This is a genomic window from Peptoniphilus olsenii (assembly GCF_040545475.1).
Lineage (GTDB): Bacteria > Bacillota > Clostridia > Tissierellales > Peptoniphilaceae > Peptoniphilus_A > Peptoniphilus_A olsenii.
This window is the reverse complement of the sequence record NZ_JBEPMA010000001.1, coordinates 1-115,343: the sequence shown is the minus strand read 5'-3', so window position 1 is coordinate 115,343 and position 115,343 is coordinate 1. Positions and strand designations below refer to the sequence as shown.

Annotated in this window: 121 protein-coding genes (1 of these 121 running past the window's edge); 5 read left to right on the top strand and 116 right to left on the bottom strand. The window is 27.7% G+C overall.

Features of this window, described 5'->3' with window-relative positions:
- The 6 genes in view from fsa to ABID14_RS00580 are tightly spaced (at most 7 nt apart) and all read right to left on the bottom strand, a layout consistent with a single transcriptional unit that may run on beyond the window.
- Nucleotides 1–31, bottom strand: partial view of a fructose-6-phosphate aldolase gene (gene fsa, locus ABID14_RS00605; RefSeq protein WP_354366509.1) — the beginning only. The gene continues 629 nt to the left of window position 1, outside the view; only the first 31 of its 660 coding nucleotides appear in the window; the start codon lies at nt 29–31; its stop codon lies off the left edge, out of view.
- A complete protein-coding gene (ispF, locus tag ABID14_RS00600; RefSeq protein ID WP_354366508.1) occupies nt 32–508 on the bottom strand; it encodes a 2-C-methyl-D-erythritol 2,4-cyclodiphosphate synthase in 477 nt (158 codons plus the stop codon). It abuts the gene before it with no gap.
- Nucleotides 505–1,206, bottom strand: a complete 702-nt coding sequence (ispD, locus tag ABID14_RS00595; RefSeq protein WP_354366507.1) for a 2-C-methyl-D-erythritol 4-phosphate cytidylyltransferase — start codon at nt 1,204–1,206, stop codon at nt 505–507. Before ispD ends, ispF begins: the two co-directional genes overlap by 4 nt.
- Nucleotides 1,207–1,213: 7 nt before the next feature.
- Nucleotides 1,214–2,656 (bottom strand): peptidoglycan D,D-transpeptidase FtsI family protein, encoded by a 1,443-nt coding sequence (locus ABID14_RS00590; protein ID WP_354366506.1) that lies wholly within the window; start codon nt 2,654–2,656, stop codon nt 1,214–1,216.
- Nucleotides 2,649–3,914, bottom strand: coding sequence for an FtsW/RodA/SpoVE family cell cycle protein (locus ABID14_RS00585; protein ID WP_354366505.1), 1,266 nt, complete (start codon nt 3,912–3,914; stop codon nt 2,649–2,651). The genes ABID14_RS00590 and ABID14_RS00585 overlap by 8 nt, the downstream gene beginning before the upstream one ends.
- A 4-nt stretch (nt 3,915–3,918) precedes the next feature.
- Nucleotides 3,919–4,359 (bottom strand): FHA domain-containing protein, encoded by a 441-nt coding sequence (locus ABID14_RS00580; protein ID WP_354366504.1) that lies wholly within the window; start codon nt 4,357–4,359, stop codon nt 3,919–3,921.
- Between the two features lie 145 nt (nt 4,360–4,504).
- On the opposite strand from ABID14_RS00580, the gene ABID14_RS00575 reads away from it, so the two are divergent.
- Together ABID14_RS00575 and ABID14_RS00570 are read left to right on the top strand one after the other, a co-directional pair.
- Nucleotides 4,505–5,110: a regulatory protein RecX gene (locus ABID14_RS00575; RefSeq protein ID WP_354366503.1), complete on the top strand. Its 606-nt coding sequence runs from the start codon at nt 4,505–4,507 to the stop codon at nt 5,108–5,110.
- Nucleotides 5,100–5,399: a GIY-YIG nuclease family protein gene (locus ABID14_RS00570; protein WP_354366502.1), complete on the top strand. Its 300-nt coding sequence runs from the start codon at nt 5,100–5,102 to the stop codon at nt 5,397–5,399. Before ABID14_RS00575 ends, ABID14_RS00570 begins: the two co-directional genes overlap by 11 nt.
- Nucleotides 5,400–5,599: 200 nt before the next feature.
- Here the strand turns inward: ABID14_RS00570 and ABID14_RS00565 are convergent, their stop codons facing one another.
- The 56 genes from ABID14_RS00565 to der all read right to left on the bottom strand — a co-directional run bounded on the left by ABID14_RS00565 (nt 5,600) and on the right by der (nt 55,900).
- Nucleotides 5,600–5,932 carry a cytochrome C biosynthesis protein gene (locus ABID14_RS00565; protein WP_354366501.1) on the bottom strand — a complete coding sequence of 111 codons (333 nt, stop codon included), beginning with the start codon at nt 5,930–5,932 and terminating at the stop codon, nt 5,600–5,602.
- A 9-nt stretch (nt 5,933–5,941) separates the two neighbouring features.
- A complete protein-coding gene (locus tag ABID14_RS00560; protein WP_354366500.1) occupies nt 5,942–7,366 on the bottom strand; it encodes a hypothetical protein in 1,425 nt (474 codons plus the stop codon).
- 1 nt (nt 7,367) lies between these two features.
- Entirely contained in the window at nt 7,368–8,783 is a 1,416-nt protein-coding gene (locus ABID14_RS00555) for a sensor histidine kinase (RefSeq protein ID WP_354366499.1), read from the bottom strand.
- A 2-nt stretch (nt 8,784–8,785) separates the two neighbouring features.
- A complete protein-coding gene (locus ABID14_RS00550) occupies nt 8,786–9,478 on the bottom strand; it encodes a response regulator transcription factor (RefSeq protein WP_354366498.1) in 693 nt (230 codons plus the stop codon).
- Nucleotides 9,479–9,561: 83 nt separating this feature from the next.
- Nucleotides 9,562–11,007 carry an IMP dehydrogenase gene (gene guaB / locus ABID14_RS00545; RefSeq protein WP_354366497.1) on the bottom strand — a complete coding sequence of 482 codons (1,446 nt, stop codon included), beginning with the start codon at nt 11,005–11,007 and terminating at the stop codon, nt 9,562–9,564.
- Between the two features lie 28 nt (nt 11,008–11,035).
- Nucleotides 11,036–11,959 (bottom strand): CdaR family protein, encoded by a 924-nt coding sequence (locus ABID14_RS00540; protein WP_354366777.1) that lies wholly within the window; start codon nt 11,957–11,959, stop codon nt 11,036–11,038.
- A complete protein-coding gene (gene cdaA, locus ABID14_RS00535; protein WP_354366496.1) occupies nt 11,949–12,779 on the bottom strand; it encodes a diadenylate cyclase CdaA in 831 nt (276 codons plus the stop codon). Before cdaA ends, ABID14_RS00540 begins: the two co-directional genes overlap by 11 nt.
- Nucleotides 12,780–13,340 carry a DUF5317 domain-containing protein gene (locus ABID14_RS00530; protein WP_354366495.1) on the bottom strand — a complete coding sequence of 187 codons (561 nt, stop codon included), beginning with the start codon at nt 13,338–13,340 and terminating at the stop codon, nt 12,780–12,782. It lies immediately after the preceding gene.
- Between the two features lie 96 nt (nt 13,341–13,436).
- Nucleotides 13,437–15,542 carry a bifunctional 4-hydroxy-3-methylbut-2-enyl diphosphate reductase/30S ribosomal protein S1 gene (locus tag ABID14_RS00525; protein WP_354366494.1) on the bottom strand — a complete coding sequence of 702 codons (2,106 nt, stop codon included), beginning with the start codon at nt 15,540–15,542 and terminating at the stop codon, nt 13,437–13,439.
- Complete coding sequence (locus tag ABID14_RS00520; protein WP_354366493.1) at nt 15,527–16,117, bottom strand: lysophospholipid acyltransferase family protein; 591 nt, start codon at nt 16,115–16,117, stop codon at nt 15,527–15,529. The genes ABID14_RS00525 and ABID14_RS00520 overlap by 16 nt, the downstream gene beginning before the upstream one ends.
- 3 nt (nt 16,118–16,120) lie before the next feature.
- The gene (gene cmk, locus ABID14_RS00515; protein ID WP_354366492.1) at nt 16,121–16,747 is read right to left on the bottom strand and encodes a (d)CMP kinase; all 627 of its coding nucleotides are present in this window, start codon (nt 16,745–16,747) and stop codon (nt 16,121–16,123) included.
- 90 nt (nt 16,748–16,837) lie between these two features.
- Nucleotides 16,838–18,028 (bottom strand): BaiN/RdsA family NAD(P)/FAD-dependent oxidoreductase, encoded by a 1,191-nt coding sequence (locus ABID14_RS00510; RefSeq protein WP_354366491.1) that lies wholly within the window; start codon nt 18,026–18,028, stop codon nt 16,838–16,840.
- A complete protein-coding gene (gene mnmM / locus ABID14_RS00505) occupies nt 18,028–18,582 on the bottom strand; it encodes a tRNA 5-(aminomethyl)-2-thiouridylate-methyltransferase MnmM (protein ID WP_354366490.1) in 555 nt (184 codons plus the stop codon). Before mnmM ends, ABID14_RS00510 begins: the two co-directional genes overlap by 1 nt.
- Complete coding sequence (locus ABID14_RS00500; protein ID WP_354366489.1) at nt 18,579–19,286, bottom strand: pseudouridine synthase; 708 nt, start codon at nt 19,284–19,286, stop codon at nt 18,579–18,581. The genes mnmM and ABID14_RS00500 overlap by 4 nt, the downstream gene beginning before the upstream one ends.
- Complete coding sequence (scpB, locus tag ABID14_RS00495; protein ID WP_354366488.1) at nt 19,283–19,837, bottom strand: SMC-Scp complex subunit ScpB; 555 nt, start codon at nt 19,835–19,837, stop codon at nt 19,283–19,285. The genes ABID14_RS00500 and scpB overlap by 4 nt, the downstream gene beginning before the upstream one ends.
- Nucleotides 19,815–20,528: a segregation and condensation protein A gene (locus tag ABID14_RS00490; protein WP_354366487.1), complete on the bottom strand. Its 714-nt coding sequence runs from the start codon at nt 20,526–20,528 to the stop codon at nt 19,815–19,817. Before ABID14_RS00490 ends, scpB begins: the two co-directional genes overlap by 23 nt.
- Nucleotides 20,507–21,139, bottom strand: a complete 633-nt coding sequence (locus ABID14_RS00485) for a site-2 protease family protein (RefSeq protein WP_354366486.1) — start codon at nt 21,137–21,139, stop codon at nt 20,507–20,509. The genes ABID14_RS00490 and ABID14_RS00485 overlap by 22 nt, the downstream gene beginning before the upstream one ends.
- A 5-nt stretch (nt 21,140–21,144) precedes the next feature.
- A complete protein-coding gene (locus ABID14_RS00480) occupies nt 21,145–22,446 on the bottom strand; it encodes a pyrimidine-nucleoside phosphorylase (protein WP_354366485.1) in 1,302 nt (433 codons plus the stop codon).
- Nucleotides 22,446–23,246 (bottom strand): purine-nucleoside phosphorylase, encoded by an 801-nt coding sequence (locus ABID14_RS00475; RefSeq protein ID WP_354366484.1) that lies wholly within the window; start codon nt 23,244–23,246, stop codon nt 22,446–22,448. The genes ABID14_RS00480 and ABID14_RS00475 overlap by 1 nt, the downstream gene beginning before the upstream one ends.
- A complete protein-coding gene (locus ABID14_RS00470) occupies nt 23,243–23,782 on the bottom strand; it encodes an NUDIX hydrolase (RefSeq protein ID WP_354366776.1) in 540 nt (179 codons plus the stop codon). The genes ABID14_RS00475 and ABID14_RS00470 overlap by 4 nt, the downstream gene beginning before the upstream one ends.
- Nucleotides 23,769–25,448 (bottom strand): DNA repair protein RecN, encoded by a 1,680-nt coding sequence (gene recN, locus ABID14_RS00465; protein WP_354366483.1) that lies wholly within the window; start codon nt 25,446–25,448, stop codon nt 23,769–23,771. Before recN ends, ABID14_RS00470 begins: the two co-directional genes overlap by 14 nt.
- An 8-nt stretch (nt 25,449–25,456) precedes the next feature.
- Nucleotides 25,457–26,257 (bottom strand): TlyA family RNA methyltransferase, encoded by an 801-nt coding sequence (locus ABID14_RS00460; RefSeq protein ID WP_354366482.1) that lies wholly within the window; start codon nt 26,255–26,257, stop codon nt 25,457–25,459.
- On the bottom strand, nt 26,257–27,117 hold the full coding sequence (locus tag ABID14_RS00455; RefSeq protein WP_354366481.1) for a polyprenyl synthetase family protein: 861 nt from the start codon (nt 27,115–27,117) through the stop codon (nt 26,257–26,259). Before ABID14_RS00455 ends, ABID14_RS00460 begins: the two co-directional genes overlap by 1 nt.
- Complete coding sequence (xseB, locus tag ABID14_RS00450; protein WP_354366480.1) at nt 27,104–27,325, bottom strand: exodeoxyribonuclease VII small subunit; 222 nt, start codon at nt 27,323–27,325, stop codon at nt 27,104–27,106. The genes ABID14_RS00455 and xseB overlap by 14 nt, the downstream gene beginning before the upstream one ends.
- Nucleotides 27,326–28,996 carry an exodeoxyribonuclease VII large subunit gene (gene xseA / locus ABID14_RS00445; RefSeq protein WP_354366479.1) on the bottom strand — a complete coding sequence of 557 codons (1,671 nt, stop codon included), beginning with the start codon at nt 28,994–28,996 and terminating at the stop codon, nt 27,326–27,328.
- A gap of 2 nt (nt 28,997–28,998) precedes the next feature.
- The gene (gene nusB, locus ABID14_RS00440; RefSeq protein WP_354366478.1) at nt 28,999–29,397 is read right to left on the bottom strand and encodes a transcription antitermination factor NusB; all 399 of its coding nucleotides are present in this window, start codon (nt 29,395–29,397) and stop codon (nt 28,999–29,001) included.
- A gap of 1 nt (nt 29,398) precedes the next feature.
- A complete protein-coding gene (locus ABID14_RS00435) occupies nt 29,399–29,770 on the bottom strand; it encodes an Asp23/Gls24 family envelope stress response protein (protein WP_354366477.1) in 372 nt (123 codons plus the stop codon).
- Nucleotides 29,771–29,919: 149 nt separating this feature from the next.
- Complete coding sequence (locus ABID14_RS00430; protein ID WP_354366476.1) at nt 29,920–30,231, bottom strand: CD1247 N-terminal domain-containing protein; 312 nt, start codon at nt 30,229–30,231, stop codon at nt 29,920–29,922.
- Nucleotides 30,232–30,244: 13 nt separating this feature from the next.
- Nucleotides 30,245–30,802, bottom strand: coding sequence for an elongation factor P (gene efp / locus ABID14_RS00425; RefSeq protein WP_354366475.1), 558 nt, complete (start codon nt 30,800–30,802; stop codon nt 30,245–30,247).
- A 17-nt stretch (nt 30,803–30,819) separates the two neighbouring features.
- Nucleotides 30,820–31,764 (bottom strand): hypothetical protein, encoded by a 945-nt coding sequence (locus ABID14_RS00420; RefSeq protein ID WP_354366474.1) that lies wholly within the window; start codon nt 31,762–31,764, stop codon nt 30,820–30,822.
- On the bottom strand, nt 31,751–32,263 hold the full coding sequence (locus ABID14_RS00415) for a hypothetical protein (RefSeq protein ID WP_354366473.1): 513 nt from the start codon (nt 32,261–32,263) through the stop codon (nt 31,751–31,753). Before ABID14_RS00415 ends, ABID14_RS00420 begins: the two co-directional genes overlap by 14 nt.
- Entirely contained in the window at nt 32,205–32,540 is a 336-nt protein-coding gene (locus tag ABID14_RS00410) for a type II secretion system protein (protein ID WP_354366472.1), read from the bottom strand. Before ABID14_RS00410 ends, ABID14_RS00415 begins: the two co-directional genes overlap by 59 nt.
- 10 nt (nt 32,541–32,550) lie before the next feature.
- Nucleotides 32,551–33,009, bottom strand: a complete 459-nt coding sequence (locus ABID14_RS00405; protein ID WP_354366471.1) for a prepilin-type N-terminal cleavage/methylation domain-containing protein — start codon at nt 33,007–33,009, stop codon at nt 32,551–32,553.
- Nucleotides 33,002–34,180 carry a hypothetical protein gene (locus ABID14_RS00400; protein ID WP_354366470.1) on the bottom strand — a complete coding sequence of 393 codons (1,179 nt, stop codon included), beginning with the start codon at nt 34,178–34,180 and terminating at the stop codon, nt 33,002–33,004. The genes ABID14_RS00405 and ABID14_RS00400 overlap by 8 nt, the downstream gene beginning before the upstream one ends.
- Nucleotides 34,181–34,376: 196 nt before the next feature.
- Nucleotides 34,377–34,721, bottom strand: a complete 345-nt coding sequence (locus tag ABID14_RS00395; protein WP_354366469.1) for an SGNH/GDSL hydrolase family protein — start codon at nt 34,719–34,721, stop codon at nt 34,377–34,379.
- A 1-nt stretch (nt 34,722) separates the two neighbouring features.
- Nucleotides 34,723–35,850, bottom strand: a complete 1,128-nt coding sequence (locus ABID14_RS00390) for a ribonuclease E/G (protein WP_354366468.1) — start codon at nt 35,848–35,850, stop codon at nt 34,723–34,725.
- Nucleotides 35,810–36,541 (bottom strand): P-loop NTPase family protein, encoded by a 732-nt coding sequence (locus tag ABID14_RS00385; protein ID WP_354366467.1) that lies wholly within the window; start codon nt 36,539–36,541, stop codon nt 35,810–35,812. The genes ABID14_RS00390 and ABID14_RS00385 overlap by 41 nt, the downstream gene beginning before the upstream one ends.
- On the bottom strand, nt 36,541–37,260 hold the full coding sequence (radC, locus tag ABID14_RS00380; RefSeq protein ID WP_354366466.1) for a RadC family protein: 720 nt from the start codon (nt 37,258–37,260) through the stop codon (nt 36,541–36,543). Before radC ends, ABID14_RS00385 begins: the two co-directional genes overlap by 1 nt.
- The gene (locus ABID14_RS00375; protein WP_354366465.1) at nt 37,257–37,841 is read right to left on the bottom strand and encodes a Maf family protein; all 585 of its coding nucleotides are present in this window, start codon (nt 37,839–37,841) and stop codon (nt 37,257–37,259) included. Before ABID14_RS00375 ends, radC begins: the two co-directional genes overlap by 4 nt.
- Nucleotides 37,842–38,351: a Gx transporter family protein gene (locus ABID14_RS00370; RefSeq protein ID WP_354366464.1), complete on the bottom strand. Its 510-nt coding sequence runs from the start codon at nt 38,349–38,351 to the stop codon at nt 37,842–37,844.
- Nucleotides 38,348–38,728, bottom strand: a complete 381-nt coding sequence (locus tag ABID14_RS00365) for a NusG domain II-containing protein (RefSeq protein WP_354366775.1) — start codon at nt 38,726–38,728, stop codon at nt 38,348–38,350. The genes ABID14_RS00370 and ABID14_RS00365 overlap by 4 nt, the downstream gene beginning before the upstream one ends.
- Nucleotides 38,729–38,825: 97 nt before the next feature.
- Nucleotides 38,826–40,115 carry a methionine gamma-lyase family protein gene (locus tag ABID14_RS00360; protein WP_354366463.1) on the bottom strand — a complete coding sequence of 430 codons (1,290 nt, stop codon included), beginning with the start codon at nt 40,113–40,115 and terminating at the stop codon, nt 38,826–38,828.
- A complete protein-coding gene (gene miaA, locus ABID14_RS00355; RefSeq protein WP_354366462.1) occupies nt 40,102–41,019 on the bottom strand; it encodes a tRNA (adenosine(37)-N6)-dimethylallyltransferase MiaA in 918 nt (305 codons plus the stop codon). Before miaA ends, ABID14_RS00360 begins: the two co-directional genes overlap by 14 nt.
- 2 nt (nt 41,020–41,021) lie before the next feature.
- The gene (mutL, locus tag ABID14_RS00350) at nt 41,022–42,896 is read right to left on the bottom strand and encodes a DNA mismatch repair endonuclease MutL (RefSeq protein ID WP_354366461.1); all 1,875 of its coding nucleotides are present in this window, start codon (nt 42,894–42,896) and stop codon (nt 41,022–41,024) included.
- On the bottom strand, nt 42,896–45,517 hold the full coding sequence (gene mutS / locus ABID14_RS00345) for a DNA mismatch repair protein MutS (protein WP_354366460.1): 2,622 nt from the start codon (nt 45,515–45,517) through the stop codon (nt 42,896–42,898). The genes mutL and mutS overlap by 1 nt, the downstream gene beginning before the upstream one ends.
- Nucleotides 45,501–46,895, bottom strand: coding sequence for a tRNA (N6-isopentenyl adenosine(37)-C2)-methylthiotransferase MiaB (gene miaB, locus ABID14_RS00340; RefSeq protein ID WP_354366459.1), 1,395 nt, complete (start codon nt 46,893–46,895; stop codon nt 45,501–45,503). The genes mutS and miaB overlap by 17 nt, the downstream gene beginning before the upstream one ends.
- Before the next feature lie 76 nt (nt 46,896–46,971).
- Nucleotides 46,972–48,351 (bottom strand): NAD(P)/FAD-dependent oxidoreductase, encoded by a 1,380-nt coding sequence (locus tag ABID14_RS00335; RefSeq protein ID WP_354366458.1) that lies wholly within the window; start codon nt 48,349–48,351, stop codon nt 46,972–46,974.
- Nucleotides 48,352–48,364: 13 nt separating this feature from the next.
- Nucleotides 48,365–49,261, bottom strand: coding sequence for an RluA family pseudouridine synthase (locus tag ABID14_RS00330; protein ID WP_354366457.1), 897 nt, complete (start codon nt 49,259–49,261; stop codon nt 48,365–48,367).
- A complete protein-coding gene (lspA, locus tag ABID14_RS00325) occupies nt 49,254–49,736 on the bottom strand; it encodes a signal peptidase II (RefSeq protein WP_354366456.1) in 483 nt (160 codons plus the stop codon). Before lspA ends, ABID14_RS00330 begins: the two co-directional genes overlap by 8 nt.
- A gap of 11 nt (nt 49,737–49,747) precedes the next feature.
- Nucleotides 49,748–50,530 (bottom strand): YlmH family RNA-binding protein, encoded by a 783-nt coding sequence (locus ABID14_RS00320; protein ID WP_354366455.1) that lies wholly within the window; start codon nt 50,528–50,530, stop codon nt 49,748–49,750.
- Complete coding sequence (locus ABID14_RS00315) at nt 50,524–50,979, bottom strand: cell division protein SepF (protein ID WP_354366454.1); 456 nt, start codon at nt 50,977–50,979, stop codon at nt 50,524–50,526. The genes ABID14_RS00320 and ABID14_RS00315 overlap by 7 nt, the downstream gene beginning before the upstream one ends.
- A 9-nt stretch (nt 50,980–50,988) precedes the next feature.
- Nucleotides 50,989–51,675, bottom strand: a complete 687-nt coding sequence (locus ABID14_RS00310) for a YggS family pyridoxal phosphate-dependent enzyme (protein ID WP_354366453.1) — start codon at nt 51,673–51,675, stop codon at nt 50,989–50,991.
- A gap of 10 nt (nt 51,676–51,685) precedes the next feature.
- Entirely contained in the window at nt 51,686–52,939 is a 1,254-nt protein-coding gene (locus ABID14_RS00305) for a biotin/lipoyl attachment domain-containing protein (RefSeq protein WP_354366452.1), read from the bottom strand.
- Between the two features lie 50 nt (nt 52,940–52,989).
- Nucleotides 52,990–53,997, bottom strand: a complete 1,008-nt coding sequence (locus tag ABID14_RS00300) for an NAD(P)H-dependent glycerol-3-phosphate dehydrogenase (RefSeq protein ID WP_354366451.1) — start codon at nt 53,995–53,997, stop codon at nt 52,990–52,992.
- Nucleotides 53,994–54,584 (bottom strand): glycerol-3-phosphate 1-O-acyltransferase PlsY, encoded by a 591-nt coding sequence (gene plsY, locus ABID14_RS00295; RefSeq protein ID WP_354366450.1) that lies wholly within the window; start codon nt 54,582–54,584, stop codon nt 53,994–53,996. The genes ABID14_RS00300 and plsY overlap by 4 nt, the downstream gene beginning before the upstream one ends.
- Entirely contained in the window at nt 54,581–55,900 is a 1,320-nt protein-coding gene (gene der / locus ABID14_RS00290; RefSeq protein WP_354366449.1) for a ribosome biogenesis GTPase Der, read from the bottom strand. The genes plsY and der overlap by 4 nt, the downstream gene beginning before the upstream one ends.
- Before the next feature lie 187 nt (nt 55,901–56,087).
- Between der and ABID14_RS00285 the strand changes: the two genes are divergently transcribed.
- Entirely contained in the window at nt 56,088–56,867 is a 780-nt protein-coding gene (locus ABID14_RS00285) for a threonine/serine exporter family protein (RefSeq protein WP_354366448.1), read from the top strand.
- Entirely contained in the window at nt 56,864–57,313 is a 450-nt protein-coding gene (locus tag ABID14_RS00280; protein WP_354366447.1) for a threonine/serine exporter family protein, read from the top strand. Before ABID14_RS00285 ends, ABID14_RS00280 begins: the two co-directional genes overlap by 4 nt.
- A 141-nt stretch (nt 57,314–57,454) precedes the next feature.
- On the opposite strand, the gene ABID14_RS00275 is transcribed toward ABID14_RS00280, so the two are convergent.
- From ABID14_RS00275 to ylxM, 31 genes are all read right to left on the bottom strand, one after another.
- Nucleotides 57,455–58,606, bottom strand: coding sequence for a TraB/GumN family protein (locus tag ABID14_RS00275; protein WP_354366446.1), 1,152 nt, complete (start codon nt 58,604–58,606; stop codon nt 57,455–57,457).
- Nucleotides 58,607–58,632: 26 nt separating this feature from the next.
- Complete coding sequence (locus tag ABID14_RS00270) at nt 58,633–59,619, bottom strand: hypothetical protein (protein WP_354366445.1); 987 nt, start codon at nt 59,617–59,619, stop codon at nt 58,633–58,635.
- Nucleotides 59,603–60,337, bottom strand: coding sequence for a hypothetical protein (locus ABID14_RS00265; RefSeq protein WP_354366444.1), 735 nt, complete (start codon nt 60,335–60,337; stop codon nt 59,603–59,605). Before ABID14_RS00265 ends, ABID14_RS00270 begins: the two co-directional genes overlap by 17 nt.
- 100 nt (nt 60,338–60,437) lie before the next feature.
- Nucleotides 60,438–60,860 (bottom strand): SoxR reducing system RseC family protein, encoded by a 423-nt coding sequence (locus ABID14_RS00260; protein ID WP_354366443.1) that lies wholly within the window; start codon nt 60,858–60,860, stop codon nt 60,438–60,440.
- Between the two features lie 9 nt (nt 60,861–60,869).
- A complete protein-coding gene (gene aspS, locus ABID14_RS00255; RefSeq protein WP_354366442.1) occupies nt 60,870–62,648 on the bottom strand; it encodes an aspartate--tRNA ligase in 1,779 nt (592 codons plus the stop codon).
- Nucleotides 62,649–62,821: 173 nt separating this feature from the next.
- The gene (locus ABID14_RS00250; protein ID WP_354366441.1) at nt 62,822–64,363 is read right to left on the bottom strand and encodes a Mur ligase family protein; all 1,542 of its coding nucleotides are present in this window, start codon (nt 64,361–64,363) and stop codon (nt 62,822–62,824) included.
- Nucleotides 64,364–64,366: 3 nt separating this feature from the next.
- Complete coding sequence (hemZ, locus tag ABID14_RS00245; RefSeq protein WP_354366440.1) at nt 64,367–65,704, bottom strand: coproporphyrinogen dehydrogenase HemZ; 1,338 nt, start codon at nt 65,702–65,704, stop codon at nt 64,367–64,369.
- The gene (locus ABID14_RS00240; RefSeq protein WP_354366439.1) at nt 65,701–66,327 is read right to left on the bottom strand and encodes an MBL fold metallo-hydrolase; all 627 of its coding nucleotides are present in this window, start codon (nt 66,325–66,327) and stop codon (nt 65,701–65,703) included. Before ABID14_RS00240 ends, hemZ begins: the two co-directional genes overlap by 4 nt.
- Nucleotides 66,328–66,334: 7 nt before the next feature.
- A complete protein-coding gene (gene dtd / locus ABID14_RS00235; RefSeq protein ID WP_354366438.1) occupies nt 66,335–66,784 on the bottom strand; it encodes a D-aminoacyl-tRNA deacylase in 450 nt (149 codons plus the stop codon).
- A 4-nt stretch (nt 66,785–66,788) separates the two neighbouring features.
- A complete protein-coding gene (locus ABID14_RS00230) occupies nt 66,789–68,933 on the bottom strand; it encodes a RelA/SpoT family protein (protein ID WP_354366437.1) in 2,145 nt (714 codons plus the stop codon).
- A gap of 1 nt (nt 68,934) precedes the next feature.
- Nucleotides 68,935–70,707, bottom strand: coding sequence for a single-stranded-DNA-specific exonuclease RecJ (gene recJ / locus ABID14_RS00225; protein WP_354366435.1), 1,773 nt, complete (start codon nt 70,705–70,707; stop codon nt 68,935–68,937).
- 283 nt (nt 70,708–70,990) lie between these two features.
- The gene (scfB, locus tag ABID14_RS00220; RefSeq protein ID WP_354366433.1) at nt 70,991–72,337 is read right to left on the bottom strand and encodes a thioether cross-link-forming SCIFF peptide maturase; all 1,347 of its coding nucleotides are present in this window, start codon (nt 72,335–72,337) and stop codon (nt 70,991–70,993) included.
- Between the two features lie 52 nt (nt 72,338–72,389).
- A complete protein-coding gene (scfA, locus tag ABID14_RS00215; RefSeq protein WP_354366431.1) occupies nt 72,390–72,536 on the bottom strand; it encodes a six-cysteine ranthipeptide SCIFF in 147 nt (48 codons plus the stop codon).
- Nucleotides 72,537–72,548: 12 nt separating this feature from the next.
- Complete coding sequence (gene yajC, locus ABID14_RS00210; protein ID WP_354366429.1) at nt 72,549–72,845, bottom strand: preprotein translocase subunit YajC; 297 nt, start codon at nt 72,843–72,845, stop codon at nt 72,549–72,551.
- 57 nt (nt 72,846–72,902) lie between these two features.
- Nucleotides 72,903–74,015: a tRNA guanosine(34) transglycosylase Tgt gene (gene tgt, locus ABID14_RS00205; RefSeq protein ID WP_354366427.1), complete on the bottom strand. Its 1,113-nt coding sequence runs from the start codon at nt 74,013–74,015 to the stop codon at nt 72,903–72,905.
- Nucleotides 74,016–74,021: 6 nt separating this feature from the next.
- Nucleotides 74,022–75,041, bottom strand: coding sequence for a tRNA preQ1(34) S-adenosylmethionine ribosyltransferase-isomerase QueA (gene queA, locus ABID14_RS00200; protein ID WP_354366425.1), 1,020 nt, complete (start codon nt 75,039–75,041; stop codon nt 74,022–74,024).
- 16 nt (nt 75,042–75,057) lie between these two features.
- Complete coding sequence (locus ABID14_RS00195; RefSeq protein WP_354366423.1) at nt 75,058–76,179, bottom strand: SpoIID/LytB domain-containing protein; 1,122 nt, start codon at nt 76,177–76,179, stop codon at nt 75,058–75,060.
- A 2-nt stretch (nt 76,180–76,181) separates the two neighbouring features.
- Nucleotides 76,182–77,183 (bottom strand): Holliday junction branch migration DNA helicase RuvB, encoded by a 1,002-nt coding sequence (gene ruvB / locus ABID14_RS00190; RefSeq protein ID WP_354366421.1) that lies wholly within the window; start codon nt 77,181–77,183, stop codon nt 76,182–76,184.
- 4 nt (nt 77,184–77,187) lie between these two features.
- Complete coding sequence (gene ruvA / locus ABID14_RS00185; RefSeq protein ID WP_354366419.1) at nt 77,188–77,772, bottom strand: Holliday junction branch migration protein RuvA; 585 nt, start codon at nt 77,770–77,772, stop codon at nt 77,188–77,190.
- On the bottom strand, nt 77,772–78,266 hold the full coding sequence (gene ruvC / locus ABID14_RS00180) for a crossover junction endodeoxyribonuclease RuvC (RefSeq protein WP_354366417.1): 495 nt from the start codon (nt 78,264–78,266) through the stop codon (nt 77,772–77,774). The genes ruvA and ruvC overlap by 1 nt, the downstream gene beginning before the upstream one ends.
- 43 nt (nt 78,267–78,309) lie before the next feature.
- On the bottom strand, nt 78,310–79,071 hold the full coding sequence (locus ABID14_RS00175; RefSeq protein ID WP_354366415.1) for a hypothetical protein: 762 nt from the start codon (nt 79,069–79,071) through the stop codon (nt 78,310–78,312).
- 83 nt (nt 79,072–79,154) lie between these two features.
- Nucleotides 79,155–80,150, bottom strand: a complete 996-nt coding sequence (gene asnA / locus ABID14_RS00170; protein ID WP_354366414.1) for an aspartate--ammonia ligase — start codon at nt 80,148–80,150, stop codon at nt 79,155–79,157.
- Between the two features lie 62 nt (nt 80,151–80,212).
- Entirely contained in the window at nt 80,213–80,863 is a 651-nt protein-coding gene (locus tag ABID14_RS00165) for a zinc dependent phospholipase C family protein (RefSeq protein ID WP_354366412.1), read from the bottom strand.
- 61 nt (nt 80,864–80,924) lie between these two features.
- Entirely contained in the window at nt 80,925–82,565 is a 1,641-nt protein-coding gene (locus ABID14_RS00160; RefSeq protein ID WP_354366410.1) for a glycosyl hydrolase family 18 protein, read from the bottom strand.
- A gap of 70 nt (nt 82,566–82,635) precedes the next feature.
- Nucleotides 82,636–82,983 (bottom strand): 50S ribosomal protein L19, encoded by a 348-nt coding sequence (rplS, locus tag ABID14_RS00155; protein ID WP_354366408.1) that lies wholly within the window; start codon nt 82,981–82,983, stop codon nt 82,636–82,638.
- A complete protein-coding gene (gene trmD, locus ABID14_RS00150) occupies nt 82,970–83,713 on the bottom strand; it encodes a tRNA (guanosine(37)-N1)-methyltransferase TrmD (protein ID WP_354366406.1) in 744 nt (247 codons plus the stop codon). Before trmD ends, rplS begins: the two co-directional genes overlap by 14 nt.
- The gene (rimM, locus tag ABID14_RS00145) at nt 83,710–84,213 is read right to left on the bottom strand and encodes a ribosome maturation factor RimM (protein ID WP_354366404.1); all 504 of its coding nucleotides are present in this window, start codon (nt 84,211–84,213) and stop codon (nt 83,710–83,712) included. Before rimM ends, trmD begins: the two co-directional genes overlap by 4 nt.
- Nucleotides 84,197–84,433, bottom strand: a complete 237-nt coding sequence (locus ABID14_RS00140) for a KH domain-containing protein (RefSeq protein ID WP_354366402.1) — start codon at nt 84,431–84,433, stop codon at nt 84,197–84,199. Before ABID14_RS00140 ends, rimM begins: the two co-directional genes overlap by 17 nt.
- 26 nt (nt 84,434–84,459) lie before the next feature.
- The gene (rpsP, locus tag ABID14_RS00135) at nt 84,460–84,765 is read right to left on the bottom strand and encodes a 30S ribosomal protein S16 (RefSeq protein ID WP_354366400.1); all 306 of its coding nucleotides are present in this window, start codon (nt 84,763–84,765) and stop codon (nt 84,460–84,462) included.
- Nucleotides 84,766–84,830: 65 nt separating this feature from the next.
- Nucleotides 84,831–86,168: a signal recognition particle protein gene (gene ffh, locus ABID14_RS00130; protein ID WP_354366398.1), complete on the bottom strand. Its 1,338-nt coding sequence runs from the start codon at nt 86,166–86,168 to the stop codon at nt 84,831–84,833.
- A gap of 13 nt (nt 86,169–86,181) precedes the next feature.
- Nucleotides 86,182–86,535, bottom strand: coding sequence for a YlxM family DNA-binding protein (gene ylxM / locus ABID14_RS00125; protein WP_354366396.1), 354 nt, complete (start codon nt 86,533–86,535; stop codon nt 86,182–86,184).
- A gap of 152 nt (nt 86,536–86,687) precedes the next feature.
- On the opposite strand from ylxM, the gene thiT reads away from it, so the two are divergent.
- Complete coding sequence (gene thiT / locus ABID14_RS00120) at nt 86,688–87,209, top strand: energy-coupled thiamine transporter ThiT (protein WP_354366394.1); 522 nt, start codon at nt 86,688–86,690, stop codon at nt 87,207–87,209.
- 194 nt (nt 87,210–87,403) lie between these two features.
- Here the strand turns inward: thiT and ftsY are convergent, their stop codons facing one another.
- From ftsY to ABID14_RS00005, 23 genes are all read right to left on the bottom strand, one after another.
- The gene (gene ftsY / locus ABID14_RS00115; RefSeq protein WP_354366392.1) at nt 87,404–88,798 is read right to left on the bottom strand and encodes a signal recognition particle-docking protein FtsY; all 1,395 of its coding nucleotides are present in this window, start codon (nt 88,796–88,798) and stop codon (nt 87,404–87,406) included.
- Nucleotides 88,799–88,809: 11 nt separating this feature from the next.
- The gene (gene smc / locus ABID14_RS00110) at nt 88,810–92,331 is read right to left on the bottom strand and encodes a chromosome segregation protein SMC (RefSeq protein ID WP_354366390.1); all 3,522 of its coding nucleotides are present in this window, start codon (nt 92,329–92,331) and stop codon (nt 88,810–88,812) included.
- Complete coding sequence (locus ABID14_RS00105; RefSeq protein ID WP_354366388.1) at nt 92,322–93,389, bottom strand: elongator complex protein 3; 1,068 nt, start codon at nt 93,387–93,389, stop codon at nt 92,322–92,324. Before ABID14_RS00105 ends, smc begins: the two co-directional genes overlap by 10 nt.
- Nucleotides 93,382–94,083 (bottom strand): ribonuclease III, encoded by a 702-nt coding sequence (rnc, locus tag ABID14_RS00100; RefSeq protein WP_354366386.1) that lies wholly within the window; start codon nt 94,081–94,083, stop codon nt 93,382–93,384. Before rnc ends, ABID14_RS00105 begins: the two co-directional genes overlap by 8 nt.
- A 9-nt stretch (nt 94,084–94,092) precedes the next feature.
- Nucleotides 94,093–94,317, bottom strand: a complete 225-nt coding sequence (locus tag ABID14_RS00095; protein WP_354366384.1) for an acyl carrier protein — start codon at nt 94,315–94,317, stop codon at nt 94,093–94,095.
- A gap of 1 nt (nt 94,318) precedes the next feature.
- Nucleotides 94,319–95,305 (bottom strand): phosphate acyltransferase PlsX, encoded by a 987-nt coding sequence (gene plsX / locus ABID14_RS00090; RefSeq protein ID WP_354366382.1) that lies wholly within the window; start codon nt 95,303–95,305, stop codon nt 94,319–94,321.
- 122 nt (nt 95,306–95,427) lie between these two features.
- The gene (gene nifJ, locus ABID14_RS00085; protein WP_354366380.1) at nt 95,428–98,967 is read right to left on the bottom strand and encodes a pyruvate:ferredoxin (flavodoxin) oxidoreductase; all 3,540 of its coding nucleotides are present in this window, start codon (nt 98,965–98,967) and stop codon (nt 95,428–95,430) included.
- Between the two features lie 297 nt (nt 98,968–99,264).
- Nucleotides 99,265–100,185 carry an HPr(Ser) kinase/phosphatase gene (hprK, locus tag ABID14_RS00080; protein WP_354366378.1) on the bottom strand — a complete coding sequence of 307 codons (921 nt, stop codon included), beginning with the start codon at nt 100,183–100,185 and terminating at the stop codon, nt 99,265–99,267.
- A gap of 2 nt (nt 100,186–100,187) precedes the next feature.
- Nucleotides 100,188–102,038: an excinuclease ABC subunit UvrC gene (uvrC, locus tag ABID14_RS00075; RefSeq protein WP_354366376.1), complete on the bottom strand. Its 1,851-nt coding sequence runs from the start codon at nt 102,036–102,038 to the stop codon at nt 100,188–100,190.
- Nucleotides 102,039–102,040: 2 nt separating this feature from the next.
- Complete coding sequence (locus ABID14_RS00070; RefSeq protein WP_354366374.1) at nt 102,041–103,798, bottom strand: aminopeptidase P family protein; 1,758 nt, start codon at nt 103,796–103,798, stop codon at nt 102,041–102,043.
- A gap of 89 nt (nt 103,799–103,887) precedes the next feature.
- Nucleotides 103,888–105,948: a sensor histidine kinase gene (locus ABID14_RS00065; protein ID WP_354366372.1), complete on the bottom strand. Its 2,061-nt coding sequence runs from the start codon at nt 105,946–105,948 to the stop codon at nt 103,888–103,890.
- 1 nt (nt 105,949) lies between these two features.
- Nucleotides 105,950–106,648: a response regulator transcription factor gene (locus ABID14_RS00060; RefSeq protein WP_354366370.1), complete on the bottom strand. Its 699-nt coding sequence runs from the start codon at nt 106,646–106,648 to the stop codon at nt 105,950–105,952.
- Between the two features lie 242 nt (nt 106,649–106,890).
- A complete protein-coding gene (locus ABID14_RS00055; protein ID WP_354366368.1) occupies nt 106,891–107,757 on the bottom strand; it encodes a glycine betaine ABC transporter substrate-binding protein in 867 nt (288 codons plus the stop codon).
- A gap of 29 nt (nt 107,758–107,786) precedes the next feature.
- The gene (locus ABID14_RS00050; RefSeq protein WP_354366366.1) at nt 107,787–108,629 is read right to left on the bottom strand and encodes an ABC transporter permease; all 843 of its coding nucleotides are present in this window, start codon (nt 108,627–108,629) and stop codon (nt 107,787–107,789) included.
- Nucleotides 108,626–109,843, bottom strand: coding sequence for a quaternary amine ABC transporter ATP-binding protein (locus ABID14_RS00045; protein ID WP_354366364.1), 1,218 nt, complete (start codon nt 109,841–109,843; stop codon nt 108,626–108,628). Before ABID14_RS00045 ends, ABID14_RS00050 begins: the two co-directional genes overlap by 4 nt.
- Before the next feature lie 302 nt (nt 109,844–110,145).
- Complete coding sequence (locus ABID14_RS00040) at nt 110,146–110,823, bottom strand: DNA alkylation repair protein (protein ID WP_354366362.1); 678 nt, start codon at nt 110,821–110,823, stop codon at nt 110,146–110,148.
- Between the two features lie 11 nt (nt 110,824–110,834).
- Nucleotides 110,835–111,506 carry a DUF2815 domain-containing protein gene (locus tag ABID14_RS00035; RefSeq protein WP_354366360.1) on the bottom strand — a complete coding sequence of 224 codons (672 nt, stop codon included), beginning with the start codon at nt 111,504–111,506 and terminating at the stop codon, nt 110,835–110,837.
- 227 nt (nt 111,507–111,733) lie between these two features.
- Entirely contained in the window at nt 111,734–112,807 is a 1,074-nt protein-coding gene (locus tag ABID14_RS00030) for a DUF2871 domain-containing protein (RefSeq protein ID WP_354366774.1), read from the bottom strand.
- Nucleotides 112,794–113,390: a TetR/AcrR family transcriptional regulator gene (locus tag ABID14_RS00025; RefSeq protein WP_354366358.1), complete on the bottom strand. Its 597-nt coding sequence runs from the start codon at nt 113,388–113,390 to the stop codon at nt 112,794–112,796. The genes ABID14_RS00030 and ABID14_RS00025 overlap by 14 nt, the downstream gene beginning before the upstream one ends.
- On the bottom strand, nt 113,383–113,802 hold the full coding sequence (locus ABID14_RS00020) for a hypothetical protein (protein WP_354366356.1): 420 nt from the start codon (nt 113,800–113,802) through the stop codon (nt 113,383–113,385). The genes ABID14_RS00025 and ABID14_RS00020 overlap by 8 nt, the downstream gene beginning before the upstream one ends.
- 108 nt (nt 113,803–113,910) lie before the next feature.
- Nucleotides 113,911–114,387, bottom strand: a complete 477-nt coding sequence (locus tag ABID14_RS00015; RefSeq protein ID WP_354366354.1) for an AI-2E family transporter — start codon at nt 114,385–114,387, stop codon at nt 113,911–113,913.
- Nucleotides 114,388–114,404: 17 nt separating this feature from the next.
- The gene (locus ABID14_RS00010) at nt 114,405–114,902 is read right to left on the bottom strand and encodes a GNAT family N-acetyltransferase (RefSeq protein ID WP_354366352.1); all 498 of its coding nucleotides are present in this window, start codon (nt 114,900–114,902) and stop codon (nt 114,405–114,407) included.
- Between the two features lie 21 nt (nt 114,903–114,923).
- Entirely contained in the window at nt 114,924–115,163 is a 240-nt protein-coding gene (locus ABID14_RS00005) for a hypothetical protein (RefSeq protein ID WP_354366350.1), read from the bottom strand.
- Between the last annotated feature and the right edge of the window lie 180 nt (nt 115,164–115,343).

Here is a 115,343-nt window from a genome sequence, read left to right as displayed (position 1 = left end):
CAATATTCGCAGTATCAATAAAAAACTTCATCTAATCCTTCTTTCTTAAAATACAAACTGCTTGAGCAGAGATACCTTCTTTTCTACCCACAAACCCTAGTTTCTCAGTTGTTGTAGCTTTTATAGATATATTTTCTATATTAGTTTCTAAAATATTAGATATATTTTTTCTCATATTATCAATATAATCTTTTAATTTAGGCTCTTCGCATGCTACAACTGAATCTATATTGTTTACTTCATAACCACTAGAATCCATAATATTATAGACTTTTTTTAGTAATACTTTTGAGTCTATATCTTTATAAGCTTCATCTGTATCAGGGAAATGAAAACCAATATCTTTCATTGCTAAAGCGCCTAAAATAGAATCCATAATAGCATGAATTAGTACATCTGCATCAGAATGGCCTAAAAGTCCTTTCTCATAATCAATATTTTCGCCACCAATTGTTAGTTTTCTTCCTTCTACAAGACAATGAACATCGTATCCTATACCAATTCTCAATCTTTCACCTTCTTAATTAAAGTACTTGCAATTTGCAAATCTTCTTTTGTTGTTATTTTTATATTGTCATAAGAATTATTTATTAACTTAACTTTAACACCAGTTTTTTCCACTAAAGAACAATCATCTGTTCCATAATAATCTTCTGAATAAGCTTGATTATACGCTTTCAATAATATTTCAGCTTTAAATACTTGAGGAGTTTGAACTTGCCATAACATATCTCTATTTGGAGTATAATTTACTAATTTTCCATCTAGTGAAACTTTAATTGTATCTTTAACTCGATTCGCAAGTACACATGCTCCAGTTTCAAAAACTTCTTCAATTGCCTCATCTATTTTGTCGACTGATACAAAAGGTCTTGCTCCATCGTGAGTCAATACAATGTCAGTCTGATCAGGCATATTTATTAATCCATTATAAATAGAATCTTGACGTTCTTTACCCCCATAAACAATTTTATAGTCTATATTAATTTTAAATCTATTAATTATTTCACCAAGATAAGAAATATCTGTATTTTTGATGATAATAACCAAAAAATCGATGTACTTTGATTTTTCTAATTTTTTTATTGTGTGAGCTAAAATAGGAATGTCATTGATAGTTAAAAACTGTTTATTAATACCCATATTCATTCTCTTACCCATCCCTGCAGCAGCTATAAAAGCAGTTACAAAGTTAGAATTATACATATGCACCTCAATCTTCATCAAATTGTAAATTGTCTATAGCGTATTTTAAAAGTTCTCCCGCAATAGGAGCTGCAACTTCACCGCCTGAGTTCTTTATTCCCGGTATAACAACAGCTATTGCCACTTGAGGGTCATCAGCTGGGGCAAAACCTACAAACCATGCATTATTAGTTCCTCGGTCTAAATCGATTTGTGCAGTTCCAGTTTTTCCAGCTATTTTATAACCTCTTTGATAAGCTTCTGTTCCAGTTCCATTATTTACAACATTTTGCATCATCTTGGCAATTTTTTCAGCGTTTTCTTTAGGAAGTGCTTCACTTAAAACGGTTGGAGAATTTCTGAGTATATTTTTACCGTCTGACGAATCTATTCTAGATACAATATGTGGCTGCATCATAATACCATCATTTGCGATAGTAGAAGTTATTAGACACATTTCTAGGGGTGTAACTAACACAGAATCGTGACCGATACCAGCCGAACCTAAAGCAGTTCTATCAAAACCATCTCTAGTGTAATTCCATGTCGATATTTCCAAAGGTAATTCAAATTCAACTTTTTCATTTATCATAAATTTTTTCGCAACAGATGACATATTATCAAGGCCAACATCTATAGCTTTTCTTACAAAATATGTGTTAATAGATTTTGTAAATGCTTCATTTAAATTAACCCTACCATAAATGCCGCCGCCAGCATTTTTAAATTCTCTGCCTTCATCTATTTTTTCTGATCCACGGTCATTGTATCCTTGTGATATACCCGATTCAAGTATAGCCTCGGTGGTTATGATTTTAAAAACAGAACCTGGAGCAAATCTACCTTTGGTAGAACTATTGAATAAAGCACCATTATTTGCTGTATTTATTTCAGCCATGTCCTTGGCAATGTTTTGTGAGTTAAAATCAGGAAGTGAGACCATTGATAATACTTCGCCAGTTTTTGGATTCATCATTACTACTGATCCTCTATCAAAATTTTCAGCAAGAACTGACCTAGTTTTTCTCTGTAAATTTGTATCAGTTGTCAATGTGATTGAATCTCCTGTATATTGATCATAATCACTATTAAATGCAGATTTAAAAATTTTTAATATTTTTGAACCATTTTTGCCAATAAGATAATCATTCATTTCCTTTTCTAAGCCATATTTATCAACTATTTTATCTGAATATCCTATTATGTGAGAATAAATAACAGGATAGTTGTATATTCTATGGTAATTATATTTTTTTCCATTTGAATAAGCCAATACTTCTTGATTTCTATCAAAAATACTGCCTCTTTTTACAGAATTTTCTTTTAAATTCGCTCTTCTATTAGCAGGATGATCAACAATATTATTGGCCTCAAAGATTGTAAAATAAGTCAAATATACTATTGGTGACAATAGAAGTATAATCAAAAATACTAGTAGAAGTAGTATTCTTTTATTATCTTTATTATTCATAACTGTTACCCCTATCGTATTTATAAGATAAATCTTCGCTAGTAACTTGCAGTATACCTAGTGCAATAAAACTAGATATCATGGAACTACCTCCATATGAAATAAAAGGAAGTGTTAAACCTGTCATTGGGATTAATTTAATAACTCCACCTATATTTAAAAAGGCTTGTACAGTGAATAAAATTCCAATTGAGATAGCCAATATTCTATAAAATAAATATTCTTGTTTTAAAGCAATTTTTATAGATCTATATATTAATAGCATATATAGCATAATTATTCCAATACCCGTTAAAACGCCCATTTCTTCGCAGATAGCTGAAAAGATAACATCGGAATAAGCATATGTTATTTGTGAAGGATATCCAACGCCTATACCCTGTCCAAAAAAACTTCCATCTGCAATTGCAAATAAAGATTGTACAATTTGTTGAGCATTATTGACGACATTTTGTGGAGTCCATGGATTTAGCCATATATCAACTCTATTTCTAACATGAGAAAATAGGAAATAACCAGCAATGGCACCAAAAAGCATTAACCCTATATTTATTGCTAAAGCTTTTCTGTCTTCATCATAAATGAATTGAATGCCTGTATATATAGCCATAAATATAGCTACCGTACCCAAATCTCTTTGTAAAAATAAAAAAGCAACGAAAACATACATCACAGCCATTAAATAAAATGAAGTATGTGTATAGTTAAGCTTTTTTAATTTTTTGTTGAAAGTGGTATAAAAAGACGCGATTAAAAAAATAATTAAGATTTTTGTAAATTCAGAAGGTTGGACTGATATATTTTCTGAAATTTTGATCCAGTTAATAGCCCCTTTGGTTCTTTGACCAAAGATTAGAGTAATTAGAAATAAGAAAATTGAACCTCCAAGATAAACAGCAGTCATATATTCTAGCTTTCTTACTGCTCTTAAAGCAAAATAAGTAATATAAAAAACTAAAATACCAGCTAATACCCATATTAATTGTTTTAGACCTAGTGCTGGAGAAAGTCTATAAATTGTAATTATTCCTAAGCTTAATAACATGGAAACTAATAAGAATATATAATTATCCCCTGATGAAACCTTTCCTAGAACTAGATTTGAAACATAAACTATAAGAATTAGCCCCAAAAATAATATCACTATATATCTGTCTATATGATTATTATTAAATAAAAAAAGAAGTAATATACTTAAAATTTCAAAAATAAGTAGTAAATTTCGTGGTTTTCTGTTTTTTAGTACAAAATCAAACATTTAATCACCTATTTTCCACAAAAATAAATTGAATAAAACCAACACCAATCTTATCATTATCATAAAGCTTAATAGGATTATTTGGTTCTATCCTTACACCATTTACAAAGGTACCATTAGCAGAACCTAAATCTTCAATAAAGTATGAATCGTTGTCTTCTAAAAATATCAAGTGATTCTTACTAACAAATTTATCTTTGATTACAATATCATTTTTTGAACTTCTACCGAGTGTTATATTATCATTTAAAATATAATGTTCTTGCATTCTAAAATTTAATGAATCTAATCTATTTACTACTTTTAAATATGAATCATCTAATGCATCTCCTGCAGCAGCAATATTTTTAATATCAAGATACATAAGTCTTAAAATACTAAATATAAAAAGGTATATTATTATTATGAACACATATTTTAAAATCTGTGAAATTAATTCAAACATTCTTCACCTCATTAACTTAAACTATATATCATTATATACTTTTTAAAGAAATTTTTCCATTAAAAGCTTTAAAAATAATGACCTTGACTAGTTTACTGAATTTTAAAGAATTAAATTTTATGTTAAAATATATTCTGGTGATAATATGATAATTGAAAATATTACTTTTAACAAAAATAAATTTATTATTTCTTTTGATTTAGATATTGATATTACAATTACAGAAGATGTTTTAGTGAAATTTAATTTATATAAAGGCATGGAGGTAGAAGATAATTTTAGAGAAATACTTCACAAAGAAAATTCTAAAAATGAAGGATTACTATTATCTTATAAATATTTATCTAATTTAAAAACTACGCAGCAAGTAAAAAATTATTTGTATAGGAAAAAGATAAACCAGTATGTAATTGATGATATTATTATAGAATTAGAAAAAAAAGGATATTTGAATGACTATGACTACGCTTTAAGATTAATTCATGATTCCCAAAAAATAAATAGAGACGGAAAAAATAAAATCATTTATAAATTGAGATCTAAAGGAATTAAGTCAAATATTATAGACAAAGCTATTCGGGAAATAGATGTGAATTTAGAAGAAAAAAATATCCTATATTTATCAAAACGCAGATTTAAAAATAGAGGATATAATGAAAAAGAAATATATTCTTGCAAAAACTATTTACTTAATAAAGGTTTTGATTCTGAACTTATAAATAAAGTTATGGAGAATGTTAATGAAAAATGAATATGTTTATATTTTGAAATGTTCCGATGGCACACTTTACACAGGATATACTAATAATCTAAAAAGACGATTAATTGCACATAATAATGGTAATGGAGCAAAATATACTTGTGGTAGACTGCCTGTTAAATATGTTTTTACACAAAAATGTAGTGATAAATCTGATGCCCTGAAGAAGGAAATTTTTATAAAAGGTTTATCAAAAACAAATAAAGTAAAATTAATAAATGGAAAAATTGATTTAGACAAAAGCTTTCAAGCTTATACTAGAAAAAAGGATAGTAAATAATGTAGTCAACACACAATTACTATCCTTTTTTATTTATAAATATTTTTATATGAATTACTAATGTTAAAAGCATTATAAATTAAACTCCAAGTAAGAGTGTGTCAAAAACCTTTTTTAGAGCTGGACACTGTTAAATTAAAGTCAATTGTATAATTTTACTTTTATAAAGATATTAGCATAAAATTCATTAGAATTGAATCTTATCTTATTTTCTTTTTCTTATATCGATTTTTATCAGAGCTTGCAATTCCAATTATAAGGGCAAAAATTAAAGAAACCAAACCTGAAGATACGCCCATAACAAAGATAATTAAATTATTTAAGCTTTCAGGGTTAAAAAGTCTATTTATTACCATAAATAGAGATATTATACCAATAAAAACTAAAGTTAAACCTGGTAAATATTTAACAAATTTAAGGTCCCTAGCCGCAAAATTAACTATAAAAGTAATCACAATACCAATAACTATCGCACCCATTGTCAGCATAATATAGCTCGAATTATCAATGAGTAATTCATTAATCTTATCCATTTAAACACCTCATTTATGGGCAATTTCATCTTTCCATAACTTGGCATATTTTCCAGTTGCCCATTCAGTCATTACACAAGTAGTATCAGCACCAATGTCTTTTTCGAAAATATATTCTGGATCTATACCTGTTTCTAATATATTATATATCCTAAGTTTATCATTTTCAATTGTGATTAAAAACTTATTATCTGGAGATACAAAACCGTCTTTTATTGTTGATCTAAAATTTTTAATATCAGACATTGGAATATTCAGTTTATTATATTTATTTACATCATATGGAAGCACTAAATTCAAATCAAAATCTTCAAAATTTCCGTTTTCATAATTTTTACGACCTTTTAATTTCCAAAATCCCTTATCCCTATATATACCTATATTGAATGGATCTCTTTCTAAATTTTCTAATTTATCATTTGGTGTCAACTCTACATCTTCAGAAAGAAACTCATTATAATGTATAGGATCCTTATTAATAATATCGCTTAAATTATATATTCTCATTGTTCTCATATTGTTTTTAAGATTATATGATTCAATATTAATATAATTGTTGGTAACAAAATCTATAGATTTTAACTTGTTATCATCTATAATCTCTTTACGATTTTTAAGAATATCTGAGCTATTGTTATTGTTATTTTTGTAGTTATCATTTGGTTCTATAATTAATTTATCACTGATATTACCACCTTTTGTCTCTCTCTCTATACTAATTTCTGAGAAACCATTATCTCTTGGTACAATAAGATTATTAACTTCATAAACATTTTCTACCGCATTATTTAAAAATTTAATGTAAATAGTATTATAATTCCATGTTGGAATAGTGGATCCTGTCTGAGTTTTTAACCCTATTAGAAAGCCTTTTTCCCCTTTAATTCCTAAAAATTCTCCTTGTTTTAATATGTCATCTTTACGTGCACTTATCAAAGAATTTAATTTTTCGTTGTCAATATTTTGATCCATTAATTCGATTTCTAAGATGACTCCATTGTCAAATAGTAGAGCTTTATCTTTATTAATCCTGATAACTTCATGGTAAATATTATCCGAAGAACTTTCATCACTAACATAGGTTACGTAAACATTGTCATCATCTTCAAAACCTAATACTTTATAATTGATATTAAATTTATTATAAAGATATTCAGACAATCTTACATATTTAGATTGAAATTTAACGTTACTGATATAGTCATTAGCCAAGAGTGCTTCATTATTACTAAAAATTACTTCATTTCCGATTATATCTTTGAACATAAAATTATCAATATCTACATTCTCATTATAAATAAATTTAGATATTGTCCATTTTCCATATACGGGACTCTCATCTAATTTTGGAGTTTCTATACTAGTTTCTTGTGGATTGATTATATTACAACCACATAAAAAAATTAATAAAATTATAGCAAAACATTTTTTCATTTTAATTTTCACCTGCTTTTTCAGGATTTTCAATTGGTAAATTTACTTTTATTGTAGTACCAATATTTTCTTCTGAATATATGTTCAATTTGCCGTTATGGAGTTTGGTAATTTCATCACTAATGGAAAGACCTATACCACTATGACTTTTTGAATGTTTACCTTTATAAAATTTTTCTTTAACATGTACTAAATCTTCCTTACTCATACCAACACCATTGTCAGAAACCAACATTATTATAGAGTTATTTTCTTTATACATTTGAAACTTCACCCAGCCATTTTCCGAAGTAAATTTAATAGCATTGTCTAATAAATTAATTAGCAACTGTTTAATTCTATTTTCATCTGCATATACAAGCTCTATCTCTTCTGTAAGTTCTGTTATAAGTTCTATTTTATTATTCTGTGCTCTAGGTTTCATTTGTTTAGCAACATCTTCACAAGTTTTTGTGATATTGAATACCTCTTTGTCTAAAGTTATTCTTCCAGAAATATATCTTGAAAAATCTAACAAATCTTCAACCATTTTTGTCAATCTATCAACTTCATTTTCAATAATATTTAATCCGTCATTAATTAAATCTTTTTCATCCTCTTTTGCATCTTTTAAAACTACTGCCCACCCTTTTATAGATGTAAGAGGAGTTCTCAATTCATGTGATACAGAAGATATAAAATCATTTTTAATTTTATCTTTATTGATAATTTCTTCAGCCATAGAATTTAGAGTATTTGCCAACTCTCCAATCTCATCATCTTGCCAAACATTAGCTTTGACCTCATAATTTCCTTTTAACATTTTATTTGCTACATCTGTAAGCTCTAGAATTGGTTTCACAATTGACTTAGAAAATAATAAACTAACTATAGCTGTAAGAGTCGCAACAAAGAGTGTAAAAACTATTAAAGTTACCATAGTCTTTACAATCGAGTTATTAGCTTCTTCTAATGAAGATATAAGTTTTAAGTAGCCTATAGTATTACCTGATTCATCCAAAATTGGTCCAGTTACCGACATAATAGATTCGCCAGTGGTAGGATTTTCTCCATGCCAAGTAACAATATCACTTTTTTTGAAGGATTCTTCGTTTATATTTTCTAAATTAGGGCTATCGACTTTACCAATTGAATCAAATAATATTTTACCTTTTGTACTTAATATTTGAACCTCAGCATTTGTATGAGAAAAAAATATCTGATTGTCATCGTAAATTAAATTTTTGAGGCTATTATTAGAAAAGTCTCTTTCATAAATGTCGAGAGATAACTCCATTCTTGATTTGAGTTCATTTGAAATATTATTATAATAATAGTATCTAAAACCAATTAGAAGAAAAATATCTATAACAGAAATAGTAATTAAGATAATAATAAGGAAAGATTTAACTAATCTTTTACCAATTCTATTTTTCAAAATTACACCTCTGATTGCCACCTATATCCTAATCCCCAAACAGTTTCTATATATTTAGGCTTAGCTGGATTTTCTTCAACTTTTGACCTAAGTCTTCTCATATTTACATCTACAATTTTAGAATCGCCGATAAAATCATCGCCCCAAACTAGTCTTAATATTTCATCTCTATTTAGAGCTTTTTTGGGGTTTTCCATAAATATTTTTATTATTTGAAATTCTGTTGGTGTAAGTTCTAATTCTACATCATCTTTATAAAATTTTCGAGAATAAGAATCTAGTTTAAAAGGTGGATCTATTATAAGATTTGATTCATCTCCTTCTTCTGGTTCAAGTCTTCGTTCAATAGATTTTATTCTAAGAGTTAGTTCAGTAGGATTAAAAGGCTTAGTTAGATAGTCATCACATCCATATTGCAATCCCATAATTTTATCATAATCCTCTGCTTTTGCAGTCAACATAATAATACCTAAGCTAGGAAATTCCCCTCTTAATATTTTACAAACTTCAAAGCCATCAATTCCTGGTAACATTACATCTAAAACTACAATATCAGGATATTTTTCGTTTGCTATCTTTACTCCCTCTTCGCCAGTTCCTGCCTCATAAACCTCATAACCTTCACGTTCTAGATTTATCTTTACAAATTTTCTTATAGATTCTTCATCTTCTACAAGTAGAATTTTTGTCTTCATAAATTTCACCTCTATTATGCTATATTATAAAGAAAAATCACTTCAAATTCAATTGAAGCGATTTTTAAATCAATTTTTAATTTTCAATAATAATTAGGCGATTCACGAGTAATAGTAATATTATGGGGATGAGATTCTTGTAAAGATGCTTGAGTTATTTTAACATATTTAGAATTTTCTCTTAAATCTACTAAGTCATGAGCTCCAAGATATCCCATAGCTGATCTAACACCACCAACTAACTGATATACAATATCTCCCACTTTACCTTTAAAAGGCACTCGTCCTTCAACACCTTCTGGAACATATTTAGAAGTGTTTGATTGGAAATAACGATCTGAAGAACCAGAATTCATCGCTCCAAGAGATCCCATACCTCGATACGCTTTATATCTTCTACCTTCAACAAAAATTTCTTCACCAGGAGATTCTTCAGTTCCAGCAAATAATGAACCCATCATTACAACATTTCCTCCTGCTGCTAAAGCTTTCGCAATATCACCTGAAAGTTTAATGCCACCATCTGCAATTATAGGTATATTATACTTTCTCGCGGCTCTAGAAGCTTCCATAATAGCTGTAATTTGTGGAACTCCAACTCCTGTTACAACACGAGTTGTACAAATTGAACCCGGGCCTATTCCTACTTTAACACAGTTGGCACCAGCTTTAATTAAATCTTCTGTTCCTTCATACGTAGCTACATTTCCCGCAATCAATTCAATATTTGGGAATGCACTTTTAATATTCTTAATTGTATCTAATACTCCCTTAGATTGACCGTGAGCTGTATCTATCACTATCACATCTACTTTGGATTTTACTAGAGCATCTACCCTTTCTAGTACATCTTTTGTAACACCTACAGCTGCTCCTGCAAGTAGTCTTCCTGTTTCATCGCGAGCAGAATTAGGGTATTGCTCATGTTTTTCTATATCTTTAATAGTTATTAGACCTTTTAGAAGATTATCTTTATCAACTAAAGGTAACTTTTCAATTTTATATTTTTTTAAAATTTCAAGAGCTTCTGATAATGATATATCTGGCGAGCCAGTAATAAGTCCTTCTGAAGTCATAACTTCTTCAATTTTTTTTGTAAGATCAGTTTCAAATCTAATATCACGATTTGTAATTATACCTTCAAGTATACCATTCTCGTTTACTATTGGAACTCCACTAATTCGGTATCTTTCCATTAGATTAGCAGCATCTCCTATAGAGTGATGTCTATTTAGAGAAAAAGGATCTGTAATAACGCCATGTTCAGAACGCTTTACTTTGTCAACTTCTAATGCTTGCTCGCTAATAGGCATATTTTTATGGATTATACCTATTCCTCCTTCTCTGGCCATAGCTATAGACATTCTATGTTCAGTTACAGTATCCATTCCAGCAGACATAATAGGAATATTTAGTTTAATATTGTTCGTTAAATTAGTCGTCAAATTAACCTCGTTTGGTAATACATTTGATTTTGCTGGAATTAACAGTATGTCATCAAATGTTAGACCTTCTTGAAAAAATTCCATAATTCCTCCTTAAAATTAAAATCATAAATTATTGTTGCTTCCTGATAAGTTTTACTTTATCTATTCCATCTACTAAATCAACTTTATCTGGTAATTTTAGATTCACTTCATTAATTCCAATTTCGGTATCTGCTAAATCGATTGGATAAGTTGAAATTTTATCTAAAGAATCTACTAAATTAGAATTTCCTCTTATTGTAACAGAAGAAGGTTCTATAGTAAAGTCGGATATTGCAATATTTTCAGAATCACTATTTGTATACTCAATTACTATAGGCAAAGTTTTAGTTTTTAATATAGGAACTTTAACTTTTATAGTGGAAGGTTCAATTATTAAATCATCAATTATATTTCCGTTTGTGTCATAAGCTGTTACTTTTGAATTTACTGATGCAGTTTCAGTAAGTTTACTGACATCAACATTAACTTCTAATTTTTCTACTTTATTTACAATTGTGCTAGCTCCTGTAACTTTTACATTTTCAAAATTTTCTACATCTCCTACAGAATACCCTGGTGACGGATTACTGTTTATTATAATACTTGCATTAAAATTATCACTAACAATTTTATCTATTTTGAAAGGGATAGTCTTTTGAGAAACCTTTGAAACTGTTATTCCGCTATCTATATAAGATACACTTATAGGAACGGAATGATCTCCTTCAGTTAAATTATTTAAAATAACTTTAGCCGAAATTCCATCTCTAGAAGCAGTTCTCATATAACTATTATAGCCTTTTAACTCCACATCTACAGAAAATTCCTTAGGAGAAATTATAGTTAGGTTATTATTTTTAAGTTCTTCTTGGCCCTCAAAAGTCACATCAATATTTTTAAAATTTCTAGTAATTATTATATTCCCGTCACTTCTCACATAAGACCAAAGTATTATAGCAAACAAAAGAGAAAGCACTTTTAACATAAAATCTCTATCTTTTTTAATTTTCATTATCTTCACTTTGACCTCTCAATCTTGAAAGTATTAAATTATTGTTAGTAGTTGGAGTGTATACTTCAAGTAATATTGATTTTAAAGTTTCAATATCAAGATATCTAGATATACTACCATTGTCAGCTATTGAAATAGAACCTGTTTCCTCAGATACCATAATACTTAAACAATCTGACTTTTCAGTTATTCCTATACCAGCTCTATGCCTTGTTCCTAACTCTCTAGAAATTTTTTGATCGTCAGATAAAGGCAAAAAGCAAGCTGCGGCTTTTACTTTAGGTCCTTTGATTATAACAGCACCATCGTGTAAAGGTGTATTGGGAATAAAAATATTAATTAATAAGCCACTACTTACAATTCCATCAATTTTAGTTCCTGTTTCTATAATTTCACTTAGTCCAACATTTTTTTCTATAACTATGAGTGCACCAATTTTTTGTCTTGATAAAGAGGATACAGCTGTTATTATCTCTGTTACAGTTTCTGGTACATATTCTTTATTTTGATTAAAATTATTTTTTATGCTTGAAGTCAAACCTAAATATTGAAGTGCCCTTCTTAGTTCAGGTTGAAACAATACTATAATTGCAATAATACCATCGCTTATAAATCTAGAGAAAACCCAGTTAATTGTATAAAGTTGGAATATTTGAGAAATTTTTATAAAAATTAATACGAGCAATATTCCCTTAAATACCTGTTCGGCTCTAGTATTAGTTATAAGTTTTAAAATAAAATATATTAAAAATGCAACTATTAAAATGTCTATTACATCTTTAATATTTATCATATAAATTAAATTAGTTATTTTATCCATCTATTCACTTCCTGACTTAACAATATAAATTAAAGAAATTATTAGACCAATGCATATTAATATATCGCCAAAGCTTATGACAACTGAATTACCCCAAGGTTTAATTAGTGGAATTATGTCTGATAAAAAATAGAATTTAGGTTTATCAAATACGCCATGACTTAAACTTTGATTTTCAGTAATTATCTTAATTATTTTATTATTATTGATTTTTAGCAATGCATCTAAACTAACAGGCATTTTTTTGTTAAAGATTATTGGAATCATGTTTAAAAATATCCCAAAGCCTACAATTAAAAAACCAATATTTTTATAGTTACTAATAAGTCCAATACTAATTAAAACCAATGAGATAATATGAAATAAAAAATATTTATTAATTATAAATTCACTGATGTTTTTAACATAAAAGGAGCTGAATATATTAATTAATATTAAAATTATAATACCAATAATAACTAAATACAAATTATTAAACTTGAAGTACAATAAATTTTTAGTATCTTTGTTTTTTAAAAAGAAAATAATAATAGTTGCAAGAATTAAAGTTTCTAAAAACATATCATCACCTAAGAACATGATATCATAAAAATTGATATTTATATATTTTTTGTATAAAAAAAGGATCCAAATAATATGGATCCCTAATTTTAATTATTATTCTTCAGAATTATCTTCATTTTCTTTTGTTTCAGTATCATCTGAAGTATCTACTTCATCAATCATTAAATCTTCATCTAATGTTGAATCAGAAAGATTTAAACCAAGCATTTCTCCAATTGTCATGTTAAATTCATCAGATTTAGGTTCTTCTTTTTTAACCTCTCTTCTAGGAGCTTTCTTTTCTCTTTTTGGTTTTCTTTCCTTAGGAGCAGATTCTTTTTTTGGTTCTGGTTCTGTTAAAGCTTTCATTGAAAGAGAAATTTTTTGATTTTCTTCGTCAATATCTGTTACTTTTACAGTTACTTCTTCTCCTAATGATAGTTTATCTGCTGGTTTTTCCACATGTTCTCTAGAAATTTGAGAAACATGAAGTAAACCATCGACGCCTTCTTCAAGTCTAATAAAAGCGCCAAAGTCAAGTAGGTTTACAACTTTTCCTTTAACTACATCGCCCACAGAAACATTGTTTTTGAAAATGTCCCAAGGTTTTTCTGTCAATTGTTTTAGTCCTAAAGCGATTCTATTTTTTTCTTCATCTACATTAAGAACTTGAACTTTAACAACATCTCCAGGAGAAACAACATCAGAAGGGTGTTTAACTCTATTCCATGAAAGTTCAGAAATATGAATTAGTCCATCTACTCCTCCTACGTCTACAAAAGCACCAAAATTTGTTATTCTTTGTACTGTACCTTCGATTATATCCCCTTCATGAAGATTTGCATATACTTCTTGTCTTTTTTTGTCTTGCTCTTCTGCTATTACATTTTTTCTAGAAAGAACAATTCTTTTTTTTCTTTTATCAAAATCAATGATTTCAGTTGTAAATTCTTCACCAACGAATTTACTTAAATCTTTTTGGAATCTAGTTGATACATGAGATGCAGGAATAAATGCGTTTAAACCATTATAATCAGCAGTTAGACCGCCTTTTACATTAGCTTTAACTGTGACATCAATCTTTTCTCCGTTATTATATAATTCTTCTACTTCATCCCAGACTTTCATGTCTGCAACTCTCTTAGTAGAAAGCACAACATTTCCGTCACCATCATCCATTCTTAGGACATAAACTTCAATTTCTTGTCCTTGTTCATAAAGATCTTGAGGATTAACATCAGGTCCTCCTACAAGTTCTTCTCTTGAAATGATGCCATCAGATCTATATCCAAGATTCACCATAACCTCTGAATCAGTTATATAAAGAACCTCTCCAGTTACTACTTCGCCTTTTCTAATTCTTTTAAAAGAATTATCAATGGCCTCCATCATCTCACCTTTGTCAAAATTTTCCATACTACAAACAGCCTCCTTGATTACCTTATCCGGTGTGGATGCTCCGGCGGTAATACCTATTTTATTAAATTTTTTAAATATATTTATATCAATATCTTTAATTGATTGAATTAAAAATACATTTTCACAATTATTACTTGCTACCTGAGCAAGCTTCTTAGTATTGGAACTATTTTTGCCGCCCAATACAACTACGGCATCAACCTCTTTAGAAAGCTTTTTTACACTATCTTGTCTCAAAGAGGTAGCACTACATATAGTATTATAAACTAAAACTTCATTTTTTGAAATGTTTTTTATTTTTTTTACAATATTTTCAAAAAATTCTAGTCTATTTGTTGTTTGGCTAACTACAATTAAGTCGCCATCTGGTATAATTATGTTTTTATCACTATCTATAATTGTAGCAGTATCCTCACAATAAGAATTAATACCAATAACTTCTGGATGTTCACTATTACCAACAATTACTACATTATACCCTTTTTTATAAAAATTTTCCACTATATTATATACTTTTTCTACTTTTGGACATACACAATTGATAATTTCATTATTATTAGCTTCAAATTTTTGAAGTAATTTTTTGTGAACTCCATGACTCCTTATAATAATTTTTGAATTATTTATATCTAAATTTTCTAATTTTTTCACACCTAAGTTTTCAAGCTCTTTTATTACTTGTTCATTATGAACTAAATCTCCAAATGAATATGTTCTATCATCTGCATTTTGTAAAGCCATTTTATATGCTCTTTTAACTCCGCCACAAAAACCAAGGTGTTGAGCTAGTATAATTTCCATTTTATTTCTTCACCATAAATTGTTCTCATTATATCTTGTGAAATTTGCATAAGTTCAGTATTATTATATTTTTTTTCTTTATCTATTTTTATTGGTTTTCTATAATAAATTTTTATTTTTTTAAATAATTTAAAATCACTGTCTATATATACCGGTAAAATCTCAGAGTTTGTTTTCTGAGCTATAAGTGCTATTCCTGCCTTTATTTCATCGTAGTTAATTTCTTTGACCCTTGTACCTTCTGGAAAAATTCCTAGAACTTTATTGTCTTTTAAAATTTTTAATGAAGTTTTTATAGCTCTTAAGTCATTATGATTTCTATCTACTGGGAATACACCAAGTTGTTGAAGAATTTTGCCTAAAATCTTATTTTCAAAAAGTTCTTTTTTTCCCATCCAATATATTGGTCTATCGAAATATACTGTCAAAATAATTGGATCTAAATTACTACTATGATTACCACATATAATTAAATTTTTATTGTGATTAGGTATATTATCTTTGTTGTATAACTCAATACGATAAAATATTTTAAATATAATAGCAAATAAAAATTTTAAAAATCTATACAACATATTTCACCTGTTTATATAAGATAAAATCTTTTCAATTGTTTCTTCATAATTTAAATTCGTGCTGTCTATTAGCTGTGCATCATCAGTTTTAGTTAAAGGAGAAATTTTTCTATTTGAGTCATTAAAATCTCTTTCTTTAATGTCATTTAAAATATCATCATAAGAAACCTCATAACCTTTTTCTTTTTGTTGTAAATATCTTCTTCTAGCTCTTTCTTCGGGTTTTGCAGTTAAGAAAAATTTATAATTTGCATCTGGTAGCACAACGGAGCCAATATCTCTTCCTTCCATAACAACAGAGTGTGTTTCAGAGATTTTTTGTTGTAATTTAACCAAAAAATCACGTATTAACGGATTCTTAGATAATTCAGAAGTCTTATTAGATATGGAATTTGTTCTAATTTTCTGTGAAACATCTTTTCCGTCTAAAAAAATAAGACCTTGTTTAAATTCAATTTTTGTATCTGCTAAAATTTTTTCATAATCTATTTCGTTTTCATTTAATAATTTAAGTGTCAATGCACGATACATAGCGCCAGTATCTACATAGATTATATTTAATCTCCTGGCGATTTCTTTTGCTATGGTACTTTTGCCAGATCCAGCTGGTCCATCAATTGCAATTTTCATTAATTACCTCCACAAAAAAATCACTATTAATTAGTGATTAGTATAATATTATAACAAACATTTATCAACATAAACTAAATAATAAAAAAATCAAAGATTTATACCACAGGAATATCCAGTAGAATTTGCAATTTGAATATTATATCCTCCGGTTAATGCATCAATATCTATCACTTCTCCTATAAAATACAAATTTTTTATTAACTTAGATTCGAAAGTTGAAGGATCAATCTCTTTCACATTAATTCCTCCACTTGTGACTATTGCTCTATCTATTGATTCAAAATTCGAAAAATCAAGTTTAAATTCTTTTATGCTTTTAACCAACATTAATCTTTCTTTTTTTGTAATTTGATTAACTTTTTTCTCTGAATCAATATTAGCTTGTAATAAAATATATTTTATTAAATCTTTTGGAAGAAGTTTAACTAAAGCATTGGTTATGTTCTTATTGATAAATTTCTCAAAATCTCTTAACATTCTATTGTCTAATTTATCCTTACTTAATGCTGGTTTTAAATCTAAATATAACTCAAAATCATCAAACTTATTGATTTTACTGCTTATAGAAAGAACAACTGGTCCACTAATACCTCTGTGAGTAAATAACATTTCTCCAAATTCTTCTACAATTAATTTATTATTAATAAATGCACTTAAATTGATATTTTTAAGTGTTAATCCAGCTAAATCAAAATTATTTTTTAGAATTAATCCAGTTAAAGCTGGTTTTAAAGGAGTAATAGTGTGGCCAAATCTTTTACCAAAAATATACCCATCACCAGTAGAACCAGTTAGTGGATAAGACTTCCCCCCAGTAGCAATAACAACTTTATCATATTTAAACTTATTATTTATAATGAATGTATTATTATTTTTACATATTGAATTTACTTTTGTATTTAGTAGTATATTGACTCCATGTTCTCTTAATTTTTTTTCATAAGTTTTTATAACATCTGAAGATTTATCGCTTTTAGGGAAAACTCTATTACCCCTTTCGACTTTTAGCTCTAGACTATAACTTTCAAATAGTTCCTTAGTTCTAATCGGAGACAAAGTATAAATTGATGAGTACATAAAATTCTTATTTGTAACGATATTATCCAGAAAATCTTCTTCATCTGAATAATTAGTTAGATTACATCTTCCTTTACCAGTTATAAATAATTTTTTTCCAACTTTTTCATTTTTTTCATATAAATCTATTTGATAATTTTTAGAAGCAGATAATGCACACATCATACCACTAGGGCCTGCACCTATAATTGCTATTTTCATTATAAATCCTTCTTTTCTATTAAATACACAACGGGAGGGTTGTTAATTTGATTAAAAAATTCTCGTTTTTCGACTTTAAATAGCCTCTGGTCTAAATTTTTTAAAAAAGCTTCTACAGCTTCTCTTTCCTGATGAGAGTTTTTATGACCAACATAAGAGACTATAATTATTATTCCATTCTTATTTAAAATACTAATTGCTTTATTTAAAGATATTATTGTTGTGTTTGCAATAGTGGTAATATCTTTAGTTTTTCCAGGCAAATAACCTAAATTATAAATCACTAAATCACAATTTGCTATTTGATCAATTTCTGTGTGATTTCTTAATAAAAGTTTGTAATTATCAAATTCACCATTGATTAATTTTTCAGTTTTAAATATTGCTTCTTTCTGAATATCAAAACTATATACAAAACCATTTTTGCCAACAGTATTTAATAATTTTAAAGTATCATGTCCATTTCCCATTGTAGCATCAATTGCTATTTTACCATCAAAATTATTTGAAAGGATTTCATCTACTATCTCATAGTATCTCTCTTTAACAATCATTTTAGCTCTTTAAGATAGTTTATTTCTTCTTCAGTAAGATATCTATAATGACCTATTAGTAAATTACCTAATTCCAAATTTCCTAAAGATATTCTTTTTAATTTTTTTACTGGAAAACCTACATAATCAAACATTCGTTTAACTTGATGATTTTGTCCCTCATGTATAGTTATTTCTACTATTGAATCTTCTTTATAACTTTTTAGTATTTTAACTTCCGCCGGAGAAGTTTTTAAATCTCTAATATTTAGTCCGATTCTAAGCTTATCTAATGCAGTAGCTGAAGGAGTGCCTTTAAGAGTTGCAATATATGTTTTTTTTATTTCATTTTTAGGATGCATTAAAATATTTGCAAGTTCTCCATCATTTGTCATTAAAACCAAACCAGTTGTATCTATATCAAGTCTTCCAACTGGATATACTCTATAATCATCAGGAACTAAATCTACAACTGTTTTTCTGCCCTTTTCATCATTTGCTGTTGTTACAACTCCAATAGGCTTATTTAGCATAATATAAACAAATGTATCTTCTAATTTTAATCTTTTACCATCCAGATAAACCCTGTCTGTTTTAGGATTAACCTTAGTACCTAATTCTTTTATAATTTTATCATTCACTTTTACTCTACCCGCTAATATTAATTCTTCAGACTTTCTACGAGAAGCAGCTCCAGCATGTGCCATAAATTTTTGTAATCTCATATTTTTTCCACCTCATCATTATCTAATTCATCAAGATTTGGTAGTTCTTCTAAACTTTTTATTCCAAACTTTTCAAGAAATTTATCAGTCGTACTATATAAATTAGGATGTCCTATTCTTTCTAATTTACCACTGATTTTTATAAGCTCAAAGTCTAATAATCCTTTAATAGTACTATCACAGTTTACTCCTCTTAAATCTTCTATTTCTACTTTTGTAACGGGTTGTTTATAAGCAATTATAGATAAAGTTTCAAGAGCAGGTTTAGATAGATTCTTTTCATTTTTTTCTTTAGTTATTTTCTTTACGAAATGGTAATTTTCAGGTTTTGTGCTCAGCTGAAATTTATTATTTATATAGGTAAGCCTTAGACCAGAAGTTTCTTGTTTATATACTTCCATCATTTCAAAAAGAATAGATTTTAAATAGAAAGGTTTTAACTCTAAAGTTTTAGATAAATCTTCTAAACTAATTGGCTCTCCCCAAATAAAAAGGATAGATTCGATGATTGATTTAATTCTATTTTTATCAATAGTTTGTTCTGATTTCAATTAAAATATCTCCATAATTGTTTTTTTGATTAGCTACAACAAATTCTAGCTTTATTAATTCTAACATACCTAAAAAATATGTTATTATATCTATTTTAGAATTAATATTTTCTAGAAGTTCAGTAAATAAAATTCTTTTTTTATTAATTATTTTAGTTTTTATAATACGAGAAGCATCTTCAACTTTAAAGTTATCACGCTCTATTTCTATTATTTCATCCTTTTTATAATTTTTCAAAATCTTGATTAAAACCTGTGAAAGTTTATTGACATCTGTGTTTTTTAAAAAATCAAGTTCATTCATTTCAAAGATTTCTGTCTTTAATTTTACAAAAGACTTTGATTCATATTCCTCTTGTTTTTTTAAAATATCAGAAGCTTCTTTATATCTTTTATATTCCAATAAATTTCTTACTAAATCAGCTCTAGGATCTTCAAGTTCTTCATCTTCATTCTCAGGAGGCTTAGGCAATAACATTTTAGATTTAATTTCTAATAGGGTCGATGCCATAAGCGTAAAGTCTGATGTTAGTTCCATATTTAAGATAGCTGCATTTTCAAGATATTGCAAAAATTCTTCTGTAATTTTAAAAATAGGTATATCATAAATATCAATTTTATTTTTTTTAATTAAATCTAAAAGAAGATCCATAGGACCTTCATAAGATTTTAAAACAATATTATATTCCATATTTTAACACCTAAATACAGTATCCAATTCATTAATTTAAAAATTATTGGTGAAATTATATCACTGACAAAACCACTTAAAAGTGCAAATACTAATAAAAAATAGAAGTATTTTTCATATTTATAGAATTTCCACTCAAGATTTCCTGGTAGTAAAGTAGCTAAAACTTTAGAACCATCCAAAGGTGGAAGAGGAACAAGATTGAATACTCCAAGCATAATATTATACCAAAAAATAGCTGAAATAAGAGGGGAAATACTGAAGGAATTATATTGCACATATACTAAAATTATGCCAAAAATAAATCCCAATATGAAATTAGTTAAAACACCAGCAATTGATACAAATAAAGATGAAAGTTTGCGATTTTTAGTAAATCTACTAGGATTAATTGGAACTGCTTTTGCCCATCCAAATTTAAAAATAATAAGCGTCAATAACCCTATTGGATCAATATGATTTAAAGGGTTTAAACTTAATCTACCATCATCTTTTGCAGTTGTATCTCCACATAAATAAGCTGCATATCCATGTGCAATTTCATGAGGAATTATCGCTATCAAAAGGGCTACAATATTTATTAAAATTGATATAATATCTAAGTCTTTCATATAAATTAATCAATTTCCTTTAAAATTAAATCATAAGTTACTTTATCTCTAGTAAAAGAAAAAGCTTGCGTTATTTTATGGGATACATCATCTACAACATCTTCCTTATTTGTATATATAGTAGCTAATATATCTCCTTTATTAACATAATCTCCAATTTTTTTATTTAAAATCAAACCAGCACCAAGATCTAAGCTATCTTCTTTAGTAAGTCTTCCTGCTCCTAAGTCTCTTGATGAAATTCCTATCTGTAATGCATCTATTTCTTCAACATAACCTTCTTCGCTAGATAGAATATTTTTTTGAATTTTAGATAATTTAAATTTATCAGTATTGTCTACATAAGTAACATCTCCACCTTGAAGTTCAACCATTTCCTTGAATTTAGATAGAGCCTTACCATTATTTAAATTTTTATAAAGAATATTTTTAGCCTCTTCTTCATTTTTTGTTATGCCAGCCATGTGCATTAGTTTGGAACCGATAACTATGGAAATTTCTTCTAAATCTTTAGGTCCATTACCATTTAAAGTTTCAATTGCTTCAATAACTTCAAGTGAATTACCTACAGCTTTTCCTAGTGGTTCATTCATATTTGTAATTATAGCTTTAGTATTTCTACCAAATTTTTTACCTAAAGAAACCATCATTTCAGAAAGTTCTAAAGCAGCTTCTACATCTTTCATAAAAGCTCCATTTCCAACTTTAACATCTAAAACTAGAGCATCATTAGCTAAAGCGAATTTTTTAGATAAAATGGAAGAAGAGATTAGGCTTATATTATCAACAGTTGATGTAGCATCTCTTAGAGCATATAATAATTTATCGGCAGGAACAATATTAGCTGTTTGACCTATAATTGAAATATTTGACTTATTAAGATTATTTATAAATTCATCATCTGTAAGGTTGATGTTAAAACCAGGAATTGATTCTAGTTTGTCTAAGGTTCCACCAGTATGTCCCAGTCCTCTTCCACTCATTTTAGTAAAAACTAAACCGACAGATGCCATTAGTGGACCTAATACAAGAGTAACCGAATCCCCAACACCTCCTGTTGAATGTTTATCAACCTTAATTCCGTGAACTGAATTTAATTTTATAGTTTCTCCAGAGTCAATCATGGTCTTTGTAAGAAAATAAGTTTCATTTATACTTAGTTTATTAAAATAAATAGCCATTAATAATGCTGATATCTGATAATCTGGGATATTTCCATTTACATAATTTTCAACAAAATATTTAATATCATTTTCGGATAATTCTTTTGCATGTTTTTTCTTTTCAATTATATCCAATATATTCACTAAATCACCTCTATAATATTAGTCAGTAATTTTGTAAATTTATCTGAAACTTCTTTACCAACCTCAACTACCTCGGCATGATCTAGCGGTTTATCAAGAACACCCGTGCCCATATTAGTTATTGTTGAAATACCCAAAACTTTGATACCTCTATGCCTAGCTACAATGACTTCAGGAACTGTACTCATGCCTACGGCATCCGCTCCTAAAATTCTGGCCATTCTAACTTCAGCAGCAGTTTCATAACTAGGTCCTGAAAAATACATGTATATACCCTTTTGTAATTTTTGGTCTAACTCGTTTGCAATTTTTTGTGACTTTTCGATTAAATCCTTATCATAACAATTAGTCATATCTAAAAATCTTGGACCATCAGATTCATCATTTGGACCAATTAAAGGGTTTTTCCCAGCTAAATTAATATGATCTTCTATTAGCATTAAGTCTCCAGGATTAAAATCGGTATTTAAACCGCCTGCAGCATTAGTGACTATTAATTTCTTGACACCAATTTTTGACAAAATTTTAACTGGGAATACAACATCTTTTATATCATACCCTTCATAAAAATGAATTCTACCTTTCATTACTACTATATATTTATCTTTAATTTTACCAAAAATTAATTTGCCATCATGTCCTTTGACGGTTGATTGAGGAAAGTTAGGTATATCTTTATAATTTAATTCAACAGTATCAGTTAGATTTGTCGCAAAATCTCCTAGTCCTGAGCCGAGTATAATACCAATTTTAGGTATGCTTTTTATTTTTGTTTTAATAAAATTTATGGTTTCTTTCATTTATTCCTCCTTAATTGATTATATAGTAAGATTCCAGTAATAGACTTTGCATCTATAATCTCACCTCGTTCTATCATTTTGAGTGCTTTATCGAATTTTACTTTTTCAAAAGAAATATCTTCAAATTCATCCAAATTTTGTTTTCCTTCTACTAACTCGTCAGCAAAGAAAATATAAATCTTTTCATCACAAAAACCAGGAGTTGAATACATTTCTAAGATATACTCACAATTGTTTGTTTTATAACCAGTTTCTTCTTCTAATTCTCTTATTGCTGCTTTAATAGGTTCTTCTTCAAAATCAATCATTCCTGCTGGTATTTCTACAAGTTCTTTATCCGCAGGTTTTCGAAATTGTTTTACTAGTATAATTTCGTCTTCATCAGTAATGGCAACTATACATACACTAGAATCCCTTTCTACTATTTCTCTTTTAGTATATTTTTGACCATCCATTTCTACAGTATCCACACGAAGTTTTAAAGCTTTCCCATCAAAAATTTTATTTGAACTCATTGTTCTCTCAACTTTGGCCATTGATTTCATCTCCTATCATCTCTTTAGCTGTGATTAATGTAGATTGACTAATTTTACTTCCACCAATTAGCCTAGCTAATTCTTTAACTCTCTCTTCGCTGTTTAATTTCGTAATTGTCGACAAAGTCTTTTCATTAACTGTGTTCTTATTAATAGCATAGTGCGTGTCGGCTAAAGCAACAATTTGTGGTAAATGTGATATAACAATTATTTGTCTTCCAGTGGATAGCTTTTTTATCTTCTGTCCCACAATCTGAGCAGTAGAGCCACTAATTCCTGTATCAATCTCGTCAAAAACAAGTGTAGGAATATTATCTTTTTCTGCTATTATACTTTTGAAACCGAGCATAATTCTACTCATCTCTCCACCAGACGCAACACTTGCCATTGGCATTAGATGCTGACCTTTATTTGGAGAAATCAAAAATTCAATTTTATCTTTTCCATCAGAACCAAGTGGCTTTTCATCAATCTCAATTTTGAATTTAGCATCAGGAATATTTAATTCTTGTATCTCTTCGGTTACTCTTTTTTCAACGAATTTTGCTGTATTAATTCTATTTTCTGTAATTTTAGCAGCTACTGAATTAGCTTCTTTCTCTAAATTTCTTATTTGCAATTCTAATTCTGTGAGCTTTTTATCATAATTTAATAAAAATTCTAATCTATCTGAACTTTTATCATAAAATTTCTGTATTTCCTTTATATTATTACCATATTTTGATTTTATAGAATTAACAAGATCTAATCTTCTTTGTAAGTAATTAAGCTTCTCTTCATCAATATCCAAAGAATCGATATATCTTTGCAATTCTGATGAAATATCTGTCATTCTATAACGGATATCTTCTAATTCATCACTTATATTTTTTAAGTCTTTATTATTTTTAAGAACTTCTGATACATTCAATATTACCCTATCGAGTATATCTTCAATATTACTATTTTCATAACTACTAGAAATAATGGATTTAGCTTCTGAAAGTTTTATTATTGCATCCGTCATATTATTGTATCTGTTATAGTCTTCTGTAAGCTCATTATCGTCATATTCTGTTAGATTCGCCTCATCTATTTCTTTAATTTGATATTGTAAAAGATTAATCTCACGTTCTTTATTAATCTCAAGATTTTTATTATCTTCATATTTTTTCTTTAATGAATTAATTTTGGATACTAACAGTTCAAGTTGACTTAATAAATTTTTATGGTTTTCACCAGAAAAACTGTCTATTAGATTTAATTGATTTTTATTGTCCATTAATGAAATAGTTTCATGTTGTGCAAATATGTCTATCAATTTAGATGCTATTCTTGATAATAATTGTGTAGTTATTGCGCGATTATTAATTCTTGTTACTGTGGGGCCATCGATTTTTATTTTTTTAGATATTACTATTAACTCGCCAATATCAAAACCATATTCTTTTAAAAGTTTTTTTATATTATCATTGTAACAAGAAAAAATTGCTTCGATATAGGCATAACTTTCACCATGTTTTATAATTTCTTTATTTGCTCTGGCACCTAAAACTAATCCTAAGGAATCTATAATTATAGATTTCCCTGAGCCAGTTTCCCCAGTCAAGACATTTAAACCTCTATCAAATTCAATTTTCATATTTTCAATTATTGCAAAATTTTCAATGTTTAATTCAAGTAACATAATTCACCTTAATTATTTAATTGTTCGTAAGCATAATTTAATATTTGTTCAGGGTTATATTCATATGATGTTTTACCATAATTTGTTAAATATATCAAAAATTCTATATTGCCATTAGTACCTTTTATTGGAGAAAAAGTAATATCTAAAACATTTAAATCAAGTAAATCAGAAAGATTATATATCTTATCTAGAACTTCCTTATGTACATTTCTATCTCGGATAATTCCACCCTTGCCAACTTTATCTTTGCCAGCTTCAAATTGAGGTTTTATTAACGCAACTATACTAGATTTTTCAGACATTAAATCAACTGCAATTGGTAAAACCAATTCTAAAGATATAAAAGAAACATCAATTGAAATAAAATCTATAGGTTCTTTTATTAAATTAAAATCAAGATAGCGTATATTAGTTTTTTCCATAGATATCACACGTTCATCAATTCTTAATTTATAATCAAGTTGATTATAGCCAACATCTATTGCGTAGACTTTTTTTGCACCATATTTTAACATACATTCAGTAAAGCCACCTGTAGAGGCTCCAATATCAACACATATGTTATTATTTAAGTCAATACTATGTTTTTCAATCATTTTTTCTAACTTATGTCCGCCTCTCGATACAAACTCATTCTCAAGTCCTTTAATATTAAGCAGTACTTCTCTTTTTAATTGTTCACCTGGTTTATCTATCCTTTGTGTTCCTGTAAAAACTTTACCTTCCATTATAAGTCTTTTAGCTTTTTCTCTAGAACTGACTAAGCCTTGTTCTACAAGTAAAATATCTGCTCTGACCTTTGCCATTAATAACTCCTATTTACTAATTTATATACAAAATCTTTTAATATACCTTCATTAAATTCTAAGTTATCTATACATTTAAAGCCTTCATCTGTCAATTTCAAAATGAAATTTTTAATTTCATCTTTTTCTTTAAATAATAACATATTAACTTCATTGCTTTTAGGATCATCATTTTCATCTAAAATATCATCTTCTAATTGATACGCTAAGCCAACAGATGAAGCAAAACTCTTTAGTTTGGAAAGAGTATCTGCATCCACTTCAGCAATTATTCCACCCATTGCAACAGCTGCTTCAATTAAAGAAGCTGTTTTTAATTTATACATATTTTCACAGATATCTTCGTTAAATTCATTTATGCTTAAATCAATATCGATGGATTGTCCTCCAACCATACCATTTACTCCAGAAGAATTTAAAAGGAATTTCATAGCTTTGATTCCCTTTTTTATATCTTTTATATCGTCAAGTGAGTCTAGATATTTAATTATTAATTCACTGGACATATTAAGAAGCCCATCTCCTGCTAATATAGCAATACCTTCAGAAAAAACCTTATGATTTGTAGGTTTACCTCTCCTAAAATCGTCATTGTCCATTGAAGGCAAATCGTCGTGTATAAGCGAGTAGGTGTGAATAGATTCTATTGCAGCAGCATACGGCAAAATTTCATCTAGATCAGGATTTTTAGAAAATTCTAAATAGGTCAAGATACATAAAAGAGGCCTAATCCTTTTACCGCCAGAAAAGAGAGAATATTTCATTGACTCTAGAACTTTATGTTGATTATTTTCTTCATAATCTAGAGCAGAATTCAAATAAATGTTAAATTTTTCTATTATTTCTTTAATATCTATCATCGTTATTTTCCTTTAGTATATCAGAATTTTCTTGCATAATATTCTTAACTTTACCTTCATATTCTTTCAAAACCGTGGCACAATATTTATAGAGTTCTATACCTCTTTCATATTTCTTAATTGAATCTTCTAGAGTAAGTTCATTAGACTCTAGGTCGCGAACAATTTGTTCTAATTCTTTGAGAGAATCTTCATAATTTTTTTGCATTTAATCACTTCTCATTCTTTTATTTTTTACTTCGGACTTAACTATACCATCTTTAAAAACTATTGATATTTCTTCTCCAATAGTTAGGTTTGTTGCATTAGTAATAAAATTTCCTTCAGAATTTTTAACTTCAATCTTATTCATATTGTTAAATATAGTATTAAGTTTTAAAAAATTATAGTCTAAAACCTTTTGAGAATTTTCCAACATTCTATTTATGCTTATATATAGAGATTTTAAAGTTTTAGCTTCATTATTTTGATAAAAACTAATATTATATATAATCTTATTTAAAGATTTAAATAAGCTGTTTTTATAAAGTTCTAATCTTGATTTTTCCAATTTCATCTCTAATAAAAACTTAGGCTTTAATAAAACTTTATTACTAGTGTTTAATTTAGAATAGTAGCTATTAAAGTTTCTTTTCAATTCATAATTCTTTAAAATAAAATATGAATAGTTAAAATCTGATTTAAGGTTGTTCAAAAACTTAAGAAAGCTTTCATTTATAAATTTCCAATCATAGAATAAATCATTTCTTAAATAATTTAATTTAGAAATAATATTTCTATTTAAATTTATATATAATATTTTTATATAATTTTGATTATATTTATCTTTGAATTTAAAATTTGCTAACTCTACTTGATAACTTATCAATTTATTTTTATGCAAATTTAAATTTTTTTGAAAATAAATATTTAAATATCTTTCATAATAATCAAGTTTTCTATATTCTTTATTAATTAAAGTATTAGGGTTGTTTTTTGATAAACGATTATATATATTTAAAATATGGTATTTTTTGTTATAAATTTTCTTATTTAAAGAGTCAAAAAGATTTGATATTAAGTCAAGTAGCTCTTTTATCAAATCTTTCTTACTTCCCGTAACTAGTTCTGCGGCATTGGTAGGTGTAGCAGCTCTAAGGTCTGAAACGAAGTCCGAAATACAAAAATCAACTTCATGGCCAATAGCAGAAATAATTGGAATTTCAGATGCGAAAATCTCGCGTGCTAAATTTTCATCATTAAAGGCTGATAAATCTTCAACACTTCCACCACCTCGAGCAATAATAATAGTATCTACATTGCATTTGTTATTGAAATAATTAATACCATTTATTACATTTTCGCTAGCAGATTTTCCTTGAACAAAACTAGGATATACTAGAACATCTATTAAATTATTTCTCTTTTTTAAAATATTTAGTACATCTCTTATTGCTGCACCAGTATCTGATGTTATTAAACCAACTGTGCTAGGATATTTTACAATGTTCTTTTTAAATTTAGAATCAAATAACCCCTCTGATTGTAGTTTATTTTTTAGTCGTAAAAAATTCTGATATAAATTCCCTTCACCGTTTAATTTTAAATCATCCACATAGAAATTTATTTGACCTTCTTTTTCATAATAAGAGACTATACCTCTAGCTATAACTTCAAGTCCTTCTTCTAAATTAAAATCAAAGTCAGTGTCTGCAGAATAAATCTTGGCATTAATTCTAGCTTTTTCATCTTTTAATGAGAAATAAATATTACCATTTGAATGGAACTTTAAATTGGAAATTTCTCCCATTACACTTATATTTCTAAGTAGGTAATCCATTTCTAATAATTTTTTTATATAACTATTTAATTCACTAACTTTAATCGCATTATTTGGCAAAATTAAAAACTCCTATAAATGCTTCCTAAAATTCCATTAATAAATTTAGGAGATTCTTCTGTACTATAAAGTCTAGCAATCTCAACTGCCTCGTTAATGGAAACTTCAGGTGGAATATCATCTTTAAATAAAAATTCATAGACAGCAATTCTGAGAATTTGTCTATCAACTTTAGCAAGTCTTGCCATTGTCCAACCCTTTAAATTTTTTTGAATCGTAGAATCTATTTTGTCAATATTACTTAATAAATCAGGTATAACACGGTTTATATAATCTAATTCATCACCTAAAAAGTTATTATTCTCAAGGAATAGCTCTAAATTATGTTCAGAAAAATCGTCATTGGCTTCCATAGCATACAAAGATTGCATGGCTCCTATTCGTGCTTTTTTTCTACTCATTTTATTGATTATTAGTTTTGACAGCTATGCCAGATAGGTGAATATTGACTTCAACGACATCAAAATCTGTCATGTTTTCTATTGCATCTTTAACTGCTTTTTGAACTTTTTCGCTCAATTCTACGATTTTTTTTCCATATTCTATAGTTATATATACATCAACAACTGTTTGTTTTTCTCCTATATTGACTTTAACACCTTTTGTTATGTTTTTTGTATTTAAAATATCAGACACTTGAGATTTAAAGTTTGAAGATACTTTTACTACACCTTCGACAGCTTCTGCAGCTACAGTTGCAATAGTTGCTATAACATCTTCAGAAACCATAATTTGTCCTTCTGATACATTTTCATCTATTAAATAATTTTCCACATTAACACCTCCGAATTTATTAAAATAATTATACCAAATACTATATTTATAATCAATTTATTGATAATTTCAAGTATTTCAGATTTTAATCTTGCATTAGTTTGATTTATTAAATTTCATATAAAAAAAGCCCCTTGGGGCTTTTTAATTTATTCTTCTTCCTCACTAAAATCTACATCTTCATCATCAAAAATTTCTAGATTATCGAAATCAAAATCGTCATCGTCATAAATATCGAAATCATCATCTTCATAGACATAATCCTCTAGATTTGACAAATCTTCTTCAATTATATCCACATAATCTTCAATTCCTTCACGATAATCAACCATTTCATCTATAACGTCGCCTAAAATGTCAATCAATTCACTTAAGATTTTCCCTTCATTAGTAGATGTATCTAAATCATAACCATCTGCTAAACCCTTTAAATACGATATTCTTTTTAGTAAATATTCCATAACATCCTCCATGTTATACTCTAGACATGTATTCTCCATCTCTAGTATCAATTCTAATTACATCTGACGTATTTATGAAAAGAGGTACATTAAGAGTGAATCCAGTTTCAACTTTGGCAGGCTTAGAACCCCCACTTGAAGTATCTCCTTTAACACCTGGTTCAGTCTCAATAACTTCTAATTCAACAAAGTTTGGTGGAGTAACTCTAAAAGCCTTACCTTTATAAAAATTAATAGTTGCCATGTCATTTTCTTTAATAAAGTTTAGAGCTTCTTCTACCATCTCTTTTTCTAAAGGAATTTGTTCGTAAGATTCTTGATCCATAAAGTAGTATAATTCTCCATCAGAATAAAGGTATTGCATTTCTTTATTTTCAATAACTACTCTTTCAAATTTTTCAGAAGGATTAAAAGTAATATCTTTAATTCCGCCATTTAATACTGATTTTATTTTAGTTCTTACAAATGCAGCACCTTTGCCAGGTTTAACATGTTGAAAATCAATGACTTCGAAAACATCTCCATCCCATTCAAATGTTAATCCTTTTCTTAAATCTCCTGCTGTAATCATATAAGCCTCCTAATTTGTTATTCTGTTTCAAAATAGTTCAAAGCAACCGGTTCAAATTGCACATAATTTGGCAATGCATCCCTAAACTTTTTAAGGATACTTTCACTGTACTCTACATTAGAATATGTATTCTTGTCATATAAATCGACTAAATATCCTTTTAAATTTAGCGATTTAGATACCTGTGCTTTCTCATTTAAAACTATTATACCATGAATATCATAATCATTAAATAAAACTTTGTCATTAACTATCAAAAAAATAGAACTTATTATACTATTTTTAAAAATTATGGTACCTCTATCTTGTATTAAAATGTCAGTGTTCGAAATTTTATGAATTGGCTCTTCAATAATATTTTCATTTTCATCATTTTCATTTTTAACAATTTTCTCTTCACAAACGAAATAATTAGATTTAATTTTTTTTATTATGAAGTCACCTTCTAGCCTTATAATTTTATATTTATCTATAGTGTCAAATTTATTAAACTTTTCTTTTATTAATTTTAAATTATTTGGTCTTATATTTGATGAATTCACAATACCAGTTTTATTTTTATATATTTCATTTATTGCGGTAGCAATTAGTCTTGCTTCTGATTTAACATTTTTATACATAGAACTTACAGTAATAGTAACTTTATCGTCCATATGAGAATTTGGGCTTTTACTTATAAAACATCTTTCTAATTCTGTATTTTCTGGTAGAAATGTAGGTGAAAAAACTCTATTTGGTTCATCGGACAAATAAAATTCTCTAAACTTATCCTCAAAAGTTTCATCAGCTACAAGAATATTAATTATAGATTCTGCTTTATATTGAGAATTTATGATATCTTCTCTTCTAAAATTTAATATAGAGCCTTTAGAAATGTAGGAATAAACAAAATAAATTATAACAGAAATTAAACAAGTTAATAAAATAGTATATATGTAGATGATGCCTTTATTTTTTTTCATACTTTTTCGCCCTCATTGCCAAGGTTTCATCAAATGATTGGTTTTTAAACCTTATACTTATTCTTACTAAATTATCTGTAATCTCTATATTAAAATCATCACAATTTTCAAGTAAAATATTGTTTCCTTCAAAATAAATCTCTTTATTTTTAACTAATGTTTTTTGATTAGATACTTTCCTTTTTATATCTCTTCCATTTTTGACAAAATTTATGTATCTGTAATTATTGCCTTCATCAACAACAAAATAATATTTACCATTATTCTCTATATAATAATGGCAGCTTCTAATTTCGTCTTTTATGTATTCTATTGCACTTATTATTTTTGTATCGGTCAAATTTTGCTTATATGTTATATTTAGAGATTTTTGTGTTATATTTAAAACAGATAACAAAATTGACATTATAATTATGGATAGGGAAACTCCTAAAATTAATTCAATTAGAGAATAGCCCCTCATCCCACAAATATATTTCGAATTGTACTTCTTTATCATAATTTTTATCTTTCCCCTGTATTATTACTTTATTTAAACGACCAACTTTTGTATTGTACAATTTTATATCATAAAATTCACTGTTTTCAATGTTCAAATCAAGAGTACCATTGTGATAGTTGTTAGAAATTACATTTTCTAAATTTGATGTTACGTAATCAATAAGATTATTAGTTGTAGTATTTGCTTTGTTGTTATGAAGCAAAGTTGTAAGATTAGGCAGAATTATACTTGCTAAAATTCCAACGACACATAAAGACATTAAGACGTCAATCATTATATGTCCATTATATTTTTTCTTCATTTAATTCCTCTACATTTTTTAAATTTACTTTTCCAGTAACAGGCTCTATAGTTATTTTATATATTTTATTTTCAATTCCATATATAATTGTACCTGCAGAGTTTTCATAATTTTTATAGGATGGTTTACCTTTAGCAGTGAACCTAACAGAATTCAAATTAGTTTCTATCAATCTCACTTTATTGTTAAAATTAAAATTTTGAGATTTACCAGAAAATTTTAATGTATAACCTTTATCATTAAAATCAATAACTGTTGCTTTATTGTGGACCTGTGAGTAGGTTCTCATTTGATTTATATTATATACTAATTCTTTTATTTGATTATTGCCTTCTATTTTATCAATAATATTATAATTCAGTCCTGCCATCATTGTTAATATAAGTATTATTGATATAACAAATATTAATTCAATTAAAGTAAAACCTTTATACTTATTCATAAACATCTCTCAAATAAAATATAATTTCTCCATCTTCATTTGGTAAATAATAAAATTTAGACATATTGTTCAATTTTAATTCTACGTTGTTCCACTTTCCTATTTCTATTTCACTATCTAATCTTTTATATTCACCTAACTCATTTACTACACCAAAATTACCATTATAATTATAAGGTACAAATAATTCTATATTTAATAAATCTTTATTATCTATTAATTCGAGGAATATAAATCTGTTTGCTAATAACTCAGTAAAATTGCAAGAAATAATATTGGCTTTTTGAAATTCTATTATGTTGCTATTGTTCAATAAATCAAATATACACTTTCTTTCAAAATTATCTAATTTATTGGAGGTCTGAACATCTTCATTGATTATTTTTTCTATATCTGTTTCTGTTTTTATTTTAGCAGTTGTATTCGCAGAGAGTTTTGTTTGTGCAAGCATACTTACATTTGATTTAGTTTGAGAAGCATCAATATTAGAATTATTTGATATGATAGTATCTGCATTTTTAGTATTTTGTTTAGTTTTACTATTATTTTTTGTTTTTGTTAAATTATTATTATTATTTTTTAAATTAACTTCTTTAAAATCCAGTGATTTTACTGCTTCTTCTGTTTCTTTTATCAAATTATTTTCACTATTTTCTTTTGTGTTTGACTCAGATGAATATGAAAAATAAGCATTTTTCAAATCTTTATATAGTATTCTCTCGGCAGGTTTAAAGGATTCAAAAGAATATGTAAAATTGTCCTCTGAAATCCTTCTCAGTTCAATTTTATTAAAACCATAAAAATCTGGCATATTTATAATCTTTTTAAAATCATCTTTAGGTATATTTCCATCTATTTTTAATATTTCCTTATCTGAATTAATATCTTTATAAATATTATCTTTACTTAGATTATTGGCTTTTATGAATTTATTTATATTCGCATCTGCAAAATTTAAATATCCAACGTAATCTTCGTTATTTATATTTTCTTTCTCCAAAGATTGATTATGAAAATGCAGTTCTTCATAGTAATTTGATTTCGGATTTATCCAAAATTTAAGAAAAATCAACTGTATAAATAGGAAAAAACATACAGATACTAAACTCTTCTCTCTAAAAGATAACTTTCTGTAATTAAATTTTTTGGTCAAGATATCAAATATGTCCATTAATTAATTCCTCCACATAATTTGCTAATTTTCTATGAAGATTTTCATTTGGATGTATACCATCAATTAAATCATCCCCTATGGGATTTTTAAGTGAATAGTCATAAAACGATATAACTTCAATGTTAGTATGAGATTTTATAGCTTTAATTTTTTCATCAAATGTTTCAATCTTTTTATTAGCAGAGTTAAAACTCTAAAAAAATAATAATGATTTTGAAACATTTTTATATTCCAATTTATATGGAGAACAAATGTAGATTTTTGAATCAAAAGTATCTAGATGTTTAATTATTTTTAAAATGTTATTGAATATTTTATCTAACGAATATCCATTTAAAATATCGTTAAGACCTATGTGTATCAAATAAATATCATAATTAATTATATTATATATAGCGCTTAGAAGTTCATCACTTGTGAGGCCATTAACTCCATAATTATCAATTGAATATCCTTTTTTCATTAAATGATATATCAAAGATTTACCATTTACCAGATATCCTGCAAATATTGAGTCACCAAGGGCACATATTTTCAAATCAATCACCTAATTTCTTTTTTAATTCTTCGCCATTATTTTTACGCGAAAGTTCTAACAAACCCAAAGAAGTGAAATCAATGTTTTTTATATTCTTATCTTGGAAGAAAACCTCACGAAATTCTTTTAAAATTTTAACTCTATTCTTCTTTGATTTCATTTTTAATAAATCTATTATTATTATACCGGATAAATTCCTATTTATAATTTGATTAAATATTTCATTAATAACACCACTATTGACAACATATGCTGTTCTTTCAAAGTTATGAGTTTTTGATGAATTAAATTTAAAGGTGTCAATATCTATAACTGTAAGAGCCTGTGTCTTCTCAATTAAAATTCTTGAGCCATTTTCTAGGACAATATTGGATTTAAAAAAGCTTTTATATTTTTTTAAAATATCTTCATAAAATATTATAGAAAAACCATCATCAAAAATACAATCAAATCTTTTATCATTAAATTCTTTATTGTTACTAATAAGAGGAATATTGAGTGCAAACTCAGATAAAAAATCTTTAATTTTATCTGCTTTATATAAAAGTTTAGGTACTGGTAATTTATTTTCTTCAGTTTTAATATTAAGAGCTGGTATTAAGGATTTTTCTAAGTATTTATACATAATCTTATCATCTAGACTACTAGCTTCTGTACGAACAAGAATACCAACTCTATACTTTTGGCTTATATTCTCTAATTCCATTTTATTATTACAAATAAAATCATCTCCTAATTTTTTAGAAAACTTAACAAATTTTTCAAAGGGAAAAATCACAAAATATCTATTAGGCAATGATATTTCTTTTGATAATTTTAAACCTTTATCTTTAGGAGTTTTAATTACTTGTAAAATCTTAATATCTGATTCATATATTTCATCTTTTGCATCAATTCTTAAAAAAGCCTTATGTTTTTCTCCAATATCTACAAAAGCAGCATTTAGATTTTTATCAATATTAGTTATCCTTGCTCTATAAATATTACCTAGCTTATCCTCATTGATATCGCTGATTCTCATTAAAGTATTATTTTCAACATATCCAATCAAGCCATAATTAAAATCAATAAACAAATAAGTGTCTAAATTAGTTTCCAAAGAATTTTTGTATCCATGTCCTCTTTTCATTCTTATCTTTCCTTATCTTACTATCAGTTGACAAACGATTTAAATCTTTCAATTTTATTTCTTCATCATTGATAAATCTGTTTAAATTATTAAAATCATCATCATAAAATTCAGAAAATTCTTCTTTAAATTCTATAATCTCTAAAAGTTTAGCTATTTTTAAATTATCCGAGAATTCAGTAATTTCTTTTATATCTAAGTTTTGGATTTTATTTAAAATTATACCTAATTTAATATTTCTATTGTTTTTAAATGATTCATATATGATTTTTTCTAAATTTCTTTTTGATGTATCTTCAAAATCAGAAATCATGATTAGCTCAGTTAACATATATGATATCTTTTTAATGTATTGGCTATTTCTTGGCAAATCAATAATAATATTCTCATAATCTAATGATAATAATTTTTCTTTTAAATTATCTAAATTAAAATCTTCTATATCTTTACTCTGACTAGCAGCAATAAAATCAAAATTATTTGTATTTTTTATAACTAGGTTATTATCTATATTATAAGTAAAATCATAAATATCATATATAATATCAGTTTCATTTATTAAAATATCAATAGTACGAAAACCATTATTAAAATCTATTAGTAAAGTATTTTTTAAAACGCTCGCTAATTTAATCGAAGTAGTTGTAGCACCAATTCCTCCTGTTGCGGGCATTATTCCAATTATATTCATTATATTAAACCTTTCTCTAAAAAACTAAAATAATTATTATCACCTATAATTATGTGGTCTAGAATTTCAATGTCTATAGTTCTAGAAGATTGAACTAATTTTTCAGTTAATGATATATCTGCATTTGATGGTTTAGGATCACCTGTAGGATGGTTATGTAACAAAATAATACTATGGGCATTATCTTCTATAGCTGTGCGAAATATTTCTCTTGGATGAACTACTGTCATATTAATGATTCCTTTTGAAATTTCTCTAATATAATTAATTTCTTTTTTTGTATTTAAAGTTATTATTCTAAAATGTTCCGATTTTAAGGAACTCATTTCACTCATTACATAATTTGCTGCAATGGAAGGCGTTGTGATTCGTATTTTTGTGTCATATTTGGATTGGGAGAGTCTAACACTTAATTGGACTGCAGCCATAATCATTGCCGCCTTAGCTTCACCAATACCATCAACAGTCATTAGTTGTTTTAAACTTGCATTTTTAAGTGCATTTAGCCCATCTTTATCATTCTCGGACTTTAATTTTTGAAATATATTTCGAGCAGTATCTATTGCAGTCTCGCCATTTTTAGTGCCAGTTCTAATAATCAAAGCAAGAAGTTCTGAATTCGAAAGTATTTCTGGCCCGTATTTTATTAATTTTTCTTGTGGACGTTCGTCCTCAGGCATTTCTTTAATTGTGTATTTTATTAAATTATTAGAATTCATTTAAACCCCATTAAATCTATATTAAAAAGTTTTTTCAAATCATCATAAATTTGAGAAATTGGAAGACCAATAACATTAAAATAATCTCCCTTAAATTCTTCAATTAGGAGAGCTCCCTTTTCTTGTATTGCATAACTTCCAGCTTTATCTACATATTCATTAGTATCTAGATAACTATTAATTGTTTGTTGACTCAATTTTTTGAATTTAACAATTGTTTTTACAAAATCCACATATTTAATATTTTCACCCAATAAAATTAGAGAATAACCGCTATAAACATTATGTGTTTTTCCACTCAAGTTTTCTAGCATACTTTCAGCTTCTTTTCGGTCTTTGGGTTTTCCTAATAATAAACCGCCATACTCGACAATTGTATCACATGATATTATAAGAGAATCCTTATTTTTATTTGCTATGTGAATGCCTTTTTCAAAAGCTAATGCCATTACTGTAGTTTTGGCTTTAAAGTAATTATCTTTTATTTCAGTTATATCTGGTGTTTGTATTTGAAAATTAATAAATTGTTCTAAAATTTTTTTACGTCTAGGTGAACCAGATGCTAAAATTATATTTCTCATTTATTTCTCCAATTCCCTTATATTAATGTTATCAACAATAAATATTGAACTTAAACCTACAAAAAAACCTGTAAAAATTCCCAGCAAAACAAGCACTGGAAAATAAACAAAAATCGTAGTACTTTGCATTATTAAACTAGCTACTGTAATTTGTCCCAAATTATGAAAGAAAGATCCTATTTCACTAATTCCTATAAGTGAAATATGTCTTATTAAGAATTTATGTGCAATTATCATAGATATAGAACTAAATACTGCTCCTCCTATAGAAAAAAAGAAACTTGAAATTCCACCTGTAACAAGAGCTAAAAGAATTGTTTTAAAAATTGAGACAATGAACCCTTCTTTGTATCCAATAACAGATATAGTAATAAGTACTACCATATTGGATAGTCCTAGTCTTGCCCCAGGAAAAGCAACAGGTAGAGGAATAGCACTTTCAAATAGACCAAGGATTATTCCCATTGCTGATAACAAAGATAAATAAATTATTTTTTGATTCTTTTTCATTTCAAAATCATATCCATTTCATCTGAATTTTCATCGTCATTAGAAATAATTTTTACTAATAATCTATTAGGAAGGCAAATTATATTATCTCCTACATCTTTAATTTTTCCCATTTTTACGCATATTTGATCATTGCAATCAGATTCAAACATAAAAACAAAGCCCTTGTCTAATTTTATGACATTATGTCCAAATTCAGAATTTATATATATAGTTTTAGTATTATTATTTAAATCTATAGTTTGGTATACTTGTCCATTAATAGTAATTTGCACAGCTTTATTTTTTATATTATTTGTTTTTCTTGTTGTTAAAAAATACATAGAAAACGAGATACAAATTATTAAAAATATGACAATATAATCTCCATATTTCATTTTATTCATAGAAATATTATAACACATATTTAGATTTTAATAATTTAATTTAAACTAAACAATTAAAAAAGCTATTGAAAAACTCAATAGCAATTTGTTATTTTATAGATATTAAATTCTTCTCGTTTAAATTATTAAGAACGTTTATTAATGCAAATTTTATATGATAATAAGATAAGCCTCCTTGAAAATAAACAAAGTAAGGTTCTCTCATTGGTCCATCAGCTGATAATTCGATGGAGGAACCTTCTATAAAATCTCCTGCAGCCATAATAACTTTATCCTCATACCCAGGCATATCCCAAGGCATAGGAGTAAAAATTGAATCTACAGGTGAAGAATATTGTATAAATTTACAAAATTCTTCTAAAATTTCAGGACTTTTTAATTCTATTGCTGTAACTATATCACTTCTTTTATCTTCGGTATTAGGAATTGTTTTGAATCCTAACGTTTCAAAAGATTTAGAAAATAACATTGCGCCCTTTACAGCATCTTCAACAATTTTCGGCGACATAAAAAGACCTTGTAATATTTGTCTTGTCATGCCAAATGTTAGACCGCATTCTTTTCCTATTCCAGGAGCAGTTAAAAAACTTGCAGCCCTATCTATTAAATCTTTTCTCCCTACTACATAACCACCAGTGTAAGCTATTCCACCACCTGGATTTTTTATTAATGAACCTGCCATAATATCTACTTTATATTCACTTGGTTCATGTATTTCAGTAAATTCACCATAACAATTGTCAACAAATATTAATACATTTTTATTTATTTTTTTAATTTCATTTACAGCCTCTTTAAGTTCTAGAACTGTGAATGCTCTCCTATTTGAATATCCAGTAGATCTTTGTAATATAGCTAATTTTGTGTTTGGTTTAATATTTTTTTTTATTTCACTTATATTAATTTTATTATTTATTAAAGGGATTTCAGAATACTCTATACCTGAATTTATTAATGAATCAGGATCATCGCCTTGAATACCAATAACTTTTTGGAGCGTATCATATGGAGTTGAAGTAATTGAAAGAAGATGATCACCATGTCTTAAAATAGATCTAAGGGCTAAAGAAATTGCATGTGTACCAGAAACTATATTTGGTCTAACTAATGCATCCTCTGTTTTAAAAATTCTAGCAAATATTTTTTCAACTTTTTCTCGTCCAATATCTCCATATCCATAGCCCGTTGTCCAATTAAAGTCAGTTGAAGCAAGTTTTTCTTCTTGCATGGCATTTAAAATTTTTATTTGATTATACTGTGCTATATCACTTAATTCTAAATATTTGTCATTTAATAAAGATTCACAATTATTTACAAAATCAACTATTTCAGATTTTATATTATATAAATTACTAAATAAATTTTTATATTCTTTCAATTTTTTCTCCTATATATTTCAAAATAGAATCAAGTAATTTTGGTGATTGTTTTTCTATCCACTTAATTCTATTATCTCTTTTAAACCAAGTGAGCTGTCTTTTAGCATAATGTCGTGAATTTTTTTGTATCTCTTCTATCATAGAGTTTTTAGTATATATATTCTCTAAATAATCAATCACTTCTTTATATCCAATTGCTTTCATAGATTGATTATCTCTACTTAGATTGTATTTATCTATAGCAGATTTTGTTTCTTCAATAAGTCCTTCGTTAATCATATCTATCACTCTGAGATTTATCCTATCATAAAGATTTTGTCTATCCATATTTAGCGCAATATAAGCAAGATTATAATCATTATTCTCTTGTCTAAAATTTTTTCCTTTTACTTTGCCGCTATGAATTATTTCTAAGGCTCTAATAATTCTTTGATTATTATTCGGGTGAATTTTATCAGCTTCTCTGGGGTCAAGTTCTTTTAATTTGTCATGAAGATACATGCTTCCTTTATCCATTGATATTTGATTTAGTCTCTTTCTATAATTATCGTCTTTTGAAATATTTGCAAATTCCAAATTATATACAATTGAGTTTATATAAAGCCCAGTACCCCCTACTAACATTGGTAGCTTACCTTTATTGTTAATACTTGCAATCAAATCTCTTGTTAATTTTTGAAATTCAGATACTGAAAATTCTTGGTCTGGATTGATAATATCAATCATATGATGAATGATACTAACATCTTCTAAGTTTACTTTAGCCGTACCAATATCTAAATCTCTATAAATCTGCATTGAGTCACAAGAAATTATCTCACAGTTTAGTTTTTCTGCTATATTCAGTGAGATTTCAGTCTTGCCTATACCTGTTGGTCCAGTTAAAATAATTAAATTATTCATTTTTACTCCCTTAAAAATAATTTTGCAATAGTCTTATTTGTTATTTCAACCATAGTCGGTCTTCCATGGGGGCAAGTATAAGGATTTTCACACCTACTTAAATCTTCAATTAGTTTCTCTATCTCAATATTAGATAATCTATCATGAGCTTTTACAGCTCTTTTACAAGCTTTTTTCATAATTACATATAAATCTGCTTCATAATTGGAAGTTATATTTTTATCTATAGAATCGATAATATCCCTTATAAAATTTACATATGTTGGAAGTCCAAACAGTAATGGAACTTCTCTTAATATTACGGTTCCATCACCAAAATTATCAATATTAAAACCTAAGTCTTTAAAAATTGATAAATGATTCTGTAGTTTGTCATATTCTACTGAATTAAGCTCGATAATTTCGGGCTTTAAAAGTATTTGTGATGAAATTTCTTCATTTAAATAAAGTTCTTTATATCTTTCATACCATACTCTTTCGTGAGCCGCATGCTGGTCAACAATAAATAAGGTTTCTTTATCTTTATATTCGAGTAAAATGTAGGTATCAAAAAGTACCCCGGCAATTCTAGAATTTAAAATATTTGAATCGATTTTGGTTTCAGTTGAATTTAAAAAATTATTGTCTTCTAAATCTGTTTTTACTTCTGCTTTATCTATTATTTGATTATCACTATTTTCACATATTGATTTTTGAGATTTTAAATCATTAAAACTAAATTCAATTTCTGTTTCTTGGACATTTTTGATATCTTGTATTTCATTATCATTAGAAGAAGTAAAATAACTATTCATATAGTCCAATGAATTTTCAGAATTATCTTCGTCTTTAAAAATATCAAATACATTTAAGTCTTCTTTTTTATCTTCATATTGAATCTCTCTAATACTTCTATTAGGATAAATTACATCTTCTGCTACCTCTGATATTAACGCCAAGAGTTTTTGTTCGGAATTAAACTTAATTTCATTCTTTTTAGGATGAATGTTTACATCAATTAAATTTGGGGGAATCTCTATGAATAGGATAAAACAAGGATACCTATTTAAAGGGATTATCGATCTGTATTTAGATTCAATTGCCTTCGAAATATCCAAATTTTTCACATAACGACCATTTACAAATACAAATTGATTATCTCTAGTAGATCTAAATAATTTATTATTAGAAAAATATCCTCTAATTTTATAAGTTTCCGACTCAAATTTGCCAAATACTAAATTAGCAGCTATTTCTTTTCCTAGAATACTAAAAATTCTATTAATATAATTATCGGTTGATGATGCACTCATTATATTTTTGCCATCTTTTATTAAATCAAAAGAAATATGCTGATTAGATAGTGCTATTTTCTGTACAATATCTAAAATATTATTAGATTCAGTATTATCTCTTTTCAAAAATTTTTTTCTTACAGGCGTATTATAGAAAACATCCTCAACGACAAATGTAGTACCTTGAGGCATGCCTATTTTTGATTTTTTAATTATTTTTCCGTTTTTAACTATAGCCATAGTTCCAGCTAGTTCTGTTTTTGTTTTGGTCATAATTTTTACTTTTGAAACTGTTGAAATACTTGCCAGTGCTTCTCCTCTAAAACCAAGAGAGATAATATTTTCTAAATCGTCGATATTGTTTAATTTAGAAGTTGAATGTCTAAGAAAAGCATTGTCAATATCATCTTCAGAAATACCACTACCATTGTCTGTAATTTTAATATAATCTGTGCTATTTCCTTTGGTTTCAATAGTAATTTTGTCGGCTCCAGCATCTATTGAATTTTCAACGAGTTCTTTTACAATAGATGCTGAATTTTCTATTATCTCTCCAGCAGCTATTTTCGATATTGTAATATCATCTAACAGTTTAATTTTCATTATAACTCCTTGGACTTTTCAATAATTTCATTTAAAATATTTAAAGCTTCGATGGGACTAATGTTTAAAACTTCAATTTCTTTTATTTTATCAATAAATTTTTGAATATTCTCATCTTTAATAGTAGTATTATTGTAATAAGAGGTATTTTCGAGGTTATCATCTATATTAACCTTGTCATTTTCGAGTCCCTTTAATATCTCGGATGATCTTTTTAAAATAGAATTTTCGATACCTGCCAATTTAGCAACATCAATACCATAAGAATTATTAGAATAACCACTGATAATTTTGCGCAAAAAGATTATATCTTCCTCTCTACGGTCTACTGCAATAGTAAGATTAGTAATATTTGGATATTTATCTGCTAGATAAACTAATTCATGGTAATGAGTCGCAAACAATGTTTTTGCTTTTATTTTTTCAGCAATATATTCTATAATGGCATTCGCAATAGATAGACCGTCAAAAGTACTAGTGCCTCTACCTACTTCATCCAATATCAACAATGAATTTTGTGTAGCATTATCAATAATATTTGCCACTTCTTTCATTTCTACCATGAAAGTAGATTCTCCCATTGCTAAATTATCGCTTGCTCCGATTCTAGTAAATATTCTATCGACTATACAAATATTTGCACTCTCACAAGGAACGAAACATCCAATATGAGCCATAATTACAATTAAAGCTACTTGCCGCATATAAGTGGACTTACCAGCCATATTTGGACCAGTTATTATATGAATCATATTATTTTCTAAATCAAGTTTAGTATCATTGGGAACAAATATCTCTGATAAATTTTTTGTCTCAACAATTGGATGTCTTCCATTTTTTATATCTATAAATCCATCTGTATTAATCTTAGGTCTATTATATCCATTTTTAGATGAAACAATTGAAAGAGAGATTAGAGAGTCTAAATCAGATAAAACATCTGCTAAAATTTGAATATAATTAATATTTTCAGTTATATATTCTTTGAGTTCATTATAGTATTGATACTGAATATCTAGTGCACGCTCTTTGGAGCCTAACAGTTTAGATTCCATTTCTTTTAGTTCAACGGAAAAAAAACGTTCTGACCCAACTAGAGTTTGTTTTCTTATATAATCATCAGGAACATTATCCAAATTCGATTTGGTGATCTCAATAAAATACCCCAAAATTTTATTGTATTTTATTTTCAAATTCTTTATTCCAGTTCTATTCCTTTCCTTACTTTCGAAATCAACTATCCAATTTTTACCTTTTTCAGAAATCTCAAAAAAATCATCAAGTTTGCTAGAAAACCCTACTTTTAATATTCGGTTTTCCTCAATAACTATTGGAGGATTGTCAATGAGCATCTCGTCAATTTTATCATATAAATCTTTTAAATTTAAAATTTTTTTAGAGAAATCTTTTAAGAATTTATTGCCGGAATTTTGTAATTCTTTTTTTATTTCTATAGATGAATAGATACTCTTTTTTAATGAGAATATTTCTCTAGGATTTATTGTATTATTAGATAATTTAACTAAAAGTCTCTCAATATCATATACATCTTTTAAGAGTCTAATAATTAGATCCTGAAATAAAAAGTTACTAGATAATGCTTCTATCAAATCAAGCCTATTTTCAATTTCAACTACGCTATTAAGTGGAGATTCTACCCATTTTTTTAGTTTCCTACTTCCCATTGCAGTTATACACTCATCTAAAACTTCAAGTAAAGATCCAGATTTTTTGAAAGTGTTCAATCCCTTAACAAGTTCTAGCGTTCTCTTAGATGATTCATCTAACATTAAATATTTTTCATTATTAAAATAATTAATTTTATTAATATGTTTTAAATTAATCTTTTGAGTATCAAATAAATATTTGAGAATCATATTGACAGATTTAAATTCAGTCTCATTTCGCTCTTTTAACAGATTAGAATAAGAGTTTATAAAATCTACACCAAAATGTTCTTTTACATCTTCCAAATTAAATTTATTAGTTTCTTCTTCATCTAATACATTTGTATAAAAAGTATTTAATATTAAATTTTTATTCATTTTCAAAACATTTAGATTATTTATTATAATTTCATTAGGACTTATCCTAGAAATTTCATTATAAAGAAATTTTTCTAAATCATCATTATCTAAAAATGTATTGCTTGTTACAAAAATTTCACCGGTTGAATAATCTGTATATGTCAAATTAACATTATAGTTTTTACAAAAAATTGATAATAAATAATTATTCTCGTCACTTTTTAAATATTCATCATCTGTAAAAGTGCCTGGAGTAATAATTTTTGTGACTTCTCTTTTGACTATTCCTTTGGCTTTTTTAGGGTCTTCAACTTGATCACATATAGCGACTTTATATCCTTTATTAATTAATTTAGAAATATAGTTACTCGCAACATGATAAGGAACTCCACACATAGGTGCTTTTTCTTCCAGTCCAGCATCCCTACGAGTAAGAGTTATTTCAAGCTCTCGAGATGCTGTTAGTGCATCATCAAAGAACATTTCGTAAAAATCTCCAAGTCTAAAAAATAATATTGCATCAGGGTTTTTATCTTTAACTGATAAATATTGTTTCATCATTGGAGTTAATTTACTTCTATCCAATCTTCTCACCTTCCAAAGAAAAACTATTAGCATCTTTTATATTTACATCAATAATATTGCCAATATCTTCGGCACTACCTTTAAAGTTTACTAATTTAAAACCTTCAGTTCGTCCCGTGACAAAGTCGTTCCTTTTCTTTGAATAATCTTCAACAAGTATCTTGACTGTTTTACCAACAAGTTTTTTATTCTTCTTTTCTTGTATAGGATACAAAATATCTAATAATCTTTCGAATCTATCATGTTTTATTTTATCGTGTATTTGTTGCATTTTAGCGGCAGGAGTATTTTCTCTTACTGAATAAATGAATGTAAAAGAAGTATCAAATTCAACTTTACGGCATAAATCAAGAGTATCATTAAAATCCTCTTCAGTTTCACCAGGGAAACCTACCATTATATCTGTTGAAAGTGCAATATCAGGATTTACTTTTTTTACTTTGTCAATTGTTCTTAAATAATCTTCTTTAGTATATTTTCTATTCATTCTCTTAAGCACATTGGTAGATCCGGCTTGCACCGGTAAATGTAAGAAATTACATAATTTATCTAGTTTTTTAAAAGAAAAAATTAAATCATTAGAAATATCTTTAGGATGAGAAGTCATAAATCGAATTCTTTCTAGACCTTCAATATTATTTACCTCTTCTAAAAGATTAGCAAAAGTAAATTTAGTATTTAAACTCTTGCCGTATGAATTTACATTTTGACCAAGTAGAGTAATTTCTTTAGTACCGTTTTTAACTAAGCTTTTTATTTCATGAATTATATCTTTTGGTTCTCTGCTTGTTTCTCTACCTCTAGTATAGGGAACAATACAGTAAGTGCAGAAATTGTTGCATCCGTACATTATATTTACATAAGATTTAAAATCAAAAGCCCTCACTGCTCCTATACCTTCATCTAAACCTATAGGATTTTTTTCTATATCCATAGCTAATTTTTTACCATTATAGGATGTACAAAGTAGTTCAGGGAGTTTCCAGATATTATTTGTACCAAAAATTATATCTACATTAGGAAATTTCTCAATCACATAATTTCGTGATTCATCTCTTTGCATCATACAACCACATACCGCTACTTTTAAATCTTTTTTTGAATTTTTTAAATTTTTAAGATTACCCAATTGCCCATAGACTTTATCTTCTGCTGAATGGCGTACCGAACAAGTATTTACAACTATTAAGTCAGCCTTATTTATTTCATTTACTTGATTATAGCCCATTTTATCTAATAACCATATTATTTTTTCAGAATCATGCTCGTTCATTTGGCAACCATGTGTTATAACCATTGCATTTTTCTTATTTATATTTTCTTGAATAAAGGCCATGTATTCATTGACATTGTCCTTTAAATCTTTTATTAAATCTGAATTTTCCATTTATATTCCTCATTTCATATTATTTAATTATACATTAGCCTTTCTATAAATAAAAGGGTATGTCAAAGACATACCCTTAACCTATAATTTCATTTAAATATCTAGCAACATATACACCGCAAGCTGATGATTGAGATAAAGAGTGCGTTGCTCCACCACCATCTCCTACTACAAATAATCCTTTTTGCGATGTTTCAAAATTCTTATCAGTGTTTACTTTAGAATTATAAAATTTAACTTCAACACCATATAATAAAGTATCTTCATTGGCAGTTCCAGGAGCAATTTTATCTAAGGCATAAATCATTTCAATTATTGAATCTAATTGTCTTTTTGGTATTACCAATGATAAATCACCTGGAGTAGCTTTTAATGTTGGAACAGTAAAACATTTTTCCATTCTTCTTTTATCTGAACGACGACCTTTAACCAAATCTCCAAACCTTTGAAGCAAAACTCCTCCACCTAGCATATTTGAAAGACGTGCTATAGACTCTCCGTATTCGTTGGAGTCTTTAAATGGTTCAGTAAATTTATTGCTGACTAATAAAGCGAAATTTGTATTTTCTGATTGTAAACTAGGATCAGAATATGAATGTCCATTAACTGTTATTATACCATTAGTATTTTCAGCAACAACTTGACCATAAGGATTCATACAAAATGTGCGGACTAGGTCATTATATCCCTTTGTTTGATATACTATTTTAGACTCATATACAGCATCTGTAATATGTTTAAAAACTTCTGCTGGTAGTTCAACACGGACTCCTATATCTACTTGATTTGAATACAAACCAATTCCGAATTTTTTGCATATTTTAGATATCCATTTTGAACCACTTCTTCCAGAAGCGAGAACAAGTTTTTTGCAAGTAAATACTTCATCTTTATTCGTATAAACTTTATATTTATCATCTTCATGCTCTATATCAAGTACTGTTGTATTAAACAACATATCTACATAATCTTTTGAATCCTCATACATTTTTTCGAGTATTTTAATATTTCTATCTGTTCCAAAATGTCTTACTTTTGCATCAAGTAAATGTAAATCATGTTTTAAAGCTAATGTTTTAAGGCCAGAATCTTTAGTTTGGTACAATTTGGAATTACCACCATCAAATTCACATAAAACCTTATCAACATACTCCATTAATTTGATTGAATCTTCTCTGCCAAGAAAATCATGCATCTGACCACCAAATTCTGTAGTAATATTATATTTACCGTCCGAAAGAGTTCCAGCACCTCCATAACCATTCATAATATTACATGGTTCACAGTTAATACAATTATCAACTTTACCTAATTTAATTGGGCAATGTCTATTATAAATAGTATTTCCTTTATCTATCACTAAAACTTTTAATTTTGTCTCTAGTTTTTTAAATTCATATGAAGCAAAAACTCCACTTGCTCCCGCTCCAACAATAATAACGTCATAATTTTTCACAATTATACCTCTTTTACTTTTTAATTTTATTTAAAAAATCTTTAAAACGACTTGGAAAATTATCTTCTATATTTATATTTTCTCCAGTTATAGGATGCTTAAATTTGAGTTTATAAGCATGCAAAAGCTGTGTATTTATCTTCCATTTATTTTTATGACCATAAACTAAATCTCCGACAACTGGATGATTAATGTAAGAAAGATGAACTCTTATTTGATGAGTCCTTCCAGTTTTAATATTAACATCAAGGAGAGTATATTCTTTAAAGTTTTTTAATATAGTAAAACTTGTGTAGGCTTCTTTTGAATTAATATCAGTAACTTTCATCTTAGTCCTATTGTTAATATCCCTGCCAATAGGTTTATCAATAATCATATCACTGTCAATGTAACCATGTACTATTGCCAAATAATGTTTATCTATCTGATGATTTTTAAACATATCGACCAATTTATAATAAGCTTCATCAGTTTTAGAAATAATCATTAAACCACTAGTATCTTTATCAAGTCTATGAACTATTCCAGGTCTATTTTCATCAATAGGGTTAGAAAGTTTATTAAATTTTGAAAGAAGTCCGTTGACAAGTGTAAAATCATTATTCCCAGCTCCTGGATGGACAATTAATCCTATAGGTTTTGAAATAATAGCTAAATAATCATCATTGTATAATATATCAAAATCTATATCTCTTGGTACCAAACGAAATTCATCCTCATATAATATTGTAATAACATCATTGTTTTTTAATGAGTAACCAGCTTTTTGTATTTTACCATTAACTTTTATATCCCCATTTTTAATGAGTTTTTTAATTTGTGATCGATTAATATCTAACTTATTTTCTAAATATTTGTCTAATCTTTTTAAAATTAAATTGTCTCTAATAACGAAAGTTTTGTCAATCATTGTTTTCTCTCTTTGAACTAATTCTCGGATTATCATGTAATATAATGCCAATACATATTAATATTGTACCTACGACTATAAAAGTATCAGCTAAATTAAAGACAGCAAAATTATAATCAAAGAATTTTAAACTTATGAAGTCAATAACATAATGTAGTCTTAATCTATCTATAAAATTACCTATAGTTCCTCCTATTAGAAGGCTTATACTGAATAAATAAATTTTAGGTAACTTTTTATAATTCTTTATTAAAAAAATCAATAAAAATATTAAAACTATAATAGTTATTATTGTTAAAAACCATCTAGCACCTTGTAAAATGCCAAAAGCCGCTCCTCTATTTTCAATATAATAAAAACGTAGAAAACCATCTATAACCACAAGGGGGTCTTTACCATAAAGATATGTCTTTACGAGGAATTTGCTGAATTGATCTAACAAAATTAAAATTATACTAAATAGTATTACAAACATAATGTCCTCCGTTACTTATTGTACTTAATACTAAGAACAATATTGCCTTTCTTGGTTTTTCTTTTAAATTCTTCAATTCTGAATCTGCCAAATTTCCTCACAGATATTAAATCTTTAGCGTTTACTTCAAAGTGAGGTCTGTATTCAACGGCAAAATTAACTTTTACATCACCACTTTTAATTTTATCTTTTGCAACAGATCTGGATACATTGCAAAAACTAGAAACTATATTGTCAATTCTTGGTGATGCTACAAAAATATTTTTATAAATATATTCTTTTTTGGGAAGAGTAGATATCTTTTCTACAGGCTCAAGTGAAATATTATATTTAGAAATTTTATTTAAACTAATTTCAATAAAATTTGAAATCTCATTTTTAACAAAAAAATAAGTGTATTTTTTGTCAATTAAAATATCACCTATTTTTTTTCGCTCTATACCTAGTCCCAATAGAGAACCAAGTACATCACTATGTTTAATTGTAGAGTTAGAATCAAACCTAAAGATGTCTATATCCCTTTTCGGAATGTTTAATTCATAATGAGGATAAAGATAAATGATACAGTTTTCAGCACCATAATAGCCACCATCAATTTCAAAAAAAACTTCATTTTTAAATCTATTTAGCACAGATATAGCTAAATTTAGCTCATGTGGATTTAAAAAATCAGTTGAAGTTATTAGATATCTATTTAGAACAATTTCTACCTTATCAATAACTCTTTTAATTTCTTCTTTATCTTCTAAATTATTGATGTGACCAATTAATTTATCTCTATCGATATTTACCAAGGGAACATTCCATTATTTTTTAATTGTTCTTTCAATCCATCTATAGCAACATTATGTGGAGCTAAAATAAAAATATCTTTGTTTACTTTTTGAATTTTTCCATCTAATGCATAAAGAGCGCCACTTACAAAATCAAAAATTTGTCTTTTAACTTCTAAATCTAATTGTTCGAAATTTAAAACAACAGCTTTATAATCTCTTAAATCATCAACAATAAGTGGAGATTCATCATAAGAAAGTGGTTCATGAACGGTAATTACCATACCAGCATCAGTACTATTCTTAGTTTTAGTTGATTTTTTAAATATACTTGTATTAGTTTGAGCTGGAGTATCAACTACCTCGCTATCATCAATATCTTCACCGTAATCATCGTCATAACCTTCATATTCATATTCATCAGCAAAACCAAATATTTTTTTTAGTTTATCCATAGTTTTTTCTGCCATAATGTCCTCCTAATTATAATTTCTATTTCCAAAAATTTTAGAACCTATTCTTACCATATTTGAACCCTCTTCAATTGCAATTTTATAATCATTACTCATACCCATAGATAGATATTTCATATCTACATTACTATATCGCATCGACTTAAGGATTTCAAACATATTGTTCATTTTTTCAAAACATTTTCTAAGTAAAGCTTCATCTGAAGTATGGGGCGCAATTGCCATTAAACCTAGAATATTTAAATTTTCAAAATCTTGTAGTTGATAAATGAAATCTTCAGTTTCGTTGTATTTAATTCCAAATTTAGAGTCTTCATCGCCTATGTTGATTTGAACTAGACAATTGACTTTTATTTCATCTTTCAATGCTCTTTTATTTATTTCTTTTGCTAATTTAATTCTATCTAATGATTGGATTAACTTGACTTTGTCGTAAATATATTTAACCTTGTTAGTTTGCAAATTGCCAATTAAGTGAAAATTTACGCCTTGGATTTCTTCAATTTTTTCCATTAATTCCTGAACTTTATTTTCTCCAAAGTTTTTAATACCTAAGTCTCTGACTTCTTTTATCATTTGTGTTGAATGAGTTTTCGATACCGCTATAAGCTCTACATTTCTTTTAAATGGAGATTTTAATTTTGATTCTTCAATACCTTCCATAACATGCTTTAAATTCGTTTCTAAATCCACAATGATCACCTCAGTTTAATATTCTTGATTCGTCAACAGTTCTAGGATTTATAACTATAGCATCATTAACTGTAACAGTTTTATATGTTTTTTTGCCAATTTGTATTACAGATTGTTTATTGCCTCTATTAATAAATACAGATTCAGGCTTTTCGCTTACGATTTCAACAGGTACAAATTTAACTAATCCTTTAATTTCTTGTACATAAACCCCTGTCATATTGTCTCTTTCAATTAAAGTCGACTTTGGTATCTCATAACCTTTAGTTTTCTCAACTACAATTTTACCTTCATGTACTCTATTTGAATACATATCCTCAATATACATATCTAAATCAACAATAATTACAGCTTTATTTCCTGTTTTATTTATTTTTTCAATAATTCCATAAATCATATTAGAATTATCTACTTCTATTCTTACAGTATCACCTATATTATAATTTTTAATCTTTGAAATATTATCTACTGTACAAGCCATTTTCCAAGAAAAATTATCTATTATTTTAAATAACGCATCTCCTGTTTTGACTTGCGAATTCATTTCAACATTCGTAAAATCAAAATTTTTCTTCAGAAAACTATAATTAATGCTATCAAGTTTATTAATATCAAACTTATCTTCAACGCCATCAATTTTATAAGAAACAATTCCAGAAAACTCAGCTTGATAAGAAATATTATATTTTTCTATTTTATTTTCTATTTCTTTTTTTTGTGCTAAAAGTTCACTATCTGATAAATCAATATAATCTTTTAATTCAGAAGCACTATAAGTAACCTTATTTTCTAAATTTAATGAATCAATATCATTATAAAGTTTATCATATTTTTTTTCTTTGATAATTTGTTGTATTCCATTATTAAATTTAATTTTTTTATCTCCATCAATTTCAGGTTCTATTCCTTCTTTTAAATTAATAGCGGCTTCTATTTTTATAAGTTGATCTTTTAATGAAGATACGTCTTCCATTAAGTTCAAGTAACAAACTTCATAACCTACTGGTACTTTTTGACCTTCGCTTGCGTTAAAAACTGCCACTCCATCACCTTTTGCATAGTAGACCTTTTCATTATACAAATTATATAATTCAGTATTAAAATCGTCTTCGTATGTAGTAAGAGTTGGAAATACAGTTTTATAATCGTTTATAGTTTTTCCTCTTATAAATTTAACTATAAAAAAAATAAAGATTAAGAGAAAAATCAAGGCGAATAATCGTCTGTAAAAGAATTTATTTTTTTTCTTGGATTTTGTGTTCAAAATACCACCTAATCGCTATTATTATATCATAAAAATATATCTAATTGATATTACTCGTAAAAAATTTGTTCAATTTCGACCTTGTTTTTTCTGCCCATTAAATCTTCCACAGCTTTAAGAGGATCGTAATTATCATATAAAACTTTATAAATCATATTTGTAATAGGCATCTCAATATTTTTTTCTTTTGCAAGTTCATATGCAGCAGCAACAGTTTTAATTCCTTCCACTACTTGACCTACATTTTTACAAGCTTCGTCCATAGTTTTACCTTCACCAAGTAGAATTCCAGCTCTTCTATTTCTAGAATGCATACTTGTGCAAGTAACAATTAAATCTCCAATACCAGACAAGCCATTGAATGTATGAGGATCTGCACCTAATGCCATTCCTAATTTACTCATCTCATAAATACCACGAGTCATTAAAGCCGCTTTTGTGTTATCACCAAATTTTAAACCGTCATTAATACCAGCTGCCAAAGCTATTATATTTTTTAAAGCTCCACCTAATTCAACTCCTATTAGGTCAGAATTAGTATAAATTCTAAAAACTGGAGTAGTGAATTCTTCCTGCACAGTCTTTGCGGCATCTATATCAACAGATGCAGCTACCACAGTAGTGGGTATATCTTTTCCTACTTCTTCAGCATGAGAAGGCCCACTTAAAGCAACAAATGGATTTTGTGGAAGTAATTCTTTTGATATCTCTGATATTCTTTTTAAAGTGTTTTGTTCAATTCCCTTAGACAAATTCACAATAATTGTATTTTTATCAATAGCATCTTTAATCTTGTTCAGAATTTCTCTACAAGCCGATGTGGGAACGCCTATGACAAAAATGTCCGCCTCAGGAAGTGTTTCTAAAATATCTGTTGTTACAAAAATATCTCTATCAAAAACTGATCCCGGTAAAAATTCTTTATTTTCTCTATATTTTTTTAAATTATAAACAGTTTCTTCTTCTCTAATATAAAATTTAACATTATGACCTTTATGAGTTAGAAGTCTTGCAATGGCGGTTCCCCAACTTCCTCCTCCTGCTACAGAAATATTCATCTGACTCCTCCAATTTTATTTTCAGTTCCTTTTAATAGTCTCTTAATATTATCTTTATGTCTCCATATACCCAATAATGCTACCATAACAATTATAAATTTATTTGAAATTGACAAATCAGAATATATGGTAAAAATTGCAATTACAAAAATATAAAAACCAATTGAGCCAACAGATACTATCTTAGTGATTAATGTACTTACTAACCAAACCAAATAACATATAAAAGTTAATTTCAAATCTAAAAAAGCTAACGCCCCTAAAGTTGTAGCAACACCTTTTCCTCCTTTAAAGTTCATATAAAAAGGAAAATCATGTCCCAGTACCGCTGCGAATATTGACAGTGGTACATAGTTTCTGCTAAATAAAATATTTATTAAAAATGCTACAAATACACCTTTTAAAAAATCTATTAAAAAAGTCAATATCCCTGCTTTTTTGCCTAAAACCCTCATAGCATTAGTGGTGCCTGCATTTCCAGAACCATATTTTCGAATATCTTTATTCAAAAATATTTTTCCGATAATATAAGCTCCCGATATTGAACCAATTAAATAAGAAATAACAAAAACAATGATATAACTCATTGTTTATCTCCACGATTTTTTAAATCTAAAATAATTGGAGTACCATCAAATGAAAAAGTAGTTCTTATTTGATTCTCTATATATCTTACATAAGAAAAATGAAAAAGTTCTTTATCATTGACAAACAGAACAAATCTAGGTGGTCTTACACTAACTTGAGATCCATAATATAATTTACCTCTTCTACCTTTATCAGAAGGAGGTTGATTAGAAAGAACTGCTCTATTTAAAATATCATTTAAAACACCTGTCTGAATCCTATGATTGTAATTATTATTGACTATTTCAATTAAATCAAGAAACTCGCCAACTCTTTGCCCGGTTTTTGCAGAAATAAAAATTATAGGAGCATAAGATATAAAAGAGAGCTCAATTCGTATTTGATTTTCAAATTTTTTCATTGTTTTTGACTCTTTATCTACAGCATCCCATTTATTTACAGCAATAATAATAGCTTTATTATTTTCATGGGCAAATCCCGCTATTTTTGAATCTTGTTCTGTAACACCTACAGTTGCATCAATCATTAATACACAAATATTGGACCTTTCTATTGCGGTTAAAGTTCTGATTACAGAGTATCTTTCGACACCTGGAACTATTTTTTTCTTTTTTCTAAGCCCTGCAGTATCAACAAAAATATATTCATTATCCTTATACTTAATCAATGAGTCAATTGAATCCCTAGTAGTCCCAGGTATATTAGTAACAATAGCTCTTTTCTCACCAGTTAAATAATTAAGTAAAGAAGATTTTCCAACATTAGGTTTACCCATTAAAGTTACTCGAATTTTATCATCATCAGCTAGCTCTTCTGCAGGAGATAATTCCTTCACAACCTCATCAAGTAAATCTCCAACACCAATTCCTTGTTCAGCACTTATGCCAATAGGATCCCCTAAACCAAGTTCATAAAAGTCATATATATTATCTTTAGTAATCTTTGAATCGTATTTATTGACAGCAAGGAGGACTTTTGTTTTTGTCTTTCTCAAAAAATTTGATATTTCTTTATCAGTAGGATTAATTCCCTGAGCTCCGTCTACCACAAATATAATCACGTCAGAAGTATCTAAAGCTATGTCTATTTGAGCTTTTATACTAGACATAAAGATATCTTCATCTTTTAAGTCTAATCCGCCAGTGTCTACTAATAGAAATTTGTAATTTAACCACGAAGCCTCTTGGTAGATTCTATCTCTTGTAACTCCTGGTGTATCTTCTGTTATCGAAATTTTTTTGCCTACAATTTTATTAAACAATGTAGATTTCCCTACATTTGGTCTTCCTATAATTGAAACTATGGGCATTTCCATATAATCACCCCTATTTTATTTATTATATCAAATGACTATATCATATTCAATTTAGTATTTTAAAACCATATAATATATTTAATAATACTATAAAATAGATAATATAATTTTTAAAATTATAAATACATTTGTAAATATTGCCATTGAGAATGATTTCTTTACATAGTATAATTTAGTTGGTGATAATATGTCAAAGGTAATAAATAACCTCAAGGAAGCAAAGGATCTCATGAATTTATCTTTATATGCTGGAGCTTTATTAATACAAAATGGAGCAGAGAGTTATCGTGCAGAGGATACAGTTGAAAGAATGTGTCGCTCGGTCTCTAATATTTCTCGTGTTTCTGCCTATGCACTTCCTTCTGCAATCTTTTTGACAATCGAGTATGAAGGAGAAACAATAAGTAATTTCAGAAAAATAACTGTCTCTGATACAAATTTATATAAAATTGACAGAGTTAATTCTTTTTCACGTAAATTTGTATCAAGTGATTTCTCCATTTTAGAGTCTTATGAAATATTAAATGATATTGATGTAACTGCGGATAAGGCTCTAAACCTACATATAGGTGCTGCTATTGCTTCAGCTTTTTTTACAGTACTTTTTGGTGGTGGCCTAAATGATTTTGTTGCAAGTTTATTTATAGGTTTTTTTATTGCAGGTTTCTTAGATAAATTGGCTGAATATAAACTTTCTTTTTTTATAAATAATATTGTTTCCGCTTTTATAATTTCATTATTAGCTATTATTTCTGTAAATTCGAATATCGGAAAAAATATAGATCATATAATAATTGGTGATATTATGCTTCTAGTTCCAGGAGTTGCAATCACAAACTCAGTTAGAGATATTATGAGTGGTGAATTTATCACAGGAGCGATTACAATGATTAAAGCTTTTTTTATCGCTTTAGCTATTGCTTTTGGAGTAGGACTTGGACTAAAAATTATGGAGTATATATTATGAAATATATTTTTCAATTTATTATTGCTGCCTTTGCTACATACGGTTTTACAATTTATTTTAAATTGCCTTATAAGGTACGAACTGTTACTTCATGTCTTAGCGGTGTTATATGGGTAATATATGAGTTTCTGCTCAATGATACAAATAATTATATTATTTCTGGTTTAATAGCTTCAATCTTAATAGGCTTATGCTCTGAAATTCTTGCAATTTATTATAAAAAACCAGCAACTGTATTTTCATTGCCATGTTTAATACCTTTAGTCCCTGGTGCAGGAATGTATTATATAATGTATTATTTTATAGATTCAAATTACAATATGATGACTACCTCATTAATTAATACAGTGCTAACTACAACTGCACTCGCTTTAGGAATTATATCTTCTCAAGCTACTTTTCGGCTTATTAGACAAATTATTAAAACAAAAAGGGACCCTAGATAAACTAAAGTCCTTTTTTAAATATTAATATAATTTTATTTTTTTAAATAATAATTATGAAAATCTCTATTGTTTTGAATGTATATGATTATTAATTATATACAACTAGTTTATATTTAATAAATATTTCATAGAAATCTATTTCTATAAAATATTTTGAACAATTTTAGTTCCAGCAATTAGAGTGCCAATAGACGAACCAATATTTGCCATAATAACAACTAAGAGAGCTTTCAAAAATTTATTCTTCAACCAAGATTTTAATTTAAAAATATCCTCTGGTATTTTGTTGACATCTTCAACAGTAGGTTTTCTCAAAGTAGCTTCAACCAGTCCAGCAAACCATCCACAAGCTAATAAAGGATTTACAGAAGTAAACGGAGCGACGATAAATGAAGTTAGTATGCTCAAAGGGTGGGCTAAACTTAGAGCCGTAAAACCAGCTGCAAATAAAGAATTGAAAATAAACCAAGATTTTATTTGTGTCATTCCAGCTCCAATACTTTGATAAAATGAATAAATAATTAGACCAATAATTAGTACTGGTATAATCCACGGAATAATTTTACCTGAAAAACTTTTTTCAGGAATTTTGTCCAATTCAGATATATTTTGCTCTTTAAAAATCTCTTTTTCAATTCCTGGTGTATGAGCTGCCCCTAACACAGCAACAATTTTATCACCAGGCGCATTTTTTATGTTATATGCTAAATATTCATCTCTTTCATGAAGAAGGGTTTCTGCAATTTGTGGATATGAATTACCTAAATCTCCAATTACATTTTCTAAATTACTTCTTTCAATCAAATTTGACAAATCCTCTTCTGAAATATCATCTTCATCATTTGCAAATAATAGCGAAGCTAGTACTTTCATTTTTTCAAAAAAACCCATTTTTCGCCATATTCTCATAAAAGTTGTTTGGATATTTCTGTCAGCTAAAATAAGTTCTGCTCCAACTTTATTTGCTGAGTCCATACCTTGTATCATCTCTTGGCCAGGTTTCGTTTTTAATTTTTTTGCTATATTTTTTTGATAAGAACTTAAAATCAGATTAGCTATTAACATTGCAACTTTTTTTTGTTTAATGACATCTATAATATTTGTACTTTTCCAAGCTTCAGGATTCAAAAGATTTTTATAACGTCCTTCATCGAGTTCAATGCATACAGAGTCAGGTTTTTGAGTCTCTATTGTTTTTTTTACAAGCTCTACACTTTCAACTGAGACATGGGCTGTTGGTATTAAAATTATTTCTTTATTATTATAATTAATTTTGATTAAATTATCTTTCATGTTTCTCCCCAATAAACTAAAATGTATTAATCCATTTTGTCATTGACTTCATAAATTGATCCGCATTCTTCATTAAAGAAATTAACATTTATTAATTTATCATCAACTTTTTCTGTCATTAAGACAAAATCATTTCTTTTAAATTGTTTAAAACCGTTACTTTCAGTAATACTAAAATCACTCAATTGATTAGAAGAAGAATTTAATAAATCAATACAAAAAGCGTTTAAAACATCAATTTTTTTCTTATCTTTCTCTTCAATTGGAACTGTAGAGTCTTTTAAATTATGATTTAAATAATCTTTGCTATTATTAATAAAAATTTGTGAACTTGTAACTTCTTCATAAATATTCCTATAAGCATTTAAGTATCGGCTATTAAGTAAAATTAAATAACTATTTCTTTTTTTTAAAATATCTGAATTAGAACTATCATTCAGCAATATAGATTTTGCTAAATAGTTGTCACCATTTTCGACGTAATCCAGAATTCCTAAATTTTGTATTACTTTAAAATTGTTCCTAGAAATTTCATAATTAAGGTATTCATTAGTATAAGAATTTATAATTATTGGTAATACTGTTAAATTATCTATTCTATCTTCATTTTTTAAAGCTTCGTCAAAAAAAATACCATTTAGTGGTGTGAGAGCATTATTAGAATTATTATGTGAATAGTAAAAGTCAAAATTATTATTCTGAAAAGCCATATGTGTATTTAACAATTCTTCTTTCATTCTCATAATCTCATCTTTTTTGGCTGACATTACACCAAATTTATTTGACTCATTATCTATACCTTCAATTTTCGATTTTTTTGAATTAATTTCTTCATCTAAAGATTTTTGTGTTTTTTGTGAATCGTCAAGTTTTTCTTTTAAATTCGAATTATCACTAGAAAGCTGCAAATATGATTTATTAATTTTTTTACCATCATTTATAGCAAAAAAAGTTAAAACAAATGAAATAATAATAAAAATTAAAGATATTAGAAATCTATTTTTGTACTTCAATTTTACCACCTTTTTCTAATGATTTAATTAACCCTCTATTTTTATAAAAAGGAATTAAAAGCTCATTAAATGAATCTTTTACTTTAAGCAAATGAGTTGAATTTAAATCACCTGTTGAATAACCGAGTTTTTCTATTTCAGAAATTATTTCATAATAACTATTTAAATCTGAATAAACATCTCCTAAACTTTTGTATGAATTATTAGAAAAATTGTTCAATTTAAAACCATATACAGATAAATAGTATAGTAAAACATTTAATTCTTTTGATTCACTATTTCTATTTCTTAAATATCCTATAAATCCATCAGCATTTGATGTTAATTGAGATATTGAAAGCTCTTCGTACAAATTTTGATATCTTTCCAAATTATTATCATTTGATAAATTAAAAAACAAATCGACGGATTGATCATATCTTTCATCGGAATATATATTTGATGTAAAATAATTCGAATTATCCTTAATTAGTTGAGTCATTTCCATTAAAATTTTATCATTTTCAGTGTTAAGATTTGAAATAATATTTTTAATCTCATCTTCTCTATTTCCATCAAATTGGTAACCATAATTTTCATAAAAATCTAGAGACTTTTGATTTAATTCAATTTCTACATTTGATAATTCTGCTTCCAGATTATTAATATTCTGATTTATTTTTAAAATTTGTGATTTGATTATGTCGTTTTCTTTATTTAATTTATTTGAATACTTCAAATTAAATTTTGTATAAAGAAAAAAGGCTAGCGAAAAAAGTAGTAGAATGATAGAAAAAACAAATACTACTTTCTCCCATCTTTTATTAGTCATAATTCACCTACATTTTTTCTATAATCATTAGATTTGTAGAATTATATTTAAATTTATTATCTATTTTTTTGATAATTAAATATGAACAACCCATTGATAACATTCCAAAGATTAGAGATAGTATATCAGAGTTATTAATTTGATTTTTATTTAATAACAAATTTGATATAGTTATTCCAAGCATTAAAAATATCATAGGAAGGCCGTAAACTAGCAATTTATAATTAAATATAGCCTTTTTATTTACATTTAGCTTAACTATATCCCCCACCTTGGCTGATATAGTATTTTTAAATTCTAAATATTCTAATTTGGACTCTGCACATTTAGCGCTGCATGATTCGCAACTATCACCGCAGGCACTTTTTCTCATAAATTCAACGACAATTATATCATCTATTGTTTTTCTCACAATGCCTAGGCTTTCCATGTCATCACCTTAATTTTCTTCAATAACAGAAATGTGTACTTCTTCAAGTTGTTGTTCTGAAAGCTCAGTTGGTGCACCAGTTAACAAACAAGTTGCTTGTTGAGTCTTAGGAAAAGCTATAACGTCTCTGATACTTTCTGCTTTAGTAAATAACATAACCAATCTATCTAATCCAAAAGCTAATCCGCCATGAGGTGGTGCTCCATATTTAAAAGCATCTAATAAGAATCCAAACTTTTCAGTAGCTTCATCTGAATCTAAACCTAAAGCCTTAAACATTTTATTTTGTACTTCGGGGTCGTTAATTCTTATACTACCTCCACCTATTTCATCACCATTTATTACAATATCATAAGCTTTGGCTCTAGCGTTTTCTTTATCATCTTCAAGTTTATCAATATCTTCGTCTAAAGGACTAGTAAATGGATGATGTTTTGCAACGTATCTATTCTCATCTTCATCAAATTCAAATAATGGGAATTTAGTTATCCACACTAGTTTGAAATCATCTTCAGCTATAAGATTAAGGTCTCTTGCAATTTTATTTCTTAAATTACCTAAACCGCTAAAAACTACTGAGTTCTTGTCGGCTAATATTAAAATCAAATCTCCCTTTTTAGCATCAAAAGCTTGTATAATTGCATTCATTTTATCTTCTGAAATGAATTTGGAAATTGGAGAATCAATTTCATCGGTGTATTTAATCCAACTTAGTCCCATAGCCTTATAATCTTTGACAAAAGATTCTAGTTTCTTAATTTGCTTTTTAGAATAAGAATCTGCTCCACCATCAACTTTAATACCACGAACACTTTTACCATCAGAAACATTATTTTCAAAAACTTTAAATCCGCAGTCCTTAACAATTTCAGAAATATCTTTTAACTCCATACCAAAACGTAAATCTGGTTTATCCACTCCAAATCTATCCATAGCTTCTATATATTCCATCCTTTGAATTGGAAGTTCAATATCTTTATCCAATAATTGTTTGAACAATTTTTGTAAAAATCTTTCATTGATATCCATAACTTCTTCTTCAGTTACAAAAGACATTTCTAAATCAATTTGTGTAAATTCTGGTTGTCTATTAGCTCTTAAGTCTTCATCTCTAAAACATTTTGTAATTTGAATATATCTATCCAATCCAGCCACCATCAACAATTGTTTCATTAATTGTGGAGACTGAGGAAGAGCATAAAACTTACCTGGATTAACTCTACTTGGAACTAAATAGTCTCTCGCTCCTTCGGGAGTTGGTTTAGTTAGCATTGGTGTTTCTACTTCTATAAATCCATTATCATAAAAAAAGTCTCGCGTAATTTTATAGATTTCAGAACGAATTTTAAGATTTTTTTGCATACTTGGCTTTCTCAAATCTAATGCTCTGTTTTTTAATCTCATATTTTCAGATACATTATCATTGTCTTTAATATAAATTGGTGGAACATCAGATTCACTTAATATTCTCAACTCTTCGCCTAAAACTTCAACCTTACCAGTATCTATATTTTCATTTACTGAGGATCTAGCACGAACTTTACCTCTAATTGCAATTACATATTCTCCTCTTACATGGCTTGCTTTTTCTAGTAATTCTTTGCCAAAAGAGTCATCAAATACGATTTGTGCAATGCCTGTTCTATCTCTCAAATCAATGAAAACAATTGAACCCAATGATCTTTGTTTTGCTACCCAGCCCATTAAAGTAACTTCTTCAGAAATATTAGTTTCTGAAATCTCATTGCAATACATTGATCTTTTTAGGTTCCCCATATTTTCTGTCATAATTTCCTCCTCAAAATTTAAGCTCCAATCCACATGGATTGGAGCTTTCTTATGAACACCTGTGGCGATGTATAGAAAATACTATTAATATTATAGTTTAAAACTCCTTAAATAAAGGATTTTACTTATCAAAATATATAATATTATAAATCAAATAGGTGTAAATATCAATATTAACAAATTCTTCCATCTATTCTTTTAGAAAACTCACAAACATCTGTCACCAGATTATCGTTTAGCAATCTATCTTTTACATATTGTGCACCTTTATCCATTCCTTGACAACCAGCTAATAATAGAATATCATCTTTTTTTAAAAAATTTATAGAATCATTAACAGCTTCTTCCAATGTATCAAAGATTTTACATTCTATACCATTTTCTTTTAAGATTTTTTTGAAAATATTTAATTCTGCCTCTGATACCTCATCTTTCCAAGTGACAACATCTTTTGATAAAGTAGCACAGAATTTTTCTGGTTTTAATTTGTCTATCCAATAGACTAATTTTTCTGTAATTTCTTTATTAACTTCAACTCCACGATTTCCTCTAATTGCATATAAAATGTTTAAATTGTTATATTTCATTTCCTTTAGAGTTTTCATTGTAGCATCAATATTTTTTTCATTTGCAAAATGGTCATCTAAAATTTTAAACTTTTCATCATAAATTAATTCGAATCTTCTCTCTACACCTGCAAAATTTTTCAAGGCTCTTTGTATTGTACCAACTGGAATTTCTAAGCATAGCCCAATTATAATCGCTACTATTGAATTCATTACAGAAGAATATCCAACTGTTCCTAATTCAATATTAAAAGAATTTTTTTTAATGATTACGTCTTTGATTTCTATGTCATGGTTAATATGAAAAATAAAATTTCCTTTACCAGTTGTAAGATCTAAATCGCTAATACCAAAATCTCTATTTAAATTTTTAAGCGAATAGCTTAATACATGTGCTTGCGTTTTATTTGATAAATCAGCTATCATTTTATTATCAAAGTTTAAAACAGCAATTGCATCTTCTCTTGCATTTCTAATTAATCTTGACTTATACCTAAAATAATTCTCGAAACTTCCATGTTGATCAATATGTTCTCTACCTAAGTTATTAAAAGTGACAAAATCAAAATCAATATTTTTATTTCTATAAAGTTCTTGTGCTGATGAAGACACTTCCATAACCACATCCGTAATGCCTTTATCGTACATTTCATTTAAATATTTCTGAAGGACTACAGATTCTGGAGTTGTTAAAATAGATGGAACCATTACGTCACTATATTTTGTAAAAACTGTTCCAATTATCCCAGTAGTTCTATTATCCTCTTCTAAAACTTTTTGTACCATAAAGGCTGTTGTCGTTTTTCCGTTAGTGGCAGTTATACCTATCATATTCAATTTTTTAGATGGTTTATCATAATAATTATTAGATATATCAGCTAAAGCTATTCTCGTATTTAAAACTTTAATTTGTGGTATATCAATATCTTGAAATTCTTCAACAACGGATAGTTTTGCACCTTTGTTTTTTGCCTTTTCTATAAATTTATGACCATCAGTTACATAACCCTTTATTGCAACAAAAATTGAATTATCAATTACATCATCTGTATGGTGAGTTACTGTTTCATAATCATCATCTAAATGCAAATCCAAATCAAAATTTGTATCTTCAATGGCTACATTTTTAATCATTTCTGCTAATTTCAAATTTTATCCCCTCATATTTATATATTCTGTTAAATTTTTAGTATTAACATTTCTTAGGAATTTATCATTTTTATCTAAAATTTTAGTACTTGCCCCAGCTCCAAAACCTAATATATTTTCTACTTCATCCATCATTACAATATTATAAATTGAATTTTTATTAGGAAGGGAATATCCTATATTCTCAGAATTCATAACACTTTTTTTCTGACGATACATATAATAAGGTTGATAACCAGAACCCTTCATCATTAATTTTGTTTTATCTAATAAATTTTTGTAATCATATTTATTGATATAACCATTTTCATACAATTTAGAACCATTTTTTAAAGCTAATGTATGAATTGTAATATTATCAGGAGCTATTTCTATAGCTTTTTTTACAGATTCTAATATACTATATATTTCTTCACCAGGAAGACCTAAAATTAAATCCATATTAATTATATCAAAGCCAATTTTTTTTGCTATATCAAACCATTTTTGTATATCTATATTTGAATTTCTATTTAAATCATTCACAACTTTTTCATTAAAACTTTGTGGATTTAATGAAATTCTATTCACGCTATAAGATTTTAACATTTCAAGAAGTGAAATTGACAAGGTGTCAATTCTACCGCATTCAACAGTGAATTCTTTAGGAATACCAAACTTATTTTGTAATAATTTTAAAATTTTTTCTAAGTCACTTACCTCTAGAATAGAAGGGGTCCCTCCACCTATATAAATTGAATGAGGCACTCCACTAAAATTATTCTCATACATAGATATTTCATCTAATAATGAATTGACATATTTAGTTGCTTTTTGTTTGTTATAAATTGCAGTATCAAAAGAACAATAAGAACATCTAGATGGGCAAAATGGAATATTTACATAAATATTGTAATTCTCTTTTGAAAATGTATCTTTACATCTATGTTGATTTATAAATATTTCATATAAGAATTTTGAATCGCGTACAGGAATTCTATACTCCTTATCCAAAAATTCAATAGATTTTTCCAAAGAATTTTTAGAAAAGATTTTAGCAGAAAGTTTAGAGGGCCTTACACCTGTAAGAATCCCATAACTTTTATCAAATTCACAATTTGTAGAAAACTTGTCAAAAATTCTCCTCTTTATTTCAAAATGGATATTTCGATTATTTTTATAAACAAAAGAATCTATAAATTCATTATCATCTAGTTTTAAAAAAATGTACCAATTATCTAAATTATCATTTATGACATCAAGCTTCAAAATTCCGTTACTTATATAATCTGGAAATTTCATCCTCAAAAACTCAAATAATGATTTTCTTAAAAACTCCTTTTCTGCATTAACTGTAATCATAATGTTTTTAAAAATGGATTATTTAATTTTTCATTTTTAATTTGAGTTTCTGGCCCATGTCCAGACAAAACAAATATTTCATCATCTAATTGAGTTAATTTCTTAAGTGATTTTAACATTTTTTGATGATCTGATTCTGGAAAATCTGTCCTACCAATTGAACCGTTAAACAATGTATCTCCGGAAAATAATATATTATTATATAAATAACAAACAGATCCTAGTGTATGTCCTGGTGTTTCAATAACTTTTATTGAAGTATCACCAAAATAAATTTCAGAATTTTCATTAACAAATAAATCTACTTTTGCAGGTTCTACCTCAAGCCCAAAAGATGACGATCTCATTGTTTCTGGCGATTCTAAAAAGTCTTTATCTTTTTTTGACATATATACTTCTACATTATATTTCTTTTTAAGCTTAGCTACTGCTCCGACATGGTCTGCGTGACCGTGAGTTAATAAAATAAACTTTATATTTAAATTATTATCTTCAATTGTATCAATTATCATATCACTAGAACCGCCTGGATCTACTATAAAAGCATTTTTTTTATTGTCATATAATATAAAACAATTTTCTTGTAGTAATCCGACAACTAGTTTTATAATCTTCTCTTTCATAATTCACCTAAAATTCCTTATTTGAGTCTAAAAGTATAGTTACTGGTCCATCATTTAGTATGTCTACATCCATATCAGCTCCATATTCACCATGGCTAACTTTTATACCTAAATTTTGTACTTTCTTAATGAATTTTTCATAAAGATCTATTCCGTCTTCAAATTTAGCTGCTCTTGTATAACTAGGTCTATTTCCTTTTCTAACATCTCCATAAAGTGTAAACTGACTTACAACAAGGAGTTCGTATCCACAGTCTATAAGAGACTTATTCATAATACCTTCTTCATCATCAAAAACTCGCAACTTCGTAACTTTTTTTATAATATAATTTAAGTCTTCTTCACTGTCATGTGCTTCTATACCCAAAAGTACCATAAGACCTTTTGAAATTTCACCAACTACCTTTTTTTCTACTGTTACTTTTGATTTTTTTACTCTCTGAACTACTGCTCTCATTTAATCACGCCTTTATACGATAAACATCTATAACATTTTCCAAACGTTTTAATTTTTCTATCAATCTTTCGAGTTCGCTAGTATCAGTTATCTCTACTGTTATATTAATAATTGCATCTCCGCTTTTGACTGTTTTTGCATTTAGATAAGTTATATTTAATTTTGAATCTGAAACTCTAGTTGCAACATCACCTATAACATTAGACTTATCTAAAGCTCTTATCTCTAATGAAGCATTGTAACTTGCAGATTCTGTTTTCTGCCATTTTACTTCTACAAGTCTTGAAGGGTCAGTATTGTTAATAATATTCTGACAATCCTTGCGATGAATAGAAATACCTCGTCCAATAGTTATATAACCTATAATATCATCACCAGGAACTGGGGTACAACATTTTGCAATTCTAACATTTACTCCATCTACGCCCTTTACTTCAATTCCTTGGTTACTTTGTCTTCTTCTTGCAAAGTTATCGGTAGTTTTTACCTGGTCATCTTTTTTATTATGTCTATTGTAAATATCTGTTAATTTAGCAAAAATTTGATTGATAGTTATTGTACCGAAACCAAGTGCGGCGTATAAATCATCAATAGAACTAAAATTCATCTTTGATCTTACTTCTTCAAGCCATTCATCTTTTACTATCGTGTAAACCTGATAACCTTGTTTTTTGGCTTCTTTTTCAATTATATCTCTTCCTCTTTCAATATGTTTGTCTCTATCTCGAACTTTGAAATATTGTGAGATTTTCTTTCTAGCCTGAGGACTTTTAACTATTTTAAGCCAATCAAGTGAAGGGCCTGAATTTGGATTAGTTATTACTTCTACTATATTTCCACTTTTTAATTTATAAGTTAATGGAACAATCCTTCCATTTATTTTTGCACCAACACAAGTATTACCAACTTGAGTATGAATTCTATATGCAAAGTCTATTGGTGTTGAACCTTCTGGTAAATTTAGCACATCTCCACTTGGTGTGAATACAAAAACTTCATCCGCGAAGAAATCAATTTTCAAAGTATCCATAAAATCATTAGGATCATTGACATCTTTTTGCCATTCGAGCAATTGCCTTAGCCAAGTTAAATTTTCGTCAAATGAGGTTGTCTTATTAACTCCCGCTTTATATTTCCAATGTGCCGCAATACCATATTCAGCAGTTTGATGCATTTCATAAGTTCTAATTTGAACTTCAAATGTTTCCCCATTATTGTCAATAACTGTTGTATGAAGAGATTGATACTTATTAGGTTTTGGCATAGATATATAGTCTTTGAATCTGCCAGGGATAGGTTTAAACAATGTATGCACAACACCAAGAGCACCATAACAATCTTTAACAGAATTAGTTAAAATTCTAATAGCAGATAAATCATAAATTTCGTCGAATACTTTTCCTTTTTTCTTCATTTTTTTATAAATAGAATAAAAGTTTTTAGGTCGTCCGCTTATTTCACATTCTATACCCACTTCATTTAATTGCTTGTATAGTGTATCTATAAGATTGTTAATAAGATTTTCTCTCTCGTTTCTTCTTTTACTTACCATATCAACAAGCTTATAGTATCCCTCTTTGTCTAAATAACGCAGAGACAAATCTTCTAATTCCCATTTGATTTTACTCATACCAAGCCTATCAGCAATTGGAGCATAAATCTCAACAGTTTCAGTAGCTTTTTCTATTTTTTTCTTTTCAGTCATATACTCCAATGTCCTCATATTGTGTAATCTATCGGCAAGTTTAACAATAATTACACGAATATCTTTGGCCATGGCAAGTACCATTTTACGTATATTTTCAGCCTGCTTTTCTTCTTTATTTTTATAATTTAATTTTTTTAATTTGGTTACTCCATCTACTAAATCTGCTATCTCTTCTCCAAATTCTTCTTTTACATAATCATAAGTTACATCAGTATCTTCGATAACATCGTGCAAAATACCTGCAATTATTGTAGAGGTATCCATATTCATGTCAGCAAGAATAAGTGCCACATGTAAAGGGTGAATTATATAATCTTCCCCAGAATTTCGTTTCTGACCTTTATGTTTATCTTCAGCTAATGTATATGCTTTTTTTATAAGCTCAAAATCAGCATTTTCATTGTAGGATTTTATTTTTTCTATTAATTTATCTAACAACATACTATTCACCTATAACTCTGTAACTTTTTACTCTCATTTCAGTTGATACATTTCCCCTGAACTCATTTATTCCAATATTAAATACAATATCTAAATAGATATTACTTTCTATCCCATTTAATAAATCCAATACCTGATCTCTTCCATAGACACGAGCAAGTTTATTTAAAAATACTTTTGAATCTTCAAATAATAAAGCCTCTGCTCTAGAATTATTGTCTATTAAGCTCATTTTAATTACATTTTTATTTTTGCCAAAAATTCTTAAATTATCTATCTTTAAATTTTTAGCTCCAAATTGTGGTTTGGGATTATCTTGTCCAAAAGGTGCAAGTTTTTCTAAGTCCTGTGCAAAATTTAAATTTATAAATTTTAAAGGTAAAGGTGCATCAATATAAATCTTTTTGACTAAATCTTCAGAAGTCAAATTTTCATTTTTATTAACATCGTCAATAAAAGCCATAAGGTTATTTTCAGAAAGCGACAAACCACAAGCCATTTTATGTCCACCGAAAGATTCTAAATGAGTTTTAGATTTACTTATTTCAGTAAACATATCATATTCTTCTATACTTCTCCCTGATCCTTTTAGTAAATTATTAGAGTCTGATAACACGATAGTAGGTCTATTATATTTTTCTTTGATTTTTCCCGCTACTATACCAAGAATTGATTCATTAAGATTAGGAGCGTATACTATTAAAATATTATATTTATCAATTAAATCTTCTCTTTTTATTATACTATCTATAATTTCAAGTGCTTCGTTAGTTAAATCTTGCCTCTCTGAGTTATAATTTCTAAGTTTTTGAGCTTTTTCAAGAGCTTGAGAATAATCGATTTCTAATAATAAATCTATAGCTTCTTTCGCAGATTCAAGTCTACCACTAGAATTTAATGTAGGTCCGATAATAAAACCAATATGATAAATATCAATTGTATCTTTGTCTATACTTGCAGCTTCTATAAGTGCATTTAATCCAAAATGTTTAGTTTCTCTTAAATAACCTAATCCATATTTTACTATTATTCTATTCTCATCTTTAAGAGGCATAACATCACATACAGTTGCTATTGCAGCAAAGGGTAAAAATCTTTCGAAAAATTCCTCTTTGTCTATACCTTTCATTAAAAATAAATATTCTATTAACTTAAAAGCAACAACTGCTCCACAAATGTTTGAAAAAGGATAGTTATCATCTTCCCTTTTGGGATCTATTATTGCATCTGCATTAGGCAAAATATCAACAAATTTCCCTTCATTTGAAATCTTAGGGACTTCATGGTGATCTGTTATTACTACTGTTATATTATTATCTTTAGCATAATCAACCGCACTTGTTGCTGCAATACCGTTATCGCATGTAATTATTAAATCAACATTATCTTTTACACACTCATCAATTAATCTTTTATTAATACCATATCCATCAATTACTCTATGCGGAATATCAAATGAAACATCACCACCAATTCTTTTTAAACCTGTGAAAAGAATATAAGTAGATGTTACACCATCGACATCATAATCACCAATTATACGAATTTTTTCATTATTATCTATGGCCTTTAAAACTAAATTAGAAGCTTTAATTAAATCTTTTAATAAAATTGGTGAGTTTAAATCATCTAATTTAGGATTAAGATAATTTTTAAATTCTTCTTCTGTTTTAATATCTCTATTAATTAAAATTTTATATAAAATTTTATTTAACCCAAATTTAGAATAATCTATTTTAGGATCTTTTTTATTTTTAATAAACCATTTTTCCAAATCAATCACCATTTTTAAATACTTAACTCTAATTATAACAAATTTAAATATTTTGGTAAAATTTATCTATAAGATTTTAATCTACTATAATAAAAAAGAGCCCTTAGGCTCAATTATTAAATAAAAAATGAAATTTTATATACTATATGAATCACGAATTAAAATACAAAGGATATTAAAAAATCACATTCTAAACATTTTAAAAATAATATTCAAATCCATGAGTTAAAACCATTAAAACTCTTCTTTTTAAATTAAATATTTTTAATAGTTGCAATACAAATTATTCATTCGCTAAAACAGAAATAGCACATTCAATTCTTTTCTTTTCCATTTCGCAGCCAATTTTATATGGCTTTGACAAATCTTTATTGCTGTAATATGCATTTGCATGGCATCCACCTGAACAATAATATCTAGCCCAGCATGTTGGACAATCTTCATTGGAATACACATTAGAATTTTTAAATTTATCTCTTAAATTTGTATTCAATATACCATCATTTACATTACCAAGTAAAAAGTCTTTTTCACCTACGAATTGATGGCAAGGGTAAATTTCTCCTTGAGGAGTTACTGCAATATATTCAGAACCTGCTCCACAACCTACTGTTCTTTTTACAATACAAGGTCCACCAGATAAATCGATTATAAAATGAAAGAATGAAAAATCCTTATCTTTTTTTCTAATCTCTATATAATCTTTACTCATTTTTTCATATTCATCTAGTATCTTTTGTAGGTGTTCTTCACGTATTGCATAAGGTTCTCTCTCATCAGTTACAACAGGTTCTATTGATGTTTTTTTGAAACCATTATTATAAAAATCTTTTAAATCTTCTGAAAAATCCAAGTTTTCATTTGTAAAAGTACCTCTTATAAAATAATCTTTATCTCCTCTTTTTTCAATTAATTCTTTAAATTTAGGAACAATTATGTCATAAGACCCTTTATTATTTCGAGTTGGACGCATCTCATCATTTATCTCTTTCCGACCATCTATTGATAAAACAACATTATCCATATTGTCATTAATAAAATCTTCAATCTCGTCATTTAAAAGCATTCCATTAGTAGTTATAGTAAATCTAAAATGTTTATCGTATTTTTTTTCTTCTTCCCTACCATATGACACAAGCTGCTTTACAAGTTCAAAATTCATCAAAGGTTCCCCGCCAAAGAAGTCAACTTCAAGATTTCTACGGTTCCCTGAATTTTGCAATAAGAAATCTAGTGCTTTCTTTCCTGTTTCTAAATCCATCAATGATCTATCACCTTTAAAGTCACCTTGTGACGCAAAACAATATTTGCATCTAAGATTACAATCATGTGCAACATGTAAACACATAGCTTTTACAATATTTTGAGGATTATAGTGTGGAAGTTTAAAATGCTCGTCTTCAGAAAATAATAATTCTTCTTTTTCTAAGTATTCTATCTCTTCGATTGCAGTCATTATTTTTTCTTTATCATACACTTCAGAGTATTTTTCAATTAGTTCAGTCTTATTTAAATTTAAATAATCATCTAATAAATCATATACTATTTCATCTACTACGTGGACTGAGCCACTAGCTATATCCAATACTATATATTTATCATTCAAATAAAATTTATGAATTCTATCCATTTTCTTCACCATTTCTAATAAAAATAAAAAGGCCTGTATGCCAAGCCTTTTATCATTGTTCGTTATTTTCGCATTTTTGATTACCTACAGTACAACTTGTTTTACAAGCTGATTGACATGATGTTTGACATTCTCCACATCCGCCTTTTTCGTAGGTTTTCTTTAAATTTTTCTTTGTTAGTGTTTTAATAAGTTTCATTATTGCCTCCGATTAATTTTCTTCTTTAAGTTCAGTTTTGTCTTTAAATGTTCCGCTAATTCCCCACTTCATAATATCAAGTTTTGAATTATTGCTAGAACTTTCGATAACTACATAGTCTTCTTTAATAAGTACAATTTTACCAATTATACCGCCAATTGTCATTACTTTATCGCCAACTTTTAAGTTTTCACGCATATCTTTAATCTCATTTTCTTTTTTCTTTTGAGGTCTAATTAAAAAGAAGTAGAAAATTACAAACATCAATACTAGCGGTAGAAATTGAACTAACATTGTTGAATTTTGCATCAAATAACCCCTTTCATATTTATATTATACAGTTAAAATCAAAACTTAACAAGATTATTATTTATATCCATATTTTTTATAGAAATCATTTTTATATTCTAAGAAATAATCTCCTCTAATGGATTCTCTAATATTTTCCATCATTTTTAAAAGAAAATATAAGTTGTGAATTGTAGCAAGTCTCATACCTAGAATTTCATCTACGTTAAATAGATGCCTTATATAAGCTCTAGAATAATTTCTACAAGTATAACAGTCACATTCACGGTCAAGAGGAGTAAAATCTTCTTTATATACAGCATTTTTAATAGCCATTTTCCCATTATGAGTTAGTACTGTACCATTTCTGGCAATTCTTGTAGGTAAAACACAATCCGCCATATCAATGCCTCTTTCTACAGCTTCAAATAAATAATCAGGGCTACCCACTCCCATTAGATATCTTGGTTTAGACTTTGGCATAAAATCTGTAGTAAAATCTAGCACTTCATTCATTATTTCAATTGGTTCACCAACTGATAATCCACCAACAGAATACCCTTTAAAATCCATGTCCACCATTTCTCTTGCAGATATTTCTCTCATGTCCTTATACATACCACCTTGAATAATACCAAAAAGAGTTTGATTATCGACATTTTTATGGTGCTCTTTGCACCTCTGTGCCCATCTCAATGTCCTCTTCATGGAATTTTCAATATAGTAGTGGCTTGCTGGATATGGTGCACATTCATCAAATGCCATAATTATATCTGAACCCAAGATATTTTGGATATCAATAGAAATTTCTGGTGATATAAACTTTTTACTCCCATCAATATGAGATCTAAATTCGACTCCATCTTCTGTTATTTTTCTATTATCAGATAAACTAAAAACTTGGAATCCACCTGAATCTGTAAGAATTGGCTTATCCCAATTCATAAATTTATGGAGTCCACCAGCTTTTTCAATTATATCGGTACCTGGTCTTAAAAATAAATGATATGTGTTAGATAATATAATCTGTGATCCAATATCTTTAAGCTCTTCAGGGGTCATTGTTTTTACAGTTGCACGTGTTCCAACCGGCATAAAAATAGGTGTTTCAATTTCACCGTGATTGGTTATAATCTTTCCAAGCCTTGCTTTAGAATCAGATGATTCTTTCAATAATTTAAATTCAAACATTTTTACCTACCTTATAAACATTGCATCACCAAAGCTAAAAAATCTATACTTTGATTTAACAGCCTCATTATAAGCATTCAATATAAATTTTCTTGATGAAAAAGCAGAAACTAACATCAATAATGTAGACTCTGGCAAATGAAAATTTGTTATCAGAGAATCTACGCATTTAAATTTATAGGGTGGATATATAAATATATCAGTAAATCCGCTTTGTGGTTTAAGTATACCATTATCGTCTGCTACGGATTCTAGAGTCCTGACACTTGTAGTTCCAACAGCTATAATTTTATTACCTAGTCTTTTTGCTTCATTCATTGTATTGGCAACATCTTCTGTCAATATATAAAATTCAGAATGCATATTATGGTCATCTAAATTTTCAACTTTGACTGGTCTAAAAGTACCTAAACCTACATGAAGAGTAATATAACAAATTTTAATTCCTCTTTTGGCAATCTCGTTTAGCAAATCCTTAGTAAAGTGAAGCCCAGCTGTTGGTGCGGCTGCAGAACCTTTCTCTCTTGCATAGACAGTTTGATATCTATCTTTATCTTTTAACTTTTCTGTAATATATGGTGGTAAAGGCATCTCACCTAATTCATCTAGAATTTCTTCAAATATTCCTTCATATTCAAATTTCAAAAATCTAGAACCATCTTCTGAAATATCAACTACTTTAGCTCTTAATTTATCACTAAACTCGATTTCTGTACCTATTTTTGCTTTCTTGCCAGGTTTCGATAAACATTCCCAAACATCTTTTTCGTGATTTAATAGTAAAAATTCAATTTTTTCTTCCCTACCTACTCTATGTCCAAATATTCTTGCAGGACGCACTTTAGTATCATTTAATACTAAAACATCGCCTTCATTTAAATAATCTAAAATATCATAAAAATGTTTATGGTCTATTTTACCCGTATTTTTATCAAGTACTAATAAACGTGAATGATCCCTTTGTTCCAAGGGATGCTGAGCAATTAACTCTTCTGGCAAATTATAATAAAAATCTTTTGTTTTCATATTTCCTTCTATTCTATTAATTAATTTTTTCTATATTTGTTCCAGGAAAATAAAATTCAATTATCTCTTTGTAATTTTTCCCTTTTTTAGCCATTTCAACAGCCCCATATTGACTCATTCCAACGCCATGTCCATAGCCTCTGCCTCGTAATATAAAATCACTTCCAATTTTCTCAATTTCGAAAAGAGTTGATTTTATTACAGTATTTCCAATCATTGACCTGAATTTATTACCTGTATAAATTTTTTCATCATTTTCTGTACATAAAATTATATTTTTAACACGATTAGAATCATTTGTACAATCTATTCTAATATCAATTAAATTGTCTATTCCTAATTTTTTAAAATCTTTGTCGGTTAATTTATATTCCCATTTATAATTAGAAAAATTATCTTCTCTAGAAATTAAATAATCGACATTTGAACCCCATACTTCTTCTGCTGAAGCAGTTATTCCACCTGATGAAGCTCCAAAAATAGTTTGTGCTATTTTACCATTGTACTTAACAACTTCATTTTTTGTTTCAAAAATGGCTTTATCTGTAGATTTTTCTTCTACATCGCTGCCTCTATAAACTTGTGAATTAGTTGTATCATCAAGATTATATCCCTTTTTTATATATTTATTAAAATTATTAATGGCAAAAGATCTAGAACATAATGCCTGAGCTTTTAATGATTCTAGAGGAAAACTTGCCGACATTTCTTTGGGTAATACCCCACGCAGATAATTGTCAATATCCACATTATTAATTATATCAAGTTTTCCATTATTAACTCGAAAGCTAATAGCACCTCTATAATTTCTTTTTATATTTGAAACTTTTATGGGAGATGTTGAATGTATTAAGAAAGTTCCATTTGTTGGGAAGTTTACCATATTGTATTTATCTCCATCAATGTTAATTTGGCTATTTTCAAATTTAATATTTAGTTTATTACAAGAAGTTTTGTGTATCAGTTGAAAATCACTTGTATAAATATTAAAATTATCTTTTGATTCAAGATAAAAACCATCCCCTGAATTTACACTTTTCCCAACTTTTATGTCTATTCTTTCATAATTATTATTTGCAAAAACATTATTATTTAATAAAAGGACAAAAAATAAAATTAATGTTAAAACTTTCTTCATTATCAATCTCCTTCATATTTAATTCCAAAATGATCGTAAGCTCGTTTTGTGGCAGTCCTTCCTCTTGGTGTACGCAAAATAAATCCAATTTGCATAAGATAAGGTTCATACACATCTTCAACAGTTGTCCTATCTTCTCCAATAGATGCAGAAATAGCATCAATACCAACAGGCCTTCCTGAAAATTTATCAATCATAGTAAGAATAATTTTTCTATCAATGCTATCAAGTCCAAATTTATCAATTTCTAACAAATTTAATCCTTTTATAGCAACTTTTTGCGTTATTACACCTTGTTCTTTAACTTCAGCATAATCTCTAACTCTTTTTAGCAATCTATTGGCAATCCTTGGAGTACCTCGAGATCTTTTGGCTATTTCTCTTGCCCCATCTTTTTCAATTGGAATGTTTAAAATACCAGCAGATCGAACAATAATATCAATTAATGAACTGACATCATATAAATCAAGATTGAGCAAAACACCAAATCTATCCCTTAAAGGAGAAGTAAGCATACCTACACGAGTAGTAGCACCAATTAATGTAAAAGGAGCCAAATCAAGTCTAATAGAACGAGCAGAAGGCCCCTTACCTATTACAATATCCAAAGCATGATCTTCCATTGCAGGATAAAGTATTTCCTCTACAGAAGTGTTTAATCTATGGATTTCGTCAATAAATAATACATCATCTTGATTTAGATTAGTAAGTATACTTGCAAGATCACCTTGTTTTTCAATAGCTGGCCCTGAAGTAACTTTTAAATTAACCCCCATCTCATTGGCAATTATTCCTGCTAATGTAGTTTTACCTAAACCAGGTGGACCACTTAATAAAGTATGATCTAAAGGTTCTTCCCTATTCTTAGCAGCTTCTATAAAAATTTTTAATTTTTGTACAGCTTTTTCTTGACCAATATAATCTTCCAACCATTTTGGGCGAAGACTAATCTCACGACTATCTTCTTCAGAAAAACCTGGCTCTACTAGTCTATTTTCTTTCATTTAATCAACTCATTACCTTTAATGCTTCTCTAATCATCACCGAAATATCTAAATTATCATCAATATTTTCAAGTGCATTTTTTGCTTCATATTCATTATATCCTAAAGAAATTAGAGCCTCAAGAGCAGAACTTTTATCCAGATTTATATTCTCATTAATAATATCTGTCTCAGGTATATCTATATTTAGATTTTTTACTTTATCTTTTAATTCTAAAATTAATCTTTGAGCAGTTTTCTTCCCTATACCAGGAATTTTTGTGAGGGATTTAACATCTTCCGCTGCAATTGAATTTAAAATAAACGAAACGTCAGTCTCATCAAGAATTCCCATTGCAAGTTTTGGACCAATACCTGTTACGGTAGTAAGTAAATCAAAAATATCCCTAGATTTTGTATTTGCAAAACCATAAGTTGTTATAGAATCCTCTCTAACAATAAGTCTTGTATAAATCATTACATCAGTATTTAAAGTTAATTTTAAAAGTTCTATTTTTGGCATATAAATTATATAACCAATATTTCCATTTTCTAGTACTAAATAATTGTTTTCAATTGAGTCTATTTTACCTTTAATAAATTCAAGCATTATATCATCCTGAAACTTTCTTTAAATTTTATTGAACTCCCATGAGTTATTGCGACAGCTAAAGCGTCTGCAACATCATCTGGTTTAGGAATTTTATCTAAATTCAAAATTAATCTTACCATATCTTGCACTTGACTTTTACTTGCTCTGCCATAGCCAACAAGGGCTTGTTTTACCTGAAGAGGCGTATATTCATAAATACCTGCTCTATTTTTTTCAGCACATAAAACTTCAACACCACGTGCTTGAGCTACAGTAATTGCTGTTTTTACATTTTTATTAAAAAAAAGTTCTTCAAAAGCAATATCTTCAGGTTTATATTTTTTTATTAATATATTCATTTCATTGTAAATTTGATTTAATCTATCAGGAATAGGAACTCCAGCTTTTGTCGTAATGGCACCATAATCCATAACTTTATATGAATTTCCTTTAAATTCTAAAATTCCATATCCCACTATTGCAATTCCTGGGTCGATTCCCATAATAATCATATTTTTATTCACCACTTTAAAAAGGATAGTAAAAACTATCCTTTTATTTATATCTCTTCATTACTTTATCATTAATTCCGTCCCAAAATCCGTTTCTAAATATTCTAAATCCATCTACATATAAAAATTTAAATATCTTTTTATTTAGAAAATATAATTCTTCTCTTGTGAGATAGGCGTCAACTTCTTTAATTTTAACATCATTATTTTCATTTTTGAAAACTAATTGTAAGTCAAGATGTTGATTTAAATCGCTAATCTTATTTGATAAAAGAACCCTATGCATATCTTTTAATGTTGATTTAATGAAGTTTTTCACATTTTTATCATGTCTTAATTCATTAAACATATGCCTTTTAAATGTCAAAACTTCAATATTATTGAACTCATAATTAAAAAGTTTCTTTCTATTATATAACTCCCCTAAAGAAAATGAATTCAAGGTAATAACTTCTAATTGATTTGCATATTTTTTTGAATTAAATCCTAGCCTATAACCTTCCAAATATAAGTAAAGCTCAAGTCTATTTATGTCATCATGTATCAAATTTGATAAACTACGAGCAATAAGTTCAATTCCTTGTTTATTTCTTAGAAATTTTATAATATCTACTCTAAGATTTTCCAATGTAACATAGCGAGGAAAAATATTTTCAATAGATTCATAAATATTATAAAGATTAAGTAAAATGTTCATGCTTTCTAAATCGCCATTATACAAGAAATTTTCAATTAGGTATTTTTTTATATCTTTAAAGGCAATATTATTTGCTTTTTCATTATTGAGTTTTGGTGCCAAATCCATAAAAAATTCCTCCGAAAATTCGTATAAAAATATTATACTATAAATTCGGAGGATTTGTAATAATAATCTACATTTTAATCTAATTATAATAATTTAATTTTTTTATTTTTACAGAAATCCAAATTTTTTTCATCCCAAACGCCTACTTGAACTTCTCCAATATGTTCTTTTTCTAAGAAAAACATACAAATTCTAGATTGACCAATGCCACCTCCAATTGTATATGGAAGTTTATTATTTAAAACATTTTTGTGGTATGGTAGCTGAAGTCTATCAGTTGTATTTGTTTTTTCACATTGAGTTTTTAATGTATTTTCATCAACACGTATTCCCATGCTTGATACTTCAAATGCATCTTTTAATACATCATTCCAAAAAATAATATCACCATTTAAATTCCAATCATCATAATCAGGACTTCTATCATCATGGGGAAATCCAGAATTTAATTTTTCGCCAATCCCCATAATAAATACCGCTTTTTTCTCTTTAGCAATTAAATGTTCACGAGATTTAGGACTTTCATCTGGATATAAATCTTCAAGCTCTTGTGATGAGATAAAATATATATCTTCTGGCAATTTTTTTGATAAAATATAAGGATATGTTTGATTTATAAATTCTTCTGTTCTTTTAAATACAGAAAAAATCTCTTTAACTACAAGTTTTAAATATTCAACATTTCTGTCAGACTTATTTATTATTTTTTCCCAGTCCCATTGGTCAACGTAAGATGAGTGAATAGCATCCAATTCTTCTTCAGCACGAATAGCATTCATATCAGCATAAATTCCCTCATACATGTTAAAATCATATTCTTTTAAAGCATTTCTTTTCCACTTAGCCAAAGATTGAACTATTTCTACATTTATTCCATATTTTCTTAAATCAAAATCAACAGCTTTTTCACCCGTTAAGTTATCATTAAGACCAGTCTCTGGTCTTACAAAAAGTGGTGCAGAAACTCTAGCTAAATTTAATGTATTAGCTAAATCTCTTTGAAAATAGTCTTTTACGGATTTGATTGCTATTTGTGTCTCTCTTAAATCAAGAGAAGTTACACTGGAATTATTTCTCATCTTACTTTCCTCCATAATTTTAAAAAATTCTTCCACAAATAAGTGAAAGAATTTTATAGTTTTTAAATAAATTGAATGTCAAAATCACCGCTATACACTAATGCTGATTCTATAACGAATAAAGAAATTCTCGTTGAAAGATCAAGAGCAAAATCAAGATCTGTATCAAAGGATTTATTTTCTTTTTTATACTCATCAATAACATTTAAAATGTAAGCTTTAACTTTGTCTTTTAGTTTAATATCTACATCTTCAAATAAGTTTAGGTTGTCGACTGTAATCTTATTTTTGTAATCTTTCTCATGCAATTTATAGGTTTTAGCGTAAATGTTAAGATCCTGTTCATATTTAATATGACTTGCCATATTGCCTATAAAAGTCATTCTATAAGCATGTGGATAACAAACATAATCACATAAATAATGCATAATGATGCCAAGTTTTTTACTTATATGTGAAGTAAATACAGATGTTTCATTATTTTCATTAAAAGAATATCTACAAAAATAAATAAGATTTGCAATTTCTTTAGAGATATAATCTATCGATTCATCAAGATAATGTCTTTTTAATTTATAATAAGGAAGTATATCTGGTGCAACTGAGCCCCATAACATTTTATCTAAATTTAAAACGACATTATATTTATCATTAATTCTATCGTGGACAATTTTTGCCACGATTTTATGTGTATCTGCTAAAATATCAAACACTTCCTATTAAAATTAATACAAAAATACTTCACATACATTTTATATCGCTTTTAATAAAATGTCAATTGTTCTTGTTATTTTGTATTTCCTTTTCTATAACATCCCAAATATCTTTAGTTTCAAAACCTAATCTCCATGAAGCAACACCTGATAAATTATATTTATTTACAAGTGAAACTTTCTTTTCAATGGATGCAGCATCTTCAATCCAAATTTTATAAACTGCACCATTTTCAGAATATTCCACATAATTTTGTGAAGATTCTTCATCCCAAACAGGTTTGAGATTTTTATCTGAAATTAATTTAAGAGTTTCAGACATTGATATTGTCTTAGAAGTAACTTTACCATTTGACTCTTTCCAGAGTCTAGAATAAGTTGGAACTCCTAAAATCATTTTTTCATTAGGTATTGTTCTAAAAAGTACATTTATACTTCCTTCAACCCATTTATATTGAGCAACTGAGCCAGCCTCTTCAGAAGATGACCAGTGTTGGTCGTAAGCCATTACTATAATATAATCTGCTATATTAGATAGTTTTTTTCTATCATATGGTTCCTTAGTTACGTCAGAAGATATTTGAGGTGTAACGTCAACAGAAATAATTAAATCATTACCTACTTTTTCCTTTAATTCCTTAACAAATTCTGTAATAAAATCTCTATCATCAATATTAGTATGTTCAAAATCAATATTTAAACCTTTCATATTGTATTTGTTACAAAGTTCTAAAGTTTTATTAACAATTTTTGTTCGTGTTGACTCATTTGAAAGAGCTTCATGTGTGATTTCTGGATCAAAAGAATTATCTAAATAACCCCATACTTCAATCCCTAAATTATTGTATCTATCTATATAGTCAAAATTACCTCTGTCAATCATATCTCCATTTCCATTTTTAATAGAAAACCATGTAGGAATTATAATATCAAGGCCATTAATATCTTGGATTTTTTCTACTTTTTCTTGGGAATGCTCTGCATAAGTATAGTCCCAAGTAATATTAAGAGGTTTACTTGTTTGACTACTTTCGTGGGAATCTAAAATTTCTTCTTCAAAATTTTCATTTACAAAATCTTTTTCAATATATCCTGCATAACCTTCAATCATTCTCACTTTATAATATTTACCACTTTCGTCATAAATATAGATAGGCTCATCTTTTTTTAATCTTTTTATAATAGGGCTTCTTTTAGAATTATCTTCTAATAGAACAGCACCTTCTTTAGTAGTTGATTTTTTGTATTTTATATCTTCTCTATCCAATAGTAATAATTGAATATCACGATTATATCTAAGTCTAACTTTGTAATCATAAATAAATGATTCTATAGGCAACAAAATCTTGCCATCTTTTTCAATTGCTGGTGCTCTAAGTTCTACTGTTCCGTCATTAAACTGCGCTTCTTTAGAATTGAGAGTTAAAACTTTATGTGCTTTTTCATTATCTATTATTATTTCACCTTTAGATTTATCAAATTCTATATTCTTATCGATATTTTTGTTGATATAATCTAATGATAGATATATCATACCATCTATCATATCAAAGTCTTCTTTATCTACATATTCATCTTCTGATAAAAAAGCAAAACCATCATAAATAGTAGAAACTTTTTTCGATCCTCTATTTTCAACAAATAAAAATGCTAGAGCTGCAAGGGCAATAAGTACAAATACACCCATAAAAAATTTTTTCATATTATCATCCTTTCAAATTTATTTATTCAAAACAGAGGAATACTAAAAATAGGACTCCTCGGTCCCATTCTTAGTAGTCAACTCTTTCTTTAACTTTAGCAGACTTACCTTGTCTTTCTCTAATATAGAATAACTTAGCACGTCTAACTTTACCTCTTCTATTAATAACAAGTTTATCAATTCTAGGAGAGTTTAATAGAAAAGTTCTTTCAACTCCAATACCATAAGAAATTCTTCTTACAGTGAAAGTTTTTCTTGAGCTTTTTCCTTGTACTTTAATGACAGTTCCGTCAAAAACTTGAACTCTTTGTCTATTTCCTTCAATAATCTTGTAGTGAACACTCACTGAGTCCCCTACTTTCACATCAGGTAAATCTTTATTGATTTGTTCTTCTTCAATAGCTCTAATTATATCCATTATCTTTACCTCCTTCCAGTAAATCGTTTAATATTTGTGTTTCTTCTTCATTTAAAGTTTTGTTTTTTATTAAATCAGGTCTTTTAAGCAAAGTATTTTTTATTGATTCTCTGAGTCTATATTTTCTAATCTTTTCGTGGTCTCCAGAAAGTAATATTTCTGGTACAGTATATCCCCTAAAGTCTTTTGGTCTTGTATATTGAGGATGCTCTAAAAGTCCATTAAAATGTGATTCATCTGAAAAAGAATCTTCACATGCAAGTACTCCATCAAGTAGTCGAGTGACCCCATCAATGACAACCATTGATGCAATTTCACCACCAGTAAGCACATAATCCCCTATAGAAATCTCCTCATCAACATAATTATCAATCACACGTTGATCAATTCCTTCATAATGACCATTTAACAAAATTAAGTGTTCTTCGTCTCGAAGCTCTAATAATTTTTCTTGTGTTAAAACTTTTCCTTGCGGAGATAAATAATATACCTTTGATTTATCACTTTTACAAGATTCAATAGATTCAACAATTGGTTTCGCCTGCATTAGCATACCAGGACCACCACCATAAGGATAATCATCAACTTGTAAATATTTATTAATTGCAAAATCTCGAATATCAATGACTTCAAAGTCCAATATTTTATCATTAATAGCTCTACCAACCATAGAATAATTAGTCAAACTTCTAATAAAATCCGGAAAAAGTGTCAATACACTTATTTTCATAAAATCATTCCTTCAATTAAGTCCACTATAATATCATCATCAATTGATTTGACAAATTCTTTAACAGCCGGTATTTGTATAATTTTTTTATCCTCAGTTTCAACTACAAAAACATCATTTGCTGGATATTCAAATATATCATTTAATATGCCAATATATTTGCCATTTAAATCAAACACTTTTTTCCCTATTAAGTCAGATATAAAAAATTCATCTTTATCAAGATTTATTCTCTCGTCATCTGGGATATAAATATTTTGAGTTTTAAGTGGTAATACTTTATTGATATCTTCATTTTCATCAAATGTTATATATACAAATTTAGCATAACGAACTTTTTTGATTTTATATTTTACTAGATTATTTCCAACATAAACTTCAGATAAATCAGAAAATCTTTCAATATTTGAAGTATAAGGCTCTATTTTCAATTCGCCTTTAAGGCCATGAGTATTTATTATTTTACCTATACAAGTAAAATCATCAATTGTTTTCTTCAATTTCTAAATTAACCTTTAAATTTTCTTTAAGAGAAATAGCCTTCAAAATTGATCTAATAGCTTTGGCAATTTTGCCTTGTTTGCCTATTACCTTGCCCATATCATCAGCTGCTACCTTTAAAGTAATATCAACATAATCATTATCTTGGTTCACATCTATCGCAACTGATGATGGATCCTCGACTAAAGATTTAGCAATATATTCTATTAATTCAACCATATCAGTTCCTCCAAACATATTTATGCTTATTCAGTAGCCTCTGATTCTTTATTTTCTGTTGTTTCTTCAGAAACTTCAGCTTTAACTGTAGAGTAAATAGAGTTTTCTCTGAAAAGTCTATCTACAGTATCAGTAGGTTTTGCACCATTAGCTATCCATTTATTAGCTTTTTCGGAATCAACTACAACTTCTTTTGGTTGAGTTAGCGGATTGTAGTAACCTATTTCTTCGATAAATCTACCATTTCTAGGACTACGAGAATCTGCTACAACAATTCTATAAAATGGTTTCTTTTTAGCTCCCATTCTTCTCAATCTAATTTTAACTGCCAAATCATTCACCTCCACATAAAATTTATATATAAATTAATTTTTAATTAATATATAACAACTATTAATTAAAATGGAAAAGGCATCTTAAACCTTTTTTTACCCATTTTCTTGGACATATTGCCAAATTGTTTCATCATTTTTCTCATATCTTTAAATTGTTTAATTAGCTTATTTACTTCACTTGGACTAGTACCAGAACCTTCTGCTATTCTTTTTCTTCTAGAAGAGTCAATAATCTCAGGTTTAATTCTTTCTTTTTTTGTCATAGATAAAATTATAGCTTCAACTTTAGCAAATTCATTTTCTGATAAATTAATGCCTTTTAAAGCCTTTGAATTTACGCCTGGAATCATTCCAAGTAAATCTTCAAGTGGACCCATGTTTTTCATCTGTTGCATTTGGTCGAGAAAATCCTCAAAAGTAAAAGTAGATTTTCTTAATTTTTCTTCTAATTCTTTGGCTTTCTCTTCATCAACTGCACTTTGTGCTTTTTCAATTAAAGAAAGGACATCGCCCATACCTAAAATTCTAGATGCCATTCTGTCTGGGTGAAAAACTTCAATATTATCCATCTTTTCACCACTTGCAATATATTTTATAGGTACATCTGTTACAGCTCTAATGGAAAGAGCAGCACCACCTCTAGCATCACCATCAAGTTTTGTCAGTACAACTCCTGTAAGTTTTAGAGATTTATCAAAAGATTCAGCAACATTGACTGCATCTTGACCAGTCATAGCGTCTAATACCAATAATATTTCAGAAGGATCAACTTCTTTATTGATATTTTGAAGTTCCTCCATTAAATTTTCGTCAACATGTAGTCTACCAGCAGTATCAATTATTACAACATCATTTCCATTTTTCTTTGCGTGCTCCAAAGCCGCCTTAGATATATCAACTGGTGATATCTTATCACCCATGGTAAATACTGGAGTATCTACTGACTCTCCAACTACTTGTAGCTGTTTAATAGCAGCTGGCCTATAAACGTCACAGGCAACAAGCAATGGTCTTTTGCCATCTTTCTTGAGTTTATTAGCTATCTTACCACTTGTTGTAGTTTTACCTGCACCTTGAAGACCACACATCATGATAATAGTAGGCTTTTTTGAAAAATCTATTTTTACTTCATTTGTTCCCATTAAATTTGTAAGTTCTTCATTTACAATTTTAATGACTTGTTGACCCGGAGTTAAAGATTCTAATACATCTTTACCTAAAGCTCTTTCTTTTACACCTTTAACAAAATTTTTAACAACTTTAAAGTTTACATCAGCTTCTAATAATGCAAGCTTTACTTCACGCATTGCTGCATCGATGTCCTTTTCAGTTAGTTTCCCTTTGCCCGTTAGCTTCGAAAGAGTGTTTTGCAATTTATCCGATAGTCCTTCAAATACCACAAATCCACCTCCATTATTCAAAGATTAATTCTTCAATCTTATTTACTGTTTTTATATCTATATTTTTATTTTTCTTAAGTTCTGAAAATAATGATTTTAATTTTTTATTTCTGTCACTATTTACGCTTTCTTGAAGTCGAGTTTGTTCAAGAAGATGTAGTTTAGACTCATAGTCCTGTAGATTATTTTCAGCCCTTTTGAGATTGTCAAAAACTGCCTGTTTAGAAATATTGAGTTCGTCAGATATTTCATTTATGGAACAATCATATACATAATACATATAAGCAGCTTTTTTCTGTTTCTCAGTAAGTAGTGAGCCGTAAAAGTCCAATAATGAATTCATAATAAAAAATTTATCTTCAGCCATCACACTCACCTCGATTTTATTATAATATTTTATATAGGTCAAGTCTTTTGCTTGACCTTAATTATTTTAACTAATAATTTTAATAATGTCAACTATTTTTTTAGCTTTACACATATTTTTTTATGATATAGAATGAGATAGAGGTGAAGAAATTGAATAAAAAAACCTATATTCTTACAAGCGGTGCAGTAGTTCTAGCTATGGCACAAATACTATCTTATATTAAATTTTTCGAGCTTCCACAAAGTGGATCTGTAACTTTAGCTTCAATGGCTCCAATTTTATTTTTTCCATTGATTTGCGGACCAAAATATGGACTGATTACGTCATTTACCTACGGTATATTACAATTTATACTAGGTGGAACTTTTTATCATCCACTGTCTTTATTACTAGATTATTTTATTGCATTTGGTGCACTTGGTATTACAGGATTTTTTACTAGAGATTTAAAATCTTTTATTGCAGGTTCTGCTTTAGCGATGTTTTTAAGATATCTATGTCATTTCTTGAGTGGATTCCTAATTTTTGCTGAGTATGCACCAGCTGGTCAATCCCCAATAATATATTCTGCAGTTTATAATTCTTTTATACTAGTTGAAGCAATTATAACAATTCCTGTTTTAATAATTCTTTATAAAAAAGTATTACCAAAAATTAAAAGAGTTATTTAATTTTAATTTGTATTTTAGAGGCGTTTCTAATAATTCGAAATTAAAAAGTGTAAACTGACTAAGAAAACTTATATTATAAAATTTTACTTTTTGACTATTTTTAAATTGATACTAGTATAATTTTTTAAATATATCAGAATAATTTTCAAAAAAATAATAACCCCTAAGCTTTGAAGTTTAGGGGTTATTATTTTTTATTCAAAAATTGCTTCTATAAAATTGTTTAAATTGAAATCTTGTAAATCGTCTATGCCTTCTCCTACACCTATCAATTTAATAGGTATATCTAATTCAGATTGTAGAGCTATTACTACGCCACCTTTTGCTGTACCATCTAGTTTAGTTAAAGCTATACCAGTAATTTCACTGGCTTCTTTAAATGTTTTAGCTTGATTCATTGCATTTTGTCCAGTAGTTGCATCTAGAACTAAGAGAGTTTCTCGATTGGCTTCAGGGTAATTTTTATTTATGATTTTATTTATCTTTTCTAGTTCTTTCATTAAGTTTGATTTATTGTGAAGTCGCCCAGCTGTGTCAATAATTAATATATCATTGCCTCTAGCTTTAGCTGCTGCAATAGCATCGAAGACAACCGCTGCAGGATCTGAACCTTCATCATGACTAATTATATCAACATTTGCTCTATTTCCCCATTCTTTTAATTGATCTATGGCAGCTGCTCTAAATGTGTCTGCTGCACATACAAGGACAGATTTGCCTTCTTTTTTAAATCTTTGTGATAATTTACCTATTGTCGTTGTCTTTCCAACACCATTTACGCCTACTATTAGAATTATAGTTGGAGGTTCTGTAGTTAAACTTGAATTCAAATCTGGATTCATCAGTTTTTTAGCTTCTTCCATTAGTAATGGTTTTACTTTCGTTGGATCATTAATTTTTTCTTGGATAATAGTATCACGAAGATTGTCAATTAATTTCATAGTGGTATTCATACCTATATCAGCTGAGATTAAAATATCTTCTAAGTCTTCAAGCATTTCATCGTCAATTTTTACATAATTACCTAAGACAGTATTGATTTTTATTCCAACTTCTTTTCTTGTTTTTGTCAAACCAGTTTTTAGTCTTTCAAAAAAACTAGGCTTTTTATTTTCTTCTTCAACTTGTTCTATTTCTTCTTGAGATTTTTTAAATTCTTCCTTATATTCTTTATTCTCTTCTTCTAATGAATCTATATATTTATCTTCTGCTTGAATTTCGTGTTCTTCTATTTCTTTGAAGTCATTTTTTACTTCTTCACTTTCAGAGAGTTTTTCATCTTCTTCGTTGTCTTTAAATTCTTTTCTGTATTTTATGTTTTCATCTTCTGTTGAATCTGATTTTTCACTTTCTTTTTGAACTTCATGTTCTTCTATTTCTTCTAAATCAGTTTTTATTTCTTCACTTTTTGAAAGTTTATCATATTCTTTATCTGTTTTAAATTCTTTTTCAAATTCTAGATTTTCCTTCTTAAAATCTTCATCTGTTTTTTCAGCTTCAATATTTTTATCTGTCTTTTCTTCTAATAATTCTTGTTGAGTTTTTTCTTTTTCATCCAAACCTAATTTTTCTTTTATCCACTTAAACATTAAAATACCTCCTAATCATTTAATTTAACAGAATACATTGTACTTATACCTTTTTCTTGCATAGTTACACCATACATGCTCTTTGCTATTTCCATCGTAAGCTTTCTGTGTGTTATAATTATAAATTGTATATTTTCAAGAGTCATTAAATACTCAGCATATCTTTTAATATTAGCATCATCTAGAGCTGCATCAATTTCATCAAGTATACAAAATGATGCTGGTCTAACCTTTAATAGAGCAAATAATAGGGCAACTGCCGTCAGAGCCCTCTCTCCTCCAGAAAGCAAACTCAAAGATTGAAGTTTTTTTCCAGGTGGTGAAGCTTTAATCTCAATTCCTGATTCTAATAAATCACCTTCAATATTAATTTCAGCATTTCCACCATTAAATAATATTTTAAAAATATTTTGAAAATGATCAGAAATTTCTTTAATAGCGTCTTTAAAACTTTTTTTCATTTCTGAATCTAGTTTATTTAAAATATTCTCTATTTCATTTTTGGCTTCAATTAAATCATCTCTCTGTTTTGAATAAAAATTCAATCTCTCTTTTACCAATTTATGTTCATCAATAGAACCAATATTTACTTCCCCATAATTTTTTACCCTGCGTCTAAGAGTTTTTACCACTTTTTCAGGTACTTCTTCTATTTCACTTAAATTTAGTAAGTCCTCTTCACTAATATTATATTCTTCGAATATTCTGTTCTTTTGAGTATTAATGATCTCTTCTTTAACTTCAATTTTATATTTTTGATTTTCACGTTCATTTTTATTATTTAAAATATTTTCGTTAATTGTTACAATTTCTTCTTTGTGAGTATTTAATTCTTCATCATTTTGAAAAATTATATCTTCTATTTCAGAAATATCTTTTTTAATAGTGGAAATTTCATTCGCTAATGCATCAGATGAAGTTAAGCTTTCTTCATATATACTAATTTTTTTATCTAAAAGTTTGTCATTTACCATCAATTGCTCGTCTAAATTTTGAATTTCATTTTTTAAGTCTTCAATTGAATTTTGAAATCTCTCTAATTCCAGATTATTATATGAAATTCGTTCTTTGTTTTCTTTTTGCAATAATATAATATCTAGACGTTGTGATTTTATTTTTTCAAATTCATTTTTAATATTAATAAAATTATCATCTTTATCAGTAGAAGAATCTATATCTTTAAGCTTAAGAATTTTCTCTTCAAGTAACAATTCATTGTCTTTTAATGTCTTAATATCTTCGTGAATACTGTTCTCAATTTGTGATTTTTCATTTAAATATCTTGATAAATAATCCTCATTAATTTCATTACTTTGATTATTTTTTAATAGATTATTTTCAACTATCTCTATTCTAGATAATATTGAATTATATTTATCTTTTAAATTAATAAGGTTTTCTTCTTTTAATTTAAACTCTGTCATTTTAGATTTTAATGTTTCTTCTACTCCTTTTTTAATCAAAGATAAGTTTTTAAGTTCTTTAATGTATTCTTCTATCTCGTTTTTTCTCTGGATAAATGAAGTATTGAACGTATTCAAACTACCACCAGTGATGGCACCAGAAGTGTTAAAAACTTCACCTAACAATGTAACAACTTTGATATTATATTTTCTAGAAATATAAGCTCCATTTTTATAATTATCTGCTATAAGAACATATCCTAATAGATTTTCAAATACATCCCTAAATTTATCATCAAATTCAATCAAATCTGAAGCTACACCTATAGCTCCCTTATCATTAATTATTTTAGATGTCTTTCTACTTTTAACTCTGTCTAAAGGCAAAAAAGTAATTCTGCCCATCTTATTATCATTGAGTATTTTTAACATTTTTTGAGTTTGAGTGGTATCACGAACAATAATATTTTGAGCCATTGAACCTAAAGCAACAGTAATTGCTTTTTCATACTCTTCTAAAACTTTAAATTTATCTCCAACTGGTCCATAAAGTGAATCATTAAATAAATTTCTATTTTTACAAAAATTCATAAAAGTTTTTACAGATCTATTGTAGCCTTCGAAATTAGATTCCATATTTTTTAAAATTTTTAGTTTTGCATTTTTTTCATTAATAGAATTATCTAATTCATTTAGCTTAGAATTTTCGTTCTGACAAAATTTTTTAAAATTAAGAATAGCAGATTCAAGTTCGGTTACTTCAGTTTTAATTTTTGTTTTATTATCAATTAATTTGGACTTTTCTTCTGAAAGTTCATTAATTAATTCTTTAAATTCAATTTTATTATTTTCAAATTTGACTATATTATTATCAATAGATGACTTTCTATTCTTTTTGTCCTCTATCATAGCTTGCAAAGTTGTATTTCTAAATTTTATATTTTCAATATCATTTTTTAAAGTATTTCTACTAGAATTTTTTTTAGATTCATTTTTTTCAATTGTAGCAATTTCTTCAGCCTTTAAAGATATAGTTTCATCTAAATTATTTAACCTCGATTGAAGATTAGCACTTTCTTTATCAAATTCTTCTGCTTTGTTTCGAAGATCTAAAAGAGTATTTTCATTAGACTCAATGTTTTTAGTTTGTTCCAATTTTTCCGTATTTAATCTTTCTATATCTCTTTTTAAAGATTTTAATTGCTCGTCTAAAACACTAGATTTTACTTTCAACTCTTCAAAAATAGAACTTTTTTCCTCAAGTTTAGTTTTTTTATTTGAAAGAGTCTCTTTATTTTCGACTGATAATAATTCAATATTATTTTTTTTATCTACAAGGGATGATTTCCTAATTTCTAAATTATTGTATTCTACTTCTAAATTATCTATTGATGTGGAGAGCTTGTCTATATCTTCATTCAATATACTAATTTTTTGAGACACAAAATTAATATCAATGTCTTTTAACCTGTTAAAATCTTCTAAATATTTTTTTGCTTTTTCAGCTTGTTTATTTAAACTTTCTTCCTGGTTAGAAATCTCAGTAAGCAAATCTTCAATTCTTATAAGATTTTCTTCAGTTTTCAATAATTTATTTTTTGATTGCACTTTTTTATATTTAAATTTAGAAATACCAGCTGCTTCTTCAAAAATAGCTCGTCTATCTTCTGGTCTGGAGCTTAGAACAGATTCAATTTTTCCCTGACCAATTAACGAATAACCATCTTTACCAATACCAGTATCCATGAACAATTCTTTTATGTCTTTTAAGCGGCATTTTTTGTTATTTATTAAAAACTCACTTTCCAAAGACCTATACATTCTTCTAGTTACAGATACCTCGTTATAAGGTGTATCTAATGTTCTATCAGAATTATCAAAAACAATAGTAACTTCGGCCATACCCAAAGGCTTTTTATTGTCAGTTCCAGAAAATATAACATCTTCCATCTTACTTCCTCTTAAATTTTTGACAGAAGTTTCACCTAAAACCCAAGTTATAGCATCTGTAATATTACTTTTCCCACTTCCGTTTGGACCAACAATAGCCGTGATGGATTCATCTAATTCAATTTTAGTTTTATTCGCAAAGGATTTGAATCCTTGCATAGTCACACTTTTTAAGTACATATTATATTCATCCTATAATAATCTCTAATGTCAATAATTTCATTTTTAATAGAAAAAATCTCTATTTCAAAATCAGATAAATTATCTTCAATTAAATTTAATTTTTTAATCTTAAGTTCATTAATTATATTTTGTTTATTAATTCTTTTTTGGCCGCTTATATTAGAAATATTTTTGCCACTTGCTTTTATTATAATTTTTTCCTTTATATTATTGCTAATCTTGAAATAGTTAATAAGAGCTTTCCTTATATAAAAAGATTCGACAAATTGCCTATAAGCAGGATGAAATGCACCAGCAACAACATCTTTTTCAAAATTTATATTCTCTGTAGCTTGTAACCCCACTCTAATTACATTGATATTTGCTTTATAATAAATATCAAGGATATCTGCAACTATTGGTATAGATTCTTCCAAATCAAGGGAAGAATATTCTCCACATTTATATTTATAATTTAGGGCTGTATCTTTAATTACAAGAGTAGGATAAATTCTAACACAATAAGGATTTAGCTTTACAAATTCTTCTGCAGTCAAAATTGATTTACTATAATTATCTCCTGGCAAACCTATCATCTGTTGCAATCCCAGTTTAAATCCATATTCTTTAATTAGTTTGCTAGATTCATAGACAACTTTAGAATTGTGTCCTCTGTTAGATAACTTTAGTACCTCTTCGTCTAAACTTTGAACTCCAAGCTCTATAATATCGACAGAGTATTTCTTTAGATTTTGTAAAATCTCGTCATTTATGGCATCTGGTCTTGTTGATAATCTTATTTCATTTACAAGGCCTATATTTTTAAAAGAACAAGCAACCTTTAGTAGTTCACTCTGTTCTTTAATATCTATAGCTGTAAAACTACCTCCATAAAAAGCAATTTCAACATTATCTTTTCTTTTAAAATAAGAAAGATATTCCAAAATAGTTTTTTCAACATCACTACTTGAAATATCTGTTGATGCTCCTGTGATTTTTCTCTGATTACAGAAAACACAGTCATTTGGACAACCATAATGAGGCACAAAAATAGGGATAATATTCTTTTTAGACAAAATTAGTACCCTCCAAATCATCAATTGCTGCTTTTGCAGCCATTTGTGTGGCTTTTTTCTTAGTTTTTCCTGAACCTTTTCCAACTACTTTGCCATCAATCTTTAGATGGGAATAAAAAGTCTTATTATTGTCAGGCCCTTCTTCTTTTACAATCTCATATTCACAAATTTTTCCATATTTTTGAACAATTTCTTGAAACTCAGTTTTATAATCTCTACTGATATTTTTGATAACATCTTCATTTATATAAGAATTAAAAAGTTCTAAAACTATATTTTTTGCACATTCAAATGAAGAATCTAAATATATAGCACCAATTAATGCTTCTAAAGCATCAGAAGAAGTTGACTCTCTATTTCTCCCACCGTTTTTTATTTCACCATTCCCAAATAATATTGAATCACCAAGATTTATCTCTTTTGAAATCATATATAGAATATGTTCATTGACAGACTCAGATCGGAGTTTAGAAAGATAACCCTCAGATTTTTGAGGATATTTTGTATATAAATATTCACCAATTACAAGATCAAGGACTGCATCACCCAAAAACTCTAATCTTTCATTACTCTCAAAGTGATGCATTTTATTTTCATTGACATAAGAACTATGAGTTAATGCAGATTTTAGTAATTTTAAATCTTTAAAAGAATATCCAATTTTATTCTGAATTTGTACTAATCTCTTACTCATAGTGAAACTCTATTCTATATCTTCTAAATAATCAATTACATCGCCAACAGTTTCAAATTTAGATAAATCATCTTCAGAAACTTCAATATCATATTCTTCTTCGATACTCATGATAAGTTCAACCAATTCGATGGAATCAGCGTTTAAATCATCTTGAAAAGACATACCTTCATCTAAATCATTAACTTCCATATTAAATTCTTCAGCTATTAATTTTAAAATTTCTTCTTTCACTTCATTCATCTCCAATTCTTAATTTAATTTTATTAATTACATCGTTCTTACCTACATCTAATGCATATTTAGCAGCGTTCTTTATAGCTAGTGAGTTTGAACTTCCATGTGCTTTAATAATATTTCCATCAATTCCAAGCAGTATAGTTCCACCGACTTCTTCAGAATCCAAGTTCTTTAATTGTAACTTAATCATATTAATAAGCTTTAATTTTAAATCATCATCAAACTTTGATTTTTCAACTTCACTAAATATAATATTAACTAAAAAACCAACTATTCCTTCTATAGATTTTAATAAAATATTGCCATCGAAGCCATCACATATAACTAAATCACATTCATTATCTGTTATATCTCTAGCCTCAATATTACCATAAAAGTTTAATTTTGATTCTTTTAATAATTTATAAGTCTCTTTTGCTAAATTATTTCCTTTGCCTTCTTCAGATCCTACATTTAATAATCCAATTTTTGGATCATTTATTTGATAATGTGATTCTAAAAATATTTTTCCAAGTTCGGCAAATTGCATAAGTAATTCAGGATCTGTGTCCATATTTGCACCTGAATCAATTAACATTGTTTTAGAGTTTACACCAGGAAGTAATACAGGCAAAACTCCACGTTTAATCCCTTTGATACGTCCAACTATAAATAGTCCTCCAGCCAATAAAGCGCCAGTACTTCCGGCAGATATAAAAGCACAATCTTTATTTTCTTTTAATAAATTAAGAGCCACCACTATTGATGAATTCTTCTTTTTTCTAATAGCAAAAGCTGGATCTTCGTTATTTTCTATATTATCTGGAGCATCTATAATTTGTATTTTATTCTCATTATAATCTAATCTACTTAATATTTCTTCAGCATAGTTTTTTTCGCCAACTAAAATAATATCAGTATTAAATTCATTAGAGGCATCTAACGCTCCCTTTATTATTTCTTCACGGTTATCTCCGCCATTTATATCAAAAATTAATTTCATTATTACCTCCTACTAGCCTTATCTTAATATATATCATAGATTAAAAAAAATCAATAATTTAACAGTCTTTGAATTAAAAAAGTGCAAGACGAATCTTGCACTTAAAAATATATTTAATTAAATTATTCAGCGTCATTTCTTGCTAGATTAATATAACTTTGATATCTTTCCATAGCATTTTCTTCTGCTGCTTCATAAAGTCTTTCTGCTCTTTCAGGGAATAATTTCTTAAGTGAAGTATATCTAACTTCTCCATCAAGGAATTCTCTATAAGATTTAGTAGGTTCTTTAGAGTCTAGAATAAATGGATTCTTTCCTTCATTCTTAAGTTCAGGATTAAATCTATATAGATGCCAGTAACCTGATTCAACAGCTTTCTTTTCTTCCTCTATTGAGAAGCCCATACCTACTCTAATTCCATGGTTTATACATGGAGCATAAGCGATAATTAATGAAGGACCATTATAAGCTTCAGCCTCTTTAATTGCTCTATAAGCTTGGTTTTTATCTGCGCCAAGAGCAATTTGTGCTACATAAACATATCCATAAGTTGTAGCCATTAGACCCAAATCTTTTTTCTTAGTAATTTTACCAGAAGCCGCAAATTGAGCTATAGCTGCTGTAGGAGTAGATTTAGAAGCTTGTCCTCCTGTGTTAGAGTACACTTCTGTATCTAATACTAATACATTTATATCTTCACCAGATGCTAGAACGTGGTCAAGTCCGCCATATCCAATGTCATATGCCCAACCATCTCCACCGATAATCCATTGACTCTTCTTAATTAAGAATTTTTCAAGGCCTTTTAGAGTTTCGATGATTTCATCTGCTTTTTCATCTCCAAAGTTTTTGTCCAATGCTTTTAACACTTTTGCACTTGCAAGTTTAGATGTTTTATAATCATCTTTACTTTCAATCCATTCGTTGAATACTTGATTTGTTTCATCGTCAACGCCAAGATTTATAAATTCTTCCATTAAATTCTTAATTCTATCTCTAGATTGAACTTGAGAAATAGCCATACCAAAACCAAATTCAGCATTATCTTCAAATAATGAGTTAGCCCATGATGGACCATTACCACAAGAGTCTGTGCAATAAGGCATTGATGGAGCAGATCCACCCCAAATTGATGAACAACCAGTAGCATTGGCAATACTCATTCTATCACCAAATAATTGTGTAACAAGTTTTACATATGGTGTTTCACCACAACCAGCACATGCTCCTGAAAATTCAAGATAAGGTGTTTGGAATTGTGAATTCTTGAAGTTATTTGGTTCAATTTTTTCTTCTTTAGACTCAACATTATTTGATGCATATTCCCAATTAATAATTTGAGTGTTAATCTCATCTTCATATGGACTCATAACAAGAGCTTTTTCCTTTGCAGGACAAACTTGTGCACAGTTACCACAGCCTGTACAATCAAGTGGTGAAATTTGAATTCTATATTCATATTCTTTTAAGTCTTTTCCAAGAGCTTTCTTAGTTTCAAAAGTTGATGGTGCTCCTGCTTTTTCTTCTTCATCTAATAAGAAAGGTCTAATTACAGCATGAGGACATACTAATGAACATTGATTACATTGAATACAGTTTTCAACTTTCCAATGTGGTACATTGACTGCAATACCTCTCTTTTCGTAACGGCTTGTGCCTGAAGGGAAAGTACCATCTTCCATTCCAACAAATGCAGATACAGGTAAGTCATTACCTTCTTGTCTATTCATAGGAATTAGAATATTATTGATAAAGTCAGGTGCTCCAGCAATTTTATTGTTCATAGTGTCGTCGCAATCTTTCCAAGAATCTTTAACTTCGATTTTTACTAAAGCATCGATTCCAGCATCAACTGCTTTATAGTTCATTTGAACTATATCGTCACCTTTTGCACCATAATCTTTTACAATAGCTTCTTTAAGAAGTTTAGTTGCTTGTTCAATAGGAAGTACTTGGGATAATTTAAAGAATGCAGATTGCATTACCATGTTTGTTCTTCCACCAAGTCCAACTTCTGATGCTATTTTAGTTGCATTGATTGTGTAAAATTCTATTTCATTTTCTGTGATATATTTTTTCATATATCCTGGTAGATGTTCTTCTAATTCATCTTCAGACCATACTGTGTTTAGTAGGAATTTACCACCTTTTTTAAGTCCTCTAAGAAGATTATATGAATAAACATAAGATTGCTTAGAGCAAGAAATAAAATCAGTTTCTGTCAATAGATAAGTTGAAGTGATTCTATTTTCTCCAAATCTAAGGTGAGACATTGTAACGCCACCAGATTTTTTAGAGTCATAATCAAAATATCCTTGAGCATACATATCAGTATTATCTCCAATGATTTTGATTGCAGATTTATTTGCACCAACAGTACCATCAGAACCGAATCCCCAGAATTTACATCTGATAGTTCCCTTTGGTTCAGTTGTAATTTTTTCTTTAATTGGAAGTGATTTATTTGTTACATCATCAACAATACCAATTGTGAAGTCATTTTTAGGATTTTCTTTTTTAAGATTATCAAATACAGAAAGGATATCAGTTGGGTTAGTGTCTTTGGAACCTAGTCCATAAATACCACCAACAATAACTGGTTTCTTTTCTTGTTCATAAAATACATTTCTTACATCAAGGTATAGGGGTTGTCCATCTGCACCTTTTTCTTTAGTTCTATCAAGAACTGCAATTCTTTCTACAGTTTCTGGAATTGCTTCTAAGAAATGTTCTACAGAGAATGGTCTATATAAGTGAACTTTAAGTACACCAGTTTTTTGTCCCTTATCATTTAGATAATCAACTACTTCTTCTACAGTTTCTGTAACAGAACCCATAGCGATAATAATATCAGTAGCATCTTTCGCACCATAATATGTGAAAAGACCATAATCTCTACCTGTTAATTTTGAAATTTCTTTCATATAATTATCTGTTATTCCAATAATATCAGTATAGAAGTTATTAGATGCTTCTACTTCTTGGAAATAGATATCTGGGTTTTGAGCTGTACCTCTAATTTCAGGATTAGATGGATTTAAAGCTCTTTGTTTAAATTCTTTGATTGCCTCTTTATCAACTAATTTTTCAAGATCTTCATAATCAAGAACTTCAATTTTTTGAATTTCATGTGATGTTCTAAATCCGTCAAAGAAATGAACAAATGGTACTCTTCCTTTAATAGCTGATAAATGTGCAACTCCTGCTAAGTCCATAGACTCTTGAACAGATCCAGATGCAAGTAAAGCAAATCCAGATGCACGAGCTGCCATTACGTCTTGGTGGTCACCAAATATTGAAAGTGCATGAGAAGCAAGAGCTCTTGCTGCTACGTGGAAAACTCCAGGTAGTAATTCTCCTGCGATTTTATACATATTTGGCAACATAAGTAATAAACCTTGTGAAGCTGTATAAGTAGATGTTAAAGAACCAGCTTGAAGTGCACCGTGAACAGCACCAGCTGCTCCTCCTTCAGATTGTAATTCTTTTACCATAACTTCTTGTCCAAAAATGTTTTTTCTTCCATGAGAAGCCCAAGCATCAATGTGCTCAGCCATTGGAGAAGAAGGTGTTATCGGATAAATACAAGCAACGTCCGAAAAAGCATATGCTACGTGAGCGGCTGCTTCATTACCGTCCATTGTTTTAAATGTTTTTGACATATTAGCCTCCTAATTTGTTTAATTTTATTAATATAAAATAACCATACTATATATAATTATAGAACTTATTAAGGAATAATTCAATAATATAATTAAAATTTATTTTCTGCAAATATTGCAATTAGTGGATTGTGGAAGATATTCCGTAATATGGAATGTCACAAACATTATGTTTTTAACATATTTATATTAAAACTTGTCCAAACTATTATCGTAATAGATTAATCTAAAATACGTGATCACACGTATAAAATATAAATTTATATTTATTTAGAAATAGTTTTAATCTAATCAAAATCAAATATTATCTTTTTTATTTTTTAATATTCTAGCATTTAATTCAATTGCAGGATTGTGTCCTAATTCTTTTTGTTTATAATTTTTAGTTGCTACTTCAACTATCATTGCAGTATGTCTGCCAGGTTTAACTGGGATATCAAATTTTGCCACATCTATACCCAATAAAGTTTCATGATTATTAATTATTCCAAGTCTTTCATATTCTTTAGATTCGTCCCAATCTTCAAGATTAATAATAATTTCAATTGATTTTTCTTCCATCACAAAACCTACACCATACATTTTTTGAATATCAATTATACCTACTCCTCTAATTTCCATAAAATGTTTTGTTATGTCAGGTGATTTTCCAATTAGTCTTTGATCAATATTTTTAATAATTACTGAATCATCGGCAATTAACCTAGCACCGTTGGTTATAAGGTCTAATGCAGTTTCACTTTTTCCAATCCCACTTCTTCCTTTTATTAAAACTCCCACACCATAAATATCTAGTAGTACACCGTGAACTCTTATAGTAGGTGCCAAGTCCTCTTCAATATGCGAAACTATCTTTGACATTAATTTAGCAGTAGGTTCTTTACTTTTTAGTAGTGTTCTGTCATGTTCTTTGGCTAGATAATACGCTTCTTCAAAAACTTCATTGTTTCTTGAAAAAATTAGACAAGGAATATTATATTGAAACAATTTATTTAAGGATTCTTTAATATTTTTATCATCGAGTGAATTTAAATAATGCCACTCTTGTGTACCAATTACTTGTATTCTCTCATTGACAAATTTATTAAAATGCCCACATAATTGTAAACCAGGTCTATTTATTTCACTACTATTAATAATTATTTTGTCATAATCGCTGGATTTGTGTACTATTTCTAGGTCATAATTTTCGACAAGATCTTTTAATTTTACTGTCATTTTTACTCCTTTTTAAAATGATTATATAAAGAAGTGGCACTTGCTTTATTCATGGATTCAACTTCTAATAATTCATCTATAGTTGCACTTTTTATTTTATCAATGGATTTGAAATGTTTAAGAAGATTTCTTTTTCTCTTTGGACCAATAAGCTCAATATCATCGAGCTCAGATTTAAACATAGTTTTGTTTCTTAAACTCCTGTGATAATTAATAACAAACCTGTGAACTTCTTCTTGTATTTTGTAAATCATTTTATATCCTTTTGAATCAACTGGAAGTCCATACTCCACATCATTATAAATTATACCTCGAGTAGTATGAAATTCGTCTTTCACAAGTCCACAAACATCTATATCAATACCAAAGCTGTCTAGGACTTCTTTTGCAACATTGACTTGCCCCTTTCCACCATCCATCATAATTAAATCAGGGAAATTTGAAAAGGACGATTCTTTTAAGCTTTTTTTCTCTTCAACTCCGCGTCTAAATCTTCTTGTTATAACTTCTCTATGGCTGCCGTAGTCATCCGCACCTATAATTGTCTTAATCCTAAATTTTCTATAATCACTTTTCTTTGACTCTCCATTTTCAAACACCACCATCGAACCGACAGATTCTACTCCAGATATATTAGAAATGTCATATGCTTCGATTCTTTGTGGAATTTTGTCGAGGTGAATTAAGTCTTTTATTTCTTCAAGTGCCAATAAATTTGTTTCAAATCTTTTTGCATACTTATCTCCGTATTTATCTATCATATCAATAGCATTTTTCTTTACCATACGAACAAGCTCACGTTTTGTTCCTTTCACAGGTACGGTGATTGTTACTTTATTTCCACGCCTTTCTGTAAGCCATTTTTCTATAGTATCAAAATCTTGTGGTAATTCTTCAATAATAATTTCTTTAGGAATATAACTTGCTCCAATGTAAAATTGCTTCATAAAAGATGATAATATTTCTTTATGACTATCATTATAATAATCTTTTATTAAATAATGTTCACGTCCAATAATTTTGCCATTTCTAAAAAAGAAAATTTGTATTAACGCTTCATCAACACCTTTTGCAAGTGCAATTATATCTTTATCATCTTTTGCTTCAGGATCTGATATTAACTGTCTTTCTTTGAGATACTCTAAATTTTTAATTCTATCTCGTATATCTGCAGCTTTTTCAAATTCTAGATTTTTTGAATATTCTAACATTTTGTTGTTAAATTTAATTATAAGTTCATCATTAGAACTGGATAGAAAATTCAAAATTTCATCTATCATTTTATTATATTCGGAGTCATCGACATTTCCAATACATGGTCCCACGCATTTGCCAATATGATAATTTAAACATGGTCTGAAATTTTCTTTTTCTACATTTTCTAAATTTAAATTGCAAGTTCGTAGTGGATAAATTCTTTCAAAAGTATCTATGGATTCGTTAACTGCGAATACATCTGGATAAGGCCCAAAATATTTAGATTGATCTTTTAAAATTCTCCTTGTTTTTAAAACTCTAGGATAGCGTTGGTTAGTAGTAACTTTAATATATGGATACTGTTTATCATCTCTTAATAGAATATTATATTTTGGTAAGTTATTTTTTATTAAGTTAGATTCAAGTACCAAAGACTCAACTTCATTTTCTACTATGATATATTCAAAATCGTGAATCTTAGAAACCATATTAGCTACTTTTTTGCTACTTTTCCCATAGGAACCAAAATATTGTCTAACTCTTTTTCTCAGTGATTTAGCTTTGCCTACATAAATAATTTCATCTAATTCATTTTTCATTATATAAACTCCCGGTTTGTCCGGAAGTTTGTCGAGTCTTTCCTTCAAATCTTTCAAATTTATCTGACAACCTTTCTAGTTGCATGTTTTAGCTCTTCTAATTCTTTACCATGTAATAATGGACTTAATTTTTCAAAAACTTCTTTGTGATATTCGTTTAAAACTTCTAACTGTTTATCACTCAAAAGATTTATATCTATAGCATCTAGTTCAAATGGGCAATATGAAATAGTTTTAAATTTATGAAATACAGAATCCACAGTCTCAGAATCCTCTATAACTCTCATTATATTTTCAATTCTTATACCATGTTTAGATTCTTTATAAACTCCAGGTTCATTAGATACAACCATGCCTATTTCCATCTTTGTTGGTTCTTTGGCTCTAGTAATACTTTGTGGTCCTTCATGCACAGACAATACAAAACCTATTCCATGTCCTGTACCACATTTATAATCCTGTCTATCTTGCCACATTTCATATCTTGCAATACCATCAAGTGCTACATCATAAGTGTCTTTTAAAAATACACAATCCATTAAATTCAAATGGCATTTAAGAGTTAAAGTATAATCATGTATCTCTTCTTCAGTCAAATCTCCCATTGCTATAGTTCTTGTTATATCTGTCGTTCCTGAATAGTATTGTCCACCTGAGTCAACTAAATAAAAACTTTTATTTTTAATCATTGATTGCTGATTTTCATTGGCACTATAATGCATCATCGCAGCGTTTGGTCCATATGCAGAAATAGTTCCGAAAGAATTTGAAATATATAAATCGTCACTTGCTCTAATAGCATCTAATTTTAGTTGAGCATCATATTCTCCAATTGGTGATTCTTTAACCTTATCTTTAATCCAAGTAATATATTTGAAAAGGCTAGCTCCATCTCTTATATAAGTGTCTTCTAAATTTTTGATTTCTATTTCATTTTTTATAGCTTTTAAATTTGAAGAGATATTATTTCCTTCAATAATTATATTCTTTTTAGACAATATGGAATAAATTCTGTGATTTATGTTCTTAATGTCCAAGTATATTTTTTCGTCCTTATACCCTTCTAAATAAGAATAAAAATCGTCATATTTTTCTATTTGAACATCATTTAGTTTGTCAGAAATCAAAAGAACTTTATTTTTATCTGTAAATAATATAATTTTATTCTTTTCTATAATCAAAAAAGAAATTAACACAGGTGTATCTTCAATATCTTCAGCTCTAATATTTAGTGTCCAACAAATATCTACTAGAGATGAAATTACGGTTATCTCTGCTCCTTTTTTGTTGATGCTATTTCGAATTTCATTAACTTTGTCAACTCTAGATTTACCTGAATATTTCAATTCAAGAATAAATGCTTCTTTTGCTGGCAATAAAGGTCTATTATTCCAAATATCTTTTATTAAATCTATATCAACAATATTTATATTTTTGCTTTTCAACTTGGAATATATATTTTTGTAACTGTCTTCAGAAAAATATTCAGCATTTAGACCAATAGTATTTCCATCTGAAATATTTTCTTCAATCCACTCATCATAATTTAAAACACCAGCTAAACCCTGTTTTTTTAATTTAAAACCAGTAGACTTAATTTGATTTTCAGCTTGAATATAGTATCTCCCATCTGCCCACAAAAATGCATCATCTTGTGTAACAACTGCAATACCTTGAGATCCAGTAAAACCAGTTACAAATTCTCTTTCTTTGAAGTAATCTGGCAGATATTCTGACCCGTGAGGATCATTAGTTGGTATTATATAAAAATCTATGTTATTATCTGCCATGCTTTTTCTCAATTTATCTAAAATCATATAATCACTTCCTTGTTTTAATATTATCACAATAAAACCCTTACTTAAACATAAAATAAGACTAAGAGCAAAACTCTTAGCCTAAAAAATTAAAATTCAATAATTGTCTTAAATAAGTCACCATCAACTTCTATTTTAAAATCTGCTCCATGTGCCTTTACAAAAGAAGAAGCAATTGAAAGACCAAGTCCTGAACCAGCAGTTGTTCGAGATTTTTCTCCTCTAGTAAATCTTTCTATTAATTCGTCTTCAGAAATACCAAGTTCATATTTTGATATATTTTTGATAATTAAACGCACATTTTCATCATTATATAAATTAATATATACTCTTGAATTTTCAAGTGCATATTTGCTTATATTTGAGAAAAGATTATCTAAAACTCTCGAAAATTTCTGCCCATCAAGTTCTAAAATAACTTTCTCCTCTGGAAGATTTGAAACTAATTTTATATTTTTTTCATTAATCTTATCTTCCCATTCTCCAATAGATTGTTCTACTAAGGACTTAAAATCTAATTTTTGTTTAGATAACTCTATATTATTGGAACTAGCTTTTGATACATCAAATAAATCTTCTATTAAAACTTTAAGTTTTAGAGATTTTTCATTAATTATTTTTGCATATTCTTTTTTGTCTTCCAAACTGCTATCCGAATTATTAATTAAATCTGAAAAATTAATAATTGAAGTTAAAGGAGTTTTTAAATCATGACTCACATTAGTTATAAGTTCAGTCTTCATTCTCTCTGATTTTATGGCATCTTCGACAGCTTCGTCTAAATTTGAAGATATATTGTTGAAGTTATCAATTATTCTATCAAACATATTGCCTTTTTTTTCAATTTTGTTTTTGTAATTTCCCATCACAATTTTATTCGATTCAAAATTAATTCTTGAAATTTCATTCATGAGTTTTATTGAAATATAATAAAATAAAACAGATAAAATTATTAAAAGTAAAGTCAATTCAGGCGAATTTACAATAAACATAATAATAAATAACAAAATTAAAGTCACAATTAAATATTTAATAGAAAAATCTCTTTTTAATTTTAAAAATTGGTCTTCATTTAAATCTTTATTAAAAGAATCATTATAAACATCGAAAGATTTTTTTATTCCTCGACCTATTAAAGAATAATTGACAACATAATTTTCTACATCTTTTATAAACATAGTTTTAAAATTAATTATTAGATAAAAGATAGTCAACGCTATGATAATATTGCCCAATACTGTTAGTAGTAAAAATAATTCTGGAATATTATTAAATAATTGCCATGATATAATATTTGAACTTGTAAAGGTGAATATTAAAAATAGTATGCCTACAAATTCTATAGGTAAAGTGAATATTGACTTCAATTTACGTGAACTATCTACTCCTTTAGTTTTAATAAACAAAGCAAATACAGTAGATAAAATCAAATTGCAGAGAATAGATAAAATCATAACAGTTTCTAGCGTGATATTAAACTTCTCAGTTTTAATATTTTCAAAAACAGGATCATCTAAATTGCCATAATAAACAAATTTAAGATTACCAATGTTGTATCTATTATTAATCCCGCTAAGCTCAGTTTTTATTAATTTCTTAAATTCTCGTGGTAAATTTTTATAATCAGATTTATTTAATCTTTCCGAAACTATGGTTTCCTTTATAATTACTTTGTCATTATTGACAATACCTCTTATCCCAAAATCTTTTTCAACTAAACTTAAAGTCTCGGGGTCAAATTGCTCTCCTATATCATCATTTGTCAAATAAAAGGTCTTATACTCACTGTTCAATTCATTATTATATTCATATTCATCAATATAATTATTGGGATTTAAACCCTTTTCTTTCAGTTTATCAATCTTTTTCTGAGTATCAATTAAATCCTGATCTCTTACTTCATCACCAAATGAATCATAATATTTTTTCTTATAAGATTTAACAGCGTAATTGAACAAACTGTCATCTTCATATACATCATCTTCCAAAGAAGAAGATATTGTCTTTGTAATAAAATAGTGAAAATGATTTTCAATTCTAGTATTATTTATATTAGCCTTATCTTGTAAATAAAAGCCTACAAAAACCGAAATAACAGCAATTAATAATAAAGATATTATCAAATTTCTTAAATTATATTTTTTATCCATGTTATAACCTCCTTGGATCTTCAAACTTATACCCTAGTCCCCACTGTACTTTCAAATACATTGGTTTTTTGGGGTTGACCTCAATTTTTTCACGAATTCTCCTTATGTGGACAGTTACAGTTTTGGCTTCAATCGCAGGCTCATTCCATACAGTTTCATAAATATTATCAATAGAAAAAATTTTATTTGGATTTTTCATTAAAAGTTCCAAAATCTTATATTCAATGGATGTTAAATTTACAGCCTCTTCATCTACGTATACTATTTTTTGATTTAAATCTAGTTTTATATTGCCAATCTCAATATAATTTTTGTCGGATTTCAAATCATATGAATAAAATCTTCGTAAATTACTCTTTACTCTTGCAATAAGTTCCATAGGGTTAAATGGTTTTTGTATATAATCATCTGCACCAATATTTAGACCAAATATTTTATCAGTATCTTCAGATTTGGCAGATAAAATCAAAATAGGAACCACAGAAATTTCTCTAAGCTTAATTATAGCTTCTTCCCCCGATAGATTAGGCATCATCAAATCCATAATAATTAAATCAATTTTTTCGTTTTTAAAAATATCCAGAGCTTCAAGACCATCATAAGCATAAAAAATTTTAAAATTTTCATTTTTTAAATAAATACCAATTGATCTTGCAATTTCCTTATCATCCTCAGCTATTAAAATATTATAAGTTCTCATAAATCCTCCTATGATTATATTAACAAATAGTTATTACAAAGAATTGTATTAATTATTAAGAAATTCTTAAATTATGTATTTTAAATATAGTTTATCAGAAGAAAGGAATTTAAATAAAGGATTATTGCTTATTATTCATCATTTAATATATTTACACAGAATAATTTATGATTTATTTTCGATAAAAAAACAGAGGCATATTTCAACCTCTGTTATATATATTTAGTTTCAATATATTCTCTTTATTTTATCCATTCATCAACTTTATCTTGATTATTGTCAATCCATTTTCTTGCAGCTTCTTCAGGTGACATCCCTTCAGAAATATCCAACATTACAGACTCAATATCATCAACACCCCAATGAAAATTATCTATAATATTAAATAATTCAGGTTTATCATCTTTCAAGCCTTTTCTAGCCATAGTTTTAATTTCTTCTTCTCCACCAAAAATACCTTTAGAATCTTCTAGATATTTTAGGTCATATGTTTGAAATTTCCAGTGCGGTGACCAACCAGTCACTACTATATCTTCTTCATTTGCATAAGCTTGCCCAAGTGCAGCCACCATTGCCCCTGAAGATGATGGTGTGAGTTTCCAATCAGATAAATTATCATATTCTTTAAGAGCTTTCTCTGTTGTAGCAACCACACCTGCACCAGCCTCAATACCTGTTATTTCTTTATTAGCTTCGTCACTTAAGTCTTCAATTGAATTTACATCCATATATTTTGGCACCACTAAACCTATTTTAGCACCTTCTAAATTTGCTCCCAAGTCATCAATTTTATCTTTATATTTATTATATTGATCTTTATGCGTAACTGGCAACCATGCTGATACCATTGCATCTATTTCCTTGTTAGCAAGTCCACTCCACATTATAGCATTATCTAAAGGTGTGATTTCAACTTCGTAACCTTCATCTTCTAAAACTAGCTTTAATATATTTGTAGAAGCTATTTCAGTATCCCATTCAACATATCCAAGTTCCACTACTTCTTTATCACTTTCTTTATTATCTAAAGAATCATTTGAACAGGAAACAATTCCCATCATCAAAATAAACAACGTACATATAAAAAATAATTTTTTAAAAAATTTCATAATTCTCCTTACTATTAATAAAAATTCAATCAATTATTAGAATTAAAAGATTGAGTAAATCTATCCATAATAATTGCTAATACAACTATACTTAAACCTGCAACAAAACCAGGCCCCACGCTTGCTCTTTGCAAAGCAGATACTACATTGCGACCTAAACCAGGAGCACCAATCATAGATGCAATTACCACCATCGATAAAGACAACATTACAGTTTGATTAACACCCGCCATAATTGTATTTCTAGCAAGAGGTAACTCAACTTTAAATAATTTTTGTAACGACGTGGCACCAAAAGATATGGCAGCTTCGTCAATTTCTTTGGGTATTTGTCTAAGTCCTAAAGAAGTAAATCTAACAGTTGGTGGAAGCGAAAATATTATTGATGACACCATACCAGGCACTACACCAATTCCAAAAAAAGCAACAGCCGGAATTAAATAAACAAAAGCAGGCATTGTTTGCATAAAATCTAAAATAGGTTTGATAATTGTTTGAGCAATTTCTTTTTTTCCTGTTAAAATTCCAAGAGGTATTCCAAGAACAATTGCAAAAAAACTAGAAACCAAAATTAAGCTTAAAGTACTCATAAATTCAGGCCATAAATCTTGGTTGTAAACAAAATTTAAACCCAAAAATACAAAAACTCCAAAACCCCACTTTTTATTTTTTCTATTAATATAAAAAGACAAGAAAGTTAAAACTATGATAAATATAAATGGATTAATTGAAAGTAATACAGAACTTAATTTTTCAATTATCCATTCTCCAGATGAACTAACACCATTAAAAAAACCACCCAAAGAATGTGTTGCCAATTCTGTCACAGACTCAATCCATTCTGAAACTTTAATTTTTTCTATGTGCATCATCTATTTTCACCCGTATTTTCATCAAGTATTTCAAATATATCTTTTCTAGTTACTATCCCAACTAATTGTCCATTATCGTCTTCAATTACCACTGGAGTAACTGAATCTTTTAAAATATTGTAGACATTATCTATTGTGGAATTTTTAGATTCTCTCGGTAAATCAGTATTTATAAAATCATTTATAGATTTAATGTCTTTATTATCTAAATATTTTTTCAAATCAGTCTGTTCTATGAAACCAATCGCTTTATTATTACTATTTTTCACTAAAATATTTGTATAATTATCTTCGACCATAATATTATATACTTCATTTAATTTTTTATTATCGTCATTTATATCAATAGTAAAATCAGGTTTAGACATAATTTTATCTATCTTTAAAACCTTAGTTCGATCTACATTTTTAACAAATTGTTTTACATATTCATTTTTTGGATTAGTAATAATTTCTTCTCCAGTGCCAACTTGAACAATTTCGCCATCTCGCATTATAGCAATTCTGTCTCCTAACTTTAGAGCCTCATCTAAATCATGAGTTATGAATACAATTGTCTTTTTGACCTTGTCTTGCAACAGCAACAATTCATTTTGCATATCTGATCTAATTAAAGGGTCAAGAGCGGAAAAAGCTTCATCCATTAATAATATCTCTGGATCATTAGCCAAAGCCCTTGCCAATCCAACTCTTTGCTGCATACCTCCAGATAATTGGTCAGGATATTGATCTTTATACGGAAGTAGTCCAGAACTTTCTAAAGCCATTTCTGCCTTTTTTTCTCTTTCATTTTTATCAATATTTTTAATCTCTAATCCGAATTCCGTATTTTCCAAAACAGTCCTATTTGGCAGTAAAGCAAAATTTTGAAAAACCATATTGATAATATTTCGTCTAAAATATAGTAGTTTATTTTTATCAGCATTAATTACTGATTCATTGTTAATTAATATATCGCCATCAGTAGGCTCAATTAACCTATTCATCAATCTTATTAATGTAGATTTACCACTACCACTGAGTCCCATTATTACAAAAAGTTCGTCTTCATATATATCAAAAGTGGCACCACTAACTCCTACTGTAGCACCTAGCTTACTAAAAATTTCTTCCTTACTTTTACCTTCCCTTAAAAGTTTTTTTGCATCTTTTTCTTTTCTTCCAAAAATTTTAGTAACATTCTTACAAGATATCTTTATTTTTCTACCGCTCAAATAAAATAATCCCTCCATTTAGTTTTTTTAAACAAAATTGCATTAAACTTTACATTAAAACCGTACCATATAAAAAACAACATTTCAAATTAGAAAAATATTGTACAACCTTTTCATACTGTCAACCACAAGGGATAAAAAATTTTGAAATTGTGGATATTATTATTTGAAATTTTTTAATTAAAACTCAATATATTTATATAAAAATCTATATCTTAAATATTATCTTCAAAATAAATTTCAATAAAAAATCATCAGAAAATACTTACAAAGTATTCTCCAATGGTTTGTATAATAATAAATTATTTAATTAACAAAGATTTTAAATATATTTTTTGCAATTTAGAAATTCTGTTACTTTCTCTACCCTTTTGAATTGTTTTATTATGCACCCAAGTATTTAATAGATTATTTTCTAAATAACTAATAGTATAGTTCCACTTTTTAGCAAGAGCTGTGGCATAAAACCATGCTATCATCATATTCAAATAGTATTCATCAGAACAAATGTTAGCTGGTATTTCTAAAATATTACTTTGAAAATCATTGTCTAAAAAATGTGTCATAAGCATTTTTAAGGCAAATCTTTGTGTATAAATATGATTATGATTTACCCATTCATTTATTTTTTTTAATAAAATCTCTTTATTATTTTTAAAAATCTTCGGACTAATCACATCACATACAGCCCAATTATCAACATAAGGCAGAAATCTTTCAATTTCAATAATAGTCTTATCAAAATCCTTAACATTAGAAATCAAAATGCTATGTAGCATATTTTCATCATAATAATAATGTGGCAATTCCTGAAGAAATAATGAAACATCCAAGTTTTTACTTAAATCTTTTGCTAATTGTCTTAGCTTTGGCACTCTAACCCCAATAACTTTCTCTCTTTCAATATTTGGTATTAACTTACTTTGAAAATTCGCATATCTTTCATCTTGAAATTCAAATAAAATATCTTGTATATTCATGTTGATAATAATTAAATAAAAAGACTCTTTGCATTATTGCTAGAACTTGTACGAATAAAACCTTGAATATATCTACTAATACCTAATTTATTATTAAAATTATATGGATGAAAATTGATCACAATTTCTCCTATATCTCCAGTGACAATTCTCTCGTTTGGGCTTAATAAATTGCCACTTTTATCCCTAAGAACAACACCAAAATTCTTCTCTTCATCTTCGCCAACTTTTACATTTCTCATCAAAATACCATTGCCGATAAACTCTGGAAGAAATTCTCTAACTTTATGTTTCTGAGAATTAATAAAATCATTTTTGTTGAGAAAGACACTTTCTTTCTTATTGGCAGTCAGATCATCATAAGAAAAATCAGCCGGGAACTTGCCAGTATTTTTACCCATTTCAAAAGCATGCATATAAGCTTTCTGAATTTCTTCTATTACCTCTTCATCATTTGGGATTACAACTAGAGTAGAAGGATCTACAGTTGATTTATCAATATCTACAGGTGAAATAGTAGGAAAAAGAAGCTTAACATCTTTTATTCTTACAGTAGAATTAATACTTTTGGCTTTTCTATTTCCCAAAACATTTAAATTATAACTATTATCATTTGAAAATAAATTTTCAATTTTAGATAATCTCTTGTCTAAATCTTTTAAAATTTCATCAATATTATTCATAAAATACTCCTTAAAATACGTGAAAATATATAATTAATAATTATTATATTAATCATAGCACAAAAAGACTTAAAAACCTTTAAAAAATAAAGATGGCTATGTACAAAATTATGATATTTATACATAACCATCAAATTTTTTTGTCCAATAATATTAAAACATCAAAAACATCAAAACAAAGTTTATTCATATGAATTTATATTTAGTTTAATTGCGACAATTAATTTTTAAGATTCTTTTATAATTTTTAATTCAGATAATTTTTTGATTTTTAACATGGTCCATATAAATCCAATCCCTAATAAAGTATGGCCTATACCTGATATTCCTGATAATGCTGCTATATTAATCGTATCTTGTCCCTCACCTACTACATCATAAATACCATAAACCGTCATTGTTGCAATAGTAGTTATTAATCCAATATTGTAAATATATAGTGTTCTTTTTAATTCTGACAATTTGTCTAATCTAAAATTTTTCACCATTAAATACATGAGTAATAAAACTATAAAACCTAATACTAAAGTATGCACATGAATTTTAGACAAATGGTTATCTAGTGTGTAATTAAAATATTTCGTAAATTCTCTATAAAAAACTCCACCTGCTAATCCCATCACTAAATATGTTAAAGACATATCAATTAAATTTGAAATTTTAAATTCTTTTATAAAATATTTAAATCCTTGAACTACAATTAGTACATATGCAATTGTCTTTGGAATCATAAGTGCACCAAGCGCTGGCATTTTATCTACCCATAAAACTACTGGTATATAGAATAAGAAACTTAAAAATATTAATAGACTCATTTTTTCAAGTCCAACTACATTCTTTTTATTATATGTCCAAATTATTAATAGTATTCCCATAATTAAAAATGGAATATTGCGAATTATACCCATTGTATAATTTTCATTTGCTCCCCAATTATTTTGAGGTGATAATATCAATATAATTCTAATAGCTGTCAATATAAATATTGTCCATTTTTTCTTACTATCATAATCTTCTGAAAGTAAACTATAATAGAAATAAAACAATAAATAAAAAACTGTCATAGTAATTCCTGTGATGAATTTACCCCACGAAAGAGCTGCTTGATATTCTATAAATCCTGAAGGACTTAAATGAGCCATTACTCTAGGTAATAAATGGAAAGCATCTCCAACACCTAATAGTATAGCCATCCAACCAAAAAGTTTAGCACCTTTTTTAGGACTTAATATCAGTCTTATTCCCAGACCAATTACCACAATCAAATAAGTTATATCAAATAAAGATTCAATTAATCCCATCAAAATTTATACCTCCCTTTAACCATTCAATATATTTATTAAAATGAATTAAAAATTCAGAACTGCTCCATGAGTTTAAATAATTTCGCTCAATTAAATTATGAATAATAGCCTTAATAAACTGCATTTCTTCACCCATTATAAAAGTATTTTCATTTGTTTGTGAATTTGTCCCTAAAATTGACACTTGATTTATTTTATATTTTTGCCAACCTTTTTCCAACTCTGGTGTCCAGTATAAAAATTTATTTTTGTAAATAGAATATGTTTCAGGGTCAAATAAAATTTTACTTAACTTCTTTCCATATTCATCTAAAGATAAAAATACATCATAGGCATTATTTTTTAATATTTTTAAAAACAATTTATGAATATCTACTGTTTCTAAATCTAAAATCATAAAATAAGAATCTTCTAAATTTTCAAAATATTGGTAAAAACTTCCTCTTGCAATATCTAATTTTTCTACAATTTCTTTTACATTGGCATCAAAAATCGTTTTATTGCTAAATGTTTCTTTCAAAACTTCAACTATTTTTTGTTTTTTATCTTCATTTAAGTTTAAAAATGTATCTTTAGGCACGAAATACCTCCTTAATTTGTTTTTTCTCTACAAAATATTTAAGTCCTGCTGCGAATAAAGCAACTCCAAGTCCAGTGTAAAATATAAATAAAAATAAAGCAGGTAAATTGGCAAATTTTCTCAACACGATCCCAAAAGTCATCATGAAAATCATAATTATATAACTTTTTTTGTCTAAAAATTTCCACAATTTTAATTCTTCATCTTGAAGAGACATTATTCTTTTCACATTCTTAGTTTGAAGTGGTGAAAATATCTTAAAATAGAACAAATAAAATATTAAAATAGATATTGGTATAAAAAATAAAGCATTTGCGTTTAACTCAATATATGCTTCTAAACCAATTTTTGTCACCATAAACCCTGTAAACATCCACAATAATCCAGCAATAACTATTAAAACTTTCTTCAATTTTCTTCCCCCTTATATGACACAGTGTCATTAGCTATATTATACATGACACAATGTCATTTTACAAATATAAAAAACTCCTATTATTAAATATTGGAGTTTTAAATCTTATTCTTCATATAATTCTTTCTTCAAATCCATAAGAACTGAAACTATTACAGAAACTATCGCACCTACTAATGCTCCAATTGCCGGAGTAAAAACAACCATACAAATTATTGTAATAATTAATGAATACATAGGTTTTAGACCTACACTTTTACCTAATATAATTGGTTCAAGTATTTGCTTTAATATAAATGTAATTATAAAAAGTAATAATAATATTAATACTAATTTCGTATCTCCATTAAAAAATGCTACGACTGACCAAGGTATTAGTACAATACCTGCTCCGATAACTGGCAATAAATCAATAATACTTATAACCAAGGATATTAAAATATAGTGGGGAATATTTGCAATTTTTAAACCAAATAGCAAAACTAAAAAATTTATTAAAGATGAAAAAATCATCGCTTTAATTAGTTGCTTAAATCCAATTCCAGTTTTTTCTATAAATTCTTTAATTATATTATTTTTCATTACTCCGCTCCTTGTTTCTAATAAATATTTATCCATTTGCCAAACATTAAAGATTCAACAACTTTATAATAACCCATATTTGTAAAACCCAATTTCTCTAATAGTTTTATGCTAAAAGTATTATCTGGATGACAAAAACATATAAACTCATGTTTTGGAAATTTAGAGTGAAGTATATCAATTAATTTAGAAACTGATTCAAATCCATATCCTTTATTCTGAAATTCAGGAGATATAGTATAACCTAGAGATATTGTCATGTCCTTTGGCATTATTAAAATTTCACCAATTATTTCATTGGTTTCTTTAATTGCTATTGCTAGCAATGTATTAGTTTCAAGGTTAATATTTTTATCCAAATTATTTAAAACTAGTTGGGTAATCTCTTTTTTGCTTTTTGCTTGACCTCTTTGGTATCTATAACATATTTTATTATTTCTATATTTATAAATTGAACTTACATCATCAATCATTACATTTCTTATTATCAAATTTTCAGTAGTGATTTTAAGCATAATCTCACCCTATATATTTAATTACTTCTTAAACTTTTCTAATATAATTAAACCCTCATCATCAGGTTTATGATTGTTATTTTTAAAATTATACCCAAATTTTTTATAAAAATTGACGGCTGTTCTAGAACAGTTTGATATTTCTAATTTTTGGCGTATATAATTTAAAGAATAATCTTTTATATTAGATAGAGTCAAAGTTTCAATAATTAATTTAGAAACCTCAGTTGCATAACTATTTTTAAATCTAATTATTTTCATACGTACCTCTTCGTTTTTTATTATAATCGAGTAGGGGCTAACCTGTAGCCCCTCTCACACCACCCGTACGTGCCGTTCGGCATATGGCGGTTCAATATTTCCTTGTATCATATTATATATTTCTGATGTATCTATTTAACTCTATTCTTTTTGTATCCGAACCTCGAGGACTGAATACGT

Excerpts from the sequence above, each read along its gene's own strand:
- ispD (WP_354366507.1), bottom strand. The coding sequence starts at position 1,206 with ATGTATAATTCTAACTTTGTAACTGCTTTTATAGCTGCTGCAGGGATG.
- ABID14_RS00590 (WP_354366506.1), bottom strand. The coding sequence starts at position 2,656 with ATGAATAATAAAGATAATAAAAGAATACTACTTCTACTAGTATTTTTG.
- ABID14_RS00585 (WP_354366505.1), bottom strand. The coding sequence starts at position 3,914 with ATGTTTGATTTTGTACTAAAAAACAGAAAACCACGAAATTTACTACTT.
- ABID14_RS00580 (WP_354366504.1), bottom strand. The coding sequence starts at position 4,359 with ATGTTTGAATTAATTTCACAGATTTTAAAATATGTGTTCATAATAATA.
- ABID14_RS00575 (WP_354366503.1), top strand. The coding sequence starts at position 4,505 with ATGATAATTGAAAATATTACTTTTAACAAAAATAAATTTATTATTTCT.
- ABID14_RS00570 (WP_354366502.1), top strand. The coding sequence starts at position 5,100 with ATGAAAAATGAATATGTTTATATTTTGAAATGTTCCGATGGCACACTT.
- ABID14_RS00565 (WP_354366501.1), bottom strand. The coding sequence starts at position 5,932 with ATGGATAAGATTAATGAATTACTCATTGATAATTCGAGCTATATTATG.
- ABID14_RS00560 (WP_354366500.1), bottom strand. The coding sequence starts at position 7,366 with ATGAAAAAATGTTTTGCTATAATTTTATTAATTTTTTTATGTGGTTGT.
- ABID14_RS00550 (WP_354366498.1), bottom strand. The coding sequence starts at position 9,478 with ATGAAGACAAAAATTCTACTTGTAGAAGATGAAGAATCTATAAGAAAA.
- guaB (WP_354366497.1), bottom strand. The coding sequence starts at position 11,007 with ATGGAATTTTTTCAAGAAGGTCTAACATTTGATGACATACTGTTAATT.
- ABID14_RS00540 (WP_354366777.1), bottom strand. The coding sequence starts at position 11,959 with ATGAAAATTAAAAAAGATAGAGATTTTATGTTAAAAGTGCTTTCTCTT.
- cdaA (WP_354366496.1), bottom strand. The coding sequence starts at position 12,779 with ATGGATAAAATAACTAATTTAATTTATATGATAAATATTAAAGATGTA.
- ABID14_RS00530 (WP_354366495.1), bottom strand. The coding sequence starts at position 13,340 with ATGTTTTTAGAAACTTTAATTCTTGCAACTATTATTATTTTCTTTTTA.
- ABID14_RS00525 (WP_354366494.1), bottom strand. The coding sequence starts at position 15,542 with ATGGAAATTATACTAGCTCAACACCTTGGTTTTTGTGGCGGAGTTAAA.
- ABID14_RS00520 (WP_354366493.1), bottom strand. The coding sequence starts at position 16,117 with ATGTTGTATAGATTTTTAAAATTTTTATTTGCTATTATATTTAAAATA.
- cmk (WP_354366492.1), bottom strand. The coding sequence starts at position 16,747 with ATGAAAATTGCAATTGATGGACCAGCTGGATCTGGCAAAAGTACCATA.
- ABID14_RS00510 (WP_354366491.1), bottom strand. The coding sequence starts at position 18,028 with ATGAAAATAGCAATTATAGGTGCAGGCCCTAGTGGTATGATGTGTGCA.
- mnmM (WP_354366490.1), bottom strand. The coding sequence starts at position 18,582 with ATGATTGTTAAAGAGAGATACTATGAGATAGTAGATGAAATCCTTTCA.
- ABID14_RS00500 (WP_354366489.1), bottom strand. The coding sequence starts at position 19,286 with ATGAGATTACAAAAATTTATGGCACATGCTGGAGCTGCTTCTCGTAGA.
- ABID14_RS00490 (WP_354366487.1), bottom strand. The coding sequence starts at position 20,528 with ATGGAATATAATATTGTTTTAAAATCTTATGAAGGTCCTATGGATCTT.
- ABID14_RS00485 (WP_354366486.1), bottom strand. The coding sequence starts at position 21,139 with ATGAAAGACTTAGATATTATATCAATTTTAATAAATATTGTAGCCCTT.
- ABID14_RS00475 (WP_354366484.1), bottom strand. The coding sequence starts at position 23,246 with ATGAAAGAAACCATAAATTTTATTAAAACAAAAATAAAAAGCATACCT.
- ABID14_RS00470 (WP_354366776.1), bottom strand. The coding sequence starts at position 23,782 with ATGGCCAAAGTTGAGAGAACAATGAGTTCAAATAAAATTTTTGATGGG.
- recN (WP_354366483.1), bottom strand. The coding sequence starts at position 25,448 with ATGTTACTTGAATTAAACATTGAAAATTTTGCAATAATTGAAAATATG.
- ABID14_RS00460 (WP_354366482.1), bottom strand. The coding sequence starts at position 26,257 with ATGGCAAAGGTCAGAGCAGATATTTTACTTGTAGAACAAGGCTTAGTC.
- ABID14_RS00455 (WP_354366481.1), bottom strand. The coding sequence starts at position 27,117 with ATGATAGATATTAAAGAAATAATAGAAAAATTTAACATTTATTTGAAT.
- xseB (WP_354366480.1), bottom strand. The coding sequence starts at position 27,325 with ATGCAAAAAAATTATGAAGATTCTCTCAAAGAATTAGAACAAATTGTT.
- nusB (WP_354366478.1), bottom strand. The coding sequence starts at position 29,397 with ATGAGTAGAAAAAAAGCACGAATAGGAGCCATGCAATCTTTGTATGCT.
- ABID14_RS00430 (WP_354366476.1), bottom strand. The coding sequence starts at position 30,231 with ATGGAATATTTACTAAAAAGAATATCGTATTTAAAGGGTTTAGCAGAT.
- efp (WP_354366475.1), bottom strand. The coding sequence starts at position 30,802 with ATGATTACAGCAGGAGATTTAAGAAAAGGATTAACATTTGAATGGGAT.
- ABID14_RS00420 (WP_354366474.1), bottom strand. The coding sequence starts at position 31,764 with ATGAAAAAAAATAAAGGCATCATCTACATATATACTATTTTATTAACT.
- ABID14_RS00415 (WP_354366473.1), bottom strand. The coding sequence starts at position 32,263 with ATGATAAAGAAGTACAATTCGAAATATATTTGTGGGATGAGGGGCTAT.
- ABID14_RS00410 (WP_354366472.1), bottom strand. The coding sequence starts at position 32,540 with ATGATTGACGTCTTAATGTCTTTATGTGTCGTTGGAATTTTAGCAAGT.
- ABID14_RS00405 (WP_354366471.1), bottom strand. The coding sequence starts at position 33,009 with ATGAATAAGTATAAAGGTTTTACTTTAATTGAATTAATATTTGTTATA.
- ABID14_RS00400 (WP_354366470.1), bottom strand. The coding sequence starts at position 34,180 with ATGGACATATTTGATATCTTGACCAAAAAATTTAATTACAGAAAGTTA.
- ABID14_RS00390 (WP_354366468.1), bottom strand. The coding sequence starts at position 35,850 with ATGAAAAGAGGACATGGATACAAAAATTCTTTGGAAACTAATTTAGAC.
- ABID14_RS00385 (WP_354366467.1), bottom strand. The coding sequence starts at position 36,541 with ATGAATATAATTGGAATAATGCCCGCAACAGGAGGAATTGGTGCTACA.
- radC (WP_354366466.1), bottom strand. The coding sequence starts at position 37,260 with ATGAATTCTAATAATTTAATAAAATACACAATTAAAGAAATGCCTGAG.
- ABID14_RS00375 (WP_354366465.1), bottom strand. The coding sequence starts at position 37,841 with ATGAGAAATATAATTTTAGCATCTGGTTCACCTAGACGTAAAAAAATT.
- ABID14_RS00370 (WP_354366464.1), bottom strand. The coding sequence starts at position 38,351 with ATGAAAAAGAATCAAAAAATAATTTATTTATCTTTGTTATCAGCAATG.
- ABID14_RS00365 (WP_354366775.1), bottom strand. The coding sequence starts at position 38,728 with ATGAAATATGGAGATTATATTGTCATATTTTTAATAATTTGTATCTCG.
- miaA (WP_354366462.1), bottom strand. The coding sequence starts at position 41,019 with ATGAATAATTTAATTATTTTAACTGGACCAACAGGTATAGGCAAGACT.
- mutL (WP_354366461.1), bottom strand. The coding sequence starts at position 42,896 with ATGAAAATTAAACTGTTAGATGATATTACAATATCGAAAATAGCTGCT.
- miaB (WP_354366459.1), bottom strand. The coding sequence starts at position 46,895 with ATGGAAAATTCAGATTTAATAAAAGATTTAAAGGACAATGTCAATGAA.
- ABID14_RS00330 (WP_354366457.1), bottom strand. The coding sequence starts at position 49,261 with ATGATTGACAAAACTTTCGTTATTAGAGACAATTTAATTTTAAAAAGA.
- lspA (WP_354366456.1), bottom strand. The coding sequence starts at position 49,736 with ATGTTTGTAATACTATTTAGTATAATTTTAATTTTGTTAGATCAATTC.
- ABID14_RS00315 (WP_354366454.1), bottom strand. The coding sequence starts at position 50,979 with ATGGCAGAAAAAACTATGGATAAACTAAAAAAAATATTTGGTTTTGCT.
- ABID14_RS00300 (WP_354366451.1), bottom strand. The coding sequence starts at position 53,997 with ATGAATATTTCTGTAGCAGGAGGAGGAAGTTGGGGAACCGCCATTGCA.
- plsY (WP_354366450.1), bottom strand. The coding sequence starts at position 54,584 with ATGAGTTATATCATTGTTTTTGTTATTTCTTATTTAATTGGTTCAATA.
- der (WP_354366449.1), bottom strand. The coding sequence starts at position 55,900 with ATGGAAATGCCCATAGTTTCAATTATAGGAAGACCAAATGTAGGGAAA.
- ABID14_RS00285 (WP_354366448.1), top strand. The coding sequence starts at position 56,088 with ATGTCAAAGGTAATAAATAACCTCAAGGAAGCAAAGGATCTCATGAAT.
- ABID14_RS00280 (WP_354366447.1), top strand. The coding sequence starts at position 56,864 with ATGAAATATATTTTTCAATTTATTATTGCTGCCTTTGCTACATACGGT.
- ABID14_RS00275 (WP_354366446.1), bottom strand. The coding sequence starts at position 58,606 with ATGAAAGATAATTTAATCAAAATTAATTATAATAATAAAGAAATAATT.
- ABID14_RS00260 (WP_354366443.1), bottom strand. The coding sequence starts at position 60,860 with ATGGAAAGCCTAGGCATTGTGAGAAAAACAATAGATGATATAATTGTC.
- aspS (WP_354366442.1), bottom strand. The coding sequence starts at position 62,648 with ATGACAGAAAATATGGGGAACCTAAAAAGATCAATGTATTGCAATGAG.
- hemZ (WP_354366440.1), bottom strand. The coding sequence starts at position 65,704 with ATGATTACAGTTAATGCAGAAAAGGAGTTTTTAAGAAAATCATTATTT.
- ABID14_RS00240 (WP_354366439.1), bottom strand. The coding sequence starts at position 66,327 with ATGAAAGAGAAGATTATAAAACTAGTTGTCGGATTACTACAAGAAAAT.
- dtd (WP_354366438.1), bottom strand. The coding sequence starts at position 66,784 with ATGAGAGCAGTAGTTCAGAGAGTAAAAAAATCAAAAGTAACAGTAGAA.
- ABID14_RS00230 (WP_354366437.1), bottom strand. The coding sequence starts at position 68,933 with ATGTTGTTAGATAAATTAATAGAAAAAATAAAATCCTACAATGAAAAT.
- scfB (WP_354366433.1), bottom strand. The coding sequence starts at position 72,337 with ATGGATAGAATTCATAAATTTTATTTGAATGATAAATATATAGTATTG.
- scfA (WP_354366431.1), bottom strand. The coding sequence starts at position 72,536 with ATGAAACTTATTAAAACACTAACAAAGAAAAATTTAAAGAAAACCTAC.
- yajC (WP_354366429.1), bottom strand. The coding sequence starts at position 72,845 with ATGCAAAATTCAACAATGTTAGTTCAATTTCTACCGCTAGTATTGATG.
- tgt (WP_354366427.1), bottom strand. The coding sequence starts at position 74,015 with ATGTTTGAATTTAAATTATTGAAAGAATCATCTGATTCTAAAGCAAGG.
- queA (WP_354366425.1), bottom strand. The coding sequence starts at position 75,041 with ATGAAAACAAAAGATTTTTATTATAATTTGCCAGAAGAGTTAATTGCT.
- ABID14_RS00195 (WP_354366423.1), bottom strand. The coding sequence starts at position 76,179 with ATGAAGAAAGTTTTAACATTAATTTTATTTTTTGTCCTTTTATTAAAT.
- ruvB (WP_354366421.1), bottom strand. The coding sequence starts at position 77,183 with ATGAAAGAAAATAGACTAGTAGAGCCAGGTTTTTCTGAAGAAGATAGT.
- ruvA (WP_354366419.1), bottom strand. The coding sequence starts at position 77,772 with ATGCTTGAATTTATTAAAGGTAAAATAGACTCAATTGAAAACAATTAT.
- ruvC (WP_354366417.1), bottom strand. The coding sequence starts at position 78,266 with ATGATTATTATGGGAATCGACCCAGGAATTGCAATAGTGGGATATGGA.
- ABID14_RS00175 (WP_354366415.1), bottom strand. The coding sequence starts at position 79,071 with ATGGATTTGGCACCAAAACTCAATAATGAAAAAGCAAATAATATTGCC.
- asnA (WP_354366414.1), bottom strand. The coding sequence starts at position 80,150 with ATGAGAAATAATTCCAGTGTAACTTCTCTTGATTTAAGAGAGACACAA.
- ABID14_RS00160 (WP_354366410.1), bottom strand. The coding sequence starts at position 82,565 with ATGAAAAAATTTTTTATGGGTGTATTTGTACTTATTGCCCTTGCAGCT.
- rplS (WP_354366408.1), bottom strand. The coding sequence starts at position 82,983 with ATGGATATAATTAGAGCTATTGAAGAAGAACAAATCAATAAAGATTTA.
- trmD (WP_354366406.1), bottom strand. The coding sequence starts at position 83,713 with ATGAAAATAAGTGTATTGACACTTTTTCCGGATTTTATTAGAAGTTTG.
- ABID14_RS00140 (WP_354366402.1), bottom strand. The coding sequence starts at position 84,433 with ATGGTTGAATTAATAGAATATATTGCTAAATCTTTAGTCGAGGATCCA.
- ylxM (WP_354366396.1), bottom strand. The coding sequence starts at position 86,535 with ATGGCTGAAGATAAATTTTTTATTATGAATTCATTATTGGACTTTTAC.
- ftsY (WP_354366392.1), bottom strand. The coding sequence starts at position 88,798 with ATGTTTAAGTGGATAAAAGAAAAATTAGGTTTGGATGAAAAAGAAAAA.
- smc (WP_354366390.1), bottom strand. The coding sequence starts at position 92,331 with ATGTACTTAAAAAGTGTGACTATGCAAGGATTCAAATCCTTTGCGAAT.
- rnc (WP_354366386.1), bottom strand. The coding sequence starts at position 94,083 with ATGAGTAAGAGATTAGTACAAATTCAGAATAAAATTGGATATTCTTTT.
- plsX (WP_354366382.1), bottom strand. The coding sequence starts at position 95,305 with ATGAAATTAATTTTTGATATAAATGGCGGAGATAACCGTGAAGAAATA.
- nifJ (WP_354366380.1), bottom strand. The coding sequence starts at position 98,967 with ATGTCAAAAACATTTAAAACAATGGACGGTAATGAAGCAGCCGCTCAC.
- hprK (WP_354366378.1), bottom strand. The coding sequence starts at position 100,185 with ATGACAGTAAAATTAAAAGATCTTGTCGAAAATTATGACCTAGAAATA.
- ABID14_RS00070 (WP_354366374.1), bottom strand. The coding sequence starts at position 103,798 with ATGATTTTAGATAAATTGAGAAAAAGCATGGCAGATAATAACATAGAT.
- ABID14_RS00065 (WP_354366372.1), bottom strand. The coding sequence starts at position 105,948 with ATGGATAAAAAATATAATTTAAGAAATTTGATAATATCTTTATTATTA.
- ABID14_RS00060 (WP_354366370.1), bottom strand. The coding sequence starts at position 106,648 with ATGAGAACTTATAATATTTTAATAGCTGAGGATGATAAGGAAATTGCA.
- ABID14_RS00055 (WP_354366368.1), bottom strand. The coding sequence starts at position 107,757 with ATGAAATTTTTTAAAAAATTATTTTTTATATGTACGTTGTTTATTTTG.
- ABID14_RS00050 (WP_354366366.1), bottom strand. The coding sequence starts at position 108,629 with ATGATGCACATAGAAAAAATTAAAGTTTCAGAATGGATTGAGTCTGTG.
- ABID14_RS00040 (WP_354366362.1), bottom strand. The coding sequence starts at position 110,823 with ATGAATATACAAGATATTTTATTTGAATTTCAAGATGAAAGATATGCG.
- ABID14_RS00035 (WP_354366360.1), bottom strand. The coding sequence starts at position 111,506 with ATGAATAATATTGATGAAATTTTAAAAGATTTAGACAAGAGATTATCT.
- ABID14_RS00030 (WP_354366774.1), bottom strand. The coding sequence starts at position 112,807 with ATGGGATTAATTGAATCTTTATTTGATATAACTTATTTGATTGTGGTA.
- ABID14_RS00015 (WP_354366354.1), bottom strand. The coding sequence starts at position 114,387 with ATGAAAAATAATATAATTAAAGAATTTATAGAAAAAACTGGAATTGGA.
- ABID14_RS00010 (WP_354366352.1), bottom strand. The coding sequence starts at position 114,902 with ATGCTTAAAATCACTACTGAAAATTTGATAATAAGAAATGTAATGATT.
- ABID14_RS00005 (WP_354366350.1), bottom strand. The coding sequence starts at position 115,163 with ATGAAAATAATTAGATTTAAAAATAGTTATGCAACTGAGGTTTCTAAA.